116 protein-coding genes and 2 riboswitches (1 of these 118 cut by a window edge) are annotated in these 112326 nt (G+C 40.8%); of the genes, 39 read left to right on the forward strand and 77 right to left on the reverse strand.

Features of this window, described 5'->3' with window-relative positions; all coding sequences use genetic code 11:
* Together pdhA and ACFRAK_RS06080 are read right to left on the reverse strand one after the other, a co-directional pair.
* Nucleotides 1–970 carry the 5' portion of a pyruvate dehydrogenase (acetyl-transferring) E1 component subunit alpha gene (gene pdhA, locus ACFRAK_RS06075; protein WP_192203915.1) on the reverse strand. The gene continues 146 nt to the left of window position 1, outside the view, so only the first 970 of its 1116 coding nucleotides appear in the window; it begins with the start codon at nucleotides 968–970; the stop codon falls past the left edge of the window.
* A gap of 642 nt (nucleotides 971–1612) precedes the next feature.
* Nucleotides 1613–2272, reverse strand: a complete 660-nt coding sequence (locus tag ACFRAK_RS06080) for a YkyA family protein (RefSeq protein WP_387599628.1) — start codon at nucleotides 2270–2272, stop codon at nucleotides 1613–1615.
* Between the two features lie 215 nt (nucleotides 2273–2487).
* Between ACFRAK_RS06080 and ACFRAK_RS06085 the strand changes: the two genes are divergently transcribed.
* Both ACFRAK_RS06085 and def read left to right on the forward strand, forming a co-directional pair.
* On the forward strand, nucleotides 2488–2658 hold the full coding sequence (locus ACFRAK_RS06085; RefSeq protein ID WP_387599626.1) for a YjcZ family sporulation protein: 171 nt from the start codon (nucleotides 2488–2490) through the stop codon (nucleotides 2656–2658).
* Nucleotides 2659–2897: 239 nt separating this feature from the next.
* A complete protein-coding gene (gene def, locus ACFRAK_RS06090; RefSeq protein ID WP_394571420.1) occupies nucleotides 2898–3452 on the forward strand; it encodes a peptide deformylase in 555 nt (184 codons plus the stop codon).
* Nucleotides 3453–3500: 48 nt separating this feature from the next.
* On the opposite strand, the gene ACFRAK_RS06095 is transcribed toward def, so the two are convergent.
* Nucleotides 3501–4268: a Cof-type HAD-IIB family hydrolase gene (locus ACFRAK_RS06095; RefSeq protein ID WP_260284149.1), complete on the reverse strand. Its 768-nt coding sequence runs from the start codon at nucleotides 4266–4268 to the stop codon at nucleotides 3501–3503.
* Nucleotides 4269–5151: 883 nt separating this feature from the next.
* Between ACFRAK_RS06095 and ACFRAK_RS06100 the strand changes: the two genes are divergently transcribed.
* Nucleotides 5152–5361, forward strand: a complete 210-nt coding sequence (locus ACFRAK_RS06100) for a DNA-dependent RNA polymerase subunit epsilon (RefSeq protein ID WP_034314070.1) — start codon at nucleotides 5152–5154, stop codon at nucleotides 5359–5361.
* Between the two features lie 3 nt (nucleotides 5362–5364).
* Complete coding sequence (gene rnjA / locus ACFRAK_RS06105) at nucleotides 5365–7035, forward strand: ribonuclease J1 (protein WP_214750625.1); 1671 nt, start codon at nucleotides 5365–5367, stop codon at nucleotides 7033–7035.
* A 79-nt stretch (nucleotides 7036–7114) separates the two neighbouring features.
* Here rnjA and ACFRAK_RS06110 read toward each other — a convergent pair whose 3' ends face one another.
* The 5 genes from ACFRAK_RS06110 to ACFRAK_RS06130 form a co-directional block, all read right to left on the reverse strand.
* Entirely contained in the window at nucleotides 7115–7774 is a 660-nt protein-coding gene (locus ACFRAK_RS06110; RefSeq protein ID WP_192203910.1) for a potassium channel family protein, read from the reverse strand.
* A gap of 62 nt (nucleotides 7775–7836) precedes the next feature.
* Nucleotides 7837–8967: an N-acetyldiaminopimelate deacetylase gene (locus tag ACFRAK_RS06115; RefSeq protein ID WP_387599614.1), complete on the reverse strand. Its 1131-nt coding sequence runs from the start codon at nucleotides 8965–8967 to the stop codon at nucleotides 7837–7839.
* A 68-nt stretch (nucleotides 8968–9035) separates the two neighbouring features.
* On the reverse strand, nucleotides 9036–9746 hold the full coding sequence (dapD, locus tag ACFRAK_RS06120) for a 2,3,4,5-tetrahydropyridine-2,6-dicarboxylate N-acetyltransferase (protein WP_192203908.1): 711 nt from the start codon (nucleotides 9744–9746) through the stop codon (nucleotides 9036–9038).
* Between the two features lie 124 nt (nucleotides 9747–9870).
* Complete coding sequence (locus tag ACFRAK_RS06125; RefSeq protein ID WP_063231999.1) at nucleotides 9871–10755, reverse strand: transcriptional regulator CcpC; 885 nt, start codon at nucleotides 10753–10755, stop codon at nucleotides 9871–9873.
* Nucleotides 10756–10831: 76 nt separating this feature from the next.
* Nucleotides 10832–11014 (reverse strand): hypothetical protein, encoded by a 183-nt coding sequence (locus tag ACFRAK_RS06130; protein WP_387600297.1) that lies wholly within the window; start codon nucleotides 11012–11014, stop codon nucleotides 10832–10834.
* Between ACFRAK_RS06130 and ACFRAK_RS06135 the strand changes: the two genes are divergently transcribed.
* Nucleotides 10944–11126: a hypothetical protein gene (locus ACFRAK_RS06135; RefSeq protein WP_387600264.1), complete on the forward strand. Its 183-nt coding sequence runs from the start codon at nucleotides 10944–10946 to the stop codon at nucleotides 11124–11126. The two genes, ACFRAK_RS06130 and ACFRAK_RS06135, sit on opposite strands and share 71 nt — an antisense overlap.
* Nucleotides 11127–11208: 82 nt before the next feature.
* On the opposite strand, the gene ACFRAK_RS06140 is transcribed toward ACFRAK_RS06135, so the two are convergent.
* The 4 genes from ACFRAK_RS06140 to ACFRAK_RS06155 form a co-directional block, all read right to left on the reverse strand.
* Complete coding sequence (locus tag ACFRAK_RS06140) at nucleotides 11209–12714, reverse strand: MDR family MFS transporter (RefSeq protein ID WP_387599610.1); 1506 nt, start codon at nucleotides 12712–12714, stop codon at nucleotides 11209–11211.
* Nucleotides 12715–12839: 125 nt separating this feature from the next.
* Nucleotides 12840–13280: a cyclic-di-AMP-binding protein CbpB gene (gene cbpB / locus ACFRAK_RS06145; RefSeq protein ID WP_192203903.1), complete on the reverse strand. Its 441-nt coding sequence runs from the start codon at nucleotides 13278–13280 to the stop codon at nucleotides 12840–12842.
* A gap of 122 nt (nucleotides 13281–13402) precedes the next feature.
* Entirely contained in the window at nucleotides 13403–13549 is a 147-nt protein-coding gene (locus ACFRAK_RS06150; RefSeq protein ID WP_192203901.1) for a hypothetical protein, read from the reverse strand.
* 95 nt (nucleotides 13550–13644) lie between these two features.
* Nucleotides 13645–13884 carry a YkuJ family protein gene (locus tag ACFRAK_RS06155; RefSeq protein WP_034314086.1) on the reverse strand — a complete coding sequence of 80 codons (240 nt, stop codon included), beginning with the start codon at nucleotides 13882–13884 and terminating at the stop codon, nucleotides 13645–13647.
* 184 nt (nucleotides 13885–14068) lie between these two features.
* On the opposite strand from ACFRAK_RS06155, the gene ACFRAK_RS06160 reads away from it, so the two are divergent.
* Nucleotides 14069–15028, forward strand: a complete 960-nt coding sequence (locus ACFRAK_RS06160; RefSeq protein WP_387599605.1) for an MBL fold metallo-hydrolase — start codon at nucleotides 14069–14071, stop codon at nucleotides 15026–15028.
* A 94-nt stretch (nucleotides 15029–15122) separates the two neighbouring features.
* Nucleotides 15123–15356: a glutaredoxin family protein gene (locus ACFRAK_RS06165; RefSeq protein ID WP_387599603.1), complete on the forward strand. Its 234-nt coding sequence runs from the start codon at nucleotides 15123–15125 to the stop codon at nucleotides 15354–15356.
* A 74-nt stretch (nucleotides 15357–15430) separates the two neighbouring features.
* Here the strand turns inward: ACFRAK_RS06165 and ACFRAK_RS06170 are convergent, their stop codons facing one another.
* The 4 genes from ACFRAK_RS06170 to ACFRAK_RS06185 form a co-directional block, all read right to left on the reverse strand.
* Nucleotides 15431–15916: a DUF3993 domain-containing protein gene (locus tag ACFRAK_RS06170; RefSeq protein ID WP_387599601.1), complete on the reverse strand. Its 486-nt coding sequence runs from the start codon at nucleotides 15914–15916 to the stop codon at nucleotides 15431–15433.
* Between the two features lie 182 nt (nucleotides 15917–16098).
* Complete coding sequence (locus ACFRAK_RS06175; protein ID WP_394571421.1) at nucleotides 16099–16326, reverse strand: hypothetical protein; 228 nt, start codon at nucleotides 16324–16326, stop codon at nucleotides 16099–16101.
* Nucleotides 16327–16400: 74 nt separating this feature from the next.
* Nucleotides 16401–17606 carry an EAL domain-containing protein gene (locus tag ACFRAK_RS06180; RefSeq protein WP_387705359.1) on the reverse strand — a complete coding sequence of 402 codons (1206 nt, stop codon included), beginning with the start codon at nucleotides 17604–17606 and terminating at the stop codon, nucleotides 16401–16403.
* 189 nt (nucleotides 17607–17795) lie between these two features.
* Nucleotides 17796–19652 (reverse strand): SLC13 family permease, encoded by a 1857-nt coding sequence (locus tag ACFRAK_RS06185; RefSeq protein ID WP_387599595.1) that lies wholly within the window; start codon nucleotides 19650–19652, stop codon nucleotides 17796–17798.
* 163 nt (nucleotides 19653–19815) lie between these two features.
* On the opposite strand from ACFRAK_RS06185, the gene ACFRAK_RS06190 reads away from it, so the two are divergent.
* On the forward strand, nucleotides 19816–20679 hold the full coding sequence (locus tag ACFRAK_RS06190; RefSeq protein WP_260284141.1) for a metallophosphoesterase: 864 nt from the start codon (nucleotides 19816–19818) through the stop codon (nucleotides 20677–20679).
* 180 nt (nucleotides 20680–20859) lie between these two features.
* On the opposite strand, the gene crcB is transcribed toward ACFRAK_RS06190, so the two are convergent.
* Both crcB and ACFRAK_RS06200 read right to left on the reverse strand, forming a co-directional pair.
* Nucleotides 20860–21222: a fluoride efflux transporter CrcB gene (gene crcB / locus ACFRAK_RS06195; protein ID WP_387599592.1), complete on the reverse strand. Its 363-nt coding sequence runs from the start codon at nucleotides 21220–21222 to the stop codon at nucleotides 20860–20862.
* A complete protein-coding gene (locus tag ACFRAK_RS06200) occupies nucleotides 21219–21599 on the reverse strand; it encodes a fluoride efflux transporter FluC (RefSeq protein WP_387599589.1) in 381 nt (126 codons plus the stop codon). The genes crcB and ACFRAK_RS06200 overlap by 4 nt, the downstream gene beginning before the upstream one ends.
* A 116-nt stretch (nucleotides 21600–21715) precedes the next feature.
* Between ACFRAK_RS06200 and ACFRAK_RS06205 the strand changes: the two genes are divergently transcribed.
* Both ACFRAK_RS06205 and ACFRAK_RS06210 read left to right on the forward strand, forming a co-directional pair.
* A complete protein-coding gene (locus ACFRAK_RS06205; RefSeq protein ID WP_387599587.1) occupies nucleotides 21716–22069 on the forward strand; it encodes a hypothetical protein in 354 nt (117 codons plus the stop codon).
* Nucleotides 22070–22360: 291 nt separating this feature from the next.
* The gene (locus ACFRAK_RS06210; protein WP_387599584.1) at nucleotides 22361–22867 is read left to right on the forward strand and encodes a YkyB family protein; all 507 of its coding nucleotides are present in this window, start codon (nucleotides 22361–22363) and stop codon (nucleotides 22865–22867) included.
* A gap of 55 nt (nucleotides 22868–22922) precedes the next feature.
* On the opposite strand, the gene ACFRAK_RS06215 is transcribed toward ACFRAK_RS06210, so the two are convergent.
* Both ACFRAK_RS06215 and corA read right to left on the reverse strand, forming a co-directional pair.
* The gene (locus ACFRAK_RS06215; RefSeq protein ID WP_394571422.1) at nucleotides 22923–23828 is read right to left on the reverse strand and encodes a chemotaxis protein; all 906 of its coding nucleotides are present in this window, start codon (nucleotides 23826–23828) and stop codon (nucleotides 22923–22925) included.
* A 520-nt stretch (nucleotides 23829–24348) separates the two neighbouring features.
* A complete protein-coding gene (gene corA / locus ACFRAK_RS06220; RefSeq protein ID WP_387599578.1) occupies nucleotides 24349–25332 on the reverse strand; it encodes a magnesium/cobalt transporter CorA in 984 nt (327 codons plus the stop codon).
* A gap of 144 nt (nucleotides 25333–25476) precedes the next feature.
* Here corA and ACFRAK_RS06225 point away from each other — a divergent pair, with 144 nt between their 5' ends.
* Entirely contained in the window at nucleotides 25477–26625 is a 1149-nt protein-coding gene (locus ACFRAK_RS06225; protein ID WP_394571423.1) for an aminotransferase A, read from the forward strand.
* Nucleotides 26626–26724: 99 nt separating this feature from the next.
* On the opposite strand, the gene ACFRAK_RS06230 is transcribed toward ACFRAK_RS06225, so the two are convergent.
* The 7 genes from ACFRAK_RS06230 to ACFRAK_RS06260 form a co-directional block, all read right to left on the reverse strand.
* Nucleotides 26725–27090 (reverse strand): hypothetical protein, encoded by a 366-nt coding sequence (locus ACFRAK_RS06230; RefSeq protein WP_034314117.1) that lies wholly within the window; start codon nucleotides 27088–27090, stop codon nucleotides 26725–26727.
* Nucleotides 27091–27155: 65 nt separating this feature from the next.
* Nucleotides 27156–28058, reverse strand: coding sequence for an NAD(P)-dependent oxidoreductase (locus ACFRAK_RS06235; RefSeq protein ID WP_387599573.1), 903 nt, complete (start codon nucleotides 28056–28058; stop codon nucleotides 27156–27158).
* A 6-nt stretch (nucleotides 28059–28064) separates the two neighbouring features.
* Nucleotides 28065–28850 (reverse strand): SDR family oxidoreductase, encoded by a 786-nt coding sequence (locus tag ACFRAK_RS06240; protein ID WP_387599571.1) that lies wholly within the window; start codon nucleotides 28848–28850, stop codon nucleotides 28065–28067.
* 318 nt (nucleotides 28851–29168) lie between these two features.
* The gene (gene ptsP / locus ACFRAK_RS06245) at nucleotides 29169–30887 is read right to left on the reverse strand and encodes a phosphoenolpyruvate--protein phosphotransferase (protein ID WP_394571424.1); all 1719 of its coding nucleotides are present in this window, start codon (nucleotides 30885–30887) and stop codon (nucleotides 29169–29171) included.
* The gene (locus ACFRAK_RS06250; protein ID WP_076366836.1) at nucleotides 30887–31153 is read right to left on the reverse strand and encodes a phosphocarrier protein HPr; all 267 of its coding nucleotides are present in this window, start codon (nucleotides 31151–31153) and stop codon (nucleotides 30887–30889) included. Before ACFRAK_RS06250 ends, ptsP begins: the two co-directional genes overlap by 1 nt.
* Nucleotides 31154–31366: 213 nt before the next feature.
* Nucleotides 31367–32152 carry an ABC transporter permease gene (locus ACFRAK_RS06255; RefSeq protein WP_394571425.1) on the reverse strand — a complete coding sequence of 262 codons (786 nt, stop codon included), beginning with the start codon at nucleotides 32150–32152 and terminating at the stop codon, nucleotides 31367–31369.
* Nucleotides 32152–32784 carry an ABC transporter ATP-binding protein gene (locus ACFRAK_RS06260; protein ID WP_387705350.1) on the reverse strand — a complete coding sequence of 211 codons (633 nt, stop codon included), beginning with the start codon at nucleotides 32782–32784 and terminating at the stop codon, nucleotides 32152–32154. Before ACFRAK_RS06260 ends, ACFRAK_RS06255 begins: the two co-directional genes overlap by 1 nt.
* A 184-nt stretch (nucleotides 32785–32968) precedes the next feature.
* Between ACFRAK_RS06260 and ACFRAK_RS06265 the strand changes: the two genes are divergently transcribed.
* The 3 genes from ACFRAK_RS06265 (at nucleotide 32969) to ACFRAK_RS06275 (ending at nucleotide 35010) form a co-directional block, all read left to right on the forward strand.
* The gene (locus ACFRAK_RS06265; RefSeq protein WP_394571426.1) at nucleotides 32969–33787 is read left to right on the forward strand and encodes a thermonuclease family protein; all 819 of its coding nucleotides are present in this window, start codon (nucleotides 32969–32971) and stop codon (nucleotides 33785–33787) included.
* Nucleotides 33788–34042: 255 nt separating this feature from the next.
* On the forward strand, nucleotides 34043–34450 hold the full coding sequence (locus ACFRAK_RS06270) for a hypothetical protein (RefSeq protein WP_387599557.1): 408 nt from the start codon (nucleotides 34043–34045) through the stop codon (nucleotides 34448–34450).
* Between the two features lie 71 nt (nucleotides 34451–34521).
* A complete protein-coding gene (locus tag ACFRAK_RS06275) occupies nucleotides 34522–35010 on the forward strand; it encodes a sigma-70 family RNA polymerase sigma factor (RefSeq protein WP_387705346.1) in 489 nt (162 codons plus the stop codon).
* Between the two features lie 48 nt (nucleotides 35011–35058).
* Here the strand turns inward: ACFRAK_RS06275 and ACFRAK_RS06280 are convergent, their stop codons facing one another.
* Nucleotides 35059–35253, reverse strand: coding sequence for a hypothetical protein (locus tag ACFRAK_RS06280; protein ID WP_387599551.1), 195 nt, complete (start codon nucleotides 35251–35253; stop codon nucleotides 35059–35061).
* 452 nt (nucleotides 35254–35705) lie between these two features.
* Between ACFRAK_RS06280 and ACFRAK_RS06285 the strand changes: the two genes are divergently transcribed.
* Together ACFRAK_RS06285 and ACFRAK_RS06290 are read left to right on the forward strand one after the other, a co-directional pair.
* Nucleotides 35706–35882 carry a YkvS family protein gene (locus tag ACFRAK_RS06285; protein ID WP_064505160.1) on the forward strand — a complete coding sequence of 59 codons (177 nt, stop codon included), beginning with the start codon at nucleotides 35706–35708 and terminating at the stop codon, nucleotides 35880–35882.
* Nucleotides 35883–36081: 199 nt separating this feature from the next.
* Nucleotides 36082–36708, forward strand: coding sequence for a hypothetical protein (locus tag ACFRAK_RS06290; RefSeq protein ID WP_394571427.1), 627 nt, complete (start codon nucleotides 36082–36084; stop codon nucleotides 36706–36708).
* 41 nt (nucleotides 36709–36749) lie between these two features.
* On the opposite strand, the gene ACFRAK_RS06295 is transcribed toward ACFRAK_RS06290, so the two are convergent.
* The 3 genes from ACFRAK_RS06295 to ACFRAK_RS06305 all read right to left on the reverse strand — a co-directional run bounded on the left by ACFRAK_RS06295 (nucleotide 36750) and on the right by ACFRAK_RS06305 (nucleotide 40387).
* On the reverse strand, nucleotides 36750–37790 hold the full coding sequence (locus ACFRAK_RS06295) for a YkvI family membrane protein (protein WP_387599545.1): 1041 nt from the start codon (nucleotides 37788–37790) through the stop codon (nucleotides 36750–36752).
* A gap of 244 nt (nucleotides 37791–38034) precedes the next feature.
* On the reverse strand, nucleotides 38035–39729 hold the full coding sequence (locus ACFRAK_RS06300; protein ID WP_394571428.1) for a M3 family oligoendopeptidase: 1695 nt from the start codon (nucleotides 39727–39729) through the stop codon (nucleotides 38035–38037).
* Between the two features lie 220 nt (nucleotides 39730–39949).
* Entirely contained in the window at nucleotides 39950–40387 is a 438-nt protein-coding gene (locus tag ACFRAK_RS06305; protein ID WP_192203855.1) for a MarR family winged helix-turn-helix transcriptional regulator, read from the reverse strand.
* Nucleotides 40388–40542: 155 nt separating this feature from the next.
* On the opposite strand from ACFRAK_RS06305, the gene ACFRAK_RS06310 reads away from it, so the two are divergent.
* The 3 genes from ACFRAK_RS06310 to ACFRAK_RS06320 all read left to right on the forward strand — a co-directional run bounded on the left by ACFRAK_RS06310 (nucleotide 40543) and on the right by ACFRAK_RS06320 (nucleotide 44253).
* Complete coding sequence (locus ACFRAK_RS06310; RefSeq protein ID WP_394571429.1) at nucleotides 40543–42039, forward strand: ATP-binding protein; 1497 nt, start codon at nucleotides 40543–40545, stop codon at nucleotides 42037–42039.
* 142 nt (nucleotides 42040–42181) lie between these two features.
* Complete coding sequence (locus ACFRAK_RS06315; RefSeq protein WP_387599538.1) at nucleotides 42182–43405, forward strand: MFS transporter; 1224 nt, start codon at nucleotides 42182–42184, stop codon at nucleotides 43403–43405.
* A 116-nt stretch (nucleotides 43406–43521) separates the two neighbouring features.
* Nucleotides 43522–44253, forward strand: coding sequence for a ZIP family metal transporter (locus ACFRAK_RS06320; protein ID WP_387599535.1), 732 nt, complete (start codon nucleotides 43522–43524; stop codon nucleotides 44251–44253).
* Nucleotides 44254–44562: 309 nt separating this feature from the next.
* On the opposite strand, the gene ACFRAK_RS06325 is transcribed toward ACFRAK_RS06320, so the two are convergent.
* Both ACFRAK_RS06325 and ACFRAK_RS06330 read right to left on the reverse strand, forming a co-directional pair.
* Nucleotides 44563–44805 (reverse strand): aspartyl-phosphate phosphatase Spo0E family protein, encoded by a 243-nt coding sequence (locus ACFRAK_RS06325; protein ID WP_192203849.1) that lies wholly within the window; start codon nucleotides 44803–44805, stop codon nucleotides 44563–44565.
* A 430-nt stretch (nucleotides 44806–45235) separates the two neighbouring features.
* Complete coding sequence (locus ACFRAK_RS06330) at nucleotides 45236–47395, reverse strand: PAS domain S-box protein (RefSeq protein ID WP_387599531.1); 2160 nt, start codon at nucleotides 47393–47395, stop codon at nucleotides 45236–45238.
* Between the two features lie 276 nt (nucleotides 47396–47671).
* On the opposite strand from ACFRAK_RS06330, the gene ACFRAK_RS06335 reads away from it, so the two are divergent.
* The gene (locus ACFRAK_RS06335) at nucleotides 47672–48697 is read left to right on the forward strand and encodes an acyltransferase family protein (RefSeq protein WP_387599528.1); all 1026 of its coding nucleotides are present in this window, start codon (nucleotides 47672–47674) and stop codon (nucleotides 48695–48697) included.
* A 202-nt stretch (nucleotides 48698–48899) separates the two neighbouring features.
* Entirely contained in the window at nucleotides 48900–50660 is a 1761-nt protein-coding gene (locus ACFRAK_RS06340) for a B12-binding domain-containing radical SAM protein (RefSeq protein WP_387600261.1), read from the forward strand.
* 37 nt (nucleotides 50661–50697) lie between these two features.
* On the opposite strand, the gene ACFRAK_RS06345 is transcribed toward ACFRAK_RS06340, so the two are convergent.
* On the reverse strand, nucleotides 50698–50844 hold the full coding sequence (locus tag ACFRAK_RS06345; RefSeq protein WP_192203844.1) for a hypothetical protein: 147 nt from the start codon (nucleotides 50842–50844) through the stop codon (nucleotides 50698–50700).
* Complete coding sequence (locus tag ACFRAK_RS06350) at nucleotides 50844–51002, reverse strand: hypothetical protein (protein ID WP_192208350.1); 159 nt, start codon at nucleotides 51000–51002, stop codon at nucleotides 50844–50846. Before ACFRAK_RS06350 ends, ACFRAK_RS06345 begins: the two co-directional genes overlap by 1 nt.
* A 121-nt stretch (nucleotides 51003–51123) precedes the next feature.
* Here ACFRAK_RS06350 and ACFRAK_RS06355 point away from each other — a divergent pair, with 121 nt between their 5' ends.
* A complete protein-coding gene (locus tag ACFRAK_RS06355; RefSeq protein ID WP_387599523.1) occupies nucleotides 51124–51459 on the forward strand; it encodes a DUF3905 domain-containing protein in 336 nt (111 codons plus the stop codon).
* Between the two features lie 75 nt (nucleotides 51460–51534).
* Here the strand turns inward: ACFRAK_RS06355 and ACFRAK_RS06360 are convergent, their stop codons facing one another.
* The 14 genes from ACFRAK_RS06360 to ACFRAK_RS06425 all read right to left on the reverse strand — a co-directional run bounded on the left by ACFRAK_RS06360 (nucleotide 51535) and on the right by ACFRAK_RS06425 (nucleotide 65602).
* Complete coding sequence (locus ACFRAK_RS06360) at nucleotides 51535–52512, reverse strand: quinone oxidoreductase family protein (RefSeq protein WP_387705142.1); 978 nt, start codon at nucleotides 52510–52512, stop codon at nucleotides 51535–51537.
* A gap of 16 nt (nucleotides 52513–52528) precedes the next feature.
* The gene (locus ACFRAK_RS06365) at nucleotides 52529–53308 is read right to left on the reverse strand and encodes an enoyl-CoA hydratase/isomerase family protein (protein ID WP_387705144.1); all 780 of its coding nucleotides are present in this window, start codon (nucleotides 53306–53308) and stop codon (nucleotides 52529–52531) included.
* A gap of 246 nt (nucleotides 53309–53554) precedes the next feature.
* The gene (locus ACFRAK_RS06370) at nucleotides 53555–54331 is read right to left on the reverse strand and encodes an SDR family NAD(P)-dependent oxidoreductase (RefSeq protein ID WP_387599514.1); all 777 of its coding nucleotides are present in this window, start codon (nucleotides 54329–54331) and stop codon (nucleotides 53555–53557) included.
* Nucleotides 54332–54359: 28 nt separating this feature from the next.
* Nucleotides 54360–55118: a 2-phosphosulfolactate phosphatase gene (locus ACFRAK_RS06375; RefSeq protein ID WP_387599511.1), complete on the reverse strand. Its 759-nt coding sequence runs from the start codon at nucleotides 55116–55118 to the stop codon at nucleotides 54360–54362.
* A 4-nt stretch (nucleotides 55119–55122) separates the two neighbouring features.
* A complete protein-coding gene (locus ACFRAK_RS06380) occupies nucleotides 55123–56184 on the reverse strand; it encodes a phosphotransferase family protein (RefSeq protein WP_387599508.1) in 1062 nt (353 codons plus the stop codon).
* A 30-nt stretch (nucleotides 56185–56214) separates the two neighbouring features.
* Nucleotides 56215–56616 carry an acyl-CoA thioesterase gene (locus tag ACFRAK_RS06385; RefSeq protein WP_387599505.1) on the reverse strand — a complete coding sequence of 134 codons (402 nt, stop codon included), beginning with the start codon at nucleotides 56614–56616 and terminating at the stop codon, nucleotides 56215–56217.
* Between the two features lie 15 nt (nucleotides 56617–56631).
* Complete coding sequence (locus tag ACFRAK_RS06390; RefSeq protein WP_394571430.1) at nucleotides 56632–57411, reverse strand: enoyl-CoA hydratase; 780 nt, start codon at nucleotides 57409–57411, stop codon at nucleotides 56632–56634.
* Nucleotides 57411–58295, reverse strand: a complete 885-nt coding sequence (locus tag ACFRAK_RS06395) for a 3-hydroxyacyl-CoA dehydrogenase family protein (protein ID WP_387599499.1) — start codon at nucleotides 58293–58295, stop codon at nucleotides 57411–57413. The genes ACFRAK_RS06390 and ACFRAK_RS06395 overlap by 1 nt, the downstream gene beginning before the upstream one ends.
* Nucleotides 58296–58338: 43 nt before the next feature.
* Nucleotides 58339–58902, reverse strand: a complete 564-nt coding sequence (locus ACFRAK_RS06400; protein ID WP_387599496.1) for a TetR/AcrR family transcriptional regulator — start codon at nucleotides 58900–58902, stop codon at nucleotides 58339–58341.
* Between the two features lie 72 nt (nucleotides 58903–58974).
* Nucleotides 58975–60585, reverse strand: coding sequence for a long-chain-fatty-acid--CoA ligase (locus tag ACFRAK_RS06405; RefSeq protein ID WP_387600258.1), 1611 nt, complete (start codon nucleotides 60583–60585; stop codon nucleotides 58975–58977).
* A 37-nt stretch (nucleotides 60586–60622) separates the two neighbouring features.
* The gene (locus tag ACFRAK_RS06410) at nucleotides 60623–61396 is read right to left on the reverse strand and encodes an SDR family oxidoreductase (protein ID WP_394571431.1); all 774 of its coding nucleotides are present in this window, start codon (nucleotides 61394–61396) and stop codon (nucleotides 60623–60625) included.
* Nucleotides 61393–62622: an acyl-CoA dehydrogenase family protein gene (locus ACFRAK_RS06415; protein WP_192203829.1), complete on the reverse strand. Its 1230-nt coding sequence runs from the start codon at nucleotides 62620–62622 to the stop codon at nucleotides 61393–61395. The genes ACFRAK_RS06410 and ACFRAK_RS06415 overlap by 4 nt, the downstream gene beginning before the upstream one ends.
* 105 nt (nucleotides 62623–62727) lie before the next feature.
* Nucleotides 62728–64050 (reverse strand): ATP-binding protein, encoded by a 1323-nt coding sequence (locus tag ACFRAK_RS06420; protein ID WP_394571432.1) that lies wholly within the window; start codon nucleotides 64048–64050, stop codon nucleotides 62728–62730.
* A gap of 199 nt (nucleotides 64051–64249) precedes the next feature.
* Nucleotides 64250–65602, reverse strand: a complete 1353-nt coding sequence (locus ACFRAK_RS06425; RefSeq protein WP_387599487.1) for a TrkH family potassium uptake protein — start codon at nucleotides 65600–65602, stop codon at nucleotides 64250–64252.
* Between the two features lie 243 nt (nucleotides 65603–65845).
* Here ACFRAK_RS06425 and ACFRAK_RS06430 point away from each other — a divergent pair, with 243 nt between their 5' ends.
* A complete protein-coding gene (locus ACFRAK_RS06430; protein ID WP_034314196.1) occupies nucleotides 65846–66037 on the forward strand; it encodes an alpha/beta-type small acid-soluble spore protein in 192 nt (63 codons plus the stop codon).
* 56 nt (nucleotides 66038–66093) lie between these two features.
* Here the strand turns inward: ACFRAK_RS06430 and ACFRAK_RS06435 are convergent, their stop codons facing one another.
* The 4 genes from ACFRAK_RS06435 to ACFRAK_RS06450 all read right to left on the reverse strand — a co-directional run bounded on the left by ACFRAK_RS06435 (nucleotide 66094) and on the right by ACFRAK_RS06450 (nucleotide 71156).
* Nucleotides 66094–67461 carry an anti-sigma factor domain-containing protein gene (locus ACFRAK_RS06435; RefSeq protein ID WP_394571433.1) on the reverse strand — a complete coding sequence of 456 codons (1368 nt, stop codon included), beginning with the start codon at nucleotides 67459–67461 and terminating at the stop codon, nucleotides 66094–66096.
* Nucleotides 67458–68201: an RNA polymerase sigma factor SigI gene (gene sigI / locus ACFRAK_RS06440; protein WP_260284105.1), complete on the reverse strand. Its 744-nt coding sequence runs from the start codon at nucleotides 68199–68201 to the stop codon at nucleotides 67458–67460. The genes ACFRAK_RS06435 and sigI overlap by 4 nt, the downstream gene beginning before the upstream one ends.
* Nucleotides 68202–68555: 354 nt before the next feature.
* On the reverse strand, nucleotides 68556–69338 hold the full coding sequence (locus ACFRAK_RS06445; RefSeq protein WP_394571434.1) for a TerC family protein: 783 nt from the start codon (nucleotides 69336–69338) through the stop codon (nucleotides 68556–68558).
* Nucleotides 69339–69596: 258 nt separating this feature from the next.
* On the reverse strand, nucleotides 69597–71156 hold the full coding sequence (locus ACFRAK_RS06450) for an aldehyde dehydrogenase family protein (RefSeq protein WP_394571435.1): 1560 nt from the start codon (nucleotides 71154–71156) through the stop codon (nucleotides 69597–69599).
* A gap of 805 nt (nucleotides 71157–71961) precedes the next feature.
* Between ACFRAK_RS06450 and ACFRAK_RS06455 the strand changes: the two genes are divergently transcribed.
* Nucleotides 71962–73155 (forward strand): FtsW/RodA/SpoVE family cell cycle protein, encoded by a 1194-nt coding sequence (locus ACFRAK_RS06455; RefSeq protein WP_387599476.1) that lies wholly within the window; start codon nucleotides 71962–71964, stop codon nucleotides 73153–73155.
* 105 nt (nucleotides 73156–73260) lie between these two features.
* On the opposite strand, the gene nhaC is transcribed toward ACFRAK_RS06455, so the two are convergent.
* The gene (nhaC, locus tag ACFRAK_RS06460) at nucleotides 73261–74640 is read right to left on the reverse strand and encodes a Na+/H+ antiporter NhaC (protein WP_387707783.1); all 1380 of its coding nucleotides are present in this window, start codon (nucleotides 74638–74640) and stop codon (nucleotides 73261–73263) included.
* A 488-nt stretch (nucleotides 74641–75128) separates the two neighbouring features.
* Nucleotides 75129–76703 (reverse strand): peptide chain release factor 3, encoded by a 1575-nt coding sequence (locus ACFRAK_RS06465; RefSeq protein ID WP_387599470.1) that lies wholly within the window; start codon nucleotides 76701–76703, stop codon nucleotides 75129–75131.
* 887 nt (nucleotides 76704–77590) lie between these two features.
* On the opposite strand from ACFRAK_RS06465, the gene ACFRAK_RS06470 reads away from it, so the two are divergent.
* Entirely contained in the window at nucleotides 77591–77794 is a 204-nt protein-coding gene (locus ACFRAK_RS06470) for a cold-shock protein (RefSeq protein ID WP_061462203.1), read from the forward strand.
* Between the two features lie 99 nt (nucleotides 77795–77893).
* Here ACFRAK_RS06470 and ACFRAK_RS06475 read toward each other — a convergent pair whose 3' ends face one another.
* From ACFRAK_RS06475 to ACFRAK_RS06485, 3 genes are read right to left on the reverse strand one after another with little or no spacing between them, the layout of a single operon-like run.
* Complete coding sequence (locus ACFRAK_RS06475) at nucleotides 77894–79861, reverse strand: DUF6449 domain-containing protein (RefSeq protein WP_387599467.1); 1968 nt, start codon at nucleotides 79859–79861, stop codon at nucleotides 77894–77896.
* Nucleotides 79836–80735 (reverse strand): ABC transporter ATP-binding protein, encoded by a 900-nt coding sequence (locus ACFRAK_RS06480; RefSeq protein ID WP_387599464.1) that lies wholly within the window; start codon nucleotides 80733–80735, stop codon nucleotides 79836–79838. The genes ACFRAK_RS06475 and ACFRAK_RS06480 overlap by 26 nt, the downstream gene beginning before the upstream one ends.
* A complete protein-coding gene (locus ACFRAK_RS06485; protein WP_387600255.1) occupies nucleotides 80732–81115 on the reverse strand; it encodes a GntR family transcriptional regulator in 384 nt (127 codons plus the stop codon). The genes ACFRAK_RS06480 and ACFRAK_RS06485 overlap by 4 nt, the downstream gene beginning before the upstream one ends.
* A gap of 181 nt (nucleotides 81116–81296) precedes the next feature.
* On the opposite strand from ACFRAK_RS06485, the gene ACFRAK_RS06490 reads away from it, so the two are divergent.
* Nucleotides 81297–81713 carry an organic hydroperoxide resistance protein gene (locus tag ACFRAK_RS06490; RefSeq protein WP_076366919.1) on the forward strand — a complete coding sequence of 139 codons (417 nt, stop codon included), beginning with the start codon at nucleotides 81297–81299 and terminating at the stop codon, nucleotides 81711–81713.
* 52 nt (nucleotides 81714–81765) lie between these two features.
* On the opposite strand, the gene ACFRAK_RS06495 is transcribed toward ACFRAK_RS06490, so the two are convergent.
* Nucleotides 81766–83082 (reverse strand): MFS transporter, encoded by a 1317-nt coding sequence (locus ACFRAK_RS06495; RefSeq protein WP_387599461.1) that lies wholly within the window; start codon nucleotides 83080–83082, stop codon nucleotides 81766–81768.
* 215 nt (nucleotides 83083–83297) lie between these two features.
* On the opposite strand from ACFRAK_RS06495, the gene ACFRAK_RS06500 reads away from it, so the two are divergent.
* Nucleotides 83298–84119, forward strand: coding sequence for a glycerophosphodiester phosphodiesterase (locus ACFRAK_RS06500; RefSeq protein WP_387599458.1), 822 nt, complete (start codon nucleotides 83298–83300; stop codon nucleotides 84117–84119).
* A 126-nt stretch (nucleotides 84120–84245) separates the two neighbouring features.
* Here ACFRAK_RS06500 and ACFRAK_RS06505 read toward each other — a convergent pair whose 3' ends face one another.
* Nucleotides 84246–84536 carry a hypothetical protein gene (locus tag ACFRAK_RS06505; protein ID WP_394571436.1) on the reverse strand — a complete coding sequence of 97 codons (291 nt, stop codon included), beginning with the start codon at nucleotides 84534–84536 and terminating at the stop codon, nucleotides 84246–84248.
* Between the two features lie 475 nt (nucleotides 84537–85011).
* On the opposite strand from ACFRAK_RS06505, the gene ACFRAK_RS06510 reads away from it, so the two are divergent.
* Together ACFRAK_RS06510 and yidC are read left to right on the forward strand one after the other, a co-directional pair.
* On the forward strand, nucleotides 85012–85299 hold the full coding sequence (locus ACFRAK_RS06510) for a hypothetical protein (RefSeq protein ID WP_387599455.1): 288 nt from the start codon (nucleotides 85012–85014) through the stop codon (nucleotides 85297–85299).
* Between the two features lie 28 nt (nucleotides 85300–85327).
* Nucleotides 85328–86113, forward strand: a complete 786-nt coding sequence (yidC, locus tag ACFRAK_RS06515) for a membrane protein insertase YidC (protein WP_387599452.1) — start codon at nucleotides 85328–85330, stop codon at nucleotides 86111–86113.
* Nucleotides 86114–86519: 406 nt separating this feature from the next.
* Here the strand turns inward: yidC and cphA are convergent, their stop codons facing one another.
* On the reverse strand, nucleotides 86520–89141 hold the full coding sequence (gene cphA, locus ACFRAK_RS06520) for a cyanophycin synthetase (RefSeq protein WP_387599449.1): 2622 nt from the start codon (nucleotides 89139–89141) through the stop codon (nucleotides 86520–86522).
* Nucleotides 89138–89950, reverse strand: a complete 813-nt coding sequence (locus ACFRAK_RS06525; RefSeq protein ID WP_394571437.1) for a cyanophycinase — start codon at nucleotides 89948–89950, stop codon at nucleotides 89138–89140. The genes cphA and ACFRAK_RS06525 overlap by 4 nt, the downstream gene beginning before the upstream one ends.
* Before the next feature lie 174 nt (nucleotides 89951–90124).
* Between ACFRAK_RS06525 and ACFRAK_RS06530 the strand changes: the two genes are divergently transcribed.
* Entirely contained in the window at nucleotides 90125–90547 is a 423-nt protein-coding gene (locus ACFRAK_RS06530; RefSeq protein WP_387599443.1) for a pyridoxamine 5'-phosphate oxidase family protein, read from the forward strand.
* Nucleotides 90548–90635: 88 nt separating this feature from the next.
* Here ACFRAK_RS06530 and ACFRAK_RS06535 read toward each other — a convergent pair whose 3' ends face one another.
* From ACFRAK_RS06535 to ACFRAK_RS06570, 8 genes are all read right to left on the reverse strand, one after another.
* Complete coding sequence (locus ACFRAK_RS06535; RefSeq protein ID WP_394571438.1) at nucleotides 90636–91688, reverse strand: M42 family metallopeptidase; 1053 nt, start codon at nucleotides 91686–91688, stop codon at nucleotides 90636–90638.
* 92 nt (nucleotides 91689–91780) lie between these two features.
* Nucleotides 91781–91918, reverse strand: coding sequence for a hypothetical protein (locus tag ACFRAK_RS06540; protein WP_387599437.1), 138 nt, complete (start codon nucleotides 91916–91918; stop codon nucleotides 91781–91783).
* A 31-nt stretch (nucleotides 91919–91949) separates the two neighbouring features.
* On the reverse strand, nucleotides 91950–92138 hold the full coding sequence (locus ACFRAK_RS06545) for a hypothetical protein (protein ID WP_394571439.1): 189 nt from the start codon (nucleotides 92136–92138) through the stop codon (nucleotides 91950–91952).
* 110 nt (nucleotides 92139–92248) lie between these two features.
* Nucleotides 92249–94015, reverse strand: coding sequence for an oligopeptide ABC transporter substrate-binding protein (opp4A, locus tag ACFRAK_RS06550; RefSeq protein WP_387599432.1), 1767 nt, complete (start codon nucleotides 94013–94015; stop codon nucleotides 92249–92251).
* 19 nt (nucleotides 94016–94034) lie between these two features.
* Nucleotides 94035–94934, reverse strand: coding sequence for an ABC transporter permease (locus tag ACFRAK_RS06555; protein ID WP_387600252.1), 900 nt, complete (start codon nucleotides 94932–94934; stop codon nucleotides 94035–94037).
* Between the two features lie 22 nt (nucleotides 94935–94956).
* Nucleotides 94957–95922, reverse strand: coding sequence for an oligopeptide ABC transporter permease (gene opp4B / locus ACFRAK_RS06560; RefSeq protein ID WP_387599429.1), 966 nt, complete (start codon nucleotides 95920–95922; stop codon nucleotides 94957–94959).
* Between the two features lie 15 nt (nucleotides 95923–95937).
* A complete protein-coding gene (locus ACFRAK_RS06565) occupies nucleotides 95938–96864 on the reverse strand; it encodes an ABC transporter ATP-binding protein (RefSeq protein ID WP_260284084.1) in 927 nt (308 codons plus the stop codon).
* Nucleotides 96842–97867 carry an ABC transporter ATP-binding protein gene (locus tag ACFRAK_RS06570; RefSeq protein WP_387599426.1) on the reverse strand — a complete coding sequence of 342 codons (1026 nt, stop codon included), beginning with the start codon at nucleotides 97865–97867 and terminating at the stop codon, nucleotides 96842–96844. The genes ACFRAK_RS06565 and ACFRAK_RS06570 overlap by 23 nt, the downstream gene beginning before the upstream one ends.
* Nucleotides 97868–98360: 493 nt before the next feature.
* Between ACFRAK_RS06570 and ACFRAK_RS06575 the strand changes: the two genes are divergently transcribed.
* The gene (locus tag ACFRAK_RS06575) at nucleotides 98361–98996 is read left to right on the forward strand and encodes a Bax inhibitor-1/YccA family protein (RefSeq protein ID WP_394571440.1); all 636 of its coding nucleotides are present in this window, start codon (nucleotides 98361–98363) and stop codon (nucleotides 98994–98996) included.
* 167 nt (nucleotides 98997–99163) lie between these two features.
* Here ACFRAK_RS06575 and ACFRAK_RS06580 read toward each other — a convergent pair whose 3' ends face one another.
* The 3 genes from ACFRAK_RS06580 to ACFRAK_RS06590 form a co-directional block, all read right to left on the reverse strand.
* A complete protein-coding gene (locus ACFRAK_RS06580) occupies nucleotides 99164–99706 on the reverse strand; it encodes an acyl-CoA thioesterase (protein ID WP_192203801.1) in 543 nt (180 codons plus the stop codon).
* Nucleotides 99707–99837: 131 nt separating this feature from the next.
* Complete coding sequence (locus ACFRAK_RS06585; RefSeq protein ID WP_394571447.1) at nucleotides 99838–100326, reverse strand: M15 family metallopeptidase; 489 nt, start codon at nucleotides 100324–100326, stop codon at nucleotides 99838–99840.
* Nucleotides 100327–100451: 125 nt separating this feature from the next.
* Nucleotides 100452–100943 (reverse strand): DinB family protein, encoded by a 492-nt coding sequence (locus ACFRAK_RS06590; RefSeq protein ID WP_387707125.1) that lies wholly within the window; start codon nucleotides 100941–100943, stop codon nucleotides 100452–100454.
* A gap of 202 nt (nucleotides 100944–101145) precedes the next feature.
* Here ACFRAK_RS06590 and ACFRAK_RS06595 point away from each other — a divergent pair, with 202 nt between their 5' ends.
* A complete protein-coding gene (locus tag ACFRAK_RS06595) occupies nucleotides 101146–102963 on the forward strand; it encodes an ABC transporter ATP-binding protein (protein WP_387707127.1) in 1818 nt (605 codons plus the stop codon).
* A 53-nt stretch (nucleotides 102964–103016) separates the two neighbouring features.
* On the opposite strand, the gene ACFRAK_RS06600 is transcribed toward ACFRAK_RS06595, so the two are convergent.
* Nucleotides 103017–103718, reverse strand: coding sequence for a GDSL-type esterase/lipase family protein (locus tag ACFRAK_RS06600; protein WP_387599415.1), 702 nt, complete (start codon nucleotides 103716–103718; stop codon nucleotides 103017–103019).
* Nucleotides 103719–103935: 217 nt separating this feature from the next.
* On the opposite strand from ACFRAK_RS06600, the gene ACFRAK_RS06605 reads away from it, so the two are divergent.
* Nucleotides 103936–104442, forward strand: coding sequence for a GNAT family N-acetyltransferase (locus ACFRAK_RS06605; RefSeq protein ID WP_387599412.1), 507 nt, complete (start codon nucleotides 103936–103938; stop codon nucleotides 104440–104442).
* Between the two features lie 68 nt (nucleotides 104443–104510).
* Here the strand turns inward: ACFRAK_RS06605 and ACFRAK_RS06610 are convergent, their stop codons facing one another.
* Together ACFRAK_RS06610 and ACFRAK_RS06615 are read right to left on the reverse strand one after the other, a co-directional pair.
* A complete protein-coding gene (locus ACFRAK_RS06610) occupies nucleotides 104511–104705 on the reverse strand; it encodes an aspartyl-phosphate phosphatase Spo0E family protein (protein WP_260284077.1) in 195 nt (64 codons plus the stop codon).
* A gap of 253 nt (nucleotides 104706–104958) precedes the next feature.
* On the reverse strand, nucleotides 104959–105147 hold the full coding sequence (locus tag ACFRAK_RS06615; RefSeq protein ID WP_192203796.1) for a Fur-regulated basic protein FbpA: 189 nt from the start codon (nucleotides 105145–105147) through the stop codon (nucleotides 104959–104961).
* 176 nt (nucleotides 105148–105323) lie between these two features.
* Nucleotides 105324–105428, reverse strand: a riboswitch (SAM riboswitch).
* A 158-nt stretch (nucleotides 105429–105586) separates the two neighbouring features.
* Nucleotides 105587–105692, forward strand: a riboswitch (TPP riboswitch).
* Between the two features lie 90 nt (nucleotides 105693–105782).
* Between ACFRAK_RS06615 and tenA the strand changes: the two genes are divergently transcribed.
* Genes tenA through thiE form a run of 5 tightly spaced genes read left to right on the forward strand, consistent with a single transcriptional unit; the run spans nucleotide 105783 to nucleotide 109197 of the window.
* Nucleotides 105783–106472, forward strand: coding sequence for a thiaminase II (gene tenA / locus ACFRAK_RS06620; RefSeq protein WP_260284076.1), 690 nt, complete (start codon nucleotides 105783–105785; stop codon nucleotides 106470–106472).
* Nucleotides 106473–106475: 3 nt separating this feature from the next.
* On the forward strand, nucleotides 106476–106997 hold the full coding sequence (gene thiW / locus ACFRAK_RS06625; protein ID WP_394571448.1) for an energy coupling factor transporter S component ThiW: 522 nt from the start codon (nucleotides 106476–106478) through the stop codon (nucleotides 106995–106997).
* On the forward strand, nucleotides 106966–107772 hold the full coding sequence (gene thiD / locus ACFRAK_RS06630) for a bifunctional hydroxymethylpyrimidine kinase/phosphomethylpyrimidine kinase (protein ID WP_260284075.1): 807 nt from the start codon (nucleotides 106966–106968) through the stop codon (nucleotides 107770–107772). The genes thiW and thiD overlap by 32 nt, the downstream gene beginning before the upstream one ends.
* Nucleotides 107769–108584, forward strand: coding sequence for a hydroxyethylthiazole kinase (gene thiM, locus ACFRAK_RS06635; protein WP_387599406.1), 816 nt, complete (start codon nucleotides 107769–107771; stop codon nucleotides 108582–108584). The genes thiD and thiM overlap by 4 nt, the downstream gene beginning before the upstream one ends.
* Complete coding sequence (thiE, locus tag ACFRAK_RS06640; protein ID WP_394571441.1) at nucleotides 108565–109197, forward strand: thiamine phosphate synthase; 633 nt, start codon at nucleotides 108565–108567, stop codon at nucleotides 109195–109197. Before thiM ends, thiE begins: the two co-directional genes overlap by 20 nt.
* 38 nt (nucleotides 109198–109235) lie before the next feature.
* Here thiE and ACFRAK_RS06645 read toward each other — a convergent pair whose 3' ends face one another.
* Complete coding sequence (locus tag ACFRAK_RS06645; RefSeq protein ID WP_260284072.1) at nucleotides 109236–110441, reverse strand: MFS transporter; 1206 nt, start codon at nucleotides 110439–110441, stop codon at nucleotides 109236–109238.
* Nucleotides 110442–110712: 271 nt separating this feature from the next.
* Between ACFRAK_RS06645 and ACFRAK_RS06650 the strand changes: the two genes are divergently transcribed.
* Nucleotides 110713–112200 (forward strand): aldehyde dehydrogenase family protein, encoded by a 1488-nt coding sequence (locus ACFRAK_RS06650; RefSeq protein ID WP_076366967.1) that lies wholly within the window; start codon nucleotides 110713–110715, stop codon nucleotides 112198–112200.
* The last annotated feature ends 126 nt before the right edge of the window (nucleotides 112201–112326 follow it).

Below are 112326 nucleotides of genomic sequence, written 5' to 3' on the forward strand. Positions count from 1 at the left end.
CTTTTTCTATCGTTTCGTTCTCTAATTCTTCATTCCAAAGTTTTTTGTTTTCCAAGAACTTGCGGAAACGAACCAATGGATCTTTCAGTTCCCACTCGTTATCCATTTCGGAAGTACGGTAACGTGTCGGGTCATCCCCAGCCATCGTATGCGGACCATAACGGTAAGTTAATGTTTCAATCAATGTAGGGCCTTCACCATTAATTGCACGTTCACGCGCTTCTTTAACGGCTGTATAAACGGCCAACGCATCCATACCATCAACTTGGATGCCTGGGATACCTGCAGCCACACCCTTCTGGGCTAATGTTTTCGCTGCTGATTGCAAATCAACCGGAGTCGAGATTGCGAAACGGTTATTTTGCACGATGAAGATAGCCGGCGCTTTAAATGCACCTGCAAAGTTAATTCCCTCATAGAAGTCACCTTGTGAGGTTCCGCCGTCACCCGTATATGTGATGGCTACAGCTTTTTTTCCGCGTTTCTTCAACCCAAGAGCAACACCTGCAGCTTGAATATATTGAGCGCCGATAATGATTTGAGGGGAAATTACATTGACGTCTTCAGGAATTTGATTTCCCTTAAAATGTCCCCGGGAGAACAAGAATGCTTGCCAAAGCGGAAGGCCATGCCAAACGATTTGCGGAACATCACGGTAGCCAGGCAGAATGAAATCTTCTTTTTCCAAAGCATACTGGGAAGCGATTTGAGATGCTTCTTGACCGGCAGTCGGTGCATAGAAACCTAATCTGCCTTGGCGGTTCAGTGATATAGAACGTTGATCCAAGATTCGTGTATATACCATACGACGCATTAATTCTTGCAATTGTTCATCACTTAAATCAGGCATTGCCGCTTCATTAACGACTTCTCCCTCTTCATTTAAAATTTGAAAAGTTTCAAATTGTTCTTCTACTTTCTTAAGCTGATCCTGAACATTAATTTTAGCTTGTTTAGTTTTTTGAGCCATTTGGCACCTCATCCTTTCATTAAAAAGGTTTGCTATTATTATTCTATAAAGCAAAAATAGTTTGCTTTTTAGTTTCTTCAACCATTCATTCTTTTATTTTTCCCTTAAGACCAATCCCCAAACGTGGATATGCTTAATATGTCTCAATCTTATTCTGTACCATAAAAAAAATCAAGGAAAATGATACAAGAATTTTTATAGATTAAGTTTACAAGATGAATTAACATCAAGTCAATCACTTGGAGTTCCTTATAATTTTGATTTAATAGAATTTCCAATACTCATACTTCTTCTCTGTATTAGTTTTCACTTTACAACTGTACTATTAAATTTCCCCTATTTTTCAATTTAAGGATTGCGAAGGATAACATTTAAACCCCCCAGCATATCGGATCGATTCCAAAACCGCTTAAACTATAGGCATTTGAGCCGTCGGAATAATATTCCAAAAAAATACTCAAACGCTTTCATATAAGTCTGCTGTTAGAATTTTGATTATCGTTTTTTTTTAGTACAGGTATGGAATCCCGCATCAAGGTGGTTGCACAAAAAAGGCCATTCTAGAATTTTTCTGTCCCTACATGAACTGGATTGAACAAAATATGGGCTGTGAGTGAGAATCACAGCCCATCATTATTTATATTATTTTGTTGAATCAGCCATTTCTATGCCGGAACTATCATAAAAACTTTCTTTTTTTTGATTTGATTTTTCCGTTAATGCATTAAATTCCTCATTTGCTTTCAGAACCTTTGTATAAGAAGTATTTATTTTCTTGATTTGCACTTGTAATTCATCCATTTTCAAATCCTCTTTTTTAAAAAGTTCATATAATTCACGATCATAAGCCAGACTTTGTTGATAAGCATCATATAAATTATCGTAGGTGCTATAGCGCTCACTCATGACCTTTTTCATTTCAGTCGCTTCTTTTTTTATTTTTTCATCCTCTATTTTCCCGATTTGTTCATCTATCTGATTGAATTGTTCTTTTGAGGATTGCATACTGCTTTGTTCCTTTTCAATTATTTTTTCCCTTTGGTCGATATTCTTGGTGGCTTCATCTGAAAGCTCGACAATCTGTTTATAATCATCCAATCCAAGTTTAATGATTTTCTCATATTTTTCTTTTTCTTTTTTCTCCAAATCATTAAGAGGCTCTTGATGTTCGGTGAAATCACTTTCCTTATCTGCAGTTTTCTCTAGGATTTTGTGGATTCTTTCTTCCGGTGAACCATTAAAACAACCAGTCAATATCACTAAAGAAAGAAGTAAAATAACATATGGACCAAAACGCTTCAACTTAGACAGCTCCTTCTAATAGTACTTCGATGATTCATTTTTCTCTAAATTCCCTTATTAGCAGCAAACACTTGTTACAATCATATTCCAAACAGGTTTTTTTCATTACTGGGCGCTAGCCTACACCCTTTAAGCCATACTGCATAGGCTGTAGTGACCGTTTCAAATCAGAGTGGTCAGTATTTTAATAATACAAAAAACGGAGGTATGAAATTATGTATGGAGGTTACAACCAGGAATGCTGTTATCCGGTTTCCGTTGCACCCAGCTATGGTTATGGTGATGGTTATGGCTATGGTGGTGGAGGCTGCGGCTTTGGAAGCGGCTTCGCTCTAATCATTGTCCTGTTCATTCTGTTAATCATTGTCGGCGCGTGCTTATGCTAACCAGGTAATTACTATTACCTTTACCCGAAAATGTTAACTATTTACCCTGAATAACAAAAAATGATTTATTTTTTTTAAATAGACCTTAACACGCAAATAATATAATGGCTGGGATAGGAATTAATGACTTGATTCCATCCCTTCCATTTTTCTTTCATTAGACATCCATTAACTTTCAGTGTTTTTTTTGTTAAAATAACCCTATACATATTATAAGAATTTTTGCGGGGTGAAAGATAATGCTTACCATGGATGATTTTGTTAATGAAGACGATCCAATCTTAAGGCAAGTCGCGGTAGAGGTTCCGCTTCCGGCATCAAAAGAAGATAAGCAACTTTTAGAAAGCTTGATGGAATATATCCAAAACAGCCAGAATCCCGATATTTCTGCACTATTCGGGCTAAGGGCAGGAATTGGCTTGGCTGCACCACAGGTGAATGTTTCAAAAAGGATGATCGCGGTTCATTTGAAAGAAAAAGATGGTCAACTGTATAGCTATGCACTTTTCAACCCTAAACTCATCAGCCATTCAGTGGGAAAAGCATATTTGACATCCGGAGAAGGCTGCCTTTCCGTAAATCGTCCCGTTTCCGGCTATGTGCCCCGTTATGCTCGAATAACGGTTGTGGGTACGGACCTGGAAGGAAAATCGGTTCAACTCCGCCTGAAAGGCATCGCAGCCATTTGCTTTCAGCATGAAATCGACCACCTTAATGGAATCATGTTTTTTGATCATATCAATCCGGAAGACCCCTATGCCATTCCGGAAAATTCAATTGCGTTGGAAAGGTAACGCAATAAGCAAAACCCCTGTCTGTTGGCTGACGGGGGTTTTGTTTTTTTATATCAGTTCCAGTTCCTTCAAACCAAAAAGTATGCCATCATCATCGACATCCTTCGTTACAAAGTCTGCCTCTTGCTTCACCAGTTGACCGGCATTCCCCATTGCCACGCCATATCCCGCTACTTTTAACATCTCTATATCATTTAAGCCATCTCCAAAGGCGTAAACATCCTCCAAAGCAAACCCGACTTTTTCCATTAATATTTTAATGCCTTCAGCTTTTGAACCCCCGAATGGAAGTACATCCGTTGAATATTCATGCCATCTAATGAAATGAAAGTCGTCATATTTCCCAACAAAGTTCCCTTCTTCATCTTCCGAACAGAATAATAAGGCTTGATATATATCATGGTCCTCATAAAAATCTGCCACATGTTCAGGGTGGGGAAACTTCAGGCTGCTTAATGCTTCTTCGATTCTGCTATGATGTGGAACACTCGATTTCATTGTCTCCTCATTCATGAAAACGATCGGTATTTCATTTTTTTCAGCATGTTCGTGGAGCCGTTTTATCTCAGGTATGCTCAAAGGGTTTTTATAAACGACTTTCCCTTCAAAAACAACGTATTGTCCATTGAAACTTACAAATGTATCGATGCCAAGCTCTTCCCTTAAAGATTCGAACATGAACGGAGCCCTTCCTGTGGCAATCGCTACAAAAACCCCGCTATCCTGCAGTTGCTTAATGGCTTTTTTTGTTGAAGCAGGTAACTTTTTTTCATGATCGAGCAATGTTCCGTCAATATCAAAGAATACGATTTTCACTAACAATTCACTTCCAATTCATTCATTTTTCCTTTTTAATATGTACCCATTTAATAATTGTCATCAAGATAAGTCAAGTAACATAACTGGATTCCACTCAATTTACGTTTTTTATTCATGAATGGGCATATACTATTCTTAATAGTGACAACTCAGGCTTTCTTAGATTATTTCTCTCCCATCCTTCTATCCTCCAAAATCCCAGCCGCTTGTTTGAATGAGCCTTTTTTTTCAAAAATGGGCCAAGTACCTGTAAAGACGTATTTACATTATTGAATAATCCTATACAATAATAGTAAGGGAGCGTGATCGCCATGTTAAAAAAGCTTCGTAAAAAGCTTGCTAAACAGTGGAAAGATCTTTTAAGAAAAAAATCTATCGCATGATTTGCCACTCATTCCTGCCTTGGCCGTCATCCATATGCGAATTTTTTTCGGACAGCTCTTCAAAAACTTGCGAAGGGCTTCTTCCTTGTTGTAAAGTTCTTGTTAAGCATTCTTTCTATCTTGGCTTTTATATGGTCAGGGGGATACATATTTCAAATAAAGATATGAGTCGTTGTGTTTTCATGAAACGCTGACACAGTCGTACTGTTTTAATTAGAAAGAAATCGTTTATGAAAAAAAAGATCCCATGATTTAAGTTTTACACATGGCAAAAACGGATAGGATATAAGATAGAGGAAGACACAATTGGATTGATACCAGAATCGGCCATCTATTTTTTTATATACTTTTAGACATTGGTATATTTAATTCATCAAACCCCTTCCGTTTTTATGGCGGAGCTGGGTTTATTTTTACATGATGTTGAAAAACATGAAAAAATTGTTGTTTTTATATATAATGAAAAAAGCAATGCAAACAAGTGAGGAGAGATTAAAATGGTTTTTAAGGTATACTATCAAGTAACCATATCAGAGGTTCCCATCAGGGAGAATACTAAAACAATGTTTGTCGAAGGTGAATCCGTTCGTGACGTTCGTTTAAAATTAAAAAAGGAACCTTATAACGTAGAAATCGTATTACCCGTAACCGGAGCATATTTAGAATATGAAAAACAAAATGAAGATTACAAAGTATTGGAGCTATAATTTATGAAATTTGTAAAAAACGATCAAACAGCTGTATTCGCCCTGGGCGGTTTAGGCGAAATCGGTAAGAACACATATGCTGTTCAGTTTCAAGATGAAATCATCATCATTGATGCTGGAATTAAATTTCCCGAAGATGAGCTTCTTGGTATTGACTATGTGATTCCAGATTACAGCTATTTAGAAAAAAATGTAGATAAAATTAAAGGTGTCTTCATTACCCATGGCCATGAAGATCATATTGGCGGGATTCCTTATTTGCTTAGAAAAGTGAATGTCCCTGTATACGGCGGGAAACTAGCACTTGGACTGCTTCGTAATAAATTGGAAGAACACGGCCTTTTACGCCAGACAACCATGATTGAGATCAGTGAAGATGAAGTGATCAAGTTCCGGAAAACGTCCGTCTCATTCTTCCGTACAACACACAGTATCCCTGACTCTTATGGAATCGTTGTAAAAACACCACCTGGACAAATTGTCCATACTGGTGATTTTAAATTCGACTTCACACCAGTGGGCGAGCCTGCAAACCTGACCAAGATGGCTGAGATCGGTAAAGAAGGTGTATTGTGCTTACTCTCGGATAGCACAAATAGTGAAGTGCAGAACTTTACTATGTCCGAAAGCCGTGTCGGCGATACCATTCAAGACATTTTCCGTAAGGTTGACGGCCGGATTATTTTTGCAACGTTTGCATCGAACATCCATCGCCTTCAGCAAGTTGTCGAAGCAGCCGTGGCTAACGGCCGTAAAATAGCCGTTTTTGGCCGAAGCATGGATTCAGCCATATCAATTGGACAAGATCTTGGTTATATCGTAGCGCCTAAAGATACATTTATTGATGTACAGCAATTGAATCGTATGCCTGCGAATAAAGTAACCATCCTTTGTACAGGCAGTCAAGGTGAACCAATGGCAGCATTATCGCGCATAGCGAATGGCACTCACCGTCAGATTCAAATCATTCCTGGTGATACTGTAGTATTTTCATCTTCACCTATCCCAGGTAACACAATCAGTGTTTCGAGAACAATCAATCAATTATATCGTGCAGGAGCAGACGTCATTTCAGGTCCTTTGAATGACATTCATACATCAGGACATGGCGGACAGCAGGAACAAAAGCTGATGCTTCGTTTGATTAAACCAAAATTCTTCATGCCAATCCATGGTGAATACCGTATGCAAAAACTACATGCCCGCCATGCAGTCGATTGCGGGGTTCCGGAAGAAAATTGCTTTATCATGGATAATGGCGAAGTTCTATCCTTAAGTGAAAACACAGCACAAATCGCTGGTAAAATCCCTTCAGGATCGGTTTATATCGATGGAAGCGGCATCGGGGATATTGGTAATATCGTTCTCCGTGATCGTCGGATTCTTTCTGAGGAAGGCCTTGTCGTTGTCGTTGTCAGCATCAATATGAAGGAATTCAAAATTGCATCCGGACCTGACATCATCTCACGCGGATTTGTTTACATGAGAGAATCAGGAGACCTTATCAGCGATGCTCAATCCTTGATAACTAAGCATTTAAATAAGGTGATGGAGCGCAAAACTACACAATGGTCTGAAATTAAAAATGAAATTACAGACACTTTATCTCCATTCCTATATGAAAAGACTAAACGGCGTCCAATGATCCTGCCGATCATCATGGAAGTCCAATAATAATAGAAGCCCAGCCATTGATGGCTGGGCTTTTTTGTGGATAATAAGTGCGCGCTGCCCGAAATTGAGCAAGGCTTGCTTATTCCACAATTTTTTTTTCAAAGCGATTGATGTCCGAATCCGCGCCGATGACGATCAATATATCACCTTTATGAATTAAATCGCTCGCCTGCGGGGAGACATTTATATCGTTCCCCCTTTTGATCGCGACTATATTCAGCCCATAATGAGCACGGATATCAAGGTCAAAGATCGAGTTTCCATTCATCTTTTGGCTTGCAACAATTTCGACGATGGAGTGTTCATCAGAAAGCTCCAAATAATCGAGAATATTATTGGAGACGATATTATGGGCGATCCTTCTCCCCATATCTCGTTCGGGGTGCACGACATAGTCGGCCCCGATTTTACGAAGAACCTTCTCATGATAATCATTTTGCGCTTTAACCGTAACATTCCCGACACCCAATTCCTTAAGCATAAGCGTCGTCAATATGCTAGCTTGAATATTCTCGCCAATCGCTACAATGACGTGATCAAAATTCCGAATCCCTATGTTTCTCAGTACATTTTCATCTGTAGTATCCCCTACTACGGCATGTGAAGCTATTCTGGCAAATTCATTCACTCGATCTTCGTCAGCATCGATAGCCAGAACCCCTAATCCTTCTTCAGCTAATGTCTTGACTATGCTGCCGCCAAAACGGCCAAGTCCAATCACCGCAAATTCTTTTTTCACAATAAGCCCTCCAACGTCATTCGTTCTCTCTTTAGAGCATGTTCTGTACTGAAAAGCATTTTTTACGCTTCGCTTCCTTTAAACGTTATATAGTCCGTTAAGTGATTGATTGCGAGCTCAATCGCAGTTTCATCCGGACTTAACTTAGCGTGGTGCAATCCGTAATCCGATGAAACCCCCAGCCAGAACATGAATCCTGGAATCTCCTTTAACATATAACCAAAATCTTCACCAGTCATTGCTTCAGTGCAGCGATGCAAATGAACAGCGGTTGACTTCTCTGTAAATTCCATGAATTCCCGGGTCAGCCGTTCTTCATTATACACCTGGTGATACATCGCACCATAGTCGATTTCAGCCAAGCACTCATATCCCACTTGTATGCCATCCACAAGCGCTTTTATTCTTGACTTGACCTTTACCATCGATTCGGGGTTAAGGGTGCGTATTGTACCTTCTAACCGTGCTGTCTCCGCAATAATATTTTGAACGGTGCCTCCAGTAATCTTCCCAACTGTAATGACAGCTGAATCAAGTGGATTGACATTCCTGGAAACGATTGTTTGCAGCTGCCCTACAAGCGAACAGGCCGCAATGACCATGTCATTTGTTTCATGCGGATAGGCTGCATGCCCTCCTTTCCCTCTCAAATCGATGAATAATTCAGATGTATTGGCAAATAGAAGCCCTTCTTTAACGGCAATCGTCCCAACTGGGTACTCTGGAGCAATATGTAAAGCAAGAATCATATCCGGCTTCCATTTTTTCATCGTTTCCGATTTAAGCATCGGTTCAGCTCCGCCAGGACCTTCTTCTGCAGGCTGGAAGATGAATAGCAAGTCATCATCGATCGGATTTTCGGTGAAATATGTCAATAATCCCAAACCTATGCTCATATGAAAATCATGACCGCAGGCATGCATATATTCCTCGTGTGTGGATGCAAACGGCAATCCGGTTTCCTCTTTTATCGGCAGACCGTCAATATCAGCCCGGTAGCCAATCGTTTTTCGCGGGTTCATTCCCTTCACTTTCACGAATATCCCAGTCCGCCAAGTTTCTATCTCCATTCGCTCCTGGGCCAGTTTCGTTATGTAGTTAAGTAGGTATTCCTGCGTCTTGAATTCTTGGAACCCTATCTCCGGTATTTGATGCAAATCACGCCGGATCTCGGCAAAAGGACTTATTTTCACATTATTTCCTCCTATACAGAAAGCGTGGATATATTTATCCACGCTTCAGGCAATATTCACTAAAGAAATTAAAGTTGACGAAGTTCTTGCATGATTTCTGTTTTTGATTTTGTTTTTTCGTCAATTTGTTTAATGACCCTCGCCGGGATACCGGCAGCAACGGAGTAAGGAGGAATGTCTTTCGTTACAACTGCACCAGCCGCCACAACTGAACCTTGACCGATTTTCACACCTTCCAGTACGACCGCATTGGCTCCGATTAAAACATCATCTTCCAAAATGACCGGTTGTGCGGAAGGCGGCTCGATGACACCTGCTAAAACGGCACCTGCGCCTACGTGACAGTTTTTACCTACTGTTGCACGACCGCCCAGTATTGCGTTCATGTCGATCATTGTGCCTTCACCGATGACAGAACCAATATTGATTGATGCACCCATCATGATGACTGCGTTGTCTCCAATGGATACTTGGTCACGGATTACTGCGCCAGGCTCGATACGGGCTTTGATGCCTTTTAGGTCCAATAAAGGAATGGCAGAGTTACGGCGATCATTTTCAACTACATAATCCTCGATTTTTGTTCCTGCTGCCTTGATTGCTTCTTCGACTTCAGACCACTCACCGAATACAACACCTGTATTTCCTGTTATGAAAGTTTTAGAAGCTGGTCCAAAATCCATGCCTTCTAAATCGCCTTTGACATATACCTTTACAGGTGTAGATTTTTTACTATTTGAGATAAAAGAAATAATTTCGTTTGCATCCATTTTGTTCATTCCGGGTAAACCTCCTAAATATGTATCATTACTCGTTTTAAATTTACCAGACAACTGCCGGCAAGACAAGTTGAATGTCACTCTTATATATTATTCTCCCCTATTGACACTTTCGTCAGCGGACCTATAACATTCCTTGGTCGCGAATATGCTCTTTCACCACTTCCGTGAATGCTTGCACTTGCTTTAACTGGAAGGCAGATTCATAGCCGCAAAGCCATGTATCTCGTTCGATTGAGTGGTTATGCCCATCCAGTAGAGGGATTTTAAAAACATTCGTATCTTTATCATGCAAAGTGATGGCTGGCAGGATTGCATATCCTATACCATTGAACACCATTTGTTTGCATGTTTCGATTTGATCCACGACAATGGTGTTTTTTGGTGTCGTTTTAAATTGCCGATGCCACCAGTCCTGGATTTCCTGATAATAATTCGAATCGCTTTTAAACTGAATGAATGGCCGGTCCGTTTCGAACACTTGATTCAATTCCTTCATTTCAGTATCGACCAGATACAGCATATCCGTAAATAAATGCTGTTTTACACCTTTCCAATCCGGGGCTCCCCTTATGATGCCAATATGCACCTGTCCTTCATACAAAGACTTTAAAATCTCACTGCTCCAGCCAGTGATTAAGGAAATTTTGGCATACGGATATTTTTGAACGAACTTTTTCAATACTTGCGGCAGCCAATTTTGACCGACAATCGAAGCACAGGCTATTTTCAAAGTCCCATATACTTCATGGTCCATAGCTTGAATGCTTTCCCTGACCTTTTCTTCTTTTTCGATAACCTCATTGGCCAAACGAATTACCGCTTCACCTGCAGGCGTCAGTGACAGCCCTTTTTGTGAACGCAGAAACAGTTTCGAGCCCCAATCCTTTTCTATGGATTGTAAACGCTGTGATAAAGCCGGCTGGGAAACGAACAACCGCTCAGCTGCTTTTCTCATATTCATTTCCTGAGCAAGCACGGATAATAAATGAAATTCTGAAAATGACATACACACCAACCTCTTGATAATTAATTCTTATCATGATGATTTAATTTATTTAAATTTTATTATCAACAAAGTCGGCTTATAATACAAGAGAAAAGAAACGGAGTGAATATCCTTTGACGATCATTTTACTGCTTGTCATCAGTTTTGCAGCATCCTTCGTCGGCAAATCAGCTGGGAGCGGCGGCCTTATCGGAATGCCATCCCTTCTTTTGATAGGTTTACCCATATACCAGGCTATTGGTTCAGTCAAATTTCCCAATATGTTTTCTTCTTTTTCTAGCTTTTATACTTTATTCAAGAAAAAGCAGCTAAAATTGAAGGATGCCCTCCAGTTAATCCCATTTTCCCTTTTGCAGTGGCCTGCTTGCTAATTCATTCTCTGAGAGGGCAATGAATTTGTTAGCCATCTGTCTCTTGACTGTAAACTCCATTTAAAGAGTCTGCCTTTTTTCCCTATGCCTTCTTATTCTTTCTTAGTCTCGTAAGTAACAGGAAGCTGATTACAGAGAAGACCAGGACAATAAGATAAATCGTCTGCAAAGACAATGTAAGTCCTTCCTGTAAAACATTTACCACATTTTCAGGAAGCGACATGCGTTCTTCACTGTTCAACAGTTTATTTGCTGTATCTATCGTCACTCCCGAGCCGGCTGGCGCATGCTCGTTCAAGTAGGCCTGAAGCCTCATATTCATGATTCCTCCAAGTAATGCAGCACCTACAGTATTTCCTAAATTACGCATGAACATATTGGAAGCTGTCGCAATGCCTCTTCGTTCCCAGCTGACGGTTTTTTGAATGACGACAATGAATGAGGTTGAGGTCAAGCCCATGCCCACTCCGACAAAGAAGGATCCCATGGCAGCAATAAGTGGGCCAGCTTCCGGATTCATCCACACGAGGATCAAGCTCCCAAGGATCAATGAACACCCTCCAAGGAGGGAGGTTGATTTGAATCCTATTTTCATCAATAACCTGCCAGAGACCATCGATGCGATCGGCCAGCCAATTGACATGGCTGTCAATGTAAAACCAGCTACCGTAGGCGAGCGTTCCATCACGCCCTGAACGAAGGTCGGAAGGAAACTCGATAATCCGATCATCATCACCCCTGTCGTCAGGGATACAAGATTGGCAATCAGGATGGAACGCTCCTGCCAAATTTCAAATGGCATCATCGGTTCGGCCGCTTTCTTTTCCTGAAGAATGAAGAAGATGAAGGTGATGATGGCCACTAATGCCAAGGATATGACCGGAGCTGAAGCCCATGACCATTTTACTCCTCCTTCTACGAGAATCACCATAAGAGTGGATATGGATAACGTCAATAGCGTTGCACCTAGGTAATCGATATCACGTTTTTTCTTTTCGATATTTTCATGAAGGAAAAACCAAATCCCAATAAAAGATAATAACCCCAAAGGGATATTTACCCAGAAGACAAGCTTCCAAGTCAGGGATTCAACGAGCAAGCCGCCCAAAGCTGGCCCCATGACAGCCGAAATGCCCCACACGCTCGATAGATACCCTTGAACGCGTGCCCTCTCTTCATTTTTATAAATATCGCCAACAATTGTCGAGGCCACAGGAGCTACAGCCCCTGCCCCAAAACCTTGTATAAAGCGATATATGATGAGTTCCGTCATAGAATCTGCAAAGCCGCAGAGAAGGGAGCCAATGAGGAAGACAATGATTCCAAATAATAAAACAGGTTTTCTCCCGAGAATATCCGATAGCTTTCCATATATCAAGACTGTTACCGCGTTCATTAGCAAATAACCTGAAAACACCCAGCTGTAAAGTGAAAAACCGCCTAAATCACTTACAATGGCTGGCATTGCCGTTGACACTATCGTTCCTTCAATAGCATTCATAAACATAGCCAACATGATTGCAGCTAATATGAAGGGACGTTTCAATTTTTTATTCTGCACCTTAGCACTATTCACTTCTTGGCCCAATTTCAGCATCCTCCCCTAAGACCCTAACTGTTTATAGACTTTTCCACTAGCTGGATAAAATATGTAAAAACAAGAAAACTCGCCAACTGGCGAGTCTTGAGGTTAACCATCTTTTTAAGCCTTACTTATTTATCGGGTGTATTTTGTTTAAATACCTTTTTCAGGATTGCTCTTCTCGTTAAGATACCTTCAAATACATGTTCGTCATTCTCCACACAGACAAAAGGATGATCAATCAACAATTCCACACCCTTTGTCAATGTATCATCAATATGCAGGCGAGGTATTTCTATATTCATTATTTCGGAAACTTTTTTATTCTCAAGATTATCAAATTCAATTCGTTCCAGTCCCAAGATTGAATCAAGAATGACTGGTGTGCTAATTAAACCATGTAGTTTATACATCGGATCTAACACAGGAATGGCCGTATAACCGCTCTTTGTTAAAACCAATAGTGCATGTTCTAAATTATTGGTTACCTGCACGTGGGCCACGCGTTCAGAAGAAATCATTAAGTCTTTAACGCTGGATTCCAATAAATCCCCATCATGAGTACCGATCATGTTAAAACCCCTTACCATATGTTTTTATATACAGCTCTTTCTATAGTTTAACATATGTAAGCAGAAAAGGCTCATTCCTAGACCAATAAAATCCCAAACGACGGGATGTCCGCAAGAGATTTTTAGCCTTTACTAGTTTTGATGTTAACCTGTTTAAAACCGCATTCCGGGCATTGATAAATTACATTTTGGTTGGATTGTGCCGTTAATACATCATCCATTTCTCTTTCCTCACCGCATGCTGGGCATATTACCATTGGATTTTTCATTTTACATCCCTCCAATTAATAAGATGTGTAATTTTCACTGCTTCATTCACAATAAAAAAGCCGCTTCCAAAGGAGGGCGGCTTTTCGTGATTTTTTTAAGATTGAAGAAGATCAAAGATTTCAATGGTAATCATATCAATATTATCAAATTGATATTTGGATGATTTCCCTTTATCACTGTATACTTCAAGCTCGAACATTTCTGTTTTGCTGAAATATGTAACCTGGCACTTTTTCACACCATCTATTTCAAAAAAACGTTGAGCAGATTCAGATTCCTTCGCTTGCTCTTGAAGACTTTTCAATCTGGTAAGGATGCCCTGTAATTGAGACATACTCCCTCTCCTTTCTGAATAAAACCTTTTCGATAGGTTTCACTATACCATACTTTTCTATCCAGTAACCACGCTGAAATAAATTCAGAATAATTTAAAACTTCATTCTTTACATGGCACTATTAACAGAATAAAATAAGGAATGGATTTTGTACATGAAAAATTTTTTAGGGGGTAGATTCTGTTGCAAAACATTAGTGAACTTGGTTATCGCATTTCATTGATTGATGGTTTTGATTTGGATAGAAGAAATCGTACAGGTACATATGTAATTGCCGATGAAGACATCACATTAGTCGAAACTTCCGCCAGCCCTTCCATCCCCCACTTAATGAAGGGGCTCGAACATTTGGGAATCGCCCTTGAAGATATTACATATATCATTCTTACCCATATTCATTTGGACCATGCAGGTGGAGCTGGACTTTTTTTACAGCATTGCCCGAACGCCAAAGTGATCGTCCATCCAAAAGGTGCACGTCATCTAGAAGATCCAACACGTTTGATAGCTGGGGCTAAAGCAGTATATGGTGATGAATTCAATAAGCTTTTCGATCCGATTTTACCTATCCCGTTTGAAAGAATGCTGATTAAACATGATCGGGAATACCTGCAAACAAGTGAAAATTCAAAGTTGACCTTTTTTGATACTCCCGGACACGCAAACCATCATTTAAGCATATTCGATTCGGTTTCAAAAGGGATGTTTTCAGGTGACACCGTAGGCATTTATTATCGTGAACTAGATGAAGAAGGTCTGGAATTTTACTTACCTTCCACATCTCCAAACCAATTTAACCCCGAAGCGATGCTTGCAGCAGCGGAATTGTATGAAAGCATCGGCGTCGAACGTATATATTTTGGCCATTATGGGGTATCCGAAAACCCTAAGGAAGTATATGAACAGCTTCATTTCTGGCTGCCTAAATTTGTTGCGACTGCCAAATCGGCATACAGGGAATATGCGAGCTTTGAGGAACGAGTGGCAGCGACCAGTAAAAATATTTTCACGGAAGTCGCCTTTCATTTAGGCGAAAAAGGAATCACCACAGATCATCCTGTTTTTGAAATCATCGCCATGGACCTGAACGTTTGTTCCATGGGATTGATAGACTATCTGGTAAAACAGGAAAAAGGGAAGTAGAACGGGTGCTAGGGGGTGTTTTCCTATTCAAATGTATCGGCATCCTCTATAATGAAAAAATAAACCTTACCTAAATCATACATGGAGGATTGAAATGAAAGACGTTACGCTATATACCCAACCTGATTGCCCTCCCTGCAAAATCATGAAAATGTTCTTTGATGATAATAATGTCGATTACAAAGAAAAGGATATTAAAGCAGATGGACAAGCCCGAAAAGAATTAACGAATAAATACGGCGCCTATTCCACACCAACGGTCGTCATCGACGGGAAAGCCATTGTTGGTTTTGAATTGGACGAAATAAAAAAAGAACTGAATATATAAAAAAGTCTAGAGAAGGCAGTGACCTCCTCTAGACTTTTTCATTTCCCGCATTTTTCAACTTAGAAAAACTTGCTTTATTTCATTTTATCACTTTCATAATTTACATCCGTTATCTTCCAAACATCATTTTCCTTTTTCAAGGTAACTGATTCAACATGTTTTTTCATCGATACAGGTCCGTCCCCAGTGTCCTGGAATTCCTCCTGAACATAAATGACATCACCATTTTTCCCATATACAATTTCCGTATTCTTGTCGTAACTGAAAAAAGGGATATAATATGGAGCGAAATCTGATCCAAATGCCATATAACCGCCATCGACTTCCACTACATTCGCTTCGACAAATTTCTTGATGAAATCACCTGTGAAATGTTTATCCAACTTCGCTTCAATCGCTTCCTTAGTACGTACTTCCTCACTGATCGAACCTTGGTTCTCCATGGCATCTTGTACTAAAGATAGTACTTCCTCTCTATGTAAGCCTTCCGCTGAAGTTGTGAACCCTCCACTTAAAAATAAAAGGATACTGGCAAGACATGCAACTAGATATTTTCTCATTACAATCATCTCCTTGTTATAGAATTTCTCCTAATGGTTCTGATTTTTGCCTATGCCTTTCAATACCCGTCATAATCAAAGCCAAACTAGGGAAAATCAAATTCCCCGGGATACCTAATACCTTTGCCCATTCTTCACAATAAAAAAGGAGATTTCATGAAATTGAAATCTCCTTCTCACAATTATCGAAAAGCATAGTAAAAGATAAATCCGGCAACCAAAATCGTCCCGACGAAAAGGGAAACGAATACCGGGTTCTTTAAATAAGGATGTTCTTTAACAGAATCATCGATAGTCGAATCATATCTGGCCTTCACTTTATTTGCCCTTGCTACAGAATAAGTATAAAAGAGCAGATATAATGCCATGATCGTAACGATTATGATTAGAATCCAGATGTACGTGCTCAAAATATGTCCCCTCCAAGCGCATCATTTCTGCTTATCGTTACACATTTAAAGCGATTATATTCATGAATCGTTTTTTATAATAGTGCTTCATTTTCATATAAATAACTATAAGAAAGATCACAGAAAATGTATTCCTTATTATTCAGGGGGTATGAAAAGGTCCGTATTGTTTCCCCTGTTTCGATATCACTGTATAAATCGGATAGTCTTCCTTTTTTCTCATTGCGCATCTTTACGATATTTTCGAGAAAATAAGGTCTCCAGCTCCAATTTTTATTCATATAACTAGGCTGGACTAGCCATTGCCCGTCCTTATGTAGGATATTGGGGGATTTTTGATACCCCTCTTCATCACAAATATAAAGCCGAAAACATACGGAATCCAACTTTTTCGCCAAAATATTGAGAAACTCTTCATGGGAGCCGTTCCGCTTTTGCTGTTTTAAGAAATTTTGCATATTCTCGTTGAATTGCAAGGTTATTTGATAAACCGCTTCAAGCTTCTTGGTCTCTAAAGAAATGAAGGACTGACATTCTTGATGGAATTTTTCACGAAGTAAATCTTTATTAATGAATTCACCTTCCGGTTTCGCCAAAAAATACCCTTGATAATACCGTCCCCCATTCTTCCATGCAAAACGAAGCTGGTATTCGGATTCAATGTTCTCAAATAGTAAATTGGCGCCGATTTTTCGTGCAAGCATGCTTAGAGAAAACAAGATGACCTGATAGGCATCTCCACCTGAAATGCGAAGCTGGTCCAGGTTAACTTTTAAAATATTCGGAGAAATTTGTGCGATTCGGTCCAATTGCGTATCTTGTCCTAAATGATCTAAAGCTATCTTAATCCCATATGTTTTAAAGTAAGCAAGCACATGCTGCAAAGGATCTAAGTTTTCCGGACTGATCGTGTCTGATAGTTCCAGCACGATCCGGTGCATTTCCTCCGGTTGAAAATGACGATGTAAAATCTCCATGAATTCTTCGCCATGATCCAGCATAAGCAAATTAGGATCTCTGTTGATAAAGATAAGAAAATCTTCACCATAGTCTTTTATTCTCTCCAAAGCAATTTCAAGTACGTAATTATCCACTTCCACCCTATACTCTTCCGGCACTGCAGAATCGTGAAAAAAAGGTCCAAGGCTTTTATATTCCGATTGTTCCTCATAGCGCCCTAGAATTTCATACCCGATTACCTGATGTTGATCTGCACTGAAAATCGGTTGAAAGAATGGTGTCACCCTGTCTAAATTCTTTAATATCTTTTCTGTATCCATGATGCATCTTCCCCCTAATTACGAAAACACCAATATGCCAAAATTATACCATTAGTTTCTTGCATTGATAATAAATAATTTAAATTCCTACTGCATAACTCTTTTTTCAGAACCGCATTCATCCAATCCATTTGAAAAGAAACACATTGAAAAAGCATTGTCCATAACTGAACAATGCCTTATGTCTTATCAAAAAGGGAAGAACCACGGTATTGTGATCACCATGATAACGCCGATGAAGATCTGTATGGATATCCCGATCATGATGAAATCTTTATGCTTGTAATCACCCGCCGTCATGACAAGCGCATTGGTAGTGGCAACCCTTGGAGTCGATAAAGCCAAACTGCCAGCAACGGCAAGGCATATAAACACAGGAAGGGGATCGATGCCTTGATTCACCGCAGATGTCAGTGCGATGGGCGTCATGATTACCGTCGCGGCTCCATACGGGATGAATTGGCTCAGGATCAGTGTCAGCAAGTAAAAGACCGCTAATATGCCGTGTGGCCCGATATTACTGAATAAAACGGCCAGCCAATCACTTATCATCCTCACTCCGCCCGTATTATCCAGTGCAGCCGTTATTCCGAACATGGCGGCAATCAAAAGAACAGGTTCCCAGTTAATCTTTTGAAAAGCATCCTCCATCGAACGGACACAGCCACTGATCACCATCAACAATGCGGCCGTCAATACCGATAGTACGGCAGGGACAGACTCCATCGATAATAGAATGACCATCAATGCAGTGATTCCCAAGGCAATCCATGCTTTGCCCTTGGAGTTGACTGGAGAGCCATCTTCCGAGGTACTTCCAATGACGATGACATCCTGTAAATCCGAGGAAATCCTCTCAATGTTCTCCCATTCCCCATGTATCAGGATTGCATCCCCCGGTTTAAGGCGTTCCGTTCCGACATCCGCTTGAATATATTCGCCATTCCGATTGATTGCAAGCACATTACATTGGTATTTCTCACGAAAATGCACATCTATCAAGGTTTGATTCTCATAATCCGAGTTCGGGACGATCAATATTTCTGTCAATCCAAATCTGCTGCTAAGAAAATGTTTCTTTATTTGTTCGGGATTGAAATGTTTAAACTCCAGTTCATAGTTAAGTGCCAATCTCTCAACTGCTTCTTCTTCTCCAAACACCAAAATGATATCTTCAGGATGAAGAACCTCATCCGCCCTTGCAGAAATCGTCAGCTGCCTTTGCAACAGCGGTAATTGCTTATCCTTTGGCTTCCGCTGGATTTCAATCAAAGTCAATTCATACTGAATAGGAAGCTGGAGGTCAGACAGCCTTTCTCCAACAATATCGGAAGTAGCGGGTATATGCAGGTAATGCAATCTGTCATATACTTTGTACATGCCTGCAAGCTCCCCTGCAGACAGCCCCTTGACACTATTGTTCGCCGCTATCGTCTTCTCTGGAAGCAACAGGCGTCCGAGTGTCAACATGAAGAATACCCCTGCTGCAAAGGCGATCAAGCCCACGGGTGTAAAGTCAAAAAACTCTAATGTCCCTATTCCATTTTGCCGTAATACATCAGCAACGATCATATTGGAGGGAGTACCTGTCAGTGTTAATAGCCCTCCTATACTGCTTGCATAGGCAAGTGGCAATAAATACCTTGTCGGACTTGTTTTTTGTTTTAAGGCCATGCTCATAACGAGCGGTAGCAGTATGGAAACAATTCCCGTTCCGCTTAAAAAGGCACTTAATATTCCTGCTGTAAGCATGACGATAAGCAGCGATTTCCATTCACTGCCCCCACATAAACCCAACAACTTATTTCCTGCCTTTTCCACGATTCCTGTATTTAACAGGCCGGCACCGACTATAAATAGCCCAGCCAGCATGATGACCACTTGATTCGCAAACCCGGCCACTAGTTCATCCAATGTCAGAATCCCCAGTAAACCCAGAATGGATAGTGCACTTAGTGCAATTAAATCCGCTCGAAATTTCCCTTGTATAAAAAGCGCAATCGCGCATAGAAGTATAATCAGTGTAATAAACATTGGTTCGGTCATCATGTTACCTCCGTATAGATGTTCAATTTCAAACCGGCTACGGTTTCATCAAACCCCAGTTTACATGTTTTTCAAATGCTCATAGAAGATATTTTCTTCATTTTATGTATATTGTTTGTTAGTATGAGGAAGTAACATTTTTATATTAGATAGGTTGATTAATTTGAATAAACCCATATCCAGAAGAACATTCTTAAAGAAAAGTTTTGGTACATTGGCTACCTTAACCGGTTTGGGGATTGGCGGAAACTATTATGCCCATAATTTGGAACCGAAATGGTTAGAAATCAAGCATAAAATCATCAGCCACCCGCTTATCCCAAAAGGTTTTCATGGCATGAAAATGATCCAATTCAGTGATACACATTTAGGCTTTCAATTTCAGCTTAAAGATTTACAAGAAATTGTCAATAAGATAAACCAACTGGACCCTGATGTTATTTTATTTACCGGAGATTTGATGGACCATCCTAATGAATACAAGGATCACCAGAAAATCCCCCTCATTTTAAATCAGCTCAAAGCACCACTTGGTAAATTCAGCATCTACGGTAACCATGATCATGGGGGATATGGTTCAGAAATTTACAGCGATATCATGGAAAAATCCGATTTTACCATGTTGCAAAATACCTCATCTAAGATTACCTTATTAACGGCTGAAGAAATAGTCATTGCCGGGATTGATGATGCCATGCTAGGAAAACCTGATTTTGAAAAAGCACTATCCGGCATCCCTGATGAAGTGTTCACCATTATGCTTTCGCATGCCCCTGACCTTGCCGACACATCAAGGACTTATGACATCCAGTATCAAATAAGCGGTCACAGTCACGGAGGACAAGTACAAATCCCCTTTGCCGGTGCCCTTGTAACTCCCCCATACGCTGAAAAGTACCGGGAAGGCACGTATGAAATCGATTCATTAACGTTACATGTTAATAGAGGGCTTGGCACTACCCGTCTCCCATATCGTTTCCTTTCACGTCCGGAGTTGACAGTTTACGAATTCCAATCCGAAAGATGATAGGAAAAGAATACAGGGGAAAACCGCCAGACTTTTTAACAAAGCCTGTGCGAATAAAACGACTTGTTGCCATAAATCATGTGTTCATGTGTAATGGACTCCTATGAATTATAGCATTAGAAGTATATCTGAGAAAACCAGGTTTTTTTTACCAGCACCAAATGGTAGTTGCCATAAAGGTTATACCATACTTAAATAGCCGCACAGGAAAGTTCCGATACACCCTAAAACAGATACCGTTATATAGATTAGGCCATCTATATAACGGTGTTTACTAATAAGTTCAAGTGTTTCCATGCTGAATGTTGAAAAGGTCGTAAAAGCACCCAGGAAACCTATTGTCAGAAAAACCTGCAAAGATACAGACCAGCTTTCTTTCTGTGGCAACGCCAGTCCGAGCCCAAAGGAACCTATAAGGTTAATCAGTAAAATGCTAATGGGTATCGAGATTGCTGGCAATAGCCTATTAAAAATAATCTGCAAGAGATATCTTGAGGCCGCTCCAAAAAAGCCTCCTATAAAAACTGAAAGAACCTCGATCAAAGGGACTCACCTCTCCGTCTATTAAAAAGGCCCAGTCCGAAGAAACCAGCAACCAAACCAAATAAAAGCGTGGCACCAATATACAGTCCCGCCAATGCCAGAGAAGTCTGCAGTAGATTCACCACTTCTTGGGAAAATGTGGACATCGTGGTGAAACCGCCGCAAAACCCGCTGCCCAGCGCTAAAAAAACAAGCGATTTCTTTTTCAAGGCGAAATAGCCATTGATCATTCCAAGTAAAAAGCTGCCTACTATATTTATTAAGAGGGTTCCAAACGGGAAGAAGGAATGACCAGCAGTCAAGATTACGCAATATCGCAATATCGCTCCAGCTGCTCCTCCAAAACCGACTGCAAAAAAGCTTTTAAACCGATCCATCAAGGTCCCCCCAAATTTTACTCATAAGTAGATTCATTATAACAGATTAAGATGGAACAGGCTCTTTTCTTAAAAAATTCCATACTATGTAAAGAATTTGAGAAAGGAGGCAAATTATGCAAACACAATATTTTCCTTACTACCACTATCCGCAGACCATTATGCTACAGAACGATTACAGAAATGCATATGGGAATGAATATGGACCTGAATATTGGAATGACGAGCGCTTCTTTCCTTTCTTTCCTCTATTGGCGCCTGTAGCTTTTGTTGCAGGATTGGCAATTGGACCGTTGCTATTCAATAACCGTCCACCTGTCTATGCTCCATATCCTCCTCCATACCCGCCCGCTTACCCTCCTTACCCCGCTTATCCAGCGTACCCTGCTTCTCAAGGCTTTCAGGGTCCCCAGCAACAATTCGGCGCACAGGCTGCGGTAACTGAAAATATCAATATATACACTCAATAAGGGTTGGACAGAAGGCGACATAAGCGCCTTCTTTTTTCTTGGACCAAAAGGCTTCGGATTGAATTTTACTTCACTATATATTTTGAAGTGGTATAATATGAAAATGAATAGATGGTAAAGTGTTGGGAAATGATGGTCATACCCTAGAAATGTACATGCAGTATTTTTTCACTTTTTTCTGTCTGGTTGCACACACGGCTCTATTTCATCCAATATATAAAAACGGGTTTTTACTGAAGGAAATCTGTTTATAACGTCCTTCTAACCTCATTAAGAAAAGGAGTTTCCACAATGAACCAAACGAAAGGACATTCTGAAAGGGATGAGTTTTCGATAAACTCCCTTGCCCAAGCCGTGTTTATTGTCAATAAACACGCGAAGACTGCATTGGAGCCCAAGAATTTATATAATTTAAAACGGCTCGCATTAAGCAAGCTTATGCAAGAAGGAAAAGCGAAGAAGATTGGACTTCATTTTTCTGATAACCCTCGCTTTGCAGCACAACAATCCGACGTCATTGTCGAATGCGGATCATATGTTTTTCATTTACCTCCCACAAAGGAAGATTTGAAAAAACTACCCCACCTCGGCAGCCGGGCAGCTTCCATACGGAACCCTAAAGCCGCGTTGTCATTATCTAAGGCAAAACAGATCCTGCAAACTTACGTTGGACAAGCAGGTGAAAAACAACCGAACAATGCCAACACCGCGAAAAGGGCTCACGGACGTGGATCGGTCAAGCAACCATTTCACAATCCATTCCCATCCTCCTTTTTAGGAAAAGGTTCCAAGTATTAATCATTGATAAACCAAACGGGCCGTGAGGTAACGCCTCATCGGCCCGTTTTCACATTCATAATACCAATCTGTCTATCAACTTTATAAGCTCTGCAATTTCCGGCTTGCTGATTTGTGCGTCCGCCCCTACGACCTGACCTTTATGACGAAGGCTGTCAGTAATCAAAGAAGAGAAAATAATCACCGGCAACCCAGCAAGTTCCCCGTTTTCCTTTATTCTTCTAGTCAAATGATGTCCATCCATTTGTGGCATCTCAATATCGGTGATCACAAGATTCACTTCATCTTCAACCACTTTTCCTGATTCAATTAAATTCTCCAGATAATTAAATGCATCAAGTCCATTTTCATAAAACTCCAAGTACTTGAATCCAGCTTCTGACAATGTATCAAAAAGCAGCTTTCTCAGTAATGGAGAATCTTCTGCAATCAGGATTCTCTTGTCTGAATTTTGCCGGGCACCAAGCTTTTTAACCTGTTGGATATTTATTCCTGATTCCGGATTGATTTCGACCACTATTTTTTCAAAGTCAAGTAACAGTAACATTTCACTGTTTAATTTTATTACTCCGATAATCTGACTTTCAAGGCCTTGATACATATCCGAAGGCTTTTCGATTTGGGACCAGGAGATACGGTGGATCTGTGTTACGGTATGGACATGGAAAACCACTTTTTGCTGATTGAATTCAGCCACTATGAATTTATCCTGATCAGGAGTCTCAGATGGCGGAAATCCTAAAGCATCCGCCACATTCACAACTGGCAGGACTTCTCCACGAAGCTCAATGATCCCCTCCACATTTGGATGGGAATGGGGGACAAGCGTGATGGGGACAGGATTAATGATTTCCTTCACCTTGATTACGTTAATGCCGAATTTATTCTTTCCGAGACCGAATTCCACTATCTCAAGCTCATTCGTGCCACTTTCCAGTAATATTCCTTTATTTGCTTCCATTGTGTCATCTCGCCCTTCTCATACTTTTTCATTTCATAATTCCACAAAAATTTCATGGTTTTATCAATGAACTCCTACCTAATAATTCGGTTAAATATTTCTTTTGTTTAGTGCACAGATAAAAAAAGGATCAAGCAGTGATTATCTATTGAAGCCAAACTAAAAAAGGGACCCATCAGAGTCCCCCTTTTCCAAAGTTCATTTTTCACCACTGCCATCCTGCCCATCATATCGATCGTAAAGAGGCCTGTCTCTTCGACAAACCCCTCCATGATATATCCGACATGGGTTATGAAGCAAACCTGATGGGCTGGTCTCAAAAAGCCCTGCCGCCCTTCCAAAGCCTATTCGCGGAAAGCAACAAAGAATAAAGCTTATATGCATGTGGAAAAGTAAATTGATGATGGTCACCCCGATTAAAACGAATAGACCATTCGTTTGCCCACAATTTCCATCGTCGCTCCATTCAAAAAAATACTCATCTCAATTAAACCTAGAATAGCAGGCCAGTTGGGTCATTTCATCTTTTTCGCGACCTATTCTTTGGATTGAGCCAACCTTTTTTAACAAAGAATAAAAACATCATCAAGGCAATTCCACCCATCATTCCAAGAATGAGGAAATAGCCATAATGCCAATTTAATTCCGGCATATATTCAAAATTCATCCCATACACGCCCACTATGAAGGTCAGCGGCATGAAAATGGTAGTGATGACAGTCAATGTCATCATTGTTGAATTCATATTATTAGAGTTCACAGACAAATAACTATCACGTATATCGGACGAAAAATCTCGATAGGATTCAAGCATTTCAGTCAATTTAAGAAGATGATCGTACACATCATTAAAATAAAGGTGCTGATCTTTTAAGTAATTCAGTCGCTCCGACGAAATCATTCTGTACAATAAATCACGCATCGGCAATATGGTCCGACGGAGCCTGGACATATCTGTACGTAAATCGAAAAGCTGATCCATCAATTCGTTAATCGTGTCATTTTCAGTATTTTCCTCAATGCTACCCAATTCGCTTTCAATTTTATAAACAGGTGGGAAGAATTCATCGACGATCCTGTCAATTATCCTATGCATCAAGAAAAAGGGACTTTGCTTCAACATTTTATTACCAGCAATTTCTTCCCGTACCTTTTCCAGCTCAAACATATCTTCTTTATGAAAACTGACTATCCATTTTTCACCAACGAACATATCCAATTCCACTGCTTTAAATACCTTCTCCCTTAGAGCATGAATCACAAGAAATTGGTAACCCTCATAAAAATCCATTTTGGGACGTTGATTAAAATCATCCAGGCAATCTTCAATTGCCAGCGGGTGAAAGTGAAAATGACTGGATAAAAGTTCGATTTCCTTGTTTGTGGGGTTGGAAAAATCCACCCAGAACCACTCGATATCCGGATTATTCATTTCCGTTAGCGGTAAATCAAAACTGATTTCTTGATTAGATGTAATTGCGCAAGTCCGTATCAAATGTATCAACCCTCAATATTTTCTTATCATACATTATACCTTTAATTCATTAATCTCAAAAAGTTTTCTCCCCCATCCAAACTAAATGATAAAATAGAATGAGTCAAACATGGTACATAATTCATGTAGTTAGATAAGGGAGGATATTCATAGATGGAACATTTAATAAACCCTCTAGTAAAAGACGTTCAAATATCAGGAATCCGTAAATTCTACAATATGGTCGCTGATATCGAAGGCACCATTTCCTTAACGATAGGACAGCCTGACTTTCCAACTCCAATGCATATTAAAGAGGCGGCAAAACAAGCCATCGATAATGACTATACCGTTTATACTCACAATGCCGGCTATCTGGAATTGAGGGAAGCCGCTTCAAAATATGTAAAGGATAAATACAAGCTTAGCTATGATCCGGCGAATGAAGTCCTAGTGACTTCTGGTGCCAGCGAAGGCATAGACATTACCTTTCGGACGATTCTCATCCAAGGGAACGAAGTCATATTGCCGGGTCCTGTATACCCGGGATATGAACCCATCATTAAGATGTGCGGTGCAACACCCGTTTATGCCGATACAACAAAAAATGGATTTCGTTTGACTGCAGATATCATTGAAAAGTACATAACTGATCATACACGGTGCATCGTTCTGCCCTATCCATCGAATCCGACCGGGGTAACATTATCTGCCGAAGAATTATTGGACATTGCCGAACTTGTAAGGGGCAAGGACATATTCATATTGGCTGATGAGATATACAGTGAACTGGTATTCGATCAGGAGCATGTTTCGATTGCCACTTTCTTAAGAGAACAAACCATCGTCCTGAACGGATTGTCCAAGTCCCATTCCATGACCGGGTGGAGGATTGGCCTTCTGTTTGCGCCTGTAGCCATCTCTCAGCATATCCTGAAGGTTCACCAATACAATGTAACTTGTGCCGCCTCCATATCACAGAGAGCTGCCTTGGCAGCATTGACGGCAGGCAGAGATGATGCCGTTCCCATGAAGACCGAGTATGCCCGGAGACGTGAATACGTATACAGTCGCTTACAAGCGATGGAACTGGAAATAGTCAAACCAAATGGTGCCTTTTACTTCTTTATAAAGCTGCCTGAAGGCTATGCCTCTTCCCTTGATTTTTGCCTAAAGCTTGTTCAACAGGAAAAAGTGGCAGTGGTCCCTGGAGATGCCTTCTCTCCCCTTGGCGAAGGGTACTTCAGGATATCTTATGCCTATTCCATGGAAACCCTTGAAAAGGCTTTGGACCGTATTGAATCATTTTTAGCTAAAAAGTAACCGAAAAAAAGTGGCCTTCAATTGGATGAACAATTGAAGGCCATTTTCCTATTTTTCAAAGATGTCAGGCTACCGGAGGTTTTTCACCAAGCCAATCAGCTAATACAATCTCCGTAAAAAACGGATTTCCCGATATCCTTCTTCCTTATTTGTCGTGGTAAGGCTCACTTCAACGATGGAACCAAGTAAATCAGCCATCACTTCTTCAAATTCCTTTGCGGAGCGCGGCTTTGAAAAACCTAAACTCTTCAATTCGCGCATCAAGATCTGAAAACCGGCATTCGTTTCGATATGACTGAATTTCACCGGCAAGATTAGCGGACTTTCATTCATTAATTTCAGATCCCAACGAATGGGCTTTGTTTGATGAATGGTTTTTTCCCGTTTAAAGCCTTCAATCCTTACAATATATCGACCATCTTCTAATTCCTGGAATTTCATATTGATATCATCGAATTCGCCCATAGCTTTCACTCCTTTTTGTAAAGGCTGTCGCTATCAGCTTATTCAAGATAAAGAAATGCTAGCACTTAATTATAATGTTTATATAACGCCTGTGTACCGCTATTTTCCTCTCCAGCTTCTGCCAGCCCCTCATACAGGGATTTGCTTAGGCTTAATCCAGGAGCGTCCATTCCCATTCTTTCCGCTTCATCAAGTGCAATCTTCATATCCTTGATAAAATGCTTGATATAAAAACCAGGTTCAAAATCCCCTTCAACCATCCGCGGCACAAGATTGGACAGTGACCAGCTACCGGCAGAGCCCGATGATATGCTTCTTAATACCCGTTCCGGATCCAACCCCGCCTTTTGGGCATAGGAAATCGCTTCAGTCACTCCGATCATATTAGATGCAATGGCGATTTGATTACACATTTTCGTATGCTGTCCCGAACCAGCCGGGCCTTGATGGACAACATTGCTGCCAATGATATCAAAAATGGGCAGGACCGCTTCAAATGCCTCACTAGACCCGCCGACCATGATCGTAAGCTTTGCATCACGGGCACCGATATCCCCTCCGGAAACCGGTGCATCCAATGATTCCATGCCTCTTTTCTTGGCCTCCTCCGCTATTTTCACTGCCAAAGACGGTGTGGAGGTCGTCATATCGATTAAATGGGTTCCTTGTTTCCCGTTCTCGATAAGCCCATTTTCCCCAAGATAGATTTCTTCCACATCACTAGGGTATCCTACCATGGAAATGATCACATTGGCTTTCTGCGCAATTTCCTTTGGTGCAGATGCCCACTTCGCGCCCTGTGAAAGCAGTTCACTTGCCTTATCTTTCGTCCTTGTATAAACATATACCTTAAATCCCGCTTTAAGTAGATTTGCGGCCATGCTTTTCCCCATAACTCCTAAACCTATGAAGCCGATCACTTTGTTCAATTGCATCACTGCGGATTCCTCCCAATCATTTTGTTTCAAAAATCCTTAAATGGACTTTATCATTCCTCCGTCAACTAAATAGGACTGCCCCGTTAAATATGTATTGGCACCTGAAACAAGGAAAGTAACGAACTTTGCAAATTCCTCGGGTTCCCCATAACGGCCAAGAGGAATTTTGTTAATGGATTGTTCTGTCATTTCCTCAGGAGTGACGCCTTGTTTCTCTGCATTCATTTTATCAAGGTGCTGAACGCGGTCCGTTGCGATTCTACCTGGTCCAACTGTATTGATCAATATCCGGTCTGGTGCTAATTCTGAAGCTAACGTCTTTGACAATCCAACGATAGCAGTTCGGAATGTATTCGATAGAATCAACCCTGGAATCGGTTCTTTAATGGATGAAGAAGCGATATTAACGATTTTCCCGCCCTGTTTTTTTAAATGTGGCAAGCTCTCACGGATCGTCCTTATGAAGCTTAGTAAATTAAGTTCGAAAGATTGTTGCCATTCTTCATCATTGAAATCTGTAAATGAACCCCCTGGAGGACCTCCGGCGTTATTAATAAGAATATCGATACCTCCGAACTCTTCAGCAGTTTGCCTAACCAAGCTTTCAATATCTTCAGCTTTTGTTATATCCGTTACCATATAAGCAACTTTACCCGCCCCAAGCTGCGATATTTCCCTTTGTACGGCGGCAAGCTTTTCTCCATCCCGGCTAGCTAGCATGACATTTGCTCCTTCTTTAACCAATTCAGCTGCCATGGCCTTCCCCAAACCCTGACTCGAAGCTAAAATCAAAGCATTTTTCTTTTCCAAATGTAATTCCATATTTTATCATGACCTCCATTTTCCTGAATTTATAATTCTATTATATCGCTATTTGCGAAAAGTGAAAAATCTGAATAATCATTCTTATGATTTTTTTATCCAGCTGTCAAAAAAAAAATTGCCGGTTGGATACCCAACCGGCGTCAAAGGGGGAAATGAGAATGTCAGCTGCCCTAATAGAGCTAAACAACTGTGCTTGCTTTTTATTTACCCCCATTTTGGTGCAATAAACATTTTTGCTTAAATGTTCAAGCAAAAATTACAGGAAAGCACCCCATCCGAAGATTCTGTGATGGGGTGCCGTTTTTCCTCATTTTTTTATTTCTTCAAAGTGTTAATTACCGCTTCTTTCACATTATCATTCGTATCCAACCCTAAAACTTCCTGAGATAGTTTTTTCATCTCTTCAAGCGAAAGTTGGCTAATTAAAGAACGTGCTTTTAAAATCGAAGTGGCACTCATTGAGAATTCATCAAGACCCAATCCGATCAAAATCGGTATGGCAATTTCATCTCCAGCCATTTCACCGCACATCCCGGCCCATTTCCCTTCTTTATGAGCAGCATCTATGACCATTTTAACCAGGCGTAAAATCGCTGGGTTATATGGTTGATATAAATAAGATACTCTCTCATTCATTCGGTCAGCGGCCATCGTATACTGAATCAAGTCGTTAGTGCCTATGCTGAAGAAATCGACTTCCTTAGCAAATATATCAGCCATCACTGCAGTTGAAGGGATTTCAACCATAATTCCGACTTCAATTTTTTCGGCAACTTGAATGCCATTATCAAGAAGTTCCTGCCTGACTTCAGCCAAGACGGCTTTAGCCTCGCGGAATTCAGCTAGTGTGGCGATCATCGGGAACATGATTTTCAAATCCCCATAAATGCTTGCGCGAAGCAGGGCACGGAGCTGAGTCCGGAAAATCTCCTGCTCATTTAAGCAAAGGCGAATCGCACGGTATCCAAGGAAAGGATTCATTTCCTTAGGAAGCTCTAAATAAGGCAGCTCCTTGTCTCCGCCTATGTCAAGCGTTCTGACGACTACAGGCTTACCTGACATACCTTCCAGCACCGCTTTGTATGCCTCGAACTGCTCTTCTTCACTCGGAAAGTCATTTCTGCCCATATAAAGAAATTCCGTACGATATAATCCGATGCCTTCACCGCCATTTTGATGAACGCCATCCAGATCTTTCGGAGTACCGATATTTGCAGCCAATTCCACATGATGGCCATCATTTGTAACGGTTTGTTCATGAACCAGTTTCGCCCACTCAGCCTTTTGCATCGCATAGGCTTCCTGCTCCTCCTCGTAGCGTTTCACGAGTTCAGGAGTAGGATTTATATGCACTTCACCCTTTAGCCCGTCAATGATGACCATGTCACCATTTTCAATGGAAGAGGTCACTGATTTTGCTCCAACGACTGCTGGAATTTCCAATGAACGTGCCATTATGGCTGAATGGGATGTACGTCCACCGATATCTGTCGTAAATCCTTTGACATATGCAGGATTCAACTGTGCTGTATCGGATGGAGTCAAATCCTCCGCAATGATGATCACTTCTTCAGCAATCATGCTTGGATTTGGAATATGAACACCTAAAAGATGCGACAGTACCCGTTTCGTGACGTCACGGATATCCGCAGCCCGTTCCTTCATGTATTCATTATCCATTTGTTCAAACATCGTAATGAACATGCTTGCGGTTTCATTTAAGGAAAACTCAGCGTTGACGCTTTCTGATTGGATTTTATCCTGAATCGGAGTTATTAGTTCCGGATCAGCCAAAACAAGCAGGTGTGCGTCAAAGATAGCGGCTTTATCGGCCCCTAAATCCTTTTCGGCTTTATCCCTGATTATCTCCAATTCATTTGTTGACTTTTGAATAGCTTCCTTAAAACGGGATATTTCCGCCCCGACATCTTCTATGCTTCTTTTTTCAATCGATAAATCTGGCTCTGTAAGTCGATAGGCTTTAGCGATGGCTATTCCGTTTGAAGCTGCTATTCCACTAATCAAAGTGGACATTATTCTGCTAATCCTTCTCTGTTCAACGTTTCAGCAAGTGTATTTAGTGCATCATTTTCATCGCTTCCTTCAGCAGAAATCGTAATTTCCGCACCTTGGCCAATACCCAGTGACATTACACCCATAATGGACTTAAGATTCACTTTTTTCTCTTTATAAGAAAGGTTTATTTCTGAATCAAATTTTCCTGCAGCTTGTACAAGCAATGTAGCCGGACGAGCGTGAATTCCTGTTTCTGCAGTTACTGTAAATGTTTTTTCTACCATATAAATCAATCTCCTTTAAGATAAATTAACATAAATAGGTTATGTAAGGGGGGTTCTCCATCCACTCATGAAAGAAATGAAAAAAGAAATGCCCTTTTCCTTATCAGGATAGCATTATCATTCCCAACAAACAAACCAAAACTATTGGTACCTACAAAATAGTACAAAAATATAGATGGAACTGCAACTATTACTTTTCAGATTCTTCAATGATTAAATGGATAACTGTGCATTTTTGGTGAAAAAAGCCCTGAAACTCAGCATAATGAAAAGGACCACCGTTAAAGAAACACTTCCGAGAATCCCGATTATTATCGCAATCTGGTATTCAATAGCGATGAGCGGGCTTATCCCCGACAGGATTTGCCCTGTCATCATTCCTGGAAGGAAGATAATCCCCATCCCTAGCATATTGTTCAAAGTCGGGAGCACTGCGGAGTCGAATGCAGCATCCACATATTTCTTCACAGCCCTCGCTGGAGTCGCTCCAAGCATCAACATCGCTTCCACCTTTTCACGATTACTGCTAATCCCATCATGAAGGTTTTTAAGCGCCAATGTAACTCCAGTCATGGCATTCCCAACGATCATCCCTGCAATTGGAATGAAATACCTCGGCTCATACCACGGCGTGAAATGGATGACAAACACATTAAAATAAAATAAGGCCGCCATGGGTCCTGACAACATACTTAGGATAACCATCCTTTTGATTTTCTTATTAATTGTATAAGGCACTTGCTTAAAAATATTATGGATGGAAAACAGTGCCATCGCACATAAAAATCCTAAAGAAAGTAAAGGGTGGGGATTTTCAAAGATATATGTCAAAACATATCCGGCTAGAATGAGTTGCACCGTCATCCGTACCGTAGCGAGCATGATTTGCTTTTCCCGTGAAATCCCCCGCCATTTCACGATTATGAGCAGAATCCCTACAAAGACATAGGCTGCACAGAGACGCCAGAACTCAATATCTATTATCCCATTCGCCTCCATTAATAATCACCCTCCTTCGCCTTTTTCAAAACAATCTTCTTTTCAGCACATATTTCCGCAAGCTGTTTTGAATGGGTTATCATGATGACCGTTCCTTTTCCCCGCTTCACTTCTTCTAAAAATCGGCTCATGACCGTCAGCTCGGCTTCTTCATCAAGAGCTGAAGTCGGCTCATCCAGTAAATATACCTCGGGTTTCAATAAAAGTAGCCTCGCCAGTGCCAGCCTCTGTTTCTCCCCGCCAGAAAGATTCTCCGCCCCTTCGTCTAAAGGCTTCTGCAACTGGACGGTTTCAAGTGCTTTAACCAATTCGGCTTTATCCTTTTTTTCCCGTTCTGTCAATTCCAGGCCAATCTGCAGGTTTTCTTCAATCGTACCCGGTAAAGTGAAAGTTGACTGAGAAAGCATTGTGACTTTACGCCGGAGCTCTATCGGGTTGAATTCATCCAGCAACTGATCCTGATAATAGATCGAACCGCTATCCGGGTCATCCATCCTGTTCAATAATCGGAGCAGTGAGGTTTTCCCTGCACCGCTTTCCCCGGTCAAGCAAGTAACCATACAAGCGGGTATTCTCAAATCATCAATTTTCAAAATCCCTTTATACCTAATATTTTCAAGCCTAAATATCATTTTACACGCCTGCCTCCCTTACTCCACCCTATCATTATAAGAAACTATCATGATATGAGGTAGCGATGCATGAAAAAATTTCAATGATTTTCATTTTCTTTCCCTTTTTTATAGGTTAGTATTATTCCTGCTGAATATATCCATGACGGACGTGGAAAAACCTAAATAAATGGAGGGACTTATCATGAACGGAAATTCCTTTTTACATTCTTATCTGAATACCTTTCTCCTGACTGCACTTTGCCTGATCACGCTGTCTGGCTGCCAGGCTGCATCAGATAACCTAATCAATCAATCCAAACAGGAAGATTCAATCTCCAATGAAGACATCAGATCCAGTGCGGATTCTTCAAATGAAGAAAAAGGCAAGACATTCAAAGCCGAGATCATTAAAGTTGTTGACGGAGATACAGTAAAGATCAAAATGGCTAATGGAAACGAAGAAACGGTCAGGCTACTTTTGGTGGATACTCCAGAAACCGTGCACCCATCCAAGCCCGTTCAACCTTTTGGACCTGAGGCAAGCAAATTCACCAAGGAACTAATGCCAGCGGGTTCTGAAGTGGAAGTAGAAACCGGCATAGGTGAAAGAGATAAATATGGCCGGCTGCTGGCCTATTTTTATGTTGACGGTAAAATGGTGAATAAACTCCTGCTTGAAAAAGGACTGGCCAGGGTGGCCTATGTTTATGCACCGAACACGAAATATCTAGATGAATTGGAAAATATTCAGAAACAAGCCCAAAAAGACGAAATCGGTATTTGGTCAATTGAAAACTATGCAACTTCAAAGGGGTTTGATGATTCGAAGTCCGTAGAAGCTTCAGCGGAAATGCCAACTGCATCTTGCAGTAACCCGCAAATTAAAGGGAATATAAACTCTAAAGGCAACAAAATATATCACATTCCTTCGGGCCAATATTACGAAATAACCAAACCGGAGGAAATGTTTTGTACCGAACAAGACGCACAGGATGCTGGATTCCGAAAATCGCAAAGTTAACAAATACAATAGTTAATAATATGCCCGCTTTCTGAAACCACCATTAAGAACGTATAAGGGAACTTGTAAGAGATTAGTTTGCCTGTTTTCTGAAACCCGCTCACTTTCTGCCGAGCCTCATCAAAGCAAGCATCTAGAAGGGCTCGGCTAGCAAGTTTTTCGGCAGGAGTGCCGCAAATTCCTTCATTCAAATGAGGATCACAGAAAAACCATTGAAGATAAGCCAGTCTCAAAATTGGTTTGGGATGAGTCCAGTTGATTGGAACGGAAGGTACGAGACTCCTGCTTAGAAAAGCGCGTCCAAAGGAGACCCCACAGGCGCAAAAGCGCCGAGGAGGCTCCCGGACCGCCCGCGGAAAGCGAGTGCCTGAAGTGGAAATCAACGTTCCTTTTACAAACCCTCAAATAACTGTTTCAGTGATTTCAGAAACCCGCCCCCTTTTTGTCGAAACTGAACACATCCCCATGATATATGGCCTTACATTAAATGAAGAAGTATTGAATGGTTTTGGCACATCCAATCTAAGGATGTGTTTTTCATTTGGCCATCCCCTCATTAAAGTTCGATTGAATCAACATTTTCCTATTAATAAGATCCTCGTTAATCCCTTTAAAACTCACTTTTTATTCCTTCCATTTACCCGTTATGCCATTTGGCTTTAGCCGAACATTTTATTTATGGTAAAAGCACCCGGGAATACAGGAAAGTGCACTTTCTAAAGGTGGCTTGCTTAATGGAAGATTTCTCAGTACTAACGTCTGAATTCACGCCGATGATCCATCATATAATCCGCTCACTTTCCATCTATAAAAATAAGGAAGAATATTTTCAAGTAGGATTGATTGCTTTATGGGAGTCATATGGGAAATTCGATGAAGAATGCGGTCAGTTCTCCAACTATGCCTTTACGGTAATCAAAGGCAAAATTCTGAACGAATTAAAGCACCACCATAAATATGAAGCCAACACCGAACCATTTGATTCCTTCCTACTAGAGATTAAAGATCCATTTTCAATATACGATGAGGCCTTTGCCATCGATAATCTCTTAACCTACACGGATGGATTGACACTGAATCAGCAACGCTGGCTTTTACAAACGTACTTGGAGAATAAAACGGTCACTGAAATTGCTGAAGTATATCAAGTTACTACCGCAGCCGTCAAATCATGGAGAAGGTCCGCTTTAAATAAATTAAGGAAACAATTGATTTTTCCATAATGAATAATTTGGGGTGGCTCAATCATGAGCCACCCCAAAAAATATCCATTAACTTCTCGCTTCTTCTAAATACGTATAAATGATCACACCGTTATGTTGAGCATTCCCCCGAAAATGTTTAAAGTCTTCCCTTTTAACAAGAACCTCACGAAAAGGTAAAAATTCTTCTTTTGTAATCCTGAATTCATTCATTTCCCGATTTGCCAGTTTATCGAGTACATCTTTTGCTTCTTCTGCATTCATAAGATTATCCTCCTTAATTATCAAATGTTCTATCATTTCTACAGGAGAAATTCCGTTTTTATTTTAACATAAGCTTGCCACTTAATATAATTCAGAACTTTTTAAGGCCCACTGCTACATAATTCTTTACGAATGCTTTAAAATAGTGCAAACTGTATAGTAAAATATCATAATGTAAAATGATTGGCATTTTTTGTACATAGAATTACATACTAGTACGTATAACTGCGTTCGCAAGATATACCGAATTATGCCATATCATTACATCTGCTCCATTACAAGAAATCGTACCTTCTTTTAAAAGTTTAGCTTACTGTACCGACATAAGAGATAACTTTTTCTCTTACTAGCACCTCCCACGTCAAAATCTAAACCGCAAGATGTTCGAATAATCCAATTACTCCATAGTTACTTTTTGATCATTGGAAACAAAATGGGAAAGGATGATTGCCATGAAGAAAGCGGAAGTTGGAAATATCATTGAATTTAGAGAAGGCTTAAAAGGAATCGTCGAGAAAGTGAACGAGAACTCAGTAATCGTGGACGTCACGTATATGGAAAATTATCGTGATTTGGAACTTGAACAGAAAACCGTCGTCAACCATAAAAATTATAAAATCATAGGATGATTGAATGTACTCAAACGGGATGGTTACTAGATGACCATCTCGTTTTTCACTTTATCGCAATCCTGCAAATTGATTCTCCCGCTTTTTGTAACCATTTCCATTTCATTCCGTCTAATTCATTAAAGGGTACAATACCTGTATTTGATGCAGGTTCTCCAAATTCAGATTGGAATTTCAATCAGAAAGATGAGGGAAACACATGACTAGTTGGACACGTTATATTGGCTGTGTCACATTCGCCGTTTTTCTTCTGACTGGCTGCGGTACAGCCACAGACGAAAAAACAGATGAGCCACGGGAAGACACAGTAAAAGAGGGGAATGAAGGCAACACCTCTCAAGGAGATAATCACGATAACCGAAGTGATAACAAAGTAAGACTGATGGAGCAAAACCTGCAGTATACAATTAACGGGGAAGCAAAAGAAAAAACAGCTTTCCTAAAAAAAAGTGATAACCAACCGTTCAGCCTCTATGTTTTGCAACAATTCAGGTTAAGTGCCGAAGAACCAGGAAAGGATATTGTGTTCCTGACTGAAGATGACTCCATTTATATGAGAATCGAATTGTTGAAGACGGATGTCAATTGGGATGAGGTGGAAAAAAATGTTCAAGCCCAGCTGAAAAGCATTTCAGAAACAATTAGCGATCCTTCACTTGATGTCGAGGGCGGAACGGGCTTTGAAGTGGAAAGCGGCGATGATGTGATCACTTCCATATTGCTCAAGGATGAAAAATCACCCGTCCGCTTAACTATATTCACGAAAAAAGATAGAGATTACCGGGATGCATTTCTAGTGATGGCTAAGACGCTGATGAAAAGGTGAACATCGATAAGGAGGGCTAAGGACAAGTCCTCCATTCTTCATTACTCCTTCCCCGCCTTGCTTTTCCAGACCAATATTAAAAAAAGGAGACTTATGTATCCAAAAACCGGATAAATATATCCTAGTAATCTTCCATATCCGAATTCACTGATGATCAAAGCTATTAAAAAAATCACCGCTATGATCATCATGCTTGGCAATTTAATATAATTGCTGATTTGCCTCTGCAATCCATAAATGTTTCCGATGACCGAAGTGAATATCTCCCCGTAAATCACCAAAATGAACATCCAATATAACTGACTGGCTGCCGTTCTCATAATAACCGCTGAAGGAATTTCATATTTATTCACGTCAGGAAGTGTCATAAGTGAAAAATGCCCCGTCAATAAAATGATCGTCAGGAATATCCCCCCAAGAATTGCACCATGTTTAATGACCTTCTCATCTCGAACTTCATACGCAACCGGAACCAGCACAGCCTGTGCCAAAGCAAGGTTAAAGGCTGTATAGGCAAATGGTGACAAAATCATTTTCACGGTGATCCCTTCTTCAGGAACTTTTGTAAGTGTCTTAAAGAAATCCCCATTATCCAAAGTCGAGAAAAAAAGAATCAAGCTAAAGCAGATCATGATTGGTACAACAAAAGAATTCACAGTGAAAACACCGCGCATGCCCATCATCAGGACCAAGGATGCCAGTATGATCGTAGACCAACTTCCTATACTTTTAGGCACGCCAAGTTGTTCTTCGAAAACGGCTCCTGAACCCGAAATCATGACAGCCGTCACTCCTAACAGCATGATAAGGAAAAAGAAGTTGATGATTCCCGCTATTTTCCTCCCAAAAAGAAATTGATTGAACTCCTCATAAGAAGATGCTCTTATCCTTGCGGAAATGAGCATTATTTTCGTCCCCGTGAAAATAAAAATATAACCTGCTATTAAAATCCCGATAAAGCCATAAAAGCCATAACGGGTAAAAAACTCGACAATCTCTTTTCCAGTTGCAAATCCTGCACCGACGACTGTGCCAACATAAACTGCTGCAATCTGAAAACTCCCTGACCACCTTGACAGCATATTCTCCCCTCCTCCCTACATTTATATGTAAGGAAGAGACATTTAAGACAAGCCGAGCAATATTCCTTTCGTCGGCTGTTTTTGTCTTGGGCTAACAATCTCTCATTATGAAGGCGGAAACTCGCTATGCATTTCTCTGTGGAGCGAAAATCACCACATTTCATGCCCAACATTCCGAACGTATGAAAGATAAAAAAAACGCTTGGAATAATCTCCAAGCGTTCGTATCATACAGACTAATATTTCATAATGCCTTATCATCTACATTGGAGAGCCATTCGTCTATCACCTTCACAACGGACTGTACAGTACCATCATCAAATGGGGAATTTAGATTCGCAGATTCAACGAGATCAAGGAACGACTTGCTGCCTCCAAGTTGGCACAGATTCAAATAATCACCCCAAGCCGTTTCATCTTTTTCAGTCGACCTTTTCCAGAATTGGAAAGCACAAATTTGGGCCAATGTATAGTCGATATAATAGAAAGGTGATTGATAAATGTGGCTTTGCCGCTGCCAATACCCGCCATTCTCCAAGAATTCATTTCCTTCATAATCCCGATGTGGCAAATATTCCATCTCGATCTTACGCCAAGCCTGCTTTCTTTCAACGGGGGAGGCATCAGGATTTTCATAGACAAAATGCTGAAATTCATCAACAGCTACCCCATACGGGAGGAATATGAGCGCACCGCTTAAATGGGAAAACTTATACTTTTCCGTATCTTCCTTGAAAAACAGCTCCATCCATGGCCAAGTTAAAAATTCCATGCTCATCGAATGGATTTCACAAGCTTCATATGTTGGCCAATAATACTCAGGAATGTCAAGTTCACGGCTGCGATACACTTGGAATGCATGGCCTGCCTCATGCGTCAAAACATCTATATCCCCAGAAGTACCGTTGAAATTAGAAAAGATGAATGGAGCTTTATAGTCTTCTATAAAAGTACAATAGCCACCGCTTTCTTTTCCTTTCTTCGCCACAAGGTCCATCAGGTCATTATCAATCATATAGTTGAAAAACCGATCAGTTTCAGGCGAAAGCTCCTGGTACATCCTTTTCCCATTTTCGATGATCCACTCAGCATCGCCTTTTGGAATGGCATTACCCGTTCTGAAATGAAAATTCTCATCATAATAGTTCAGTTTCTCCAATCCAAGACGTTTGCGCTGACGTCCCTTCAGCCGGGTGACAAGCGGTACCACTTCCTCTTTCACCTGCTTGCGGAATGCAGCAACCATTTCAGCATCATAATCAGTCCGTGTCATTCGATAATACCCAAGTTCCACGAAATTCCCATAACCTAGCGCTGTCGAAATTCCATGCCTCACCTTGACTAGGTCATCGAATATACGATCCAATTCCTCCTGTTTTTCTTCAAAGAAACCGTAATATGCCTCACTTGCATTTTTCCTTAACTCACGGTCCGAGGACTCCATAAAAGGCTGAAGCTGCGCAAGTGTTAATTCTTCTCCATCAAAGTGAATTTTTGCAGAGGCAATCAATTGCGAATATTCACTTGATAATTTATTTTCTTTTTGCAGCTGTGGGATAATTTCGGGCGAAAAAGTTTTGAGTTGGGCCTCTGCCAGGTCAAATAGTTGAGTTCCCCATTTCTTCTCAAGCTCCTTACGATATTTCGAGCGAACGAGTTCATTGTAAAATTTTGAGGTTAACTCTTCCATTTCAGGGGAGAAGTCATCTAAATAATCATTCTCAGCTTTATAAAAATCATCATTCGTATCAATGGAATGCCGTATATAGACCAAATTGAACATCGTACCTACATAATTTCGGATTTCATTTATTTCTTCCATAGCTTTTATTTGCGCATCAGCATTAGCGGCGTCAGTAAACTTTTCCAAAGCTTTCATGAATCGGGTTTTAATTTCATCCATTTCAGGACGTTTATATTCATAATCATTAAATTTCATATGTACGCTCCTTTTCACGATATAAAAACATTTATTCAACCTGAGTAACATGATTCATCGAATTCGTTTTCAAGACACATTCACCATTATCGCGGTTATCGTAATATAATTTAATTCGCCACAGCGTTAATAAAAACCTTTATGTCCTCAAAACAAATTCAGATTTTATCAGAAATAAAAAACCAGCACCTGCAGACAAATCCGGGTGCTGGTTCTTTAGCTAATTTTGAGCGGAATACCCAATCTTTTTAAGCAATTCGATAACAGTGTCCTTTTCATCGTGCGTAAGTACACTCATGATATCATCGATTCTTTTTTCATGCTCAGGAAATACTCCTTCAATAAAGGCCTTTCCTTTATCCGTTATTTTTGCAAAGGTTACACGGCGATCCTCTTTACATGCTATTCGCTGTAGATATTCCTTCTGTTCAAGTTTATCCACGACATAGGTAATGCTGCCGCTAGCTAGCAGGATTTTTCCGCCTATTTGCTGCAGGGGCTGATCCCCTTTATGATAAAGTAATTCCAGTACTGCGAACTCAGTTGGATTCAAACCCTCTTCTGCTATATGTTTATTTACCACATCATTTATTGAACGATGGGCTCTAGACATCACAATAAACAGTTTCAAAGACTGTTGGATGTTATTATTCTCCATAACTTCACAACCTTAAAATTTTTAATTAAAATATCTTGAATTAAAAGTTATTATATGGCATAAAGACTTTTTTGTCAATCTCCCCTGTTAGTATGCACTATTGTTTAATCATTCATTTTGTTATACTTGAAAAAAAAGCTAAAGTAGTGACAATCATGAAAACAAGGCATAAATTCACCACATATCTACTTATTGTTATTTTACCATTAATTATCCTCTCAATCATTTATTGGGTGCATTTAGAACGTTCGATTCAAAATGAAAGACAGGAACAAGCTGAATGGACGGTAACGGTTTATCAAGAATACATAGATCAAGTTATCAGAGAAACGAAGGCAAACCTTGAGCTACTTAGCCTTAGCAGTTCCGTGCTTTATATGGATAACAAAAAAACCGAACTTCTTATGAAATGGATCAAAGATACAGATTCCAGGTATGCCGGAATATATTGGCTAAATCGCGACGGTGTCTCCATTTCAGGGACGAATAAGAATTTCAATCATTACTTTCTAATTGAACAGAATGATATAGAACTTGCAGTAAAAACCCGAAAAGCCGTTGTTGTAGGAACAAAGGAGCTATATAACCCTGATTACAATTATTTTTCCACTTTTGCTCCCATTCTGGATCATGATAAAAAAGTGCAAGGGTTTTTATTGGCACATATCAGGCTGGATCATATGGAAAATATATTAAAGATTCTCAGCCCTGGTCAAACCTTTATATTGGAAACAAAGGACAAAACCCGAATTTTGGATAGAAATGCCGACGGATTCACTGGACATTCTAAATCGGTGGCTGTTCCTTTGACCGAAGTCGATTGGAAACTATCTGTCAAATTGCCCGACAAGATTAGCACAAATAACATGAATGTTTTTTTAATGCTTGTCTTTTTCACCTTCTTTTTTGCTCACATGATTTACATCATCGTGGAGGAACTGATCGTTCGCAGGAATGCCAAAAACCAAAAGTTAATAAATGAAAGGCAAAAAATAGAATTTGTCGGTACATTGGCTGCCAGTACTGCACATGAAATAAAAAACCCACTTACCGGCATAAAGGGGCTAGTGCAGTTATTGGTTGAAAAACACCCCGAAGAACAAGATCAGTTCTATTATTCTGTCATCATGAAGGAAATTGAACGGATCAATAGTATCGTCAGCGAATTTTTGATTTTAGGGAAGCCGATGGCCCAGACTTTATCCATATATGATATTCGCAGTATCATCGCTGAATTGAGACCAATAATAGAATCAGAAGCACGCCACTTCAATATTGAAGTGGAATGGAAAATCATAAAGGAGCCGATCCTGGTTCATTGTACAAAGGACCAACTTAAACAAGTCATTCTCAACATTGCCAAAAACGGTTTCGAGGCAATGGAAGTTGGGAAAAAGTTAAGGATTCGAATTCACCATGAAAATGAATGGGCTAAAATCATGATCATCGACACCGGGCAAGGACTGAGTGAAAAAGAAATAGGCAAAGTGTTCGATCCCTTCTACACATCGAAAAAGGAAGGAACGGGATTAGGGCTATTTGTGTGTAAACGAATAATTGAATCTTTTAACGGTTCCATCGAGTTTTTAAGTAAACCACTTAACGGTACAACCGTAACAATCAGCTTACCGTTGATAAAAGGCCACCATTAACAATACTTTGAAGAGTTTCATTTTTTTATGAAGACCAGTAACGATTCCGATTTATTTAAAGGTGTCATGCATACGGTGCATGCTTCCTGAATCTATTTATGGAATAGGTAAAAAACTTAATCAGGAAGAAGGAAATATACAGATGGGAAGTATCGCTGCCATTAAAACAAAACCGCAAAAACAAGATATGACTCTGAAAATCATGATTGTCATTGGCATTTGCCATTTAATGAATGATTCTCTTCAGGCCGTCGTACCGGCCATGTTCCCAATCCTCGAAAAATCAATGTCGCTAACATATACACAGCTGGGAATGATTGCATTCTGCCTGAATATCGTCTCATCGCTCTTGCAGCCGGCAGTCGGGTTCTATACGGATAAAAAGCCATTTCCATATGCATTGCCCATTGGGTTGACCAGTACCTTAATCGGGGTCATCATACTCGCAATCGCCCCTAACTATAGCATTATCCTTGGTGCAGTCATCTTGATGGGCTTAGGGTCGGCCATATTCCATCCCGAAGGCTCCAGGGTTGCCTATATGGCAGGAGGACCCAAAAGAGGCCTGGCACAATCAATTTATCAAGTCGGCGGGAATAGCGGGCAGGCACTTGCCCCGCTCATCACTGCCATCGTGCTTGTTCCTTTTGGTCAAAAAGGTGCACTCTGGTTTGCCTTGGTTGCCTTATTGGCCGTTATCCTATTGCTGTATATTGCCAAGTGGTATTCCCAAAAATTAGTTCACTTCCAGCCTAAAAAGCTTGCTGCAAAAATAATCAATAAAGAGCGGACCCATAAAGTGGCCAAAGCCCTGGTATTGATTTTATTCATAATCTTTGCCCGTTCCTGGTATGTATCGTGCATGACGAACTTTTACAGTTTTTATTTGATCGAGCAGTATTCGTTCACGATAAAATCTGCCCAATTTTTCCTATTTGCCTTTTTGGCTGCCGGTGCTGTAGGTACATTTTTCGGAGGTCCGCTTGCTGATAGATTCGGGCGTAAAAATATCATTTTCTTTTCTTTCGCCGCCAGCATGCCAATAACCGCACTTTTACCATTCGTACCTCCAACAGCCGCTTTTATTTTATTATTGATGGCGGGATTCATTATAATGAGTAGTTTTTCCGTCACTGTAATATACGCACAGGAATTGGTTCCGGGAAAAGTCGGAACGATGGCAGGCTTGACAGTGGGGTTAGCCTTTGGAATGGGTGCCATTGGATCCGTTTCATTGGGAGCCATTGCAGATATAATTGGAATCGGATCCATGATTAAGCTAGTGGGATTCCTGCCATTACTGGGAATCATCAGCATACTGCTGCCGACTGATCTGACATTGAAAAAATGGTATACAGAAGAATGACTGCAAAATGGTTTTTTCCTGGAACATTTTCTTTATGTCTAAATACAATAAATTATTGTTCCACCCAAAAGTTCACTAATGAGTAACGATCCGTTCCATACAAAAAGGAGAAATTTATGAGTGGAGTTTTATTAGGCAGCATCCTTTCTGCAATGTCTACAGGGTTTGGTGCGTTACCAATCTTGTTCATTCAAGGATCAATCACACATCGATTCAGAGACACGCTTCTGGCATTTACGGCTGGAATTATGATGGCTGCTTCGTTATTGAGCCTGATCCCGGAGTCTCTGGCCACCGGAGGGTATGTGCCGCTAGTCATTGGGGTTTTTCTCGGAGTAATGACATTAACGATCATGGAAAAAAACATTCCTCATATCGATCTCAGCCATACGAAAAGTGGCATTCAGTTCGATGAAAAGGCTTTGCTCATCATCACTGCCATTACACTCCATAATATTCCTGAGGGTCTTTCTGTCGGGGTCAGTTACGCCTCTGATAATGCTGATACAGGTAATTTGATCGCATTTGCCATCGGCCTGCAAAATGCTCCGGAAGGCTTACTAGTCGCCTTGTTTTTAATTAATCAAAAAATCGGTAAACTCACAGCGTTCCTGATAGCAACCTTAACCGGTACCATCGAAATAATTACTGGCTTACTAGGTTTTTATTTAACCTCTTACATTGGGTTTCTGGTCCCATACGGCCTAGCTTTCGCCGCCGGGGCCATGCTTTTCATCGTTTATAAGGAATTGATTCCTGAAAGCCATGGGGATGGTAATGAACGCACATCTACCTATTCCTTCATTGTCGGCCTTTTGTTCATGGTCATATTATTGGAAGTTTTGTAATTCTCGAACTTCCATGGCTGGCTCCATCAAGTGAGTCAGCTTTTACTTTTTATTTATCAGTGTAATCCATTCAGAAAAATTAAGACTTCTAAACCAATCCCGATGCATGAAGGACACCTTCTGGTGGCCTCCCCTCGATATATACCCCAAATCTATAGGAAATTCAAAAGATATATTGTCTTGTTTATATAAGTCTTTCATTAATTGTTTTCGGATATTTATGCAAAGGTTATTTCACCAGAAATCACACAAAGTTGCTAGTCTCCTTGCCTGCTACTTTAAAAAGTCATGCATGCATTCAAATCCCCACTAAAAGGTAATGTCGTCATTAAAGGGCTGCTGCACAATAACGACCATTTCTTCCCGCTTATTTCTCACTTCCACTGATGAATGATGTTGAAGGATCAAATACTCATTTATAAGTTTGTCAAGCTGCTCACTTTGGCGAAGGGTATTCTCATGATTTAGCCCATACATTTTGGCCAACTCCATCATTTCCCAACGCTTCATTCGAATCTCAGAACAAATTTCCGTTGCACACCTAGAATTCATAACAACATTCACTACTCCTGCCTTTTTAAAGTTACATTATAATAAAGAAGTATTACAAAATATGCCTTATATGTAAATAGATTCGCAAAAAAAGACAAAACTTCTTAAATTGCGATAGTGCTTTAACCACCAGCAGACAGGATATGACGGAAATTTCTAAGCATGGACCTCTTATATTGATTAGGACAAGTTCATATGAAGCCCGCTTTGAAAATCGATTCGAAAGTTCTGCAATTTGGATGTCATTCTTATTTTCCAACTTAAACTTCAGCAGCTTCTCTATAATGGAGTTCATTGTTACAACCCTCAATTGTGATTCTAAGATAATATAATATGAAAAAAGGAATCCAATAAAGGATTCCCATTAATTGATGAAAATTCCATGTGCTTTCCGTTAACTAAAAAAAGGGTTGGAACATACCCTTCTGCATTACTCGAATGGCAAATAAATATGAAAGCTCGTCCCTTTTCCCACTTCGCTTTCCACTTCTATATAGCCATTGTGCTCTTCAATGATTTTATAGCTGACCATGAGCCCGAGCCCGGTTCCCCTATCTTTCGTCGTATAAAAAGGTTCACCCAATTTTTTTAGCATTTCCGTTGAAATCCCCATTCCTTTGTCGGTAATCGAAATGCAAACGTATTTCTCTGAAAATCGGCTTGTTTTAATGGAAACAGATCCCCCATCCGGCATGACTTCCAATGCATTTTTGATGATGTTAATGAACACTTGCTTTAACTGGTTCGCTTCACATAAAACGTTAAATTCATCTTCTTCAAAGTCTGTCTCGAATTGAATATTTTCCAATAGTGCCTGAGCGGCCAGTAATTCCAGTGTCTCCCTCAATATGGTATGAACATCCTGTTTGAAAATTTTTAGCGCCTGAGGTTTTGCCAGTACCAAGAATTCCGTGATAATGGTTTCAATTCGCTTAATTTCGGAAGTAATCACGTGAAAATATGTGGAAAACTCCCCTTTAACACCATCCTCAAGCAACTGGATAAAACCTTTTAAGGCTGTCATTGGATTCCTGATTTCGTGAGCAATTCCGGCCGCCAATTCACCAACGACATTCAAAGTATCCGATTTTCGGATTTGTTCCTGCATTTCGAGATTTTTACTCACATCACGGAAAATGCTTAAATTCAGGTTCGAATATAAATTTTTCCTCGTCAAAAATTCAATATGCTTAACCCTTCCATCTTCGAATGTTATCGGAATGATGGAAGAGTAGACCTCATGCTTATAAACATTTTCAATGTGAGCATTCAAGACAGGAGCATTTTCAGGAATTTTTTCGATGAATCCCTGTACAGATAAAGATAGCAGTTTGCGCTTTGAAATCTCCAATATTTTCTGACCAGCTTCATTAATATCGGTGAACCCTTCATGATTCCATAATATCAAGCCGTCTAATGTTCCCTCAAAAATCTTCCTGAACTTCTTTTCACTATCCCTTAATTCCTTCTCAATCAGCCAACGCTCACTGACATTTCGAAAGATCGTTACGTTATATCCGTCACCTTCATGTTTTTTGGCAGTCAATTCAAGCAATTTAATTTGGTTATTAGGCATTTTATAAATCAGCTCACCCCGCACCTGGGTGTCTCTTTCAAACGTCTCCATCATCTGGTTAAAATGATTACTATTGCTATACACGTATTTCCAGATATGGCTGCCTATCAAATCCTCTCTGCTGGATTCGAATATTTTACATGCTGAATGATTGACCCGAAAAATGATCCCGTCATCATTCCAGAATATGATTGCGTCCATGGACTGGTCGAATAATTCGGCAAAAATCCGTTCGCTCGTCTCTAACTTTTTTTCTATTATATTTGATTCTGTAATTTTTCGAAGCACCGACATATATAATTCATTTCCTACCGTTGAACTTATCGAGAAAGTGAAATGATGCAGTTCATCCCCAACCTTTATCTCTACCTCTCCTTTGAAGTTCGACTCATCAAAGGCCCTTTGTATGCTCCCATCCCAATATTCCCTATAATCCGGGGATATAAGGCCCCTCATATTCTTACCGACAATCTCTTTTTTCGGGATGCCCAAGACATGGATAAAGGCATGGTTCACTTCCATTATTATTCCTGAACTGTCGAATAGAACGATGCTTTCTATGGCTGTATCGAAAATGTCCAAAAACATCTGCCTTGACATCCTTGTTTCCCTTGATGAAGAAACATCCAATGTCACATCCCCCAAACGGTAGAGCTGCTGTCCTTCGAAAAGTGAGCCTATACGCATAAACTCTATTTGCTTAAGGGCTCCGGTATGTAGTTGGATAATTTGCCTTTCACTTTCATTCGAGGTTTTTAGGGAACTTGACACTACCTGGTTATTTAAAGGGATGACATCAAGAAAATCAGTTATCTTCATGGACTCCAACTGCTCTTTCGCGGTATCCAGCAGAGCGCAGGCGGCATCATTGGCATAAGTGAGACGCAGTTCCTCATCAACCCTAATATAAGGCTCTGACATCGAATTGAAAATGTTCAAAAACCCTTCGACCTGTTTATTCAATTTTAAAATTTCCTGTTTATATTCCGATTCATTCTCATAACCGACTTTCATATTAACCCCCCTCAACAAAACCGATACTTACCAACTTTATTCGACATCCATCTTGATTTTCCTCGGTATTTTTCGAAAATCGCCGCAATCACAACATTCCAAAATTATCCTTTATATCAAATCATAGTATATTGAACACTGTAAAACTTAGCGTTAAGCTTAATTTAAGGTTTTTATAATAAGTTTAATAAATATTGATTTAGTACAAGGTATTTAGGGTATAAGAAATAACAACGCTTTCTAGCTACCTTAAAAATTTATTAAATGGAGGCAACGATGAAACAACGTGATTTTTTCTTCGATAACGCCAAGTTCATTCTCATGGCTTTTGTCGTCTTTGGACATTTGCTGAATACGTATATACATGACAGTGAAACGATATATGCTTTATATAAAACCATTTATTCCTTTCACATGCCTGCCTTTATCCTTGTTTCAGGGTTCTTTGCGAAAGGTTTTTATCAAAAAGGGTATTTAGGTAAAATTACTAAAAAACTGATATTGCCCTATATCATTTTCCAATTGATCTATACCGTTTACTACTATTTCTTATATGAACGTTCTGCCATCACTGTAGACCTGCTTGACCCCCAATGGTCGCTATGGTTCCTGATCAGTTTATTCTGTTGGAACATCATGCTCCTTGGTTTCTCAAAGCTAAAGCCATCAGTAGGCATAGGTTTATCTTTTTTAATCGCATTATTGATTGGATATATTGACAATATCTCCAATTACCTTAGTCTCTCCAGGACATTCGTTTTTTTCCCGATGTTTTTGATCGGGTACCATTTAAGCAAGGAACATTTAAAAAAACTATTCACACCCAAAGTTCGTTTGGCTTCACTTAGTGTCATGTTAGTGATTTTTATCGGTTTTTATTTAAATAGCGATATCAATTATAAATGGCTGCTCGGTTCGAAACCATATGCCGAACTTGAAGATGCGACAATCGTGTCCATGTTTAAACGCCTAGGATTTTATGGATTGAGCATAATTTCAGTGTTCAGCTTCCTTTCGTTCATTCCACGCGGACAATATTTCTTTACGAACTGGGGTAAACAAACCCTTTATGTCTATCTGCTGCATGGTTTCTTCATTCGGTTTTTCCGCGAAAGCACCATCCAGGAATACTTCAGCAATACAGAGAGCTTTATCCTGCTCGCCGGCCTCTCTTTCTTGATTACCGTGTTATTATCTAGTGAAATGATCGCTACCATGGCGCAGCCGATCATCGAATTGAAAGCGACCAAAACAAAACGTTTCATGACTAAAACGAAAGAGTATATTAAACAAGCTTTTTAAATAAAACGGATGAAGCATCTTCTGCTTCATCCGTTTTTTCAAATTCCATTTCATTTCGCTTTCAAGCTGAAAAGATTCCCCTTCAATACCATAACCCATTTTTCAAATGGAGCACGCTATGGTAAAATTACTCGTTAGTGCTTGTTGGCTTAAAAAGACATGTACACGAAAGGAGCCAGGCGTTTCTTTTACGCCCTTTAACATGAATATAATAATCAGTACTCTTAACGCAAAATATATCCATACATCGCTATCCATCCGATATTTAAAAGCTTATGCCCAGCCCGATTACGATGTACAGCTGGCAGAATATACGATAAAAGATCCAATTATGAACATAGTTGGTGATCTTCATTCCAAAAAACCCGATGTCATAGGGTTCAGCTGCTATATTTGGAACATCGAAGAAACAATGAAAGTCGTAGCCATGCTGAAGAAGATCAATCCAGAATTGGTTATCATTCTCGGCGGACCTGAAGTCACCTATGATGTCGGGGAATGGCTTGATCAGATTCCCGGGGCTGATTTCATCGTAATTGGCGAAGGTGAAGTCACTTTCAAGGCTCTTTTATCTGAAATTGAAGGTTCGAATGACTATAAGAAGGTTGGCGGCATTGCGTATCGACAGGATGGAAAAAAAATCATCCAGCCTCAGAACGGCAAGGTTGATTTGAAATCCCTCCCTTCTCCATATCGTTTGGAGGAAGACCGCGGAGACCTATCTAAACGGGTCACCTATATCGAAACTAGCCGAGGGTGCCCGTTCAGCTGCCAATTTTGCCTTTCATCGATTGAAGTGGGTGTCAGGTATTTTGATCGTGAGAAGATTAAAGAAGATATCAGATATCTTATGGCTAATGGTGCCAAGACCATTAAGTTCGTTGACCGAACCTTCAATATTAGCCGAAGCTATGCCATGGAGATGTTTCAATTCTTAATCGATGAACATCTTCCCGGTGTAGTTTTCCAGTTCGAGATCACGGCGGATATCATGCGTCCGGAAGTTATCCAGTTCTTGAATGATAATGCCCCTGCAGGACTGTTCCGCTTTGAAATAGGGGTACAATCGACGAATGATCATACGAATGATTTAGTAATGAGAAGGCAGAACTTCGAAAAACTGACAAGGACCGTAACCATGGTTAAAGAAGGGCAAAAAATTGATCAACATTTAGACCTTATTGCCGGTTTACCAGAAGAAGATTATCACTCTTTCAGAAAGACTTTCAATGATGTTTTCGAGCTCAGACCCGAAGAGATGCAGCTTGGTTTCTTAAAGATGCTTCGTGGAACTGGCTTACGGATACGCGCCGCTGAACACCAATATATATACAGCGAACATGCTCCCTATGAAATTCTAGGAAATAATGTCTTATCCTTTGATGACATTGTCCGAATAAAACAGGTTGAAGATGTCCTTGAAAAATACTGGAACGACCATAGAATGGATCATACCACAGAATATCTTGTCAAAACGGTATTTCAATCACCATTCGACTTCTTTCAAGATTTCGGTACCTATTGGGATGAACAAGGCTGGTCACGAATCGGTCATCAGCTCGAAGACTTGTTCAGACGTTTACAGCAGTTTTTGGCTTCCCGGGAATCTGCTGAACTGAAAAACATTATCGGACTCATGAAATTGGATTATTTCATGAATCAGAAATACAAACCACGTAAACCTTGGTGGGAAGCTTCATTAGATAAAAATGGTCGGAAAGAGATATACGAAGAGATTCTGAATAATCCCGAACAGCTTGGTTCCTCTTTCGCAGCTTTGTCGCTTAATGAAAAAGAAATACACAAACACACATTGCTCGAGGCACTTCCCTTTGATTTGGAAACGTATTTATCTGAGGGAATGATTGTCGAGAAACCTTCGTTCATGCTTGCTTATTTTGATCCGAGTGGTAAGGGATCAACGATATTCCCTCTCTCAAAATCTGGCAGCATCATTTTATAAGAATAAGGACGGACCCAAGAATTGGGTCCGTCCTTATTTACTTATCACTATCACGTTTTTTATTTTCTTTTGCCAAAATTTCATAAATTTTGGTTGCGTTCATATCGCCGCTGAATTCGATTCCAAATTCAGTTCGTACATGTTGTCCCAGCTTTTCCTGGCTGTTCTGTTTTTCTTTATCCATTAACTTCTTCCTTTTCTGCCTTGCTTCGAATTACGGTTGGCACCTTTCATTGTGTTTTCCTCCAATGCGAACTCATTGGAAAATTCATTTTCAGCTTGGTTTCTTTTTGGCGTTTTACTTGCTTTGACAGCACCATCCACATTGGCTTTCCGTTTCATTTTCATCCACCCTTTTCATATAGTTTACATTTTAGAATGGGGTAAAAATGCCTGAAATTATTCAGGGATAATATAGGGACAGACGAGAAAAATAACCGTAAAACGGAAAGGGAGACACTACATGAAAAAGAAATTGGAGTCACCGGTTGTCGACGATACACAACCACACCAAATTAACGCACCAAGCTTTAAGGGAACCGGCATAAAACCACAGGCTCCATTCGTCAATGATTATGGAGTCGTCATCGGCGACAGTAAATATGCATCTGAAAACTCTCCACTCGAAAATTGGAGCGAAAAGACTGACCCGGAAATCATGGCTGGAGACGAATGGATACATCCCACCAATGATATAGGCTGGAATTCAACTGAAAACCGTGAACTGTTAGAGGCTAAAAAAGCGCCGCAGCCACCTTTCATGCATCCCGATAAGGATGTGAGCACTGATACCGATTGAATCGTTCTTGAGGGCTTAAGGAACTAGTGAAATCCAATTAAAATAGAAGGGGTGCATCATATACACCCCTTCTTCTCATTTCACCTGCAAAATCAACTTCCCTTTCGTTTGACGGGCGTTCATTTCCTCATGAACGGCTGCTGCCTTTTCAATTGGGTAGATGCCGCCGATAGTTAGCTTAAGTTCCCCGGACGTGACGTAAGAAAAAAGCTCTTGAATGCTAGGCAACAGCAAATCTGGATGTTTCATGATCTGTGGCAGGAAAAAGCCTACGACGGATTGATTGCGCCTCATCAATTGCTGCGGGTTCATCGTATAAGGCTTACGACTGGCATTACCAAAAACAACAAGACGTCCAAATGGAGCCAAACATTTCAATGTTTTATTGAAAACATCCCCTCCTGCCATTTCCAGCGCCACGTCTACTCCCTTGCCGGACGTGACCTCACGGACTTTCATTTCCCATCCTTCTTTCGTGTAATCGATAAGTTCATCTGCCCCCATCGATTTAGCCAGTTCCAACTTTTCCACTGTGCTGGCGGTGGCAATCACTTTTCCAGCCCCGAAGATTTTGGCTAATTGTACGGCAATCGTTCCCACTCCACCTGCAGCAGCATGGACCAATACCGTTTCCCCCTGTTGCATGCGTCCCATTGTCTTTAGAATATGATAAGCACTCAGACCTTGAAGGGGCAGGGCAACAGCTTCATGGAACTGAATGGAGTCTGGAAGCGGAATGGCCGAGAATTCATCCGAAAGGGCATATTCTGAATATCCACCAGATTCAATTAAACTCACGACCCTTGTACCAGGTTTGATTTTGGTCACCTTTCCACCAACTTCCACCACAACGCCAGCCACTTCCGCACCTGGAATGAACGGAAGCGGCGTAGGTACTACATATTGCCCTTCCCTTCTGGCTGTATCTGCATAATTGACGCCGACACAATCTATTTCAATCAGAACCTCATGCCCAGTTGGCACGGGCCTTTCCATTTCAGTCAATTTCAGTACTTCCGGTCCGCCGTATTCTTCAAAATGAATGGCTCTCATCTTTATCCCTCCCTTATTAATTCCCTGTAAATTCCGGTTTTCTTTTTTCTTTGAATGCTGCAACTCCCTCAAGATGATCTTCTGTAGAGGCCATCAAGGTTTGCGTGATTCTTTCCTGTTCGAGCATTTCATCAAGTGTGGCCGTAAATGAATGGCTAACGAGCTTTTTCATCATCCCATAAGCTTTTGTCGGTCCATTTGCCAGCTTTTCCGCAAGTTTCAATGTTTCCTCTTCAAGTTGATTGAGTGGATATATATAATTAATGACACCTAACTGGTATAAGCGTTCCGCAGAAATTGGCTCGGCAGTAAAGAAGAGCTGCTTTGCAAGGTGGGGCCCTACTATTTTAGGTAAAAAATACGAACCACCTCCATCAGAGATCAGGCCTACCTGTGAAAAACTCATGGCAAATTGACTATCATCGGAAGCCACGATCAAATCACAGGCGAGTGCCAAATTAAATCCGGCCCCTGCCGCAAATCCATGGACGGCAGCGATTACGGGAACCTCAGAAGCATCCAGTGCCAATATGCATTCATTCATCCTGCCAACATGATCATACAATTGACTTGCAGAAGCCTTCCCCATTGACTTAACATCACCTCCCGCAGTGAATGATCTTCCCGCCCCTTTGATGATGACTGCCCTTATATGTGGTGTTTTTTTTACATCCTTTATCGCTTTCGTTAAGCTTGCAATCATATCCGGACTAAATGCATTCAAGCTTTCAGGACGATTCAAAGTCAGGATCATTACATGATCGGTTACCTCTGTCAATAAGTGTTCTTTTAACATTTACCCATCCCCTTTTTTATTGGCTGTTTTCGCATACTTTGTTGCTATTTACCAAGTAATGTGGTGTGGTTGATCTCCCCTCCAGATGCTCGCTTTCCGCGGGGCGGGCGGTGAGCCTCCTCCTCCTCGGCGTAAATGCCTGTGGGGTCTCTGTCCCGCTGCTCCCGCAGGAGTCTCGCACTTCCACTCCAATCAACCTTAAATAGTCTCGTTTCAAAAACAACAATCTTAACGAAAACAGCCTTTTTATTTGATCAACCAGCCGCCGTCAACCAATAAATCCGTCCCAGTCATATAGGAAGCCTCCGGCGAAGCAGCAAAGGTAATGACATTACTTATTTCCTCTGCTTTCCCCACTCTTTCCAGTGCCGTATTCCGTTGAATCGACTTTACGAATTTTTCATTTTGCAATCCATCCTCCGTTAAAGGCGTTTCAATGAATCCCGGTGATACGGAATTGACCCGGATGCCGGCTGCAGCGAGTTCCAATGCCAATGATTTCGTTAAACTGATGACCCCTGCTTTAGCAGAGCTGTAATGCGGGATGAATGCCCCTGCCTGATGCCCTGACAGTGAAGCCACATTCACGATTGCCCGATTGATGGCTTTATTTCCACTGCCCGCTCCTTCTTCCATCACTTTTCCCAAGTACTTGGAAACTAGAAAGACACTTTTCAAATTGACATGTTGAATCATATCCCAATCAGCTGCAGATGTATCCAAAAGCTTCGAGGACTTTGATCCACCTGCATTATTGATTAAAATGTGAAGGTCACGATATTGTTCCTTCACATACATGGCCAAATTCTTTACATCTTCCTCGACGGTAACATCTGCAGGGAAAATGGCGGCTACGGGAATCGTGTGCCGTGCATTGATTTCTGCAGCTGCTTCCTCCAGCTTTCCTTTCGTCCGCCCTACCAACAACACTTTTGCCCCTTCGTCCGACAGACGCATCGCTGTAGCTTTCCCAATACCGGAACCTGCACCTGTCACCACCGCCATTGACTGTGAAAACCTCATGCCCTTCACTCCTTATCCAGGTTTTGAACTACGTTTCCTGCCTTTTCAATTCGGCTTCGATCTTTCCATCCACCAACTCTGGGACAAGCCCCACCGACCCTTGTTGCGCCGCCAATTCCAAATCTGCGATCAAGCTGTGTTTGTTGAACAACTGTCCGACATATGATGATTTCAGGATATCAAAGGCATTTTCGACATTCGTACGATAAAGCGTTTTTGCTGCCTTTGCTGCATCGTTGAGTATGAACGTACCTTGTGATCCAGCAATCAGGCAATCTATCAAATGACCTGCACCGTAAAAGTCTTCCAGACTGAATTCACCTGAGTTTCCCGAACATACGATGATGATCGTTTCTGTTTTATGATGTTTTTTTATTTTTTCAGCAACAGACGGATTATTTAACAAAGATGCGATATAGACTTTTTTTGCAGCGGCTGAATTCCTCAGTGCTACCGTTCCATTAGTCGTTGACAATATTAAAGTTTTTCCAGGTACCAACTTACTCAATAGCGTCGGACTTGGATACATTAAATCATCAACCGGTTTTGCTTTTAGTTCCCCTGCCACTATGGAATCCCCATGGTCCAATTCCTGGCTTTTCACCAAGGCATCCACTGGATTCATGACAGGTATCACCTGGCGTGCCCCATCATGAAGTGCTGAAATAATCGTTGTGGTCGCTAATAACACATCCAGGATGACCGCAACTTTATCCCCCTCTTGGAGTTTTTCCCTATCTATTTCTTCTTTTTTTAGTAGCAAATGAATGTTTTGTATATATTCCATTTATTTAAACTTCCTTCGCAGCTACATTTGCAGCATGAGTGAGTAAGCTTTTTACCGTTTTTTCAAGATTGGAAAAACGGGGATCATTAGTCTGGCCTTTTTTATATCGATAATAGATTTGCTGAAGGATGACAGCTAACTTAAAGTAACCAAAGGTTAAATAAAAATCGACGTTGGAAACATCCCTGCCGCTTCTTGCTGCATACGTCTCGATAAATTCCCTGCGTGTCAGGAAACCCGATAAAGTCGTGATTGACGCTTGACCCACACCGAATTTGATAAGTTCCGGGTCACCGCTTTCCGTCCAGTAGCTTAAAGCCACTCCTAAATCGGCTAGCGGATCACCAACGGTGGACATTTCCCAATCAAATAAACCAACCATCTCTGTAAGGTCCTTGTTAAACATGGCATTATTGATCTTATAGTCATAATGGATAATTGAAGTCTGGCTATATTTTGGGATATTCTCTTGAAAATAATCGATAAGCGGACGAATTTCCTTGATTTCATCTGTCTTTGCTCTCTCATAGCGGGAAATCCATCCGCGCACTTGTCTTTCAATGAACCCTTCAGGTTTGGAAATTTCCACCAATCCCGTTTTCTCATAGGGAATCGAGTGAAGATCAGCAAGCCGGTTGATCATCACATATGAAAGCTGTCTGCACTTTTCAACAGTAGGCTCGATTCCCTTGGGAAATTCAGTATCTATTACAATTCCATGTTTCCTTTCCATTAGGAAAAAAGGGGCCCCCGCAATCGATTCATCATCCGAGAACAGAATAGGCTCGGGAGCTGCCTGAAAATATGGGTTGATTGAAGATAGGATATGATGTTCACGCTTCATATCATGTGCCTTTGGAGCAACAGGACCAAGTGGTGGCCTTCTGAGGACAGCCTCCCACTCACCAATTTTCAGTTGATAGGTCAAATTGGAATAGCCCGTGGAAAATTGTTGCAATTCTAACGGTTCATTTGGAAGGTCCAATACATTTTTCCTTAGGAAACCTTCTAATGCACCAACATTCAGTTCCTCGCCGGGCCGAACAGGGATCGTATCGTCAACCATGTTCTTCCACTCCTTTAGACTTTTGACATTCTATTTATGAACAAGATGTGAAATGAGCTTTTCTTTAATAAATTCAGGAATAGGTTCACTTTTTTGATTCAAAAAATCAAAACAGACTAAAACTGCACTTCCCCTAGCGATCACTTCCCCAGTTTGTGAACAGAGGATATCATGGGCCATTTCACAACTTTTCGTCCCTACTTTTGTCAAAGATGTACGGATGGTCAATAGTTGATTGAAATATCCCTGAGCAATAAAGTCGCATTTAGTGGAGGCTAACAAAAAATTCCAAGATTCGACATTCGCCGCTAGGCCTAAAGCTTCAAAAAATTTCATTCGTGCTTCTTCGAGGTATATGAAATAGCTTGTGTTATTGATGTGGCCCAAAGCATCCGTTTCGGAAAAACGGACGTTGACTTCAAATTCATGCATAAGACCCCTCCTTGATTAACGATGTACGAAAGCTGGTTTACGTTTATCCAAGAAAGCGGAAACCCCTTCTTTAACATCTTCAGTTTGGAAGATTTCTTCAAAAAGATTCGTTTCAATCTCTAGACCTTGTTCAAGCGTTGCCTCACTTCCTTCATCAATCGCTTTCTTGATTCTCGAAAGTGCCTGAAGTGAGTGCCTTGTCAATCGTGAGGCCAAGATTTTCGCTTCCGATAAGCCGCAGCCTTGCTCAACGACTTTATTGACAAGCCCGATCTTTTCCGCTTCTATGGCACCAAGCGGATCACCGGTAAATATAATCTCTTTTGCTTTTGCGTTTCCTACAAGTCTGGACAAACGCTGTGTACCGCCAGCTCCAGGAAATAAGCCCAATTTCACTTCAGGCAGACCAATTTGAACCTGTGTTTCTGCCACTCGCAAATCACAGGCCAGAGCCAGTTCGCATCCGCCTCCCAAAGTCAGGCCATTTAATACAGCTATAGTAGGTTTAGGTAACTGGTCGATTTTGGTTAGGACAGCATGACTTTCCTTTACCATTTCTTTCATGTTCGGGCTCCCCATCATGTTAGGGAATTCTTTTATATCGGCACCAGCCGCAAATGCGATATTGCCTGCACCGGTTATGAGTACCGCAACAGTTTCAGTATCTTTTGAAAGTTCATCGAATGTTTCTCCCAATTCTCTGAATACTTGTTTACTGATTACGTTTAATGGAGGATTATCGATGGTGATGACCGCAAGCCTATTTTCCTTAACCACTCTAATTAATTTTGTCATCAATTCTTCACTCCTTGGTTTGGATAATCATACCAGCCTTTTCCTGTTTTCCTTCCTAAATGTCCTTTATTCACCTTTTCTTCAATACAAGCATTTGGCTTGTCTTCTGGATTTCCAGTTTCATTGTATCGCTGCTGCATGACAAAATATCCTACATCAATACCTGATAGATCCATCAGTTCAAAAGGGCCAATGGGGTGGCCTAAAGCTTTTCTGCAAATTAAATCGATATCCTTATAGTCCACAATCCCTTCTTCATACAAATATAAGGCCTCACGCTGCAAAGCTCCCAAAATTCGGTTGGCTACGAAACCCGATATCTCTTTCCTCAACAAAACTCCTGTCCTATTCATTTTTTCTGTGACTTTCATCGCAAGCCTCGCTGTTTCCTCCGATGTTTGATCACTCATGACAACTTCAACACAATCCATTATTAGAGGCGGGAAAAAGAAATGCATATTAATGAACTTATCCGGACGATTCGTCACACTCGCAATCAGGCTATTAACAATCGTTGAACTATTCGTAGCAAAAATGGTTTCTGCTGGGGCCAATTCTTCAAGTCTAGCAAAGACTTCCCGTTTCACATCAAGTTTTTCAACAACCGCTTCAATGATCAAATCAGCTCCACTGGCCGCTTTCTCAAGATCGGTGGTATATTGAAGACGGTTAAAAGCAGCCAACTTACGATCTTCGGACAATTTTCCTTTTTGAACCCATTTAGTCAAAATGACATCCAATTTTTCTTGGGCTGTATTCAACGCGTCTCCCTGAACATCCTGAAGAATCGTTTCGTAACCTCCAAGTGCAGCCAGCATCGCAATTTGATGCCCCATCTGCCCAGCCCCAATTACGGTTATTGATTGAATTTGCTTGTTGGTCATGCCTTCTATCTCCCTTCTGCTAACTGGTTAGTATGTAACCCGGTCACGCTTCAATTCCCTGCAGAATCATCCCCATAAAAATGGCTGCAACTTCCTGTTCGGTTTTTTCACCTTCTGGGTCGAACCAATGATAGCTCCAATTGGCCACACCCAAAATAGCAAAAGAGATGATGGATGCATCGAGATTGGAACGTAGTTCTCCGTTCTCGATGCCGCTATTCAGCACTTGCTCGATTTTATTACGGAACTCATCCCGCTTAGGAAGGATTTGTGCAAGTTTTTCGTCACTTAGATTTTTCATTTCACGGAAAAAGACCGTTGCGCTGGATTTTTTGGTTTTGATGCTTTTTAATAACATCAATACCATATCGAAAAGCTGATCCTTACAGCTTTTGCCAGGCTCCAACATGATTATTTCCTGCTCACTAAGCAACTCGTCTATATAAGCTAGATGAATATCCATAAGCAACTGCTCTTTGCTCGTAAAGTAATAATAAAACGTTCCCTTCGTAACCCCGACCGACTCGACGATATCGGAAATCGACGTTTCACTAAAGCCCTTCTTTTCAAATAAGCGTATGCTATGTTCTGTCATTTTTTCTTTCATGTTTGCATCCTCGCAATCTGTTAAAATTTCAGTTGAATTGATATCATACGCGTTCGTACTATCAAAGCCCTCTTATTTCCTGGAAAGTTCTTCTCTTAAAGCCCGCCTTAAAATCTTTCCGACATTTGTTTTCGGTAACTCATAACGAAATTCAACGAAATTCGGAACTTTATAAGCCGATAGGCTTGCTCGGCAGTAATCGATGATTTCCCGTTCATTTGCCGTTTTATTATGTTTAAGTACAAGCACAGCTTTTACCGACTCCCCTCGGTAAGCATCTGGAACTCCGATGACAACCGCTTCCTGGACAGCAGGATGTTCATAGAGAACTTCCTCCACATCTCGCGGATAAATATTATAACCACTTGCGATGATCAAATCTTTTTTCCTGTCGACAATATAGAGATACCCGTCTTCATCAACTTTGGCGATATCACCCGTATAAAGCCAACCATCCCGCAGGGTCACCGCCGTTTCCTCCGGCATATTCCAGTAACCTTTCATCACTTGAGGTCCTTTGACGACCAATTCCCCCAATTCGCCAGGGGCCATTTCTTTTGTCCCGTCCCCCAGGTCCATCACTTTATATTCAGTCGATGGGAAACCAATTCCGACGCTCCCAGGCTTCCTTTTTGCAAATGCCGGGTTACAATGAGTTGTTGGCGAAGCTTCCGTAAGACCATAGCCTTCCAATATCTTCGCACCCGATTTTCGTTCGAACTCACGCAGCAGTTCCACAGGCATCGGTGCACTTCCGCTGTTGCAGACCCGAATTGAGCCCATTCCATATTCTTCTGCCTTTGGATGATTCGTCAACGCTACATACATGGTTGGTACACCAGGAAAAGTGGTCGGCTGTTCACGCTTAATCGTTTCCAGCACTTCTTCTATTTCAAATCGTGGCAGCATGATGGAATCACCCGCGATATACACGGATAAATTCATTGCGGACGTCATTCCAAAAACATGAAAAAGCGGGATGACCGACAGCGTTCTTTCAGAACCCATTTTTAATTCATGCTTGAAGAATTCATACGATTGAATGACATTGGCCAGAATATTTCTGTGAGTCAGCATCGCCCCTTTTGAACGGCCGGTCGTTCCTCCTGTATACTGAAGAACGGCTATATCATTTTCCGGATCGATTGATACGTGATTGATATTACCGTCCCCTGTCTTCATGAATTGGTCAAAAGAAGCATCAGGCTGGAAATCTGCATCCGAAGACTGAAGGCTTACGGCGATGATATTTTTCAGATTGGCGTGTTGCTGCACACTTTTCACCTTCGGGTATAATCCATCCAATACAACGATCGTTTCCGCACCGGAGTCCTGTAAAATATGCTGCAGCTCCCTTTCAACCAGCATTGGGTTGATTTGGGTGATAATGGCTCCTGTTGCCAACGATCCATAGTAAGCTATAACGTATTGCGGACAGTTAGGCAGCATGATGGCGACACGATCGCCTTTTTGAACACCTTTTTTTTGCAGGGCCGAAGCAAAGGCTTGCGATGCATGAAAAAGCTCCTGATAGGTTATCTTTCTGTCATAAAAAGTAATAGCTGTATTGTTTGGATAGGACTGACATGCATTTTGAAGGATCCTTTGCATCGGAAATTCAGGGACTTTTATTTCCTTTGAAATTGAATCAGGATAAACGGAAAGCCATTTTTTTTCATTCATCATTTCATACCCTCCAGCCATATTTACTTATCTTTCATTACTTTGCATGTGAACCCCCATCGACAATCAAGATATTTCCCGTCACAAAATCAGATGCCTTTGAGGCCAGGAAAACCGCTGCCCCTTTCAAATCATCATCACTCCCTAATCTTTTTAGCGGCGTGGAATCCAAGATAGGATTCTTTCCTTGCTCAAGAACACCTTTCGTCATTTTTGTCGGAAAGAAACCGGGTGCGATTGCATTAACATTGATATTATGCTGACCCCATTTAACAGCTAAATCCTTCGTTAAAGTAATGACCGCCCCTTTACTCGTATTATATCCGACCGTATCGAGCACCCTCGGGTCGGTTCCCCCTAATCCGGCAACGGAAGCGATATTTATGATTTTCCCATGTCCCTGTTCAATCATGACCCTGCCTGTTGTCTGGCTCATGATAAAGGTTCCGGTTACATTGACATTCATCACCTTCTGCCATGCTTCAAGGGGCATGTCGACGGCTGGTGCCCCCCAGGATGCCCCGCTATTGTTTACTAAAATGTCAATGGCGCCAAATTCACGGTGCGTTTCGTTAACAACTTCCTGTACATCTGACGGATTGGTGATATCACACTTCAGGGAAAGCGTCTTGACTCCAAGCTTTTCGATTTGTGAAGCAACTTCGTCGCATGCCTCCTTCTTCCGCGAACAAAGAACGACATTTGCCCCGGCTTCGGCAAAGCCGGTCGCTATTTGTGCTCCCAATCCTCTTCCTCCACCGGTTATGATCGCCGTCTTTCCAGTTAAATCGAATAAGTCGGGAACTTTCATATTTTCACCTCATGCTTTTGTTGGTATTTTCGAAGTTCTATCTTGGCAACTTGTGAGCGGTGAACTTCATCGGGACCATCAGCAAGCCTTAAAGTCCGTGCATTTGCCCAATGTGCAGCAAAAGGGAAATCATCGGAAATTCCAGCAGCTCCAAATCCTTGGATGGCCCTGTCAAGCACATTCAAGGCCATATTTGGTGCCACCACTTTTATCATGGCAATCTCTGCCTTCGCTTCCTTGTTCCCGACAGTATCCATCATATAAGCAGCTTTTAAGGTCAGAAGTCTTGCTTGTTCGATTTCAATTCGTGAATCAGCAACCCACTCCATGATCACACCTTGTCTCGCCAATGTTTTACCAAAAGCGACACGTTTTTGAATGCGCTTACATAATTCTTCAAGAGCTCTTTCAGCAGCGCCGATCAACCTCATGCAATGATGTATCCTTCCAGGTCCGAGTCTTCCTTGGGCAATCGCAAATCCTTTGCCTTCACCCCATAGAATATTCGTTGCCGGGACCCTCACATTTTCAAAAGTGATTTCGGCATGGCCATGCGGGGCATGATCATAACCGAACACAGGGAGCATTCTCTCGATTTTGACACCCGGTGTATCCAGCGGTACAAGAATCATTGACTGTTGTTCATGCTTGGACGCCTCAGGATCCGTCTTACCCATGACGATGGCGATCTTGCATCGGGGATCGCCTGCTCCTGAAGACCACCATTTTCGGCCGTTTATGACATACTCATTACCCGTCTTTTCTATCCTGCATTCGATATTGGTCGCATCGGAGGACGCCACTTCCGGTTCTGTCATCGAGAAGCATGAGCGGATTTCCCCAGCAAGCAAGGGCTTCAGCCAGCGTTCTTTATGTTCATCTGAACCGTATCTCACCAACACTTCCATATTACCAGTGTCCGGTGCATTACAGTTGAAGATTTCAGGGCCTATCGTCGACCTACCCATGATTTCACAGAGAGGGGCATATTCTAGATTTGTTAAACCCGCGCCATAACCGCTATCAGGTAAAAATAAATTCCATAATCCTGCTTCTTTTGCTTTTGTAGTCAATTCAGATAATATCGGGGGTATTTCACTCCAGCGGCTCTCCTGCGCTGCCAGCTGCTTCTTGTATATTGATTCATTTGGATAGACGTGCTTTTCCATGAATTCCGTTAACTTCTTTTCCAGATCTTTCACCTTTTGAGTATGTTCAAAGTTCAAATTGAATTCCTCCTTTTAAACTAACTAACCGGTTAGTATGTTATTACTCTTAAAGTATATACATAATATTCAGATTTTTTCAACGATTAAATCTTTATTTTCTTGTCATTCGCGGCTATGCATCCAGACCTTTTCGTTCTCACTATTTTCCCTTTGTTGGACGGTTGGAAAGATACAAACGATTTTCGTACCTTTTTTCAGTTCACTTGTGATGAAAACTTTTCCGCCGTGCTTTTCGATGATTCTAAAACAAACGGAAAGACCCAATCCCGTTCCTGATGTTTTTGTAGTGAAAAATGGTTCTACTACTTTTTGAAGGGAGTTTTCCGGGATCCCCTCCCCTTCATCCAAAATGCTCAAAAAAACTTCCCCATTTTTTTCATTTATGCCTACAAAAATATTGCCGCCATTCTGCATCGATTCTATGGAATTTTTTATCATGTTTATTAATACTTGCTTGATTTGGTTTTCATCAAAGTTCATAAAAATAGGTTCTGAATCATAATTTTTATGAATTTGAATATTGTTCAGTACGGCATTTGTCTGCAACAGCGTTACGACATGGTTGCAGCTTTCCTTTAAATCCTTCTCAAGAAAAACCGCCTCAGCAGGTTTCGATAGCAGCAAGAGTTCGTTCAGCACTTGCTCGATTCGATTTATTTCCGAAAAAATAATATCATAGTATTCCTGCTTTTCGGAACCGCCATCTTTAATCAACTTTACGAATCCCATTATCGCCGTCATCGGATTCCTGACCTCATGTGCAATCCCTGCCGCAAGTTGGGCTGCCGTTGATAATTTGCTTGATGTGATTGCCAGGTGTTCGTTTAGGCTCACAAGCTTTTCCTCCGCATGTTTACGTTCATTGATCTCCGATAATATGCCCGCCGTCCCGATGAATTTCCCATCGTCATCGTAAATTAGTTTAACGAATGCTTCAACCCAACTTGTTCCCTTTTTCGCATTCAGCTTAATGTCCGCACGAAAATATTTGTCACCTCGATGAAAGGAGCCTTCAAAGGTCTTTAATAGGTCTTGATAAGAAGCGTTATCCATATGTTTGGAAAAGTGAAGCCCCAGGGATTCATTCACGGTTGCACCACTCATCGATTTCCATGCCGGGTTTAAATACAACCATTTCCCTTTCTCATCCGTTAGGAAAACTACTTCATTGAAGCTATTGATCAATTCTTTAGAGTAATTGGAGATAATGCGGTAACGCCCTTCGCTATCCTGCAACAAAGCAATCGTTTTCCGGTTATGATCGAAGATGGCACCCAAACACCAGGCAATGGTTAAAATTACGATTACATATATTCCTGAAAAGGCGGAAAACCCTCGTTCTTCATGCCCAAGCCACCCTATATAGGGTAATATCAATATGAAGAAAAGGGCAGGGACAAAGAACCTTCCAGTATATTTCTTCACTTCTTCCACCTCCTCACCAAAATGATTTATACTTCATCCGAATGAATTCAAAGTAAGGGGGCAAATTAAGCATATTTTGTATGTTTAAATGGTTGAAAACTCTCACTTATAGGTAAATTTCAACATTTTGTCCATGATTCCTGCAAACAAAACAAAAAACCTTTCCTCGATGGAAAGGTCACTGTTCTACTTTATTCATTTACCCAATGATGACGCGTTCTTTAGGGTAATGGAAATTTTCCGTAACTTCTTTATGGCCTATGATATACAGGAGGGACGTTATCCCGACACGGCCAATGAACATAATGATCATAATGACAATTTTACCGATATTGCTGAGTTCAGGTGTAATTCCCATCGAAAGACCGACTGAACCGAAAGCCGAACATACTTCAAAAATGATTTGCATCAAAGTAAAATTTTCAGTAATCGATAAAATGAAGACCGCGATTATGCAAAGGAGCGATCCCATAATCATAACTGCTGTCGCCTTTCGAATATCATCGGGATGAATCTCCCGCTTGAACACTTTAATGGAACGCCTTCCCCTCATGAAATTCCATAAAAATAGAATCATGATGGCCAGAGTCGTTGTCCGTATACCTCCCCCCACTGAACTTGGGGATGCTCCAATGAACATCAAAATGCTCAGCAATAAAAGGGTCGGTTCCGAGAAATCGCCCACATTCATCGTTGCAAGGCCACCACTTCTCGTATTCGATGACATAAATAGAGAATAAAAAAAAGATTCATGCCAGCTCTTACCTTTAAAAAACCCGTTCATTTCCAGCAAGTGAATCAGGATCGTTCCCCCAATGATAAGGGAAAAGAAAGTGACTGATGTCAGCTTCGTGAACAAAGAAAAATGAAACTTATAAGTACGGGCTTTATTGGATAAAAACTCTTTCAACTCAATCAAGACAGGAAACCCGATAGCTCCAAGTGTAAGCAGGATGATCGTGATGAACTGTACAAAATAATCGTCTTTAAATGGAATCATTGAAATACCGGTGATATCAAAACCTGCATTCGTGGTGGCACTTATGGCTAAAAACAAGCCATTTAAAAAGGCTTCTTGCCAGCTTGGAAAATAATTCAGAAAGTAAATGCCTAAAACTAGAGCGCCAATCATTTCAATTACGACAAATATCTGAATGATTTGAATCAATAATTTAACAAGCCCCGAAAGATTCGATTGGTTTTGATCTGTCATGATCAATTGTCTTTCCTTCAAACCGATTTTCTTACCTAAAATCAACCAGAAAAACGTTCCAAGTGTCATAATGCCAATACCGCCAAATTGGAGAACAAACATTAGAATGAAATAGCCTACCTCATTATACACTTCAGGTAAACTTACAACTGTTAGACCGGTCACACTAACTGCACTTACGGCTGTGAATAATGCATCCATGAATTTAAATTCCACGCCTGGCTTAAGAGCAACAGGCAGACTCAACAGTATTGTCGAGATACTTACAGCCAAAAAGTAATAACCGACGATGAGCTGAGCGGGTGTTAACTTTGATAATATTTTTTTGATAGCAAACATAAAGAGTTTCCTTTCTTACTCCTTTATAGTTATGCGAATCACATAACCATTAAAAATCTAGTTTACCCTTTTTTCATCCTTTTTTCATTCTTTTTTCCATTCTCTTTTAAAACTGACTTACTTACAACAAAAAGGTAGGTTTACCAATAAGTTTGGCGCGGCTCATATAAGTAAAACTCCACATTCTACTTATACTATCATTACAGCGGCAAAAGCCGTTGAAAAAGTAAAGGGGAGATTCAAATGGCTAACAGCAGTAACAACCTTCTTGTTCCTGGAATCGAACAAGCATTAGAACAAATCAAATATGAAATTGCATCTGAATTCGGTGTACAATTAGGTTCCGATACTTCAGCACGTGCCAATGGTTCAGTTGGCGGAGAAATCACGAAACGTCTGGTACAACAAGCACAATCTCAACTTAAAGGTCAATAATTTTTATTACAATTAAATATCCATGGCTAAGAGTCCAGCTGCATGCTGGACTCTTTTTATTCATTATGTCCATTTCCGTTTCCATTATTGCCTTTACCCCATTTCGACTTATCCCAATCATTCTTATCTTGTTTATTTTGCTGCTTATCATGGTGGTTATATTGCTTATCTTGCTTATCTTGCTTATCCTGCTTGCCCTGGTTATCCTGCTTGCCCTGATTATTCTGCTTGCCCTGATTATTCTGCTTGCCCTGGTTATTCTGCTTGCCCTGATTATTCTGCTTGCCCTGATTATTCTGCTTGCCCTGATTATCATGCCTGTCGTGCCTTTTTTGATCGTTATTATTCTTTTCTTTGGCTGATGGAACTTTTTTTACATCGAACTTTTTATTACCCTTATCATTTTTCTGCTTGTTCTTTGATTGGTTGCTGTGATCCTTATCCGATTTTCCTTTTGACTTGTTGCTTTTTTCCTTGTATCCGTTTATGGCATTCCGTTTTCCAATTGTATCTACCTGTTCGGTTTGTTCCTTAATTTTGGTAAATTGCGTTCCCGGTCCTTTCCTTTCAGTCGGTTTGGCTTCATTGGCTGGCTTTTGCTTTATTTCAATTGCATCATTCTCTTTTTTCTTTTCCCCAACCGATTTGTTTTCTGTACTCAGCGTTACGCCCTTCTCTTTCGGAATAACAACTTTTCCCTCTACTTTTTTATCTGGTGCTGGAGCAGACTCCCTCTTATTGACTTTTACCTTCCCTTTATCTTCATTCAACTTCTTTTCGAGATATCTACCCGTGGATATGCCTTGCTCCCTTGCTTGCTCCCGATCGCTTTTTGTTGCCTGGATCACTTTCATTCTTGTATCAGAAACATTATCCTGCTCAGATATTTCTTTTATCTCTTCTTTTAAATGCTTATCCAGTACTTTATTTTTTTCCAATAACGTTGTGGAAACGACTATTTGTTTATTTCCTTTCATATATCCAAGTTGCTTCGTCGTTTCAACGATTCGATTTGTAACAGTCTTTATATTCTTGCCTTTCCAGTCCTTCAGATGATCAATCACAAGCTTGCCGTCTTCATTTAAACCGGTAAGTTGGAGAACTTCTAAATCATCGTCAAGCTCCAATTCAATGCTTGGATTCACATCTATCGTCATATATGCCGACACGTGACCGGAAAAATAAGAAGGAAGAATCGAAAAGAGTATCAAGAAGGTAGAGGCAATGCTTAGCACGGCCGTTTTTTTGAAAGATGAATGAAAATTTGAAAAAGCTAAAGTGAACTTTTGGTTAGCAGGTGAAAAAGTGATTTCCTCGCCCACTTCATAAACCCGTTCCTGCCTTTTGGTTTTCAGAAATTCACCCTCGGGGGTCAATAGGGTTACATATCGCTTATTAACTGAAAGAATAACTCCTTTTTTCATCCATCGATAGCCCCTTTTATATAATCATTCAAATACAAAAAATCTCCGTTTATTATGATTGCCACAGCAATGATGTATTTTCTGTTCCGTTCAATCGTTTTTCTGCTTACTTCCACTTTTCCCTCAAGCTGTTTTACGGGCAGCCGCTTTTTTGCAAACAGGGTTTCTTTCAGTTCGGCATCTTCCATTAACAATTTAGCGATCATGATAGCTCCCTTCCTTGCATCTGCATGTTTGGGAGAGTTTTCAACTAAATCCTCAAATGACAGACCAAAATCCTGTAGATGGCTAATATAAAGCTGAATTTCTTCTTTTCTTCTTTCCGATTCCTTCTGCTTCTCGTACTCATTGATGGAATTTTCATTATCGATATATATATGGCTTCGATCATTATCATCATTCAGAGATAAATCCAATAGTACTTCTTTTTGTTTGGATTGGCTTCTTAAATAATCTATAACCCTTCGTTTAACGAGGGTTTCGGCAAATGCCAATAAAGAACGGCCTTTTTCCGGGGAATATTTATCGATTGCCTCGTTAAAAGCAATCATACCAATACTGAATTCATCATCCGATTCGTATATGTACCGTTTGCAAACCGACGAGACGGTTTTCGCAATAAAAGGTTTGAATGACTCTATAGTATCATTTCGAAGGCTAATATCGCCTTGTTGAATTTTCAATACGGTTTCTTCTAAAGAACGCTTTTTTTTGAATGCTGTAAACAACAATCCAAGCATTTGCTCACCTCGCTCCTGTTGAACATAAAATACGCATCAACATACTTATCTTAAGCGGAGGGAGTCTAAAAGACAGTACCAAAAGAACTATTTTTGCGATTTAAATGAAATCACACAATATATCAACATGATAAAATACTTAGTTTTTTCTCGTTTATTACAGTGCAATTACAGTAAAATAACTTTTTTCAGATTTTTGTCCAATGCAATGGGACAATTGTCATTTTTATAATCGGAATTTAATATTCACATCTTTTAACATATCATACGTAAACATACCTGCGCTTTTGAGGGTCATCTCCATAAATACATTAAAAAGCAAAAAAATAGGCGTGATTAACACGCCTGTTTTTTTTAAGCTCCCTGTATTTTTTTCTCTTCCTTTTCTTTTTTTTCTTTTTTACTTGAGATGATCCATGCACCTGCTGCAATTCCAATCAATACAGTCCAGAAAATCGATTTCCAAAGAGTTGATTCAGGGAAATGATGATCGATGACAGCCAGTGAAGGGTGTGCGAGTGTGTGTACCGCCAATTTCACTCCAACCCAACCCACAATCAAAAATGCCGCCATTTCAAGTGAAGGACGCTGATGAAGCAACTTCACGAATGCAGTTGCTGCAAATCGCATGATGACCAATCCGATCAAACCTCCGAGAAACATGACAGCGAATTGCCCTCCGTCAATACCGCCGACTTTCATCCAGCCTGTTGCAGGAAGTGTAACAGCCAGTGCGACGGCAGCCAACATGGAATCGATTGCGAAAGCTATATCTGCCGCTTCAACCTTTACCACGGTCATCCAGAAGCCCGATTGCTTTTTGGGTTTCGTGATTTCCTTCTCACCTTTACGAGTGTATTTTTTATAAATGTTCTGAAAAGCAATGAAAAGTAAATAAATCGCACCGATTGCTTGAACCTGCCACACATCGACAAGAAAGGAAATTAGGAATAAACTTGCAAAGCGGAAAACAAAAGCTCCCATCAGACCATAAAACAAGGCTTTTCGCTGTTGTTCTTTTGGCAAATGCTTAACCATGACAGCCATGACGACTGCATTATCCGCAGCAAGTATCCCTTCCAATCCAACCAAGATAAGAAGGACCCAGCCATATTCCAATAATATTGATGCTTCCATCCATTCAACCTCCAATAGTTAGTATTTCCTTCCTATTGGCATTGGCAAAATAAAAAGACCTCTGCCATATAGGCAAAGGTCTTGCTGAACATGAAAACATGTCAACAAAGCCGATGGATGTTCAACATCCACGTAATGACGACTTTGTTTTAGGGCGAACCCTAACGCTACTCCCCTTTGAAAGGAAAATCAGTTATTAAGTATATTAATAGTATACGCGCGAGTTATGAAAATAACAATCTTTTTTATAAATGGATCTCATTTTCGATTCCCTTTTGATAATTTAATCAATCGCAAATATTCTTTGCCGAAACGAATCCAGTTAGGTTTGGCAGAAAAGTAGTTCTTAAACAGCGATAAAAAACTCGTGTATTTCCCTTCATATGGATACCATTGTATTTCTGTATTGTTTTTACCTTTATCGATCATGATCGCTTTTTCATGGCAGAAAATCTTCAATCCATGCTCGCCATGATAGCGGCCAACCCCACTTTGTTTGGCACCGCCAAATGGTAAATGATGATTAGCAACCGTTATCAGCACATCATTGATCGTCACCGCCCCGGTTACTAACCGTGTCGCAATCCTGCTTGCTTTTTCCCTATCCATCGTCCAAACGCTCGAATTGAGTCCATATTCACTTTCATTTGCCAGGGAGATCGCTTCTTCCTCCGTATCGAAAGGTATAACAGGCAACACAGGACCGAACGTTTCTTCTTTCATGATTTTCATGGAATGATCGACATTGGACAGAATTGTCGGCGGAATGAAATGGGTCTGTCCCATTTCCCACTCTTTCGGAGGTGTACCTGTTTCAAGAACGGCCCCCTTATTCAGTGCATCCTCCAGGTGTCCAGCCACAATATCAACTTGTGCCGGGAAAGTCATTGAACCGATATCATCGTTCAATTGCACTCCCTGCCTCATGGACTTCGTTTTTTCTTTAAGAAGCATGAGGAACTCCTTATAAACAGGACGTTCCACATAAACCCTTTCAACACTCATGCACACCTGCCCACTATTTGTAAAAGCTCCCCATAAAGCCCCGTTCACAGCCCGCTCCAAGTTAGCATCACGCAGAACGATCATCGGATCCTTACCGCCAAGCTCCAGAGTCGTAGGGATCAGGTGTCTTGCCGCGACCTCACCAATCATTTTTCCAGTCTTTACAGATCCAGTGAAAAATATATAATCTGGTTTTTGCTCAGTTAATGCCGAACCCAATTCTTTCCCTCCATGGGCAAACTGTATAGTCCCTTCTGGGAAACCAGCTTCAAGAAACAGATTTTCGATGCACACACCAACTAAAGGGGTTACCTCTGATGGCTTGGCGATGACTGTATTTCCCGCTGCTAAAGCATTAAGAATGGGTACCATGGAAAGCTGCAGCGGATAATTCCATGGGGAAATGACGAGAACCGTTCCACGGGGCATATAATGAATATAAGATTTTTTACCAATTAACATGAGTGGAGTGGTGACCTTCTGTCCGGAAAGGGTCTTCACTGCATGTTTCTCGATATGCTTGATTGCATCAATCGTTGGCATGATGTCAGCAACCAACGCTTCAATTTTCACTTTTCCCGTATCTTTTGAAACGACTTCAGCTATTTCATCCATTTTTTCAACCATCAATAAACGAAGCCGTTTTAAATAGTGCAGCCGTTCCTTGATGGGAAGGTTCGACCATGATTGGAACGCATGTCTTGATTTCTTATATATATGAGGAATCGACTTCAATGGCGTTGGGACGATTTCCGCAATCTTCTCACCTGTTGCCGGAGAAAACACTTCCAACTTGTCATGTATTTCTTCCATAACTACTCCCCTTGCTTTACTTTATTTTTATTGGTACTCCATATCTTTTATCCTTTGAATAAAGATCAACCCAGGAGTAACACCTTCCATGAAATGCAGCAATACTTCTCGGCTGAAGTGCTGTCCGTCAAAACTCCCTTTCTAAGTGAAAGTAAAATAGCGCTTCAATTCCACTCCTTGATTTCCCAGGATGGTTTGATAAGAGCGCCTGACTACTTTTCTAAAAACAGTTCATAAACTTCACTAAACCTACGAGGTTTTTCCTGAACCCTCTTATATAATGCCAGAGACGCAGCAGCCTGTATAATATAATCGATTGGAACCAAGTTAACAACCGTAACCCTCTCTCCATAAAACCCCTGTTTGTTTCCCTGCAATGTAACCGGGGCTAATATAAGTATACCTCTTAAGATGGTTTATTCCTTTAACAAATTCGTTTACAGTGTCCGCGACATCACATCACGTTATGCAACTGATTTGGTGAAACCCATGAACTACAGCCAGTCATCAATAACCTTGAATAGTAATCTCTATAGCACCGATGAAATGGAATATATAGTAAAAAGTTTCCGATTTTAAAAGGAGTATTCACGTTTGCCATCGAAGGTAATATATAGGAATCCAAATTCGGCCTTAAGCAAAAAGGAAATCCGGGAGACTAGTTTATCGGTTTTAGTGTTTAATATTGGGTAATGGAGGATAAATTCATATTATCTAATATAAATTATTATCTATATAACCGATTTTCCGTTACTATATAAGAAGGCGATTTTTTCGCGCATACATATTTGAGGTGAGCGCACAAGTGAAAAGAATAATTAAAGCATACGACTTCCCTATTTTCATCGCTGTCGTATTACTCTGTTTGTTTGGTTTAGTCATGATTTACAGTTCGAGCATGATTACTGCTGTTGCTCGATACGGTCAGCCCATGGATTACTTTTTTGAGAAACAAAAAACGGCCTTTCTCATTTCATTCCTGGCAATGATCGTCACGATGATTCTTCCTTATAAGATGTACAAAAACAAAATGTTCTTGATGTCTATGATGTTTGGAATGGCCGGTATCCTTTTGATGCTATTTATCTTCGGCCATACAGCTGGAAATGCCACAAGCTGGTTCAAGTTAGGGACAAAATCGGTCCAACCCGCAGAATTTTCCAAATTGGCGATGATCATTTATCTGGCAGCCATTTACGGAAAAAGGCAGGATCGAATCAATAGTATTGATAAAGCAGTCATCCCCCCGATTTTCTTTCTGGTATTCATCTGTTTTTTAATCGGGATACAACCTGACTACGGAACGGCTGCGGTCATTTTCCTGATTTCAAGTACCATGATCATTTCATCCGGGATGTCTTTTAAGAGCATATTCAAACTTTCATTGATCACTGCGATATTCGTTGCGATATTCGCATTAGGAGTACTTGTGACAGGTAATTTCTCATCCGTCTTCTCTCAAAATAAGGTGTCTCGTTTTACGGGGTTTGCCGATCCATTTGGAACGGCAGGAGAAAGCGGGTATCAACTCGTCAATTCATTATTCGCGATAGGATCCGGTGGCCTTACTGGAGTGGGACTTGGCGACAGTGTACAAAAATACGGATACCTGCCTGAATCACATACTGATTTCATCATGGCCGTCATTGCAGAAGAACTCGGGATATTCGGAGTCGGGTTCGTTCTATTGACACTAGGTTTCATCGTCCTAAGGGGATATGTGCTTTCCGCAAAATGCAAAGATCCTTTTGGAAGCCTTTTATTGATCGGCATCTCATCCATGATCGGCATTCAAGTTGGCATTAACGTAGGCGGAGTGACTGGACTTATCCCAATTACAGGGATCACCCTTCCATTCATCAGTTATGGAGGATCTTCCTTACTGCTGCTCATGCTTTCTATGGGCATATTCCAAAATGTCGTCATGCGAATGAACTTACTTGAACAGAAAGAAAAGGTCGTGTCCATCCCAAAGGATGAGATTGCGTCTTCAAAATAAACGTAAAATCCTATACCCCCTGACATTTCTGTTCATGTCAGGGGGTTTTCCCTATTGAAGTTCATATAAAAAAAACAGGCAGTCGAAACCGACCGCCTGTTTTTTTCATTTATAATGGATACCGATTTTCGTAAAGCCAGAAATCAGACTGAGCAAAGGACAAAGTAAGCAGAAGAATGCAAATGGGGCATATTCAAGGGTTGAAACACCCAATACCTGTGTAAGGAATACACCGCAGACACCCCAAGGAACCAGAGGATTCACAACTGTTCCCGCATCTTCAAGTACCCTCGCAAGCGTTTTGGGCTGCAAGCCTAAATCTTCATATTTCTGCTGAAAGGCCTTCCCAGGCAGTATAACTGACAAATACTGTTCACCCACCAGGAAATTCACGCTGATTCCTGCAAATACAGTAGCGGAAATCACTTTCGCTACACTCGTCAATGAATCCTGGACCGCTTTTAAAATAGAAGGGATGACTCCCAATTCGAACAATAGTCCGCCCATCGCCAATGCCAACAACACCATCGAAACGGAGAACATCATACTTTCAATGCCGCCCCGCGATAGGATTGAGTCAAGTTGATCCATTCCACTCTTCAGTACAAAACCCCCGTATAAGATATCCGCTAGTTTTGCAACGGTCAAGCTTGGCGTTTGTATGAAAGCAACCACTGCCGCCGAAACGATTCCTGCTGACAATGTCGGAATCGCCGACACCTTTTTCAAAGCCATGACTAGAACGATGACAAACGGAATCAAACTCCATATGCTTATACTCGTCTCCATTTCCAGGGCTTTGGTCATGGCTTCGATTTCCTCAACACGAGCCACTTTGACATTCGGTGAAAGGAAGTAAAAGCCGATAAGTGAAATTAAAAAACCTGGAATCGTTGTCCAAAGCATATTATTAATATGTTCAAATAATGACGCTCCAACCGTTCCCGATGCAAGGTTGGTCGAGTCGGATAATGGAGACATTTTATCCCCAAGAAATGCACCGGAAATGATTGCACCGGCTGTGATCGCCAACGATAAATCCATCGCAGCCGCCATGCCTATTAAAGCAACGCCGATTGTGGCTGATGTTGTAAGTGAACTCCCGATACAGAGCCCTATTAGCGAACACACAAGAAATGTGATCGCATAGAAATATTCACCAGAAATCCAGTCAAACCCATAGTACATGATGGTAGGGATCGTCCCGCTTGCCATCCAGATGGAAATCAGCATTCCAATGAAAAAGAATATATAGATGGCTCCCATACCAGAAACTGCACCTTTGACGATAGCTGCCTCCATAATTGAAAATGGCAGCTTCTTGATCTTGCCATAGACAAATAGAAATAGGATTGCCGCTATAATTGGAATATGGGGGGCAAGTCCATAATGTATGATACCAGTTGCAATAATTAAGAATAGAACGGCCAAAACCCCAATTGCTTCAGGTAAGGAGAGCTTTAGCTTTGCATCTTCAAGACGCATAATGAATTTCCCCGCTTTCATGTTGTTAATTCTCTGAGGTGAGGATCGGACCTTATCACCCTCATAATTACTGAAACGCTTTTAAGCACTAAAGTACTAGCTAAATATAAAGGAGTTTAAGGAGTTTGTCAAAGGAATAATTTAGTAGATATTGATTTTTCCAATAATATTTCTCTAAAAAGACTTTTATTTGATTCAATCTTATCTGGGCTAATTGAAAGCCCTTGGTTTTCCCATCGTTATTCGTTAACTAATGAACCGTTTTTTCTCATCATGATCGATCAGGGTCATGCAGCCTTTCTTTACGGAAAAAGATGTTCAAACTGGACTTCGCGAGAGGGAAGTATGATCTAAATATCGAAGAGGTCAAATATTCTGTGTAACCGCTTCAAGTACAATAAAATATCAAAAGGGTTTCCGAATGAGACCATTCCGAAACCCTTCTGTCTACAAACTGAAAGCCCGTGTATATTACACGGGCTTCTCCATTATTTCAAATCCATTGGATTATATAATTCCACGTCAGGATTTTTATCTTGGAACCAACGAAGTGCAAACTCATTTTCAAATAAGAATGCATATTTGTCAAACCGGTCTTTAACAAGAATGCTTCTTGAGCTATGAAGGTTTTCATCAAGCTTTTCATCTTCAGCCCAACGTGTTATCTTACTGCCCATGCGCTCCATCACGACTTCAACATTGTACTCGTTTCTCATTCGATGCTCGAATACTTCGAATTGAAGTTGCCCAACCGCACCAAGCAGATATTCTTCCATCCGAACCGTTTTGAAGAGCTGTATTGCCCCTTCCTGTACAAGTTGGTTAATTCCTTTATGGAAATGTTTCTGTTTCATGACGTTTTTAGCTGTTACCCTCATGAATAGTTCCGGTGTAAACTGAGGCAGCTTTTCAAACTGGAACATGTCTTTGCTTGTTGTGATCGTATCTCCAATCTGGTAGTTACCGGTATCATATAAACCGATGATATCTCCGCTTACCGCTTCATTTACGGTGTTCCGATCATCAGCCATGAATTGGGTGGAAGAAGACAGGTTAATCGGTTTCCCTGTCCTGCTCAAGTTTACGCTCATTCCGCGCTCGAATTTACCGGAGCAGATACGAAGGAAAGCGATCCGGTCACGGTGTTTTGGGTTCATATTCGCTTGGATCTTGAAAATGAAGCCAGAAAAATCATGACTGACAGGGTCCATTTCGCCAGACGTCGTCATCCGTGCTTGTGGAGCTGGTGCAAATTTCAAATAAGCATCCAAAAACGTCTGGACACCGAATGTCGTTAAAGCACTTCCGAAAAATACGGGACTTAGTTTTCCATTCGCAATGTTTTCTTCAGAGAATTGGTTACCCGCTTCCGTCAACAGCATGATTTCTTCCAATGTTTGCTCATATAGCTGGGAATCCTTAAGTTTATGATCCACTTTAAGCTCACCTTCGTCATTCAACGGAAGGAAACGCTCTTCCCCTTCGGTTTTGAACTGTTCAATCCGATTATTGAACCTGTCGTAAATGCCCACGAAGTCTTTTCCCATCCCAATCGGCCAGTTCATTGGATATGTTTCTATACCTAATACCTCTTCGAGTTCGGCAAGCAATTCAAGCGGCGTTTTACCTTGTCGGTCCATCTTATTGATAAAAGTGAAAATCGGGATGCCCCTCATCCGGCATACTTTGAATAACTTAACTGTCTGATCCTCGATACCCTTTGCCGAATCGATAATCATCACGGCGCTATCAACAGCCATTAGTGTGCGATATGTGTCTTCACTGAAATCTTGGTGGCCTGGTGTATCGAGAATATTGACACGGAAATCATCATATTCGAATTGCATCACTGAAGATGTAACGGAAATTCCCCGTTGTTTTTCAATCTCCATCCAGTCACTTGTTGCATACTTCCCTGTTTTTCTAGCTTTAACTGTTCCGGCATCACGGATCGCGCCGCCAAACAGCAATAATTTTTCTGTCAAAGTCGTTTTCCCGGCATCCGGGTGAGAGATGATTGCGAAGGTCCGTCGGGATTGAACCTCGTCTTTTAATGTAGTCATAAAATGTTCCTTTCATTATTGGAGTCATCAAAAAAAATTTATAAGAGGTTTACTGTATTTTTCACATTGGTATGGCAACCTTTCTTTGCATGCAAAAATCCTGATCCTACACAATATATGTAAGAAAAAATATATCATAAGGCATGAGCCTTGGCTACTCTGCATTCTTGTCAATCAACCTTTCTATTTTAACACGATATGAAGGAAAGATGTAGAGGTGAATGAAACACCATAAGAGGATTTGTTCAGATGGCAAAACAAAAGACGCTTAATCAGCGCCCCTTATCTTAATCCATATGGTTACCGTTCATTTATTCATCGTTTAACATTTACCTTGCAGTTTTAATCGCTTTTTGATCCCGCTTGTTCTTCCAGCGTTTCTTTACTTCCTTGAATATGATGGGAGCAGCAAAAATAAGGGCCCTTTTTAATAATTTCTTCATTTCATCAGTCCTTTCTTTCTAAACTATACCCGATTATTTTCGTGAAAAACTTAATGCCAAATAGTTTTCCTTATTTCAACCATCAAGGCTACTGCTCTTGGACATGGCAACCCTGTCAAATTTCTATCGAGGAAATTCCTGCACGGCAATACCGTTATGCTTCCCCTTATTAAACCTTCTTAAAATTATTTTCCCCAAACGGGAATGTATAATTTGCTTCCATTTGTTTTATCCTTTATAAAGGTGGGTATATACTAAAAAACTGGAAATTGATCCAGAGGTTAGTGGATTAATTTTCCCTCTAGGCTTTCACATATTATCAATCATCTTCGAATGATGACTTTAACTTGAATGAGGGTGCTGGATAATGTGTGAAATTGATTTTTCCATCTAGGTAAAATCTTCACCATTAATATTTTTTAACTTTTTAGGAGGATTCATCGAATGACAGTAACAGGTAAAGTGAAATGGTTCAATAGTGACAAAGGATTTGGATTCATCGAAGTGCCAAACGAAGATGATGTTTTCGTTCATTTTTCCGCCATTCAAGGAGAAGGTTTCAAGAGCCTTGATGAAGGTCAAGAGGTTGAATTTGAGATCGAAGAAGGAAACCGTGGACCTCAAGCTAAAAACGTCGTAAAACTCTAAAGCATAGATACACAAACATATTTGATAGGCAATGTAAAAGGAGGCCGCCATATTGGGCGGCCTCTTTTCCTGTATATGTTTAAAAGCAAAATATTCACGTTATCTTTCATTAAAATGATCCAAAATGAAGCCGGGAATGTGCTCGCCAGAAAAACTCTTGATATCCACATCTCTGCTTTCTTTATAATAAAAGGCAGCTGAATACTCTCCGCCCCAATCGATCTGAGCATTATCAATGGCCGTCTCGATTTCCAAAGCTGTCTTGATTTTCATGCGATTTGGCTGTTGTTCAATCTGCTGTGCAAGTTCACCTTCAGATTTCGAATGATAAAATTTCGAATCGGTTCTCGCAACCAGGATATAAGAGATATCATCAGCCATTAACCGCGCTTTTTCAGATTGGCCGGTACTTTCCATCCATTTTGAAAACTGAGTATATGAAGAGTCCCAATTCATGTAAATGGTTTTGTTATTATTCAAAAGAATTTCGATGGAGGCATAATCGCCAAAAGAAGATGTCATTTGGGCGAACGATTGATTATTCAGATCCTCCGACAATGCCTTTACAGCAGCTTCCAGCTGTTGACCGTCCGTGATCGTTATTGATTTGTCCACTTGTCCGCTCGCCGTTATCTTAATTTTAGAAACGTCTACAGCGGATACATTCAATAACTCGTTAACCATTTTTTTATATTCATTCGACTCATATATTTTCGCCAACAGTGGCATGTATGAGTCGTAATTTTGCAAATGATACTCTCTTGCTAACCGTTTTCCATTCTTGAGTTCATACATCAGAAATACGGATTGCCCATCATTCACTTCACCAATGGAAACCTTTTTACCCTTATCGATAATTTCCTGATGCAATAACCTGATCGCTTCTATATTTTCCTTCTCTTTAAGATGATTGAAAGCTTTATTCGACGTGTCATCATCTTCAAAAAATAAAGGAGAATCGCCAATATAAATTTGGCTAATCATCTTTTCATCAGGAATCTTGGCCTTATACTGAAGGGGATCTATTCTTATAATGAGTGCCAGCACAATGATGGCCACTATAAATGCTACATAACCTTTCAGGTTGACCCGTATTCGCCAAGTCTTTTGCAGGACGATTTCCCCTAAATAATATCCAAGCAAAGAACCGACAGCATATCCGAAGAAAATCCACCCAGGTTCACCTGTCGTTTCGCTAAAATAAAGCCCAGTAAACAGCATCATGCATAATGTCAGGCCGAATTTAAATAATGGCTTGATCTTCGGGTAAACAAATGCCTGCGACACATGCTCCAGCTTTCTCCTCTCATAGAGAAAAAGAGAGCAGATCAGAAATAGAAAGGTTAATATACTATAAATTAATGTATTAATAGAGAAAAAAGTGATTTTATCCATCTCCGTTGCTGCTAATAAGGGGGAGATGCCATTCATATTGGCACTTAGATAATAATCTGCAGAAAATCCTGCTATCAAAAACTTCACATTGGCTGCAAACAAAACAAACAGCCCCACCGGCAAAGCAAGAAAAATATAGGTCAGCAATCCTTGAAATGCTGATAATCCCGTCACCATTCCAACAAGAACGGCAACAGAAAAGATCAAAGCTTCCAAAATAAATGTAGTCCCCATCCAAGACCATATATCCGTCATGGTATATAGCCTTTCTATATCAATAGCCGAGTGAAATAATATCAATATTGAACCTGTAAGTAAAATCGGCAAACCCATGAAGCCAATTCCCGTCCCAATCATATGAACGTAGATGCTGCGTCTAGTAATCGGTAAACTATGAATAAAGTCTGAAGCTTGTTTCATTTGTAAGAACCGAAAAAGGAAGATGGCAAGTAATACTGGAATAACGATGACCAAGACAAACTGTATCATCTGCTGACAGGAAAAAAGGTTTTCGAATTCCACATATTCATTGTTCTCATTCAAGATAATCGCTAACATTTTCAAAGGCAGGGCAAAAATGAGGCCTACGAGAGATAGGAAGCCAATCCAGCCAGTGGTTCTGAAAATATAGATAATCAGTTCTCTATTAAACCAGGTTATTCTGGATGACATAACCGATATCCCCCATTTCATAAATGAATATCTCCTCCAGAGTAAGTGGGAGAATATCTAATATTTCTGGCTGAAACTGATTAAAGTGCGATTTAATCACGGATTCTTTACCTTTAACGATGCAAACGATCACGCTGCCGCGTCTTTCCTTGTTAAGAATTTGAATTCCGCGATATAATCCGTGAGGAATTTTATGTTTGAAGGCAATTTGCACTTTATGTACATCCGCTTTTAAGTCATCCAAATCCTTCTCGATAACAAGCTCACCCTTATGTAAAATCCCTACATGATCGGCTAAATCTTCAATTTCCCGGAGATTATGGGACGATAGTAAAATCGTCATATCCCTTTCCGAGACATCCTGAATCAACAACTGTCTCACATTTTTACGCATGACCGGATCTAATCCATCAAACGGTTCATCCAGGATGAGAACTTCCGGCATCGTCGAGAGTGCGAGCCAAAAAGCAACCTGTCTCTGCATCCCCTTCGATAGTTTATGTATTTTAGATTGGATGGGGATCTGGAATATTTCCTGTAATTGATAGAAACGTTCTTGATTCCACTCACTATAAATATGAGTATAAAAACCTGCCATTTGCATGATCGTATAGTTAGCCAGGAAATAAGGTGTATCAGGAAGGAAGAAACAACGATTTTTCACTACACGGTTTTCAAACACATACGATCGATCAATAAGAACTTCACCTGCGTCCTGTATCAGATTGCCTGAAAGCATTTTTAATAAAGTCGTTTTCCCCGCCCCATTTGAACCTAATAACCCGAATATGGAGCCTTTTTGTATGACTAAGGTGACGTTTTTGATCGCTTCTTTTCCTTCATATAATTTACTCACCTGTTTTAATTCAATCATGATTCTCCCCCCTTTACCAATGGGCTGATTTCCTTTATTAATCTATAAATTTCATGTTTATCGATTCCGATATACAGAGCTTCCGCGAGTACCTTTGAGAGCTCGTTTCTGATCTTTTCTTCTTTTAATGAGTTTTTCAAATATTTAGGAGGTGCCACAAAATTCCCTTTGCCTGGCAATGTATATATAAACCCATCAGATTCAAGCTGCTTGTACGCTTTCTGGATCGTATTTGGGTTGATGGTCAATTCCTGAGCCAATATTCGTATGGATGGAAGCTGATTATGCTCCCGTAAAACTTCATTGATCATTAGTTCCTTAAACTTATCCATCAATTGCTCATATATCGGCTTTCCACTTTGGACATCCAACTCAAACATCATCAACCCCTCCTGACAAATGGGTGTATTACATCTCCTAATACAGTACATTATAAAACAATATCTTCCATTTTAAAACCAATTTCAAACAATACTATCCATACATTTGCTTTCATTTTGTTTAACAAGACTTACAGTAGGGAACTAAAGATAATAAGAATAAACAAAGGAGTTGTTTTCATTGAAACCATTATATACAGCTACAGTTACCGTACACGGTGGTCGTGAGGGACATGTAAAATCAGAGGACGGGATTCTGGATTTCGATGTGAGGTCACCGAAGGAATTAGGTGGTTCCGGTGAGCGCGCTACAAATCCTGAACAGTTATTTGCAGCCGGTTATGCGGCATGTTTTGACAGTGCCTTGAATCTTGTTCTGCAAAAAGAAAAGAAAAAAGTCGATACTTCCGTGACGGCAAATGTCACGATCGGTAAAGATGAGGAAGACGGTGGTTTTAAATTGGCTGTAAGGTTGGATGTTTCGATCCCGGACCTAAGCAGGGAAGAAGCCGAAGACTTTGCCAAAAAAGCTCACATGACCTGCCCATATTCAAAAGCAACTCGCGGGAACGTCGATGTCACCTTGATTTTAGTATAAAAATATGCAAGGGAATGGATACGGCATTAAGGCCGGCTCCATTCCCTTTTTACTATTTCACTTCTTCCAATCCCTTCAGCTTCAAAAGAAAGCCCAGGCCTAATACTGTCATGATGATCAGTGACCCTAATGCCATCCGGCTCGCCAATGTACCGAGGTCATGGAATACCAACGTTATCGTCCCATATAAAAGCGGACCGATTATGGAAGAAACTTTTCCGGAAAATGCAAATAGTCCAAAAAATTGCCCCCTCTTCCCTACCGGGGTCAATTCAACGATATATGTCCGTGATGTCACCCACATCGAACCTAGTGAAATGCCGAACATACTCCCTGCAATCCAGAACCAAAGAGCCGTTTGTGCGAAGACTGCTATAAATAAAGCGACCATGAGCAGAACTCCCACATATGTCACAGCTAGCCGCGGACCCTTCGACTGCGTGATATATCCAAACAGAAACGATCCGGCAATACTCGAAACTGTCGATACCAAGTAAAGCAAAATGAATCCGCTTGAGGAAAATCCAACAACAGTCTTGGCATATACGGCCATCATGCCGATAGTGGTTGCAATTGCATCGTTTAAAAAGAAATAAGCAATCATGAATGTAAAAACCGATCGATAGGATTGCATCTCTTTAAATGTTGATTTAATTTCCTTATAACCTGATAAAAAAGGTTGTTTCGCTTTTTGCTGTTTTGGAGTCTCTTTTAAAAAAAAGAATAAAGGAAGGGAAAAAACCAGAAATAAAATGGCCGTTGGAATAAAGGCTTCATGTGAACTCCCTTTACTAATGAATGGATAGATCGACAGTCCCACTAACGTTCCAAGATAGCCTACCGCCACTCCAAATCCTGATATAAGCGGCAATTGCTGTTTCGTGCCTAAATCACTCATCATCGTATCATAGAAAACAAGACTCGAATGATAGAAAAACTTTGCTATCACAAATAAAAGAATGACGATTGCTAAAGAAATTGGAATGCCCAGAAGCTTTCCTTCGAACGAAGCCCCTCCAAATACCCCCATTAAAAATGTACATACAACAGAAATGAGTGTAAAAATTATAATGTATTTTTTCATTTTTCCCGTTCGATCGATCATGACTCCAAACAGCGGGGAAAATAAAACAAGAAACAAACTGGCAATCGCATTAGCGTAGGAGATGAAGGTACTTGCAATCTGATCAAGAACGGCATTTTCCCCAATCTGTTCCTGGAGGAAGAATGGAAAGAAAATGGTATTGATATTAGAAGAAAAAATCGTATTGGCAAAATCGTAAAACGCCCAAGAGAGAATGGGCAGGGAAAAATATAAACCAAAATTCCCCTTCCATTTTTTAGACCTCGGTTTCACCTGCAATTCCATCCGCTTTCCCTCCTTTATAGATGCTTAAATTATATGTATTCCATACCTTTCCAATAAATCCTTTAAGTCTGGATTATAACATTGTGTAAAACATGATTTTTTCCTGACTAACATGTAAAATTATGAAATGACGCTTAGCTGCTGACTTCTTCTTTATATTCTTTAAGTTTGGGTAAAGGATATTTAAAATAATGTGCCTAATAGGAGTGTAAAAGATGATTGCATTTATTCTTATTATCTTGTTAACCATACTTGTACTGTTCGCTATCTACGCTAAAAGATCAAGGAGCGATTTCCCTGAAAGCTTCATAATGCAGCATTCCCCCCTTAAAATTGGACATCGCGGTGCATCTGGATATTGCCCCGAGAATACAATGGCATCTTATATTAAAGCAATTGAATTGGGAGCCGATTTCCTGGAAGTGGATATCCATCTTAGTAAAGATGATGTACTTGTGGTTCATCATGATCCCACACTGGATCGAACCACAAACGGCAAAGGGAGCCTCCGTAATTACACCGCAGCCGAATTAAAGGAATTGGATGCAGGAAGCTGGTTTCATTCTCGCTATAAGAATGAGAGGATTCCTTTACTGAGTGAGGTATTGGAGAATTTCGGGTCAGAAGTTGGAATCTTAATCGAAATAAAACATCCATCTGCTTATCCTGGCATTGAACAGAAACTTGCAGAAGAATTAGAGAAACTCCGAGAATATTCAACAAGTAAAAATAGAATAATGGTACATTCGTTCGATATGGAATCCATGAAAAGGTGTCATCAATTAATGCCTGACATACAAGTGGGCGTTTTGATTAAACGGCGAATTAATGACCAAAAATTAAAAGAGATTGCCGAGTTCGCATCATTTTTGAATCCAAAACAAACGATTTTAAGTACGAAGCTGCAAATGCGAATCCAAAAGCACGGGATGAAAGTATATACATGGACCGTCAACAATAAAAAACAAATGCGCATGTTCAAAAAGATGCAGGTAGATGGCATCATTTCTGATTTTCCTGATTATTTCTTGGATTGAAACTTTGAATGTGTTTTTCTTTATAAACGTTCCAGTTGATTTCAGAAATCCGCACCTTTCAACATCTAGCGGGATCTTGGCTAGCCAGCTTATTCGTTAGGGGTATTGCAAATTCCTTCAATCCAGTCAGGGTTTCATTTCAAGTCTTCTTTTATAATCATGGATCGGGGAGAGACCATTTCGAACTCCCCCTTTTTCGACTGAACAATCCGCAAATGCGGATTGTTTTTTTAAATAACATGGAAATGATTGTATCTCATGCCCATCCGTACCATAATAGGCCATTGCTGTCGCCGTCACCATCGGTAACCTGCCACGGAATTTAACCGACAAGTGGGGGAAAAACAAATGAGCGGACATTCTTAAGCCATACATAAGTATATTGGTAAAAGCGACCATTAATTGAACCAACGTCATTTCCTTATACATTCCATGGTGAAGTTGTGGAATAAATAAAGGCGGAGCTATATAGCGGGCCTCCTCTGTAGGACGGACCAGGCGGGCCAGGCAGAATCCTTACTTCCATTATTTGATTTCTTAATGGATTATCCATACTTCGGGGATGTGCATTTTGATATAAATTATTTTCAGTACCGTTATGGTGGTTCTGTTTTTCGAATGAATTGAGCTTCCTTTTATCCGTATGTAGACGAATGACCGTGTGTGAAATCTTCGCTCTCGAATCCAGGTTCTATATGGCCTTTAATCATAAATTGACGCACCAGAAAATATTCCCTGTTTATTTTTTGAAGAAATCCCTATATTTTTTGGCATTCATGTACTAGAATTTGATATAGTGTTCTTAATGATTTAAACTTATTCCAGTCCCGAAATCGTTTTTGGGGACCAACCGAACTAAATTTTCTTATCTTAGAAAAAACGAGGGATTCCTATGTGGGAATTATTATTAGAATTTGATTATCAGACCGTTCGCCATGCGGTATGGGCAGGTTACTTATTTACCTTTGTCTTTCCACTGGCTGCGTTTTACTTCTTAAATAAAAAGCAATCACACTTGAACGACAAATATCAAGCTTCAGTCCATACAGATAAAAGTAAATCCCCAGTTCAGAAAGGCAACATTTTTGACTGGCGCGGTGCACAGCGCTTTTTCACATTTATCCGGCACAAGGATTCACCAGATGATTCCGATGAGCCAAGCCTCCTTCTCGTTGTTTAAACAATAACAATTCGAGGAGGAAATTATATTGAATAAGAAAAACATGCTTTTAATTGCCGTCCTATTTTTGGCAACGACCCTTTTGACAGGTTGCTCAGCAGCAACGAGCGGACCATTTCATACTGCATTGGTTAACCCGATGACAAAAATGCTAGAATTTAATGCTGATTTATTTAATGGCAACTATGGTTTAAGCATCATCATGATGACATTTTTGATTCGCCTTGTCTTGCTTCCACTGACTGCCAAGCAATATAAAACACAGCTTAGCATGAAAACGAAGATGAATGGGCTGAAACCGGAAATGGCAGCAATCCAGCAGAAAATCAAAGAGACGAAAGATCCAGCTAAACAAAAGGCCCTTCAACAGGAAATGATGCAGCTTTACCAAAAACATGGAGTCAATCCTTTAAACATGGGATGTCTGCCGCTCTTGATTCAAATGCCGATTCTAATGGGCTTTTATTATGCGATTCAAGGTTCCCATGAAATTGCGACCCATAATTTCCTTTGGTACAGTCTTGGCCAGCCGAATATTGCCATGGCGATTATTGCTGGTGTCATTTATTACTTCCAATCGGTCATTTCCATGAGACAAATGCCGGAAGAACAGCAGAAACAAATGAAGCTGATGAGCCTGCTCTCACCAGCAATGATTTTATTCATTTCTTTCTCTGCTCCTGCTGCATTGCCACTGTATTGGTCGATCGGAGGTATATTCATGATTATTCAGTCAATCGTGCTTCAGCGAATATATAAAAAAGACCATGCCGCTGTCCCGGCTGCAAATAAAACGGTTATTAAAAAAAGCTAACCCACTTGGATTAGCTCAGACTGTAGACAAACTGATTCGACCCATAAAGTTAGACATATAGTTTTAGCAGGTTCTAAGACCCTGAGTTCGATCTTATATCGGACTCAGGTCTTTTAATTTTTCGCTTAACAGTTCCTGATACTAATTTAGAATCAACCACTTGTAATTGCTTATGTGAATAAAAAACGGTCCAGGAGCCCTGTGAAGCGATAAAAGTCACATCCGAGTATTTATCCCTTTTAGTATTCCGTGACATATACAAAGAAAAGTAGTGCAAATGATAAATCAATTCAAACTAATGTACCGCAGCTTCTATTTAGTTCGTTTACCTTGACAACTTCATTTCTACTATATGGGGAAGGAAATTAAAAGAACGTGCACTCCGCAGGGCGGAATGCACGTTCTTTTATTTCTTCGGCAATGGATTTGTTGAAACCTTTTCGAAAAACCTCTCTACATATTCGAAATCCGTGTAAAAGAACAATAATAGATCACCCGGTTGTGATGTTTCCCAAGCTTTTATGAACGCATCCAATTCATTTGGTTCGATGAATGTCCGATCTTTCTGTAACCCAGCTTCTACGGCCGCTTCCTGAAGCAGCCCGGCTACTTCGAACGGCTCCCTTCCACGCAAATCATCATCTTCTTTAATGATGAATAGATCAGAATTCATGGCCGCCACCTTGGAGAGCTTGATAAGCTCTTCATCAATACGGTCCCCTGGTCCTGCCAAAACAGTGATTAGACGATTTTTATTATAGGCACTGACCGTTTCGAATATAGCCTTCAAACCAGCTTCATTATGGGCATAGTCGATGATGATCGTACGCTCTTTCAACTTTTTTAAATTGAAACGTCCTTTGGACAAATTCGTATCAGGCATAAATGTGGCAGCCTTCCTTCTTAATTCTTCCATTGAAACGCCTTGTGTTTCGGCAGCGGCTAACGCCTGAAGTAAATTGGCGATATTATGACGTGCCATGCCGGAAATCGTAATTGGAATAACGGTGCAATCCATGAATGGATGGATGACTCCATCATATGAATGACAAATCATGCCTTGTTCATTGACGAACCAAACTTCACATCCACCATTAATCGCAGCCTTAACGTGAGGCTGGGTGGCATCAGTAGAGGTGTAAATGACCTTCCCATCTGTATAGGCGTTCATGGCAGCTACATTCGGATCATCTGCATTCAGCACACAATAGCCTGTTTTCATTACGACTTCGGCAACCAGCCTCTTTAATTTTATGAGATCATCCAATGTATCGATTCCATCACGGCCGAGGTGATCTTCACTTACATTGGTGATGATCCCCACATCACATTTCCGAAAAGCCAGTCCTTCACGCAGAATTCCGCCCCGGGCCGTTTCCAATACGGCTACATCAACTTCAGGATGGGCCAATACCATTCTTGCACTGACAGGGCCACTGCAGTCACCTTGATCCAATACCTCATCGCCGATATATACTCCATCAGAATTTGTCATGCCAACCTTTGTTTTTTCATTAGTAAGAAAATAATGAATCAATCGCGTCGTTGTCGTCTTTCCATTTGTTCCGGTCACTGCGATGATCGGTATAGCAGCATCTTCCCGAGTCGGAAATAAGTAATCGACAATGGCTTTGCCTACATCCCTTTTTTTCCCTTCACTCGGATAATGATGCATTCGAATTCCCGGTGCAGCATTCACTTCAATAATCGCAGTCCTTGAATGTTCGATTTGTTTTGATATATCCTCACAGATAAAATCTATTCCGGCTATATCCAAACCGATCGCTTTTGCGGCAGCAACAGCCATATATTTTATGGTGGGGTGAACCTGGTCCGTTACATCGATTGCCTTTCCACCAGTCGAAAGATTTGCATTGCCGACAACTTGAACCAATTCCCCTTGATTCGGTATGGTTTCGAGCGTCCGATTCGATTTTTCCAAGTAGCACATCACAGTATGTGTAAGTGGGATTTTTGACATCGGCTTTTCATGACCTTCTCCTCGCAACTCATTACAATTTTCCTTTTCTATCAAACTGCGTATCGTTTCCTTACCGTTGCCAATAACATAGGGAGGAAGCCTTAAACTAGCGGCGATAAGTTCTCCGTTGACTATCAATAACCGATAATCATGTCCTTCAATATGTCGTTCGACTATGTACTTTTCCACATGCAACTCCAAACAATTAATTACATTGAATAGCTCATCCTTATTTTTGATATGAGTGATGACGCCTTGCCCTTGTCTTCCATTATACGGTTTTATGACCAGCGGAAAACCCAGCCTGTCCGCCGAGGCAAAGATATCTTCAATGGAATGGGCAACTTCCCCTTCAGGTACAGGGAGGCCACACCCGCTTAAAATTGATTTGGTCAATGATTTGTCACATGAATTCTCAACGGCAATATTAGAAGTTTGGCTAGATATTGTCGCCTGGACATACTTTTGCCTTGTACCGGTTCCTAAACGCAGTAAGCTTTCATCACCCATTCGCTCGACAGGGATATCTTTTGCCTGCGCTGCCTTAAAAATGGCTTCAGTACTTGGCCCTAGTTTATTTTTATAATATAGCTCCTCTATTTGTTTTACATAAGATTGTACATTTATAACTTTTTCACCATTCAGGATGGCTTCCACGATATCTTTTGCTGCTAAAAATGCCTGAAGACCTGAGTGAGGCTCCTGATAGTCAAAGGTAACATAATAAACACCCTTCTTTTCCATCATTATCGTTTTTCCACGAATGGCTTCGATTCCGGCCAAGTTTTGAAGCTCAATCGTCATATGCTCCAATATATGTCCCATCCATGTTCCTTTTCTCAGCCTTTCGGCGAAACCGCCTCGATACCCTTTTGAACATGTATGGCTTCCCAGGTTCGGGAGCGCCTTTAACAATTTTTCATTGAATCCAGGTATTGAATCAGATGGTTTCTGTTCAAGTTCCCCTATATCCAATTCAATGCAAATTGTAGGTGTATAAGCAAAATAATTAGGTCCTTTTAAATAACGGACTCGATTGATCTTCATTGTTGGATCCCCTTTTTCATCAACAATTTCCTGGTAAGCAGGTCAAAACGGTATCCCCTTGTTAGGGCATGAAGGTTAAACCCCGAAAGAGTCAACTCTTCACTGCCATTATCAGAAGTTGTGATATTGATATAATCACTGGTGCTTCCATCAAGAACCAATACTTGATGTTGGCCAACAACTTCAAAATGACCGTCTTTAACTAAAATTGCTGTATTTTCATCAATGCCAATACCCATAATTTCTTTTTTCCCTGCTATCGCACTTAACAGACGGTCAAAGCGGCCACGCTGGGAAAAATGTTGATCGATTATCAGGCTGTCAAGGAAGCCGAAGCCTTCCCCAATTTCAACCTTTAATTTATTGTCATTCAGCATCGTGTCAGCAGCGACGATCATGTACTTACCTAAAATCGAAGCGCCAGCACTTGTCCCTGCTATCACCATTCCTTTATGCCAGGCTTTAGAAAGGGCATCGTGGAACTTGGTTTTTCCAATTAGTTCAGACAATCGGCTTTGGTTTCCCCCTGAAATGAAGATAGCTGAAAAAGATGGCAGCTTTTCACAAATTGCTGGATCGTCTGCATCCTGCCTTGAATCCAGCTTGATCACTTCCACCCTGTTCACGCCTAAATTCCTGAAGATCTTGATATACTCTGCACTCACTTCCTCAGGAATTTCACTTGCTGAAGGCAATATTCCTATTCCGCCGTCGTTATGGGTCGCAAGCTCGACAAATTTATTTAATACTTCACCTTCAAGGCATTTATCCTCTGCCCCGCCAATGATAAGTAATTCACCACAATTCATTCATCATACTCACCTTTACAAATGGATTAACATCATGAAACAGAACACATAATGACTATTATGGCAACTTCTTTCAATCTTCATTCATAAAAATGGCAAACTGCATAATTTTGTTTAACTTAAAGGAAAAGGAGGAAAAGTAATAGAGTAAAAAAATAAAAGGAGTGTGCAAAAATGAGCCAAAACCAAATTAAAGAAAAAGTATTGAACATCATTCGTGATCATAAAATAGGAGTATTATCTACAGTTGAAAACAACAAACCACATTCGCGCTATATGACATTCTTTAACGATGAATTAACTTTATACACACCAACGAGTGGAAAGACGGAAAAAACTGATGAAATTGAAAAGAATCCTAATGTTCACATTCTGATCGGCTATGATAATGAAGGATTAGGCGATTCCTACCTGGAAATCTCAGGTACCTCGAAAATAAACGACTCACAGGAATTGAAGGATAAATTATGGAACGATTCATTTGAAGATTGGTTCGAAGGTCCGAAAGATCCCAATTATTTAATCCTTCAAATTAAACCGGAAAGCATTCGGTTGATGAACAACAATGGTGAGCCCCCACAAGAATTATCATTATAAATCCTTATTTGTCACTCACGAGTATAATAAAAATCTCGCTAAAACCAAAAAAAGCCCGCACTCATCTGATTATGAGTGCGGGCTTTTTTCACGATTTAACCAACTCTGATTGGATATAATGCAAAATCAGATTGGCTGTATGCTTTAATGAAGAGACATGCGTCCGCTCGAAGGCATGTGAAGCATCGATCCCCGGTCCGATCAGACCATGTACGACATCATATCCTGCCCGGATCGCAGCGGAAGCGTCCGAACCATAATATGGATAAATATCGACGCGATAGTCGACAGCATTTGCTTTGGAAAGGGCGACTAGATGCTGACGTAATTTATAATGATAAGGACCCGAGGAGTCTTTCGCACAAATGGAAACGCTGAATTCATCCGTCGATTGTCCGTCACCGATGGCTCCCATATCGACAGCTAGATATTCGACTGTTTTCTCAGGGATATTGGAATTGCCGCCATAGCCGATTTCTTCATTGTTTGAAATCAGGAAATGGGTCGTATATGCCAATTTTATCTTTCCTGCGGAAATGAGGTCAATGATATGAAGCAGGATGCCGACGCTTGCTTTATCATCCAAATGCCTTGATTTCAAAAAGCCAGTATCCGTAACTTCCACCCTTGGCTCGAAGGAGACAAAATCTCCAACAGAAATGCCAATGGCTTCAGTTTCCGCTTTAGTATTCACGACAGCATCTATCCGGACCTCAATTGTTTCATCATCACGCTTGGCATCCCCGGCATTTTTATATACGTGAACAGAGGTCTGATTGATTAATATGGTCCCGGTTATAATTGCTCCGTCAGCTGTGTGGATTTTACAATACTCCCCTTCCACTGAGTTCCAGCGAAAACCGCCGATCATCGTCAATTTAAGGCGGCCATTTGCCTTGATTTCCTTTACCATGGCACCCAGAGTATCGACATGGGCAGTCAGCAATCGATGTTTGCCATCATCTTCGCCTTTTAATGAAGCAAGCACTGCCCCTTTATTCGTGATCTTGTAAGGAACCTTCCTCTGCTCCATGAAATCGGCCGCGTATTTAATGGCTTGATCTGTATAGCCGGAGGGGCTGGGTATGGACACCAATTCTTTTATGTAAGATACGATTTCTTCTTCTTTGATAACACTCATGCATATCTCTCCTTTCCTCTTTGTTCATTATATCTTTTCATGGCAACTTTTAACATATTAAAAGACCGCCAAAAGACGGTCCTTTAATCGATTTAACTCATATGGGCCAGAACAGGCAAGATGGCCATAACTAATGATGAAATGCCATATAACGCCAAATTCTCCATATTAACTTTTCTTTTCCACTTTTCACGCCATACTTTGTATCTGCTCATTTCTTCGTTCCTCATAAAAAGACCTCCTTCATGATGAAAGTTCAACTTACTTCAACTGTCTTTGTTTGTTGGACATTTCCTTCAAATACTCCAAGAAGGCAATTCGCTTTTCGTATGGATAGGCTACAATGTCAGCAATTATTTCCTCTTCAAGTGGCTTCAGTAACCTGCCAACCGATTCAGTAAACAATATTTCTAACTCTCTCTTTGTTTCATTAGGATTTCTCACTTCCATCATATCACCCTTCCAATTACTTACTATTATCTATATAACCTTTATCCACTTCAATGAAACGCAAAAAAAAATCGACCGCCCATAAAGGCAGCCGATAGTCATCAATTAAATTATTTCGTTACCCCTACATTATGCCACTGATATTGGCGGCCTGCGAGATAATCATAACCTGTAACGCGTTCATTCACTCCTGCCAATTGATAACGGAATAATGTCGGAATGACCGGAACCTCATCATGGATCAATTCTTGCCACTCATTATACGTATCGATCCGATATTGATCATCAAAGGCTTCCTCTGAAATCCCTTTATCAAGAAGCTCATCATTTTTTTCATTCACCCAGCGGGTATAGTTAAATTCCGCAGATCTAGCCCAAAGACCAGATGGATCCGGATCGGAAGCGACTCCCCATGCAGCTGAATAAACATCAACTTGATCATTATCCTTTTTCAATAGGTCATAGAATGAATTGAACTCATGCAGCCTACCATCCTGCAATTCAACGTCCAAACCTACTTGTTCCCATTGTTGGATATAATACCTTGCAAGAGGCTCGGAAACATCGGAGCCGCTCATGGAAGCAAAATTGATCTTGAACTCTTTTCCATCTGCATCTTCACGAATGCCATCATTATTCGTATCTACAAATCCTGCTTCATCCAAAAGTTTTTTTGCTTTTTCAGGATCATATTCATATGGCTTTATATCTTTATTATTATATTTAAAGTTCGGTGTAATGACAGAGTTGGCAGGGAAGCGAAGGCCCTTGTACATCTTTTCGCCAACTTCTTTATTATTGATGGCATATGCCATCGCCTGACGAAGGCGTTTGTCTCCGAATTTAGGATTCTCATCCATAATATTTTCTTCTTTTTCTTTATCATAGTAGCCGAAATTGAAACCAATATAGGAATAAGCCAATTCAACTTTCCCCAATAATTCGACATTATCCAATTCCTTGGCCTGTTCATATTGCTCTGCCAGGACCTCTGCTACATCGAGGTCACCATTTTTAAGTGACTTGACGACAACGGACGGATTCACGACTTTTAATGTGACACTGTCCAATTTAGGTGCACCGCGGTAATAATCTTTATTCGCTTCAAATTCGACTGCTTCCCCTTGAACGATTTTCTTCACTTTGAATGGTCCAAAGCCAATCGGGTTTTTACGGATTTTATCCGATGATTCCAACTCTGCAATCGGAACATCTTTTAAGTATTCTTTATGAAGCGGGTATGTCCATAATCCAGTCGTGACGGAAGGATTCGCTTTTTTGAATGTGAAAGTGATTTTCTTGCCGTCGACTTTAATGCCTGAAATCTTATCCGCTTTCCCTTCATGATACTCTTCCATACCCTCGATTAATGCCATTTGTTCATCATAGCGTACACCTTTGTAATCTTTGCTGCCTATGACAAGATATGCATATTCTAAATCGGCACCTGTCAAAGGCTTTCCATCTTGCCAATTTACATTATCCTTAATCGTCAGCGTAACCGTTTTATGATCGTCTGAAATCTCATATGAAGCGGCCCCTTCATTCGTGAACACATAGTTTTCGTCTGTATCCAATAAATCTTCATCATCCAGGAAAGTGATGATTTGATGATCTGGTTCGCCTTGATAGAAAACTTTGTTTAATATCCCTTCAAACGGAGTATCGGATACCAAACCATATGTCAAATGGCCGCCTTTAATCGGCTCTCCTTGATTCGTCGTCTTTGTTGGGAATTTAGAGGCATCGACCTGTTCGACATCTTTCCCTTTTTTCTCTTTCGTTGACGTTTTCTCCGTATCATTCGAACATGCAGCAAGCAGTAGAGACGAAATGGCCAATGCACTTAATACCTTACTATAGCTTTTGATTTTCATATCCTACACTCCCCTTTTTTTATCCTCTTCTTTGTCTTGCATCGGCGGCGCGTTTTAACGCTTGGCCAACGAAATTTATACTCAGCATCAACACTAGAATCATGAGTGATGCGGGTACCCATATCCACCACTTGTTTTCCAGAACATCTGGATTTCGAGCATAACTGATGAGCGTCCCTAAACTCGGTGTGCTCTCCGGAAGACCGAACCCTAAGAAAGTCAAACTGGATTCTAGGCCAATATTGCCTGCAAGGTTCAAAATGAAGTTGACGATGATCAATGAACTGACATTGGGCAGAAGCTGAAACAGGATGATTTTCCAATGTGGTGTCCCCAGTGTCTGTGAGGCGTGGATATAATCCAGCTCACGCTCAGACAAAGCCTTCGAACGAATCAGCCGTGCCTTTCCTGTCCATAAAAACATCGTCATGATTAAAATGAAAACATATACATTGAAGATCGGCACAATCGTGACTACAACGATGATGAACATCATTTGCGGCAGGGCAATCACGAAATCGATAATACGCATGATCACATTATCGGTTGCCCCCCCGAAGTAACCAGCAAGAAGCCCTAATGATAAACCGATGATAGCCGTGAATAATGTAATGAATAAACTGATCGTGAATGAATTCCTGGTACCTACTATCAGTTGTCCGAATACATCCCGGCCACCATAATCGGTTCCAAGCCAGTAGTCAGAAGATGGTTCCAAATAAATGGAGAGGAAATCGACCTTGGCAATTTCTTTGGCATCCATGAAGAAAGCCGCACCATAAACAAACAGCAATATGGCTGTTAATAAAATCAATGAGCCCATGGCAAGTTTATCCTTTTTGATTTCCTGCCAGATGATTTTGATTCCTGAAGGGCTTACATCTTTCACTTGTATGTTCTTTCCGGTTTCCACTTTCATTTCCATATGACTCACCCCGCTCCTATTCTATCCGTATGCGCGGATCGACCGCACTAAGTATGATGTCCGAAAGAAGGGTGCCAAGCAGAGTGGCAAATCCCGTCATCATGACGATGGCCGTGACAACGCTGAAATCCCGCAGACTCACCGAACTAAGGAAAAGCTGCCCAAGGCCAGGATAACTGAAAATGGTCTCGATTATGACCGCACCGCCGACCAATCCAGTAATTTCATAACCTAAGAATGCTGCTATCGGTAAAAAGGAATTTCTCAGGATATGCCGTGAATATACTTTTGATTCAGGCACTCCCTTCGAACGCGCTGTCCTTACGAAATCCTTGATTTTATTGTCGATGATTTCATTTCGCAAATATTGGATCGTACTTGTTGTTGCAATTAAAGCTGTACTTAAAGCTGGTAAAATCACATGATTGATTTTGCTTACAACATAGGCGAACGTTCCTTCATCCACTTTTGAATCGACACTGCCCCCAGACGGGAACCAATCCAGGGCGAAGCCGAAAACGAATAACATGATTAAAGCAAAAATGAAAATCGGCGTGCCAAATCCTAAATAGCTATATCCCGTAACGGTTTTATCCACCCAGGTATCGTTATACCTTCCGCTAAGTATGCCTAATGGAATAGCAAGCATATATGTAAAAATCAGCGTGACCAACGCCAGGAACACTGTGTTCCAAAGCCTGTCTTCTATCACATCCATAACGGGCGTCTTATGTGTATAGGAAATACCGAAATCCCCTTGTACTGCATTGGATGCCCACCTTAAATATTGTTGGTACCAAGGGTCATTCAAACCCAGTTCTTCCCTGACCCTTTCAAGCTCGGCTGGATTGGCCCTAGGATTGATTTCCTGGCCTGACAGTGCATCTCCGGGCATTGCTTTTGCCATCATGAAAACGATAATGCTCAATAAAAAGAGCTGCGGGATCATTACTAATAATCGTCTTAGGATAAACTTCCACATAGTCCTTCCACCTCCTTATTGTATTGCGACTCTATGTGTTGATGAGATTGGCTTCAAATCGTAAGCACGTCCATTCTCATCGAAATATTTTGAGTAGGTAGACTCATATTCCGAGGTGAGTTTTTTTCTAAGCTGCACTTTATCTTGGCGAACTTCCGGCTCTAAATCCGGAATGGCCGCAATCAGGCGCTTCGTGTATATATGTTGGGGATTTTCATAGATTTCTTCACTTTTTCCTTCCTCTACCAATCTACCGCGATACATAACACCCATCCGGTCACACATATGCCGGATTACGCCTAAATCATGCCCGACAAATAAATAAGTCAAATTGAACTCTTGTTGGAGATCCTGAAGAAAATTCAATACCTGTGCCTGAACGGAAACATCCAATGCTGACACCGGTTCATCCGCAATGATCAGTTTAGGTTTCAATGTCAATGATCGGGCAATCCCAATCCGCTGCCGCTGCCCCCCTGAAAATTCATGGGGATACTTGTAAATCGATTCAGGACTCAGTCCAACTTTGTCCAAGAAGTCCTGTACGATTTTCTTTTCCTCTGAAGGGGATAACCGTTCGAAGTTCCTCAGCGGTTCGGCAATGATGTCCAGTACCCTCTTCTTCGGATTCAATGATGAATACGGGTCTTGGAAAATCATTTGGATATCTTTTCTGAATGGTTTAATTTCTCTTCTACTTAGAGAGGCTAAATCCCTGCCTTCAAATAGGATTTGTCCGGATGTCACCTCATTCAGTTTGACCACTGCCTTGCCTGTCGTGGACTTGCCGCTTCCGGATTCACCGACCAAGCCATATGTTTCCCCTTGCTGCAACTCCAAGGAAACACCGTCCACGGCCTTTACGTGATCGACCACCCTTCGAAAAAAACCGCCCCTTATCGGGAAATGCACTTTGAGATTATCTAATTTGAGTAATGTCATTGGTCGTTGCATCTCCTTCAGCTTGAAAATAAAATTCTTTATAGCAGGTACAGCGCACCAAATGATCGTTGCCCACATCGTGAAGCCGGGGTGTCTCTTCATGCGCATGTTTAGGTATCCAAGGAATCCTATCTTGGAAGCGACATCCTATCCGATCCATTTTCGCTATCGATGGAACGATTCCTTCGATAACGTGCAAACGGTTTTTCTCGTTTGCAGCAGAAGGGATCGAATTTAATAACGACCTCGTATATGGATGAAGCGGATTGTTGAATATCTCTTTAACACTTCCCGTTTCCACCACCTGACCTGCATACATGACAACGATCCTGTCCGCGACCTCTGCTACGACGCTCAGATCATGTGTTATTAAGATGATCCCCATTTTTGTCCTGCTCTGGATATCTTTCAGCAGATCAAGTATTTGCGCTTGAATCGTAACATCCAGTGCCGTCGTGGGTTCATCGGCGATGACCAGTGCAGGGTTGCAAGCAATGGCAATCGAGATCATTGCCCTTTGGCGCATTCCCCCCGAAAGCTCATGCGGATATTGCTTGTACGTCCGTTCAGGATATGGAATTCCCACTTGTGTCAAAAGTTCGATCGTCCTGTTCTTTTTTTCGGCATTGGAGAGTTCAGTATGGTAATCAAGGTTCTCCTCGATCTGTTTTCCGATGGTCATGAGCGGGTTCAAAGCCGTTAAAGGTTCCTGGAATATCATCCCTAATTCCTTACCCCGGACTTTATTCATTTGTACATCATTCAACTTTAGTAGATTTTGACCTTTATAATTGATATTTCCTTCGGATTTCGTTCTCTGCCTATTATGTAATTGAATGATAGATAAGGCCAATGCACTCTTTCCACAACCTGATTCTCCAACAACTGCTACAATTTCATTTTCATTCACCGTAAACGAAACGTCATCCACCGCTGCATGATATTTGTTGCCGATTCGAAATGAGGTCGTTAGGTTCTCTATTTGCAAAATAGCTTTATTCATTCTTGCTCCCCCTAAACTATTTTATCGGGAAAATAATTAATCTTCTGATAATTATCTAGAATTTTAATCAATTTTTTACAATTATACAATAGGTTTTATAGAAAATAATCACATTTTTTTCATATTTTATAACTTTAAGAATAATTTTCTGCAATAAAAAATCGTTTCCTTTATAACGGTTATACAGTAAAGTTTTGAAGTCCGATTAAATGTAAAGAACCAATAATTTTTAATTTACTATTCCAAGATAACAACCTTAACGTTCATATCTATTTATTGACCTTGTCGTTCTACATACCGCAGAATGGTTCTGATTTAATTTTTTTGATATTTCAGAAAAATTAGTACATTTGTAAGGATATCATAAAACAGGTAATTATTTCATATATATTTCAATACTAAAAAAAAAACACTTTATTTTCATTAAATGGCATGAAACCTTTTTAAAACAGATTCGTAGAAAACAGTAGAAAATAAATGATGAGGTGTTTGAATGTATTCACAAACTGTACAAACATATATGCCGTCCGTCATGCGGACGTTCGCTTTGTCACTTGCCGTTTCCGTCTTAGGGATGGCTCTCGGCACACTTGTTCCGCCATCCTTGTTTCTTCCCTTAGCGATACTTGAAATCGCTATGTTGATTGGAGCATTCATATTGCGGAGGAAAAAAGCCATCGGTTATACATTTTTGTATAGTTTCACATTGATTTCAGGAATTACGACATATCCGATCATTGCACACTACCTAGCCGCTGCAGGGGCAAATGTGGTGATCCTGGCAGGTGTTACGACTACAGTTGTATTTGGTGGACTGGCGGTTTATGCCACAACCACGAAAAAGGACCTTTCTTTCTTGGGCGGAATGTTATTTGCGGCCTTGCTAGCTTTAGTGGTCATTAGCATTTTCAACATTTTCTCTCCATTAAGCTCTACAGCCATGCTGGTCTTTTCCTTTATTGGGATTTTAGTTTTCAGTGGTTATATTTTATATGATTTCAACCGAATGAAGCATTACGGGGTAACAGCCGAAGAAGTACCGCTCATGGCCTTGAATCTATATCTAGATTTCATTAACCTATTCATTAACATCTTGCGCTTCTTCGGTATTTTAGCAAGCGATGACTGAAAAGCGGATGTGATCAAACGTGAAAAGACGCTCGGGCTTATCCAAGCGTCTTTTCACGTTTCTTTCCCATACGGATAATGCCCAAAACCAATGGCGATTAATAAAAGACCAAATCACAATGAATTTGGTCTAAAATCATCAATAAGATTGCTGAAGGGATGCGTATCTTATTTATATAATCCAGGCTTCGATTGATCGGTCCATGGCAGCTTCACACCGAAAGTACTTGCAATGAACTGTGTATCTTCCCTTCTTTTTTTCCTTATTTGGGCCCGTTGTTTTGCTGATTCATTTAAATTCATTTCCATCTCTGTTTCAGGAACCAAACGCGGGACCGGAATTGGTTTACCTTCTTCATTAATGGCGACAAATGTCAAGAAAGAAATGACACATAAATTCCGATCTCCTGTAACTAAATCCTCTGCAATCACCTTTACGATGATTTCCATTGATGTTCTGCCCGTATAAGTCACGAAGCTTTCAAGGCAAACTGCATTTCCTTCGTGAATAGGGTGCAGGAAATCGACAGAATCAGTTGATGCCGTAACGACGTTGCTTCGCGCATGACGCATGGCTGATATAGCCGCTACATCATCAATATATGCCATTAATTTGCCTCCGAACATCGTACCAATATTATTTGTATCCGGCGGGAGGACAAGGCTTGTTTTTATGACCAAAGAGTCCCGGCAATATTTTGTTTCTTCCATGGTGACTGCACTCCTTTATGTCTGATTTCTCACTATTCCACTTTATCGAATTCTTACCTGTAAAGCAATTCACATGCTTATTTTCCTGCTTTTAGTCAAAATTTATGCGGCATATAATGAAACTACCCACATCACTGCCCTTTTGACCGCTTGCCTTGTTGCAGCTCACGCAGGTTCAAGCCAAATGTCATTTGTAAATGCGGATAATCCTTGAACCCAGCCCAATCCCCTCCCCAATCAAAACCTAACCCTTTAGCGATGGTTACAACTTCCATCCAATCCGACTTTCCATTATCGTTGCCGTCATAATTCATATCCCAAATGGCCTCGCCTTGTTTGTTAAGGAGGGCAAAATCTATCGCCAAACCGAAATTATGTAGCGACTCGCCACCTCTTGCATTCGTTACGATGTTGCCCGAGCCTGATCTGCCCTTTTCATAGAGTTCATTTTGCTCGGCTACAGACCGGAACCCCGCCGTAATGATAATCAGGATGCCTTTGTCATTAGCCAGTTGAATGAGCTCGTCTTTTTTTTCGGCGACGATTGGATTCAGCTCGTCAGTCAGTTCAATTTCATCTAAATCAGGCGGAAGTATATACTTGGACAAGAGCCCTAGCATCAATCCGAAAAAGCCCAATACCAAACATGTCCTTACCCAAGTGGCTTTCACTGAAAAATCCTTCCTTTACGAATATCTGTCCGAAAGTGAAAAACTCAACCAAAGACGGATGAGTTTTTCTTCTATTATAACTTTGCTTTCAATTCTTCTATTTGCAATAAATGCCGTTTTTCATGCAGTCCCACAAATGGGATCCATTGCTTCAAGCTTAAATCTTTAAACAAAGGGTGTGGAAAAGATTTTTGTTCGAGATCAATTTCCTTTGCATGGTCAACGACCCGTACAAAAGCTTTTCGGGATTCGGACAACTTTTCCTTAATCTCACTCAAAGTTTGGTATGATTCTGACGGAATGACAAAGGACGGGGCCTGGACCTTCATTTCACGATCTAAAGTAAGCTCGATCGGTTTATCCACAGTAGGAATGCTATCATCGCTTTTCAATTTATCGGAAATGCCCTTTGTTATGGCCCTTTCCATTAAATATAAATGATCCAAAACCTGCATGATGCTCCATCTTCCTGGTTCAGGATGGTTGTTCAGCTGTTCATCCGTTAGTCCGATGACCGCATTTAAAAGTTCTTCCCTGACTTTTTCATTTTCATTCACTATTAGCATCTCCTCTTATCAGCCTCGCTAATCTCCTTTAATTATTCCATGTCCTATATGAACGTGTAAAATAATTATACTTTTTGACTGAAATGAACCGCTTAAAAGTTGTCTATTTTTTGAAAAGCTCTATGATAGTCATAAAGGCAAAAATCATCTAATTCAAATGACTTTCAAAACATCAAGGATAGTCTAAATAGGAGTGATCGCTATGAGTGGAGGACATATTCCATTCAGCCACAAAGGCCGCAGTACCATGCATGCAATCCCCTCAAAAGGAAGCATATGGTTGATGCTCAAGCAAATGTTCAATCGGGTCCCATCGAAGTGGAAGTTTTGCACTTTGGTTTTATGTATCATGCTTTTCATTTCATTGCTTGAGTTCTCCATCCCCCAGTTGACGCAGTTTACGATTGATACAATCATTCCTGAAAAAAGATATGACTCGTTAATCTGGATTGGTGCAGGAATTCTTTGTGCTGCCATTTTATTGGCTTTACTGAACTACTTTAACAGCTATATCGTTTCCAAGGTCGGTCAAAAGGCTATTACGGATATACGGAATAGCATGTATGACCATATTCAAACACTGGATATGAAATTCTTTGATAAAAACCGTACCGGTGACTTAATGTCGCGGTTGACCAATGATGTTAATTTACTGCAGCAGCTCATCTCTTCAAGCATGCTTCAAGTCTTGACTGACACGGTGACTTTCATTGCCGTGGCGGTATATATGCTTTTCATTAACTGGAAGCTGACCATTGTACTTCTTTTTACATTCCCTTTCATGTTCTATATCACAAGGGTATTCGGGAAACGCATCAGGATGTCATTTAGGTCTGTGCAAAGTTCCGCAGGAGATGTCAGCAACCAGTTACAGGATTCCATTTCAGGAATGCGGCTCATTCAATCTTTTACAAATGAAGAATTCGAATCAAGGAAGTTTGCGGAGCGTAATCAGGAAAATATGACTGCAAACCTTAAGTCCGTTCGGCTACGCTCCATGTTCGGCCCGATAATTGATTTATTGAACAATATCGGTCTTGTAGCAGTCATTGTGGTCGGTGCTTGGCAAGTGATGGAAGGTGAATTCACAATAGGGTTAATCGTGGCCTTTCTCGCCTATTTGAGGTTACTGCAGAGTCCCGTTCGCAATTTTAGCCGGGTCATCAGCATTGTCCAGCAATCAGCCGCGGCCTTTGAGCGGATAACTGAAATATTAGAAACCCAGCCCGAAATAAGTGACAAGGAAAATGCCACCGAACTCCCTTACATAAAAAGGAAAATCGAATTTCAATGTGTTGATTTTTCGTATGATGAGAGTGTACCTGTCCTCAGCCATTTAAGCCTGTCCATGAAAGCTGGTCAAGTAACTGCTCTGGTCGGCTCCTCTGGCGCTGGAAAATCGACCATCACGAGCCTTTTGATCCGATTTTATGATCCGCAAGATGGCACGATTAAAATGGATGGTCATGATATCAAGGATGTGTCACTGAAATCATTACGGGGACAAATGGGGATTGTTTCCCAGGATATCATTTTATTCAATGGCTCCATTCGTGATAACATCGTGTATGGCAAACTTGATGCTACAGATGCTGAAATCATCGAATCCGCCAAAGCGGCAAATGCGCATGACTTTATCAGTGCCTTTCCTGATGGTTATGATTCTCAGATTGGAGAGCGCGGAGTCAAGCTTTCAGGCGGACAAAAACAGCGCATTGCCATAGCTAGGGCACTTTTGAAAAATCCGCAAATCATCATTCTCGATGAAGCAACGGCGGCCTTGGATACAGAATCCGAACATTTGATCCAGCAAGCATTGTCACGTTTAATGAAAAAGCGGACTTCAATAGTAATTGCACATCGTTTATCGACCATTCATGATGCGGATCAAATTATCGTTCTGGAAAAAGGGCAGGTTCATGAAAAAGGAACACATGAAGAATTATTGCTAAACAACGGCAGATACAAGCAACTCCATGACTTACAGTTCCCTCAACTTAAAGCGATATCAAATTCCTAGCTACTTCTTAGAGGGCAAAAATGCACAGGAAGCCTTCCTGTGCATTTTTGCTTTCATTTGAAATCATAACTTTCCAAAACCCGGTTCGCAATGAGCTGATACCCTTTTTCATTCGGATGTAACTTATCACTGAAATACTCTGTTTTCTTTTTACCTTCAAAAAGATCATTTGTAGGAATGAATAACATCCTTTTATCTTTATCCGCTATTCCCTTTATTGACAGGTTATAATCACGAATGAGCTTTTCAAGTTTTTGATTGTCTTTTATTGGGTTATATAGTCCTACTACCAGAATATCCGCCTTTTCGTTTGCCTCTATCAAGGTTGATGTAATCTTTTTGAGATGGTTGATATACTCCCGTTTTCCCTCAATGATTTTTCGGTCACTAATTTTCTCCAAGTTCCCTCCGTTACTATTGATCAAGTCATTCGTTCCAATAAAAACGATGAAAGTATCGGCTTCATCAAGTTTCGTTTTAATGCGGTAATCATCAAGCTGTTTCATCACCCCATCCGTTTCCTGGCCTTTTATACCGTAATTCCAAAAACTCACTTTTTGTTCCGATTGCGGATTATTCAATTCATCCTCAAGGCCTTCTATATATCCTTCCCCATCCTTATCCCCTTTTCCATAGGTTAATGAATCTCCAAAAGCCATCACCCTTTGCACATCTTCTGACTCCGAGGCCTGAAATTCATACGCAGCAAAACATATAACGAGTACTATAATCAATAAACCTGCCAATTTTTTCATTTGATTCTCCTCTTGTCTCTTTACTAGAAGTATTTATTTTTTTACATACCCAAAAAATCTACAGTCTTAACATAAAAAAATTGTCAGATAAAGATTCAAGAGTGTATGATAATATAAAACTTTCAATGGATTGGGTGTCATTCACCGTCCCTTAAACAAAATACGGGATTACCCTTCATTCTGGAGATTGAATAAATGATAGTTAGGAGTTTAAATCATGGAAGAGCTCATAGCGTTTAGAGAGGCAGGACTATCCGATCTACCCAGAATTGTTGAAATATATAATTCAACAATTGCTTCAAGAATGGTCACGGCAGATACGGAGCCTGTATCCGTCCAATCGAGGGTTAAATGGTTTGAGGAACATCATTCAGAAAGTAGACCGCTATTTATCATTACTATAGAAGGGAAAACTGCTGGATGGATGAGCTTTCAATCCTTCTATGGCCGACCGGCATATAATTCCACTGCCGAAATCAGCATTTATATAGATGATTATTTCCGGGGAAAAGGAATCGGACAAACTTCGATTCAAAAGGCAATTGAATGGAGTCCAAAATTAGGTGTTAAGACTCTATTGGGTTTCATTTTCGCCCACAATACACCAAGCCTTAAGCTTTTTTCCAAATTCGGATTTGAAGAATGGGCACATTTACCTCAAGTTGCCGAGTTGGATGGGATTGAGCGGGATTTGCTCATTCTTGGTAAACGTGTCGATATGTAATATCATTCTTTAGAGCTATTGCCTTGAGCAGTAGCTTTTTCATATTAATCGAGTGCGAATTGGCTAATTTAAAAATACCTATATGCTTTCTGGAGGTAAAAATGTTCACAATCTCTTTTACTTGTTAACGCATTTAATAGCGTATCCAATTCTTGACTGGCTTGAACAGTTAGCAGACTTGATAAGCCGTAAATTGCTGCCAAGTTAATCATTTCTTTTCTTTTCTCTTCTATTTTTTCTATAGTTACCTTAAGGCAAGGCATTATATAGCCACCTCCCATTTATTCAATTTTTTTACACTTTCATCATAATGAATCTACTAGTTAAAATCAACTATTTTTCGGAAATTAAATGTGTTATTTTAAAGGGTAAATGTGACAAAATGACTATTAATCCTGTAATTATGTATATTTTGTGTCATTTTCTATTAAACGCAAAAAAGCATCCACTAGTGTAGACTGTGAATGCTTACATCATATCTCTTATCCAAGAACCCAAACTATAGTCCATCGTTTACTATGTCATCCATTCAGAAGGTGACTCGGTATTTGGTTTATTTATAACAATCTTATATTCATCTTCAAGTACTTTTAATGGGGCATCATAAAGGTGCCTTTCATCAGAGGTTTTGTATACTCCATTGGCCAATAACTCTTCAATAAGCTTTGCCTTCCTCTGTTCGATCCTCTTAAATAATTCTGCCATGTAAATGGCTCCTTTCCTAGTCATCCTAGAGCCTGCTTCTAGTTAGCTAAACTTTATCAACTTGTTTTATTTTCACCAAATTATATATACCTTTTCTATTATGTCACTAAACGTTATTTCCCAAAAATAAAAGCCCCTTCTAATTCAAGAAGAGGCTGACAGTGTCCGTACGGCTCTTCTTATCTTCCAAGCATATGCTTGTTGGATTTAGCACAGTTCCCAAAACGGGTCCGCTGCCGAGGTTTCTTTGGGCCAAGTCCCTCCACCTCTCTGGATAAGAAATCGATATATAAATGATGTAGACATGATTTTATCCTAATAACCATCAAAAGTCAATTACCTGGTTCTCCCTTTTTTCCTGGACATAAAATGGTCCCTCTTTTAAATGCAGGTTGCATTTTCTTGTCTTTCTGATATGATGTCAGTAATTACATACAATTCACACCACTAGGGGAGTCTTTTTTTAAGACTGAGATGGAATTAGTTCCGGACCCTTTGAACCTGAACCGGCTCATACCGGCGGAGGGAAGTGGATGATATCGTCCATTTTCAGACTATATCCATCTACCCCGTTCCGTATTCAGGAACGGGGTTTTTTCATGAACAAAGGGATCCATTCTAAAGGAGGATGAACAATGGAGAATGTTAAATTAGAAACATTCAGTGATAGACTACATGCACGGTCAAAAGAGATTTGGAAAAGGAACCATTCACATCCCTTCGTCCAGGCAATTGGAAATGGTACGCTTCCTGAAAAGAAATTTGCCTATTACCTGAAGCAGGACTATATCTATCTCATGGATTATTCCAAGCTCTTTGCTTTAGGTGTAATCAAAGCTCATAACATCGAAACCATGGCAAAGTTTGCGAGTATTTTAAATGAAACCCTTCAAGTGGAAATGGATATTCATCGGCATTATGCTTCCGAATTCGGGATCACTTCCAAGGAATTGGAAGATACAGAACCTACTCCAACGACTTTAGCCTATACAGGCTATATGCTAAATGCAGCTCAGCATGGGACTTTGGCAGACTTGATCGCCTGTCTCCTGCCCTGCGCTTGGGATTATTATGAAATCGGTTTGCTACTGAAAGAACAAAATGGAGCAGCATTGGAAAACAATCGCTACGCAGATTGGATAAGGTCCTATTCATCTCCTGAATTCGGGGAAGCACATAAATGGCTGATCGCTTTGTTGGAAGAATTGACGGAAGGCATGCCAGAAAAGGAACTTCTTAGATTAGAAAAGCACTTTTTGGTTACTTCCCGATATGAATATTTATTTTGGGATATGGTTCATAATGAGCAAGATTGGCCGCTGTAGATGATGAATCCTGTCAAGAAACTGACGTTGACTGCCATGATCACGGCTATTACGACGCTGACCAGTTCATTTATTTTCATTCCTGCAGGATTTGCAAAGGTCTTTCCTATTCAGCATCTGGCAAATGTCCTGACGGCCGTTCTATTGGGGCCAGCTTATGCAGTGACACAAGCTTTTTTAGTTTCCATCATTAGAAACATGTCTGGTACCGGTTCAATTTTCGCCTTTCCCGGTAGCATGATCGGTGCACTTTTGGCTGCCATCATTTACCGAAAAACACAAAGCTTAAAATTTGCCTGTTTAGGGGAAGTGATCGGGACCGGTATTCTCGGTTCCCTAGCTTGTTATCCACTTGCCCTCCTCCTATTGGGGGAAAAAGCTGCGCTCTTTGGTTTTTTACCGGCTTTTATGCTCAGTTCATTCGCTGGTGCGATTTTAGCATTCATATTACTTAAAATACTTCTAAAAAATAATTATATGAAGGGGTTTTTTTATGAAAACAGCATTAACCATCGCAGGCTCTGATTCAGGGGGCGGCGCAGGAATACAAGCGGATTTAAAAACATTTTCTGCACATGGTGTCTTTGGAATGTCTGCGATCACAGCCGTAACCGCACAAAATACAATGGAAGTCCGTTCAGTACAGCCAATTGAAACAGCAATCATATCAGATCAAATTGCAGCTATCTTTGAAGATATTCCTGTCGATGCAGTAAAAATAGGCATGCTAGGATCAAAAGAAATCGTGGAAACTGTCGCTGCGTCCCTTAAAACCTTCTTGCCTGCCATCGTTATCCTTGACCCTGTCATGATTTCCAAAAGCGGTCATCATTTGCTCGACGAAAAGGCTGTCTCTGCCTTAAAAATGGATTTGCTTCCGCTTGCAACACTTGTAACCCCTAATGTACCGGAAGCGGAAGTACTTACTGGCTTGTCGATTCGAACGGAACAAGATTTCTACAAAGCATGCATTTCTATACAAGAAATGGGTCCCAAAGCCGTTTTACTTAAAGGAGGCCATGCAGCAGGAAATCCAAATGATCTTTTTTATGATGGGACTGACTTCCAATGGATCGAGGGAGAGCGCATTCATACAAAGAACACTCATGGCACGGGCTGTACCCTATCATCCGCCATTACATCAAACCTGGCAAATGGGCTGCCATTGCAAGAGTCGATCGAAAAGGCCAAGACCTATATTTCTGAAGCGATACGCAATAGCTTTTCAATCGGTAAAGGTCATGGACCTGTCCATCATTTTCATTCATTTTCAAAAAAAGAACGGAGTGAATTAATATGAAGGTTTCTGCAGCCGATTTATTCGTGAAGGTAAAAGAAAGAAAACCACTCATTCACCAAATCACCAACTTTGTTACGGTCAACGACTGTGCAAATGCCACCCTTGCCATCGGTGGTTCACCAGTAATGACTTCGAGCCCAAGAGAAGTGGCGGATATGGTCAAATTAGCAGATGCATTGGTTTTGAATTTCGGTACGATTGATGATAAAGCCATGGAAGCAATGGAGATTGCCGGTAAGACGGCAAATACCATTGATATCCCGGTCATTTTGGACCCGGTGGGAGTTGGTGCCACCCCCTATCGTACAGAGCAGGTCAAAGAGCTCCTTAGTAAGGTTACTTTCCAAATCATTCGCGGGAATGCGAGTGAGATCCTTTCATTGATGGGTGGGGATACCGTTACACGCGGGGTGGATTCGGGGGAACTAGCGATTAGCCATGCAGAGCTGGCTGCACAAGCAGCTAATAAATTGAATAGCATCGTCGTGGTCAGCGGAGCAAAGGATGCGGTCAGCGATGGAAAACATACATCCATCATCGACAATGGAAACCTTCTTTTAACTAATGTTACAGGTACCGGTTGCATGTCCACCGCTCTTATCGGCACTTTTTCCGGAGTCACCGACGATTTCTATTCTGCGGCAATTGCCGGAATCTCAACCATGAGCATTTCAGGGGAACTAGCAGCTGCAAACCTTCAAAAAGATGAAGGAACAGGAACGTTTCGTGTGCGATTAATCGATGCAATATCAAGAATGGATAAGGAAATCTGGATGCATGAGGTGAAAATGAATGAAGAAGTCCCAAATTGATTTAAGCTTGTATTTAGTTACGGAAGAGTCCATAGCATTAGAAAAATTGACCGAAATCATTGCAGAATCGGTTTCAGGAGGAGTCTCGATCGTACAACTTAGGGAGAAAAACAATTCCTCCCTTTCCTTTTATAAAAAAGCTTCTGCATTGAAACAGTTATTGAACGAGCTCTCTATTCCCCTTATCATCAACGACCGGGTGGATATAGCACTTGCGGTTGCAGCGGACGGAATTCATATTGGGCAAGATGACCTTCCACTGACTGTCGTCAAACAAATGGTTCCTGAAGATATGATTGTCGGAGTATCTGTCTCCACTCTTGAAGAAGCTCACGAAGCCGAACGAAATGGAGCAGACTATATCGGAGTCGGTTCCGTTTTCCCTACAAAGACCAAACAAGATGCAACCCTGATGGCCATTGGGGATCTGGAGGAAATTTGCCGCAGCGTATCCATTCCCGCCGTAGCCATCGGGGGTATCACTGCAGATAACATATCCGCTCTTTCTGATAGCGGGCTATCAGGTACCGCTGTCGTATCGGCGATCATGAATGCAGAAAGTCCGAAGGGCGCCTCCGAATCCCTTTTAAAAATCATAAAAGACTTTACTTAATGAAAAGAGGGGACTGATTACAGTCCCCTTCCTTTTGTTCATGTCAAAACGGTATTCTTTGTTTCCTTCCCAAAAGCTACGGCAATCGCACCCACTAGTATAGCGATTGTAAAAATGGTGAAAATCGAGGATATCGGGGTGTCTGCTGCAACTAAATACCCTACAAGCAACGGACCCAGGACACCGCCAATCCTCCCGATCCCTGCAGCTAACCCAGCACCAGTACCACGAACTGCTGTTGGATACTGCTCAGGTGTATATGCATATAGTGCACCCCACGCCCCCAGGTTGAAGAAAGATAGGAACATCCCGGAAACTATCAGCAGTGCCAGCCCCTCTGATGATCCAAAGAAAAAGGCACTGACGGCCGTTCCAATTAAGTATGTGATCAAAACGAATTTACGTCCCATCTTCTCTATCAGCCATGCAGCTGAAAAATAGCCCGGAAGCTGTGCAAGCGTCATGATCAAAACGTATTCAAAGCTTTGAATCATACTGAAGCCTTTTAGGACCATCACACTTGGCAGCCATAAAAACATCCCATAATAAGAAAAGACCACGCAAAACCATAGAATCCACAATACAAGGGTCTGACGGGAGTATTCCTTTTTCCAGACACTTTTCATATTGCTTAATACAGATGGCCTCTGCTTTTTTTCTAATTCCGTATACTTCGGTGAATCCGGCAGTTTCAAGCGCAGATACAGCGCATATAAAGCTGGAACTGCGCTCAATAACAATGCAACGCGCCAACCATAAGCCGGAATGATGAAATAGGAGATGAGTGCTGCCAAAATCCAGCCAACCGCCCAAAAACTTTCAAGAAGGACGACAACCCTTCCCCTTTTACTTGCTTCAACACTTTCAGAAACCAATGTCGAGGCAACCGGAAGTTCTCCTCCAAGTCCCATGCCAATCAAAAATCGCAATATCAAGAACAAACTGAGTGTACTGACTGCTGCAGACAGGCCACTTGCGATTGAAAACAATAATAATGTAATGATAAAGACATTCTTCCGTCCGACCCTGTCAGCCATCGCACCAAAGAATACGGCTCCTACAGCCATTCCGATAGAGTTTATGCTCCCAATCCAGCCAACCTGCTCACTGGTTAAGTTCCAGTCCTGTTTCAAAGCAACAATGATGAAAGAAAGCATACCGACATCAAGTGCATCGAACATCCATCCAAGACCCGCAACACCTAGTATCTTACGTTGCGATATCATTTTCGCATCATTTCCCATATATTCCTCCTGAAGAACTTTAGACCTTCTTGTTATTTTATCCTTATTCATTTTAACTATTAACTTTCATTTTTGCTATAGTATTTACACATGTCATGACAAAATAATACTTCATTTTTTTTATGATGAAGAAATCTTGAATATTATGTCGAATGATATAGATTGAATATTCCCTTTTTTTCATTTATCATAAAAATTGGCATAAATCATAGCGTTAACAATAAGTCATCATGTTCTGCCCAAGATAATCATTTTATTCAGGAGGGTAATTATGACAAACCTAACGTTAGAAGTAAGTGGAAAGCTGCAAAAATTTTTAACAGGACCAAAAAAGCTCTATATTAATGGTCAGTTTGTAGAAAGTGCTTCAAAAAAAACCTTCTCCACACCTAATCCTGCTACAGGACAAAAACTTGCCGATGTTTATGAAGCTGATAAAGAAGATATCGACTTAGCCGTCAAAGCTGCACGCAAAGCATTCGATGAGGGGCCTTGGTCAAGAATGAGCGCAGCTTCACGCAGTAGGCTAATGTATAAACTTGCCGATTTAATGGAAGAAAATAAAACCGAACTTGCTCAATTGGAAACGTTGGATAATGGTAAACCAATCAGTGAAACCACCAATGCCGACATTCCTTTAGCTATAGAACATATGAGATATTTTGCCGGCTGGTCCACCAAGATTGTCGGACAGACCATTCCGGTAAGCGGAAATTACTTTAACTACACAAAACACGAGGCGGTTGGTGTTGTCGGCCAAATCATCCCATGGAACTTTCCGCTTCTTATGGCAATGTGGAAACTGGGGGCGGCACTTGCTACAGGTTGTACGGTTGTATTAAAGCCTGCTGAACAAACTCCGCTTTCCGCGCTTTACCTGGCTGAATTATTGGCTGAAGCCGGTTTCCCTGATGGGGTCGTCAATATCGTTCCCGGTTTTGGTGAAACCGCTGGACAAGCACTTGTCGACCATCCGCAAGTAAATAAAATTGCATTTACCGGTTCGACCGAAGTTGGAAAACTGATCATGCGCTCCGCTTCATATTCATTGAAACGGGTCACATTGGAACTTGGAGGGAAATCGCCAAACATCATCCTGCCTGATGCGGATTTCTCAAAAGCCATCCCTGGTGCTTTGAATGGGGTCATGTTTAACCAAGGGCAGGTATGCTGTGCCGGTTCCAGGGTTTATATCCAAAAGAAACATTATGATAACGTAGTTGCCGATATGGCAAGCCATGCAAAAAACATCAAACAAGGGGTAGGTCTGGATCCAAGTACACAAATTGGACCGCTTGTTTCCGAGGAGCAGCAAAATCGAGTAATGGGCTATATTGAAAAAGGGAAAAACGAGGGTGCGGAAGTACTTGTCGGCGGAAATAAACCTGGTGAACAGGGCTACTTTGTTTCTCCTACTATATTTGCTGGTGTCGAAGAGGATATGACGATAGCCAAAGAAGAGATTTTCGGTCCGGTCATAGCTGCAATGCCATTCGAGGATTTAGATGATGTCATTAACCGTGCAAATGCAAGTGAGTATGGATTGGCTGCCGGCTTATGGACCAGCGATATAGCCAATGCCCATTATGTTGCAGGAAAACTCCGTGCCGGTACTGTATGGGTGAACTGTTATAACGCGTTCGACGCAGCTTCCCCGTTCGGCGGTTACAAACAATCCGGAATCGGACGTGAAATGGGATCTTATGCACTGGACAACTATTCTGAAGTGAAAAGCGTCTGGATTAATTTGGGTAAGTGATTTTTTGACTATTAAGAAAGAGGGTCTCAAATGAAGTGAACCCAAAAAGTTAGACACTTTATTTACTTAGGCAGCCTTGAGGGCATGAACCCGGTAATCTACCGGGCTCATGCCTTTTAATTTTAC

This window comes from Peribacillus sp. NPDC056705, from assembly GCF_043656335.1.

What these genes read in the sequence shown, in the direction of transcription:
- ACFRAK_RS06085 (WP_387599626.1), top strand. Translation starts at nt 2,488, where the DNA reads ATGTATGGAGGTTACAACCAGGAATGCTGTTATCCGGTTTCCGTTGCA.
- def (WP_394571420.1), top strand. Translation starts at nt 2,898, where the DNA reads ATGCTTACCATGGATGATTTTGTTAATGAAGACGATCCAATCTTAAGG.
- ACFRAK_RS06100 (WP_034314070.1), top strand. Translation starts at nt 5,152, where the DNA reads ATGGTTTTTAAGGTATACTATCAAGTAACCATATCAGAGGTTCCCATC.
- rnjA (WP_214750625.1), top strand. Translation starts at nt 5,365, where the DNA reads ATGAAATTTGTAAAAAACGATCAAACAGCTGTATTCGCCCTGGGCGGT.
- dapD (WP_192203908.1), bottom strand. Translation starts at nt 9,746, where the DNA reads ATGAACAAAATGGATGCAAACGAAATTATTTCTTTTATCTCAAATAGT.
- ACFRAK_RS06125 (WP_063231999.1), bottom strand. Translation starts at nt 10,755, where the DNA reads ATGTCATTTTCAGAATTTCATTTATTATCCGTGCTTGCTCAGGAAATG.
- cbpB (WP_192203903.1), bottom strand. Translation starts at nt 13,280, where the DNA reads ATGATCGGTACTCATGATGGGGATTTATTGGAATCCAGCGTTAAAGAC.
- ACFRAK_RS06150 (WP_192203901.1), bottom strand. Translation starts at nt 13,549, where the DNA reads ATGAAAAATCCAATGGTAATATGCCCAGCATGCGGTGAGGAAAGAGAA.
- ACFRAK_RS06155 (WP_034314086.1), bottom strand. Translation starts at nt 13,884, where the DNA reads ATGTCTCAATTACAGGGCATCCTTACCAGATTGAAAAGTCTTCAAGAG.
- ACFRAK_RS06165 (WP_387599603.1), top strand. Translation starts at nt 15,123, where the DNA reads ATGAAAGACGTTACGCTATATACCCAACCTGATTGCCCTCCCTGCAAA.
- ACFRAK_RS06170 (WP_387599601.1), bottom strand. Translation starts at nt 15,916, where the DNA reads ATGAGAAAATATCTAGTTGCATGTCTTGCCAGTATCCTTTTATTTTTA.
- ACFRAK_RS06180 (WP_387705359.1), bottom strand. Translation starts at nt 17,606, where the DNA reads ATGGATACAGAAAAGATATTAAAGAATTTAGACAGGGTGACACCATTC.
- ACFRAK_RS06185 (WP_387599595.1), bottom strand. Translation starts at nt 19,652, where the DNA reads ATGACCGAACCAATGTTTATTACACTGATTATACTTCTATGCGCGATT.
- ACFRAK_RS06200 (WP_387599589.1), bottom strand. Translation starts at nt 21,599, where the DNA reads ATGGATCGGTTTAAAAGCTTTTTTGCAGTCGGTTTTGGAGGAGCAGCT.
- ACFRAK_RS06205 (WP_387599587.1), top strand. Translation starts at nt 21,716, where the DNA reads ATGCAAACACAATATTTTCCTTACTACCACTATCCGCAGACCATTATG.
- ACFRAK_RS06210 (WP_387599584.1), top strand. Translation starts at nt 22,361, where the DNA reads ATGAACCAAACGAAAGGACATTCTGAAAGGGATGAGTTTTCGATAAAC.
- ACFRAK_RS06215 (WP_394571422.1), bottom strand. Translation starts at nt 23,828, where the DNA reads ATGGAAGCAAATAAAGGAATATTACTGGAAAGTGGCACGAATGAGCTT.
- ACFRAK_RS06225 (WP_394571423.1), top strand. Translation starts at nt 25,477, where the DNA reads ATGGAACATTTAATAAACCCTCTAGTAAAAGACGTTCAAATATCAGGA.
- ACFRAK_RS06230 (WP_034314117.1), bottom strand. Translation starts at nt 27,090, where the DNA reads ATGGGCGAATTCGATGATATCAATATGAAATTCCAGGAATTAGAAGAT.
- ACFRAK_RS06240 (WP_387599571.1), bottom strand. Translation starts at nt 28,850, where the DNA reads ATGGAATTACATTTGGAAAAGAAAAATGCTTTGATTTTAGCTTCGAGT.
- ptsP (WP_394571424.1), bottom strand. Translation starts at nt 30,887, where the DNA reads ATGTCCACTTTGATTAGTGGAATAGCAGCTTCAAACGGAATAGCCATC.
- ACFRAK_RS06250 (WP_076366836.1), bottom strand. Translation starts at nt 31,153, where the DNA reads ATGGTAGAAAAAACATTTACAGTAACTGCAGAAACAGGAATTCACGCT.
- ACFRAK_RS06255 (WP_394571425.1), bottom strand. Translation starts at nt 32,152, where the DNA reads ATGGAGGCGAATGGGATAATAGATATTGAGTTCTGGCGTCTCTGTGCA.
- ACFRAK_RS06260 (WP_387705350.1), bottom strand. Translation starts at nt 32,784, where the DNA reads ATGATATTTAGGCTTGAAAATATTAGGTATAAAGGGATTTTGAAAATT.
- ACFRAK_RS06265 (WP_394571426.1), top strand. Translation starts at nt 32,969, where the DNA reads ATGAACGGAAATTCCTTTTTACATTCTTATCTGAATACCTTTCTCCTG.
- ACFRAK_RS06275 (WP_387705346.1), top strand. Translation starts at nt 34,522, where the DNA reads ATGGAAGATTTCTCAGTACTAACGTCTGAATTCACGCCGATGATCCAT.
- ACFRAK_RS06280 (WP_387599551.1), bottom strand. Translation starts at nt 35,253, where the DNA reads ATGAATGCAGAAGAAGCAAAAGATGTACTCGATAAACTGGCAAATCGG.
- ACFRAK_RS06285 (WP_064505160.1), top strand. Translation starts at nt 35,706, where the DNA reads ATGAAGAAAGCGGAAGTTGGAAATATCATTGAATTTAGAGAAGGCTTA.
- ACFRAK_RS06290 (WP_394571427.1), top strand. Translation starts at nt 36,082, where the DNA reads ATGACTAGTTGGACACGTTATATTGGCTGTGTCACATTCGCCGTTTTT.
- ACFRAK_RS06295 (WP_387599545.1), bottom strand. Translation starts at nt 37,790, where the DNA reads ATGCTGTCAAGGTGGTCAGGGAGTTTTCAGATTGCAGCAGTTTATGTT.
- ACFRAK_RS06300 (WP_394571428.1), bottom strand. Translation starts at nt 39,729, where the DNA reads ATGAAATTTAATGATTATGAATATAAACGTCCTGAAATGGATGAAATT.
- ACFRAK_RS06305 (WP_192203855.1), bottom strand. Translation starts at nt 40,387, where the DNA reads ATGGAGAATAATAACATCCAACAGTCTTTGAAACTGTTTATTGTGATG.
- ACFRAK_RS06310 (WP_394571429.1), top strand. Translation starts at nt 40,543, where the DNA reads ATGAAAACAAGGCATAAATTCACCACATATCTACTTATTGTTATTTTA.
- ACFRAK_RS06315 (WP_387599538.1), top strand. Translation starts at nt 42,182, where the DNA reads ATGGGAAGTATCGCTGCCATTAAAACAAAACCGCAAAAACAAGATATG.
- ACFRAK_RS06320 (WP_387599535.1), top strand. Translation starts at nt 43,522, where the DNA reads ATGAGTGGAGTTTTATTAGGCAGCATCCTTTCTGCAATGTCTACAGGG.
- ACFRAK_RS06325 (WP_192203849.1), bottom strand. Translation starts at nt 44,805, where the DNA reads ATGAATTCTAGGTGTGCAACGGAAATTTGTTCTGAGATTCGAATGAAG.
- ACFRAK_RS06330 (WP_387599531.1), bottom strand. Translation starts at nt 47,395, where the DNA reads ATGAAAGTCGGTTATGAGAATGAATCGGAATATAAACAGGAAATTTTA.
- ACFRAK_RS06335 (WP_387599528.1), top strand. Translation starts at nt 47,672, where the DNA reads ATGAAACAACGTGATTTTTTCTTCGATAACGCCAAGTTCATTCTCATG.
- ACFRAK_RS06340 (WP_387600261.1), top strand. Translation starts at nt 48,900, where the DNA reads ATGAATATAATAATCAGTACTCTTAACGCAAAATATATCCATACATCG.
- ACFRAK_RS06345 (WP_192203844.1), bottom strand. Translation starts at nt 50,844, where the DNA reads ATGGATAAAGAAAAACAGAACAGCCAGGAAAAGCTGGGACAACATGTA.
- ACFRAK_RS06350 (WP_192208350.1), bottom strand. Translation starts at nt 51,002, where the DNA reads ATGAAACGGAAAGCCAATGTGGATGGTGCTGTCAAAGCAAGTAAAACG.
- ACFRAK_RS06355 (WP_387599523.1), top strand. Translation starts at nt 51,124, where the DNA reads ATGAAAAAGAAATTGGAGTCACCGGTTGTCGACGATACACAACCACAC.
- ACFRAK_RS06360 (WP_387705142.1), bottom strand. Translation starts at nt 52,512, where the DNA reads ATGAGAGCCATTCATTTTGAAGAATACGGCGGACCGGAAGTACTGAAA.
- ACFRAK_RS06365 (WP_387705144.1), bottom strand. Translation starts at nt 53,308, where the DNA reads ATGTTAAAAGAACACTTATTGACAGAGGTAACCGATCATGTAATGATC.
- ACFRAK_RS06370 (WP_387599514.1), bottom strand. Translation starts at nt 54,331, where the DNA reads ATGAGGTTTTCACAGTCAATGGCGGTGGTGACAGGTGCAGGTTCCGGT.
- ACFRAK_RS06375 (WP_387599511.1), bottom strand. Translation starts at nt 55,118, where the DNA reads ATGGAATATATACAAAACATTCATTTGCTACTAAAAAAAGAAGAAATA.
- ACFRAK_RS06380 (WP_387599508.1), bottom strand. Translation starts at nt 56,184, where the DNA reads ATGGTTGACGATACGATCCCTGTTCGGCCCGGCGAGGAACTGAATGTT.
- ACFRAK_RS06385 (WP_387599505.1), bottom strand. Translation starts at nt 56,616, where the DNA reads ATGCATGAATTTGAAGTCAACGTCCGTTTTTCCGAAACGGATGCTTTG.
- ACFRAK_RS06390 (WP_394571430.1), bottom strand. Translation starts at nt 57,411, where the DNA reads ATGACAAAATTAATTAGAGTGGTTAAGGAAAATAGGCTTGCGGTCATC.
- ACFRAK_RS06395 (WP_387599499.1), bottom strand. Translation starts at nt 58,295, where the DNA reads ATGACCAACAAGCAAATTCAATCAATAACCGTAATTGGGGCTGGGCAG.
- ACFRAK_RS06400 (WP_387599496.1), bottom strand. Translation starts at nt 58,902, where the DNA reads ATGAAAGAAAAAATGACAGAACATAGCATACGCTTATTTGAAAAGAAG.
- ACFRAK_RS06405 (WP_387600258.1), bottom strand. Translation starts at nt 60,585, where the DNA reads ATGAATGAAAAAAAATGGCTTTCCGTTTATCCTGATTCAATTTCAAAG.
- ACFRAK_RS06410 (WP_394571431.1), bottom strand. Translation starts at nt 61,396, where the DNA reads ATGAAAGTTCCCGACTTATTCGATTTAACTGGAAAGACGGCGATCATA.
- ACFRAK_RS06425 (WP_387599487.1), bottom strand. Translation starts at nt 65,602, where the DNA reads ATGTTTGCTATCAAAAAAATATTATCAAAGTTAACACCCGCTCAGCTC.
- ACFRAK_RS06430 (WP_034314196.1), top strand. Translation starts at nt 65,846, where the DNA reads ATGGCTAACAGCAGTAACAACCTTCTTGTTCCTGGAATCGAACAAGCA.
- ACFRAK_RS06435 (WP_394571433.1), bottom strand. Translation starts at nt 67,461, where the DNA reads ATGAAAAAAGGAGTTATTCTTTCAGTTAATAAGCGATATGTAACCCTA.
- sigI (WP_260284105.1), bottom strand. Translation starts at nt 68,201, where the DNA reads ATGCTTGGATTGTTGTTTACAGCATTCAAAAAAAAGCGTTCTTTAGAA.
- ACFRAK_RS06445 (WP_394571434.1), bottom strand. Translation starts at nt 69,338, where the DNA reads ATGGAAGCATCAATATTATTGGAATATGGCTGGGTCCTTCTTATCTTG.
- ACFRAK_RS06450 (WP_394571435.1), bottom strand. Translation starts at nt 71,156, where the DNA reads ATGGAAGAAATACATGACAAGTTGGAAGTGTTTTCTCCGGCAACAGGT.
- nhaC (WP_387707783.1), bottom strand. Translation starts at nt 74,640, where the DNA reads ATGCGTCTTGAAGATGCAAAGCTAAAGCTCTCCTTACCTGAAGCAATT.
- ACFRAK_RS06465 (WP_387599470.1), bottom strand. Translation starts at nt 76,703, where the DNA reads ATGACTACATTAAAAGACGAGGTTCAATCCCGACGGACCTTCGCAATC.
- ACFRAK_RS06470 (WP_061462203.1), top strand. Translation starts at nt 77,591, where the DNA reads ATGACAGTAACAGGTAAAGTGAAATGGTTCAATAGTGACAAAGGATTT.
- ACFRAK_RS06475 (WP_387599467.1), bottom strand. Translation starts at nt 79,861, where the DNA reads ATGTCATCCAGAATAACCTGGTTTAATAGAGAACTGATTATCTATATT.
- ACFRAK_RS06480 (WP_387599464.1), bottom strand. Translation starts at nt 80,735, where the DNA reads ATGATTGAATTAAAACAGGTGAGTAAATTATATGAAGGAAAAGAAGCG.
- ACFRAK_RS06485 (WP_387600255.1), bottom strand. Translation starts at nt 81,115, where the DNA reads ATGTTTGAGTTGGATGTCCAAAGTGGAAAGCCGATATATGAGCAATTG.
- ACFRAK_RS06495 (WP_387599461.1), bottom strand. Translation starts at nt 83,082, where the DNA reads ATGGAATTGCAGGTGAAACCGAGGTCTAAAAAATGGAAGGGGAATTTT.
- ACFRAK_RS06500 (WP_387599458.1), top strand. Translation starts at nt 83,298, where the DNA reads ATGATTGCATTTATTCTTATTATCTTGTTAACCATACTTGTACTGTTC.
- ACFRAK_RS06505 (WP_394571436.1), bottom strand. Translation starts at nt 84,536, where the DNA reads ATGACGTTGGTTCAATTAATGGTCGCTTTTACCAATATACTTATGTAT.
- ACFRAK_RS06510 (WP_387599455.1), top strand. Translation starts at nt 85,012, where the DNA reads ATGTGGGAATTATTATTAGAATTTGATTATCAGACCGTTCGCCATGCG.
- cphA (WP_387599449.1), bottom strand. Translation starts at nt 89,141, where the DNA reads ATGAAGATCAATCGAGTCCGTTATTTAAAAGGACCTAATTATTTTGCT.
- ACFRAK_RS06525 (WP_394571437.1), bottom strand. Translation starts at nt 89,950, where the DNA reads ATGAATTGTGGTGAATTACTTATCATTGGCGGGGCAGAGGATAAATGC.
- ACFRAK_RS06530 (WP_387599443.1), top strand. Translation starts at nt 90,125, where the DNA reads ATGAGCCAAAACCAAATTAAAGAAAAAGTATTGAACATCATTCGTGAT.
- ACFRAK_RS06535 (WP_394571438.1), bottom strand. Translation starts at nt 91,688, where the DNA reads ATGAGTGTTATCAAAGAAGAAGAAATCGTATCTTACATAAAAGAATTG.
- ACFRAK_RS06540 (WP_387599437.1), bottom strand. Translation starts at nt 91,918, where the DNA reads ATGAGGAACGAAGAAATGAGCAGATACAAAGTATGGCGTGAAAAGTGG.
- ACFRAK_RS06545 (WP_394571439.1), bottom strand. Translation starts at nt 92,138, where the DNA reads ATGGAAGTGAGAAATCCTAATGAAACAAAGAGAGAGTTAGAAATATTG.
- opp4A (WP_387599432.1), bottom strand. Translation starts at nt 94,015, where the DNA reads ATGAAAATCAAAAGCTATAGTAAGGTATTAAGTGCATTGGCCATTTCG.
- ACFRAK_RS06555 (WP_387600252.1), bottom strand. Translation starts at nt 94,934, where the DNA reads ATGAAAGTGGAAACCGGAAAGAACATACAAGTGAAAGATGTAAGCCCT.
- opp4B (WP_387599429.1), bottom strand. Translation starts at nt 95,922, where the DNA reads ATGTGGAAGTTTATCCTAAGACGATTATTAGTAATGATCCCGCAGCTC.
- ACFRAK_RS06565 (WP_260284084.1), bottom strand. Translation starts at nt 96,864, where the DNA reads ATGACATTACTCAAATTAGATAATCTCAAAGTGCATTTCCCGATAAGG.
- ACFRAK_RS06570 (WP_387599426.1), bottom strand. Translation starts at nt 97,867, where the DNA reads ATGAATAAAGCTATTTTGCAAATAGAGAACCTAACGACCTCATTTCGA.
- ACFRAK_RS06575 (WP_394571440.1), top strand. Translation starts at nt 98,361, where the DNA reads ATGTATTCACAAACTGTACAAACATATATGCCGTCCGTCATGCGGACG.
- ACFRAK_RS06580 (WP_192203801.1), bottom strand. Translation starts at nt 99,706, where the DNA reads ATGGAAGAAACAAAATATTGCCGGGACTCTTTGGTCATAAAAACAAGC.
- ACFRAK_RS06585 (WP_394571447.1), bottom strand. Translation starts at nt 100,326, where the DNA reads ATGCTAGGGCTCTTGTCCAAGTATATACTTCCGCCTGATTTAGATGAA.
- ACFRAK_RS06590 (WP_387707125.1), bottom strand. Translation starts at nt 100,943, where the DNA reads ATGCTAATAGTGAATGAAAATGAAAAAGTCAGGGAAGAACTTTTAAAT.
- ACFRAK_RS06595 (WP_387707127.1), top strand. Translation starts at nt 101,146, where the DNA reads ATGAGTGGAGGACATATTCCATTCAGCCACAAAGGCCGCAGTACCATG.
- ACFRAK_RS06600 (WP_387599415.1), bottom strand. Translation starts at nt 103,718, where the DNA reads ATGAAAAAATTGGCAGGTTTATTGATTATAGTACTCGTTATATGTTTT.
- ACFRAK_RS06605 (WP_387599412.1), top strand. Translation starts at nt 103,936, where the DNA reads ATGGAAGAGCTCATAGCGTTTAGAGAGGCAGGACTATCCGATCTACCC.
- ACFRAK_RS06610 (WP_260284077.1), bottom strand. Translation starts at nt 104,705, where the DNA reads ATGCCTTGCCTTAAGGTAACTATAGAAAAAATAGAAGAGAAAAGAAAA.
- ACFRAK_RS06615 (WP_192203796.1), bottom strand. Translation starts at nt 105,147, where the DNA reads ATGGCAGAATTATTTAAGAGGATCGAACAGAGGAAGGCAAAGCTTATT.
- tenA (WP_260284076.1), top strand. Translation starts at nt 105,783, where the DNA reads ATGGAGAATGTTAAATTAGAAACATTCAGTGATAGACTACATGCACGG.
- thiW (WP_394571448.1), top strand. Translation starts at nt 106,476, where the DNA reads ATGAATCCTGTCAAGAAACTGACGTTGACTGCCATGATCACGGCTATT.
- thiD (WP_260284075.1), top strand. Translation starts at nt 106,966, where the DNA reads ATGAAAACAGCATTAACCATCGCAGGCTCTGATTCAGGGGGCGGCGCA.
- thiM (WP_387599406.1), top strand. Translation starts at nt 107,769, where the DNA reads ATGAAGGTTTCTGCAGCCGATTTATTCGTGAAGGTAAAAGAAAGAAAA.
- thiE (WP_394571441.1), top strand. Translation starts at nt 108,565, where the DNA reads ATGAAGAAGTCCCAAATTGATTTAAGCTTGTATTTAGTTACGGAAGAG.
- ACFRAK_RS06645 (WP_260284072.1), bottom strand. Translation starts at nt 110,441, where the DNA reads ATGGGAAATGATGCGAAAATGATATCGCAACGTAAGATACTAGGTGTT.
- ACFRAK_RS06650 (WP_076366967.1), top strand. Translation starts at nt 110,713, where the DNA reads ATGACAAACCTAACGTTAGAAGTAAGTGGAAAGCTGCAAAAATTTTTA.